This is a genomic window from Pseudomonas sp. JS425, assembly GCF_018223845.1.
In the GTDB taxonomy this organism is placed as follows: Bacteria; Pseudomonadota; Gammaproteobacteria; order Pseudomonadales; family Pseudomonadaceae; genus Aquipseudomonas; species Aquipseudomonas asiatica.
Map to the genome: position 1 here is coordinate 4,891,950 of NZ_CP073661.1, position 115,343 is coordinate 5,007,292.

Consider the following 115,343-nt stretch of genomic DNA (forward strand, 5'->3'; position numbering starts at 1 on the left):
CGGTCATGATGCGCACGCGGTCGCCAACGCGGAAGATCTCGTTCTGCTGCACGGCCTGCACATAGGCACGCATGCTGCCATCGTCCTCACGCACGGTGATTTCGACACCCTGGGTACGGGTCAGGCCCTCTTCGGCGGCGGAACCGGCCAGGCCACCGGCAACGGCACCGATCACGGCGGCGACGATGCTGCCACGGCCACCACCCACGGCGCTCCCGGCCACGCCACCAACGATGGCGCCAGCACCGCCACCGATCGGGGTCTTGGTGCCTTCGATCTTGACCGGACGCAGGGACTCGATAGTGCCCATGCGCACGGTTTGCACGCGGCGGGCCTCATCACGGGAGTAGCTGTCACCGGTCAGGCTCGAGGCACAGCCACCCAGCAACAGCGACATGGTGGTAAAGGTCGCCACCAGCAAAGCGGATTTACGCATGGGTAAGGTCTCCATAAGTCAGGTGCTCATTAGACGCTGCACGTTGACGGCTGTCACGGTACAAACGTAATAAAATTGTTTTCATTCAGCCAAGGGACAGCCTGCACGGCTGTGTCGAGGCCTTTCAAGTGAGACCAAGGATAGCCATGGATTACTTCATCGTCGTGGTCACCACCGTTGCGGGGCTGTATTTCCACTGGTGGCTGTATGTGCGCATGCGCCGCTGGATGGACCGTGACCTGGCGTTGTCGCTGGCAGGGTCGGACCCGGAAAAACGCGCGTATATGCTGCAAAGGCTGGAGCAGGCGCGGGTGGAGAAGGTGGGGCGCAAGCAGTTGGCGGGGTGGTTGGAGCGGGAAGCTGCGGGGTATCCTGGGTAGCCTGATGGAGTGCCGGGGCTGCTGCGCAGCCCCCGGAATCTCAGGGCGCCAACCGCTCCCGCAGCCATTGCCCATCTACCAGCCGGTAGTTCAGTCGGTCATGCAGGCGGCTGGCCCGCCCCTGCCAGAACTCGATGCGTTCAGGCAGCAAACGATACCCACCCCAATGTTCCGGGCAATGCGGCTGGGTGTCGGAAAAGCGCGCCTCGGTGGCCTTGACCAGCCCCTCCAGCTCCTCACGACCGGCAATCACCTGGCTCTGTGGCGAAGCCCAAGCCCCCAGGCGGCTACCCAGCGGGCGCACCTGGTAGTAGGCGTCAGACTCCTCGGGGGTGACCTTTTCCACCCGCCCTTCGATGCGCACCTGGCGCTCCAGCGCTGGCCAGAAGAAGGTCATGGCGGCGAAAGGGTTGACCAGCAGTTGCTGGCCCTTGGCACTATCGTAGTTGGTGAAGAAAGTGAAGCCACGCTCATCGAGCCCCTTCAGCAACAAGATACGGCAGTGCGGGCGGCCTTCACCGTCGACAGTGGCCAAGGTCATGGCGTTGGCTTCCACCGGCACCTGCTCGGTTTTCACCGCTTCGGCGAACCACTGGTGGAACAGGGCGAACGGCTCTCCCGGGGCCTGGGATTCGGCCAGGCCATCACGGGTGTAGTCGCGGCGCATATCGGCCAGGGATTGGGTCATTGCTGCGTTCCTTGACGATCAGTTGGTCTTCGCAGGGCTGTTGGCAGCTACTTTCTTTTCAGTGGTAGCTTTCTTGGCAACCGGCTTGGCCGGCGCAGCTTTTTTCTTGGCCGTGGTCTTGGCTGGCGCCTTGGCCTTGGCTTTGGTCACAGGCTTCTTCGCCGCAGCCTTGGTGGCCGGCTTGCTGTCGGCAGGCTTGGCAGCAGGCGCCTTGACGTCCTGCACCGCCACCATCGGGGCGCGGGCCGGGGCGGCTTGCTGGTACTTGGCCAGCAGGGCGACCATGGTGTTCTGCGGGGTCAGCAGCATTTCCACACGGCGGTTCAGGGCACGGCCCTCGGCGCTGTCGTTGGCGGCGCGCGGCATTTCCGAGCCCATGCCCTTGAGGTTCAGGCGATCACGCTGCAGGCCGCTGAGGCGGAAGATGGCCGACACCGAAGCGGCGCGCTCCAGGCTGAGCTTCTGGTTGGCGGCAGCGACACCGCTACTGTCGGCATGGCCGAGTACCAGCACGGCGGTCTTGGCATCGCCTTCGACAGTCTTGGCCACACGGGTGATAGGGCCCAGGGTCATCGGCAGCAGCATGTTCGGGCGATCGGGGTTGTACGAACTGTCCACCGGGATGGTTACGGCCAGCACGTTGTCACGACGCTCCAGCTCCAGCTTGCTGCCCTTGATCGCCTCACGCAGCTTTGGCTCGTACTCGTCCAGCCAGGCCTGGGTGGCCTTCTGGTCGACCTTCGGCACCACCGGCCCCTTGGCCTGCTTCTCTTCACCGCCGAACGGCCACCACCAACGGCTGGCGTTGTCGGACTTGGCGTCGGCCTTGGCCACATTTTCCGTGACGGCTTGCTTCACTTCCTGCTCGGCAACCTTGTCCGAACCGAAGGGCCACCAGCTCGAGGCGCTGTCCTTCGAGACGTCCTGGGGGTGACTGGCGCAGCCGGTAACGGCGGTCAGGCACAGGGCGAGTGCTAAGGTTTTGTGTGAAGACATCAGCGATACACCATGAAATAGAAAGAAATTTTGCTTACGCCCTTCAGGCGTTGGCATTGAGGATAGTCAAAGGGCTGGGGCAATACCCGCATTACCCGATCAAAGGCAACTGGCAAGGACGCGTACCAGTTTCTGGGCTCGCGGGTCCATGAGCACATAAGGGCCAAGGGTATTGACCACGAAACCGAAGGCCACATCGTGTTCCGGGTCAGCGAAACCAACCGAGCCGCCGGCGCCTGGGTGGCCGAAGGCGCGGGCCCCGAGGCCGAACGTGGCATTGGCCACGTCTGGCTGGTCGAGCATGCAGCCCAGGCCAAAACGGGTCTGGGTGAGCAGAGTACGATCCTGGCCGAGGCTGTGCTCACGGGTGAGTTCGTCGAGCAGCTCTGATTCGAGCAGGCTACCGTCCAGCAGCCCGGCATAGAAGCCCGCCAGGCTGCGCGCATTGCCATGGCCGTTGGCGGCTGGCTGCTGCATGCGCCGCCACTCCGGCTTGTTGGTACTGGTCAGGATCGCCGGCGGGTTGGTGAAGGCGCGGGTCGACAGGGCCTCGGGCTCGCGCATGGTCACCTGCAGCAGGCGCTGAGCTGCAGCGTCGCCGGCGTTGCCCTTGCCACGGGCGATATGCGCTACGCGATGAAACTCATCGTCCGCCAGGCCGATATGAAAATCCAGCCCCAACGGCCGAGCGGTACGGGCCACGATCGAGTCGCCGGGGCCACGGCCGTCGGCACGGCGGATTAGCTCGCCGATCAGCCAGCCGTAGGTAATGGCGGCATAGCCATGCTCGGTGCCGGGTGTCCACCAGGGCGTTTCGGCAGCCAGCGCATCGACCATGGCCTGCCAGTCATACAGTGCCTCGGCCGGCAGCAGCTCACGGATGGCCGGCAAGCCGGCGCGGTGGCTGAGCAGCTGGCGCAGGGTGATCGCCTGTTTGCCTGCCTGGGCGAACTCGGGCCAGTAGTTGGCCACAGGCGCATCAAGGGCCAGCTTGCCCTCGCCGACCAGTTGCAGGGCGGTGACAGCGGTGAAGGTCTTGGTGCAGGAGAACAGGTTGGCAATGGTATCGCTGTGCCAGGCCTGCTGGCCGTCCTTGTCGGCACTGCCGGCCCACAGGTCGACCACGGTTTCGCCACCAACCTGGATGCACAGCGCCGCGCCACGCTCCTGGGGATCTTCGAACAGCGCGGCAAAGGCTTCGCGCACTGCTTCGAACTTCAGCTCATAGTGACCCTGAATCTGCACCCGCTGTTCTCCGTACGACCAATTCCGAAAATGGTGTGCATTGTTTCAGTAGTTTGGCGTTTTGCAAACTGGCTTGGGCTGGGTGGTCACTGTGGGAGCGGCCTTGTGTCGCGATGGGCTGCGCAGCAGCCCCGGCAATTTATGCAGCGCCGCTGAATTCAGGGGACTGCTTCGCAGTCCTTTCGCGACGCAAGGCCGCTCCCACAAAAAGACCGCGTCGTCCTGGGCTAGGGCGCCGGTTTTTCCAGTTGGACGCGCAGCTGGCTCATTGCCTGCAAGTTGCTCTTACGCACGGCATCGACAAACCCCGGGTAGGGCATATCGGTGATCGCCACCAACCCAAGGTGCCCGTTCTCGCCATCGAGCAGGCGGCCGCTGGCCGGCTGGTCGAGGTACTGGAACCAGTGCGCGCCAACGATCATCGGCTGCGCCAGGGCCGCCTTGAGGAAATTGGCATAGGCCGGGCCGCGGTCTTCTTCGCGCGCCACTTCCACCGGCCCCGGCCAGAATGGCCCGCGATCGCGCGAGCCGAACTGGAACTCGGACACCAGCACCGGCTTGTCCAGCTCGGCCAGACGGGCGAAGTCGTAGCCGTCCTGCGGCTTCAGGGTATAGAAGTTGAAGCTGAGCACATCGCAGAACTCGGCGCAGGCCTTGACCGCCTCTGGCGTGCTGACGGCATAGCGGCCACCCAGCAGCAGGTGATTGGGCGCATGCCATTTCAGCGAGTCGGCAATGGTCTTGAAGTAGGTTTCGGCAAACACTTGCTGGAAATACTGGTAGTCACGCTCGATTTCCGGGTGCTCCGGGTCGGGCAAAGGCGCCTCGAAGCCCGGATCTTCCATCAGTTCCCAGGCAGTCAGCTCGATGCCCCAAGCCTTGGACAGCCCTTCCTGGTTGCGGTACTTGTCGCGCAATTGCTTGAGGAAGGCACGCTTGGCCGGCACATCGGTAGTCAGGCGCAAGGTGCCGTAGGCCAGGCCATAACGCGCCTTGGGGTCGCTACCGGGTGCCGCCCAGGCCAGTTCGTTGTCGGCGAAATAGCCAATCAGCCAAGGGTCGTCACGGTGATCGCGGGCGGCAATGGCCACGGCACGCTCGGTGGCCATGGCAAAACGCGGGTCGAACGGGTCGGGCATCCTGCCCCACCAGTCCATGCCGGTACTGATGCTGGCGTAATCACCCACGATCGACAATGGCAAGGTGTACGGCATGCGTCTGGCCTGGCCGAGGGCCGGCTCGCTCCAGTTGCCAAGCGTATTGAAACCCCAGGCCTGCAGGCGGTCGAGCGCATGCGCCTGCCAGCGGGCGGTATCCAGCGCCAATGGTGGGCAGCTTGCCGGCTGCCCCTCTACCGCGGGCGGGCAGGGTTTGCCATAGGTCCGCTGCAGGTTGGCGGCATAGAAATCGAACCAGCGCCCCTGTTTGAAGTTGCGCCCTTGCGACGAGGGGTTGCCATCGTCGTTGTTGCCATCACCATAGAATGCGGCCAGTGCATCCTCCTCACCCGGCAACCCCTTGAACATCCCCTCACGCCCGGCGACGTAGGTACGCCCGCCATCCGCGGCGACGGCATTCACCCCCAGGGAATAGAACGGATGCCCCTCGGGCGTTACCAGGTACCAGCGGCCGTCACGCTTTTCGGTGCGGAAGAAGCCTTTGGCCTCGAACGCCGGCCCGGCCAGCAGGCCGCCGTACGCGTCCAGCTGCTGCTTGCCACGCTCTGCCAGCCAGCCTTTGAGCTGTTGCTGCTCGCGTACATCGGCCGCCTTGAGCTGCTCGTCATTGGTAACCTTTTCTGGCCAATGGCCGCGGGTGGACTGGCCATAGGCATCGATCAGCTCCTGGTAGGCCGCCTTGTATGCCTGGTCGTCATCCTGGATGCCCACCCGCTCGATCAGCAGGTTCTGCGCCACCTTGGGGTTGGGGATACTCAGGCTGACCGACGTCACCTGCTTGAGGTCGACCGCACCGGCGCTGCTGGTCAGCAGCAGGCGCTGGCCGCCATGGTTCCAGGGCATGGGCGGGCCGGCGCGCATGCCTTGGCTCAACGGCGAACTGGCCGTCAGCGGTACCATCACGGTTTGTGCAGGACCGGCCGGAAGGTCGATGCGGCTGGTCAACGTGCGCCCATCACTGCCCTGCACCACCACGTCCACGGTCAGCGCCCAATCCATCGCGCTTTGCAGGCGCAAGGTCAGGAACTGACCGCCGGACCAGTCCCACACACCGCTTTGCGGACTCAGGCGCAGGGTCGGCCGCAGGGCCGGGTTGAACACCACGCGCCGCAACACTTCTCCTTCGGCCGTCTGCTCCGCGTTGTACTGCGGCATGCCGGCATCCTCGGTCGCCACATTGACCACCGAGGCCGGGCGCACGAAGCTGAAAAGCGTCTGCTGCCCAGCCAGCAACGGCGAGCTGAACAACAGGGCAAAAACGGCGGGCAGGGTACGGCGGACCATAAGGCTGGGGCTCTCCTTCAGGGCCCTCATGGCCCACGACTGAGTAATGGACAACGCGCCGGAGCAAGTGTGCTCCGGCGGTCAGGAAATCTCCCGCCGGAACGGCGGCAGCGCATTGAGAATAGCCTTGCCGTAGCGCTGGGTGACCAGGCGCCGGTCAAGCAAGGTGATAACACCGCGGTCCTGTTCGGTTCGCAGCAGGCGGCCGCAGGCCTGGATCAGCCGCAGCGAGGCATCGGGCACGGCAATTTCCATGAACGGGTTGCCGCCGCGAGCTTCGATCCACTCGGCCAACGCCGCTTCGACCGGGTCATCAGGCACGGCAAAGGGAATCTTGGCGATCACCACGTGCTCGCAGTAGGCACCCGGCAGGTCGACACCCTCGGCAAAGCTGGCCAGGCCGAACAACACGCTGTGCTGGCCGTCGTCGACCCGTGCCTTGTGCTTGTTCAGGGTTTCCTGCTTGGACAGGTTGCCTTGGATCAGCACTAGCTTGCGCCAGTCACGGTCCAGGCCATCGAACACGTCCTGCATCTGCTTGCGCGAGGAGAACAGCACCAGCGCGCCACGGGCATCTTCGACGATGTTCGGCAGTTCGCGGATGATCGCTGCGGTATGCGCCGCCGCATCGCGCGGGTCGGCCTTTAGGTCGGGGACCCGCAGCAGGCCGGCATCGCCATGCACGAACGGGCTGGGCACCACGCAAGTGACCGCGTCACGGGGCAACCCCGAGCGCATGCGGAAGCGGTCGAACTTGCCCAGCGCAGTCAGCGTCGCCGAGGTCACCAGTGCGCCATGTGCCACGCTCCACAGGCTGCGGCGAAGCATTTCGGCGGCCAGGATGGGGCTGGCATTGACTTCGATGTCGAACAGCGCACCGCTCTCGGCCAGGGTCAGCCAACGGGCCATGGGTGGGCTGTCTTCCGGATCTTCGGCGGTAAAGGCCGTCCACAGTTCCCAGTTGCCCTGGGCACGGGTGACCAGGCTACCGAACAGCGGATACCACTCCTCGGCCTGGTGGCTGGCGATGCCGATGTTGACCTCACCGTCCATGCCTTCCTTGAGCAGGTCGGCCAAGCGGGTGAACAGGTCGTTGAGGCGGGCAAAGCCTTTTTTCAGCTCGATGCCCACTTCGCGAATCTGCTCCGGCACCACGCCGCCTTCGAAGCGGTAGCGCGGGCGCTCACGGCCTTCGTTGTCCTCGCTGGGACGGAAGTCGGCAACCTGCTCGCACAGGGTGAACATGAACTGCTGCTGGGTGCGCACTTCCCGCGCAAGCTCCGGCACCTGCTCGATGTACTTGCCCAGGTCACCGGGCAGCGGGTGCTGGGCCAGCAGCTTGGTCAGGTTCTTGGCGGTCTGCTCCAGCCAGTCGGCAGTGGAGCGCAGGCGCGAATAGTGGGCGAAATGGCCGATGGCCTTGTCCGGCAGGTGGTGGCCTTCGTCGAACACGTACATGGTGTCGCGCGGGTCGGGCAATACCGCGCCGCCGCCCAGGGCCAGGTCGGCCAGCACCATATCGTGGTTGGTGACGATCACGTCGACCTTGCCCATGCCTTCGCGGGCCTTGTAGAACACGCACTGCTGGAAGTTCGGGCAATGACGGCCGGTACACTGGCTGTGGTCGGTGGTCAGGCGCGCCCAGTCCTGGTCTTCCAAGGCTTCGGGCCAGCTGTCGCGGTCACCGTCCCAGCGGTTGCCGGCAAGCTTCTCGATCATGCTGTTGAACAGCTTCTGGCTGCGCTCGTCGACTTCGATGTGGAAGCCTTCTTCCTCGAACAGCTGGGCGGTGGCCGACTGGGCGTGGCCCTCCTGCAGCAGGATGTCGAGCTTGGACAGGCACAGGTAGCGGCCACGGCCCTTGGCCAGGGCGAAGCTGAAGTTCAGCCCGCTGCTGCGCATCAGGTCGGGCAGGTCCTTGAAGACGATCTGCTCCTGCAGCGCCACGGTGGCGGTGGCGATCACCAAACGCTTGCCGGCGGCCTTGGCGGCCGGAATGGCAGCCAGGCTGTAGGCCACCGTCTTGCCGGTACCGGTGCCCGCCTCCACTGCCACCACGGCAGGCTCGCCGGCACGGCGGCCTTCTTCGTCGCAGGCGATGTCGCCGAGCACCTTGGCCACTTCGGCGATCATCAGGCGCTGGCCATAGCGCGGCTTGAGGCTCTTGGCTTCGAGAAAACGCGTATAGGCGCCCTGGATGGTGGCTTTGAGTTCGTTGCTGATCATGGTCTGCAGGCGCCCGGAGGGCTGGATATATTTTCAGTGTTTCGCATGGGGCGGCTATCATACCCCGCTATTGCCCTTTATGCCGCATGGAGATCCGGATGCTTGCCTTTGCCCTGCCCTACACACTGCATGTCCTGGCCGCCCTGGTGTGGGTCGGCGGCATGTTCTTCGCCTGGCTGGTGCTGCGCCCGGCAACGGTTGCAGCCCTTGAAGGGCCTGCCCGGCTGCGCTTGTGGGTGGAAGTTTTCCGACGCTTCTTCGGTTGGGTCTGGCTGGCCGTGGCGATTTTGGCGATAAGTGGTATCGGCATGTTGCACATGCGCTTCAGCGGCTTCGAGACTGCACCGAAATATGTGCAGGTGATGATCGGTGGGGGCATCGCCATGTTTGCCCTGTTCATGCGCATCCAGGCGCTGCTGCTGCCGGAGTTGAGGGCGGCAGTGCAGGCCGAGGACTGGCCGGCAGGTGCGGCAGTGCTGGGACGGATTCGGCGGATGGTGGGGATCAACCTGCTGCTCGGTCTGGCGGTGGTAGCCGTGGCCAGTTCGCGGTTGATGCTCTGATATTGCCTGCACCGGCCCTATCGCCGGCAAGCCAGCTCCCAAAGGTACTGCACATGGCTTGCAGCCGATGCGGTCGCAGTGGGAGTTGGCTTGCCGGCGATAGGGCCAGTACAGGTTTTCACAAGCGCTGCAGAATCAGCTCACCTGCAGCGCCGGCCAACCCAGGTTGGCCCGGCTGCCCCGGCCGGCCGTTGGCGCCGGCGTCTGTGCGGTACACCAGGCAACCCTTGCTAGCCCCGCCCTTGCCGGCCTTGCCAGCAGCCCCGGCCTTGCCCGGTGCGCCGCCGTCCAGGCGCACCACGATACGTTCCTGCGGGAAGCCCTGCGGCACGCTCAGGCGGATGCGCCCACCCGGCGCGCCATCGTGCCCGTTGCCGCCGTCATCGCCGTTGGCACCGCGGCTGGCCTGGCCCCAGGTGCAGCCACCGGCCTGACCGTTGGCGCCATCCAGCCCCACGTACCCCGGCGCACCGGCACCGCCACGGGCATCGATGGCCAGGCGCTCGGCATCCACTTCAGCCAGTTTCAGGTCCAGGCTGCGGCCTGACCGGGCTCCCCGCTGGTAAGTACCCGCCGCTCCCGGCGCACTGAATTCGCTACCCTCACCCAGCCGCGCACTGCGCGCCTCGATCAGCAACGGGCTATCGGAAGGTGCAATGGCGATACGCGCATCGCGCCCCAGCTCCAGCTGGTCAACCTTCAATTCCGCGAGCGTGGCAGGCAGCAGCAGGGTTGCGGCATCGGCGACACGCAACTGTGCCAGGTGCACGCTGGCAGACTTGTCGGGCAGGCGCAGCATGGAATTGGCAGCGACCTCCAGGCTTTCGGCCTGGGCCAGGGGAGCGGCCAACATGGCCAATAACATCAGATTACGCATTTCGCGGCGCCTCCTGCACACGGGGGATGGACATGACATGGAAGATACCCGTCAACAGGATCTGCAAACGATCGAACCAGCGGTGGCTGCGGCCGCGCAAGCTGCCATTGAAGAACAGCACTTCAAGCAGGTGCAGGCCCAGCAAGGTGATGCCGGCGGCGTTGATCAGCAGGTTGAAGGGCAAGGGTTGTGGCATGAACTGATTGAACAGCACCACCCCCCAGAAAGCGACAGTCAGGACCTTGCCCAAGCCCAGGATGAACTTCATATCCCGCCCCCATGGATTGTTGTTATGTCGAGACGGCCCGTTCGAGCGGGCCGTGCGACCAACATTAACTGCAATGCCCGGACAGGCGCCAGCACCACTCAGTTGAGGTGCAGTTCCACCCGTCGGTTGCGGGCACGGCCCTCCTCGCTTTCGTTGTCGGTGAGCGGCTCACTCTCGCCGCGCCCCTGGCTGGTGACCTTGCCCGCCTCCAGCCCCTGGCCGATCAGGTAAACGGCCACGCTGCTGGCGCGGCGTTCGGAAAGTGCCTGGTTGTAGCTGTCGGAGCCGACGTTATCGGTATGCCCGATCACGCTTACCTTGGCCACCGTCGGTGAATCGAGTTTTGCCACCAGGCCTTGCAGGCGCTGCTGGGCCGCAGGGGTCAGCTCGGCGGAATCGAAGGCGAACATCACCGCGCCGTTGTCATCCAGGATGATCACCTCCGGCGAGGGTTCAGGTTCAGTGGCAGGCGGCGATGCGGGGTACACCTTCAACGGGCAACCCATGTGGTCGACCGCAGTGTTGGCGGGGGTATCGGGGCAACGATCGCGGCGGTCGAAAATGCCGTCGCCATCTTCGTCGCCATCCTGGGCGTAACAGATCAGGCCCCCGGCGATGGCGCCAAGGGCACCGCCGCCAGCCGCCCAACTCGAACTTTCGATGGCGCCCAGGCCACCACCGACCAGGCCGCCGAGCAGGCTGCAGATGGGCCAGGTCCTCTGGTTGAGCGGCGCGCTGCCATCGCTGTGGGTGGCGCAGCCCGCTAGCAGGCTGGCAGCCACCAACAACGGCAGCGCCGCCTTCGACGTCACACTCATGCTGAATGCTCCTGTGTCATTGGCCACGGGCGGCTCACCGCCGTGAAGACGCGCCCGTGCCACTGCTCAAGGCACGGGCGCACGCCGGTCTACCGCTGGATCTTGATCTCGGTACGGCGGTTCATGGCACGCCCCTCGGCCGTGGCGTTGTCTGCCACCGGCTGGGTTTCACCAGCACCGACCACCGACACGAAGCTGCTGCGCGGCACACCGCTCTCGACCAGGTAATCTGTCACCGAGTGGGCACGGCGCTCGGACAGTTTCTGGTTGTAGCTGTCGGAGCCGACGCTGTCGGTATGGCCGCTGACGCTCAGGCGGGCGGACGGCGCCTCCTGTTTCAGGCGCGTGGCGATGGTGTTGAGGCGCTCCTTGTCGCTGGCGGTCAGGCGCGCAGAGTCGAACTCGAAGTGCACATCGCGGATGACGATGACTTCTTCCTTCTGCACCACCACTTCCTCGACCACCGCGGCCGGCTCCGGCGGGCAGCCGTTGGCATCGACCTGCACACCGCGCGGGGTGCCTGGGCACTTGTCACGGCTGTCCGGCACGCCGTCGCCATCCTCGTCGCCATCGCCATGGGCCCAGCAATAGCCCGCCGCCAGGCCACCGCCCAGCAACGCGCCCCAACCAGCCCAGCTGGAGCTCTCGATGGCGCCCAGGGCAGCGCCGCTTACACCCCCGACGGCGGCACATTTCGGCCAGTCGGTCTTTTGCAAACCTGCACAACCAGTCAACACACTGGTGAGCAGAACCAGGGGTATCGCTGTGCGTACTATGCTCATTTCATTGCTTCTCCTAGGGGGAATCGGCATAAGGCCGATTTCAGGGAGTAAAGACCGAGCATCTGATCCCTGCCACCAATAAGCCACGACACAGTCACATGCCTCTTTGCCCGCACGCTGCGGCCCGCTAGTCTTGGACGACTTCAACGAGGATTGGCAATGACCGACGGTTTTTCCCAGCGCACCCCGCAGCAGGCCCTGGCGGCCCTGCTCGAGCGCTTCACCCCGCAACGCCTGCTGCTGGTGGGCACGCGCTTTCCGGCGCTGGACGCCTTCGCCCAGGCGCACCCACAGGTAACCATCGCCACGGCCGCCCCAGGCCCGCTGCCAGCAGAACTGGCAGCCCAGCGCTTTGACCTGGCGGTACTGGTGGACTGCCTGGAGCACCTGCCCAAACGCACCGGCCTGGAATTGCTCGGTGGCATTCGCACCTCAATGCCAGCCGGGTCGCGGTGCTGGCCGACCTGGTCGCCTGTGGCTGGCAAGACACCGATTTCTTTGCCCTTGCCCTGTCGGCCAGCGAGAAATTCCGCCGTGACCAGCAGGTATTGAGCCTGTTCACCTATGATTTACATGACTACAAGCAGGTACCGGACTGGCTGAATGCCAAGTTCTGGGCCAACCCTGAAAACTTCGGCAAGTACTGGTGGTGATGATGAGTGTCTCGGTCTGCCCTTGTGGCAGTGGCAACCTGCTCGACGCCTGCTGCGGGCATTACCACGCCGGCACCCCGGCGCCCGATGCCCAGGCGCTGATGCGCTCACGCTACAGTGCCTACGTGCTGGGCCTGGTCGACTACCTGGTGGCCACCACCCTGCCGGCCCAGCAAGCCGGCCTGGACCGTGCCGCCATGGCCGCCTGGAGCGCCCAGAGCACCTGGCTGGGCCTGGAGGTGGAAAGCGCAGAGGTGCTGGGCGGCCAGCCGGAGCACGGTTTTGTCACCTTCACTGCACGCTGGCACGACCAGGAGGGTGACCATCAGCACCGCGAGCGCTCGGCATTCGTCCAGCACGCCGGGCGCTGGTACTTCATCGACCCCACGGTCGGGCTCAAGGCCGGGCGCAACGACCCCTGCCCCTGCGCCAGCGGCCAGAAGTTCAAGAAATGCTGCGCCAGTTACGTGGGTAGCTGACCATGATCGCCCGCACCCGCCCGCTGCTGCTCGCCACCCTGATGGCATGGCTCGCACTGCTGGCGGGCTGCGCCAGCTGGGGCGGTGACGACTGGCGCGAACCCGAGGTACACCTGGTCGAGGTGGAGACGGTCAAGGCCAGGTTGCTGGAGCAGGAGTTCGTGCTGCATCTGCGAATCGACAACCCCAATGACAGCCGCCTGTTCATCCGCAACCTGTCGTATGCCATACGCCTCAACGACCTGTTGCTGGTGCAGGATGAAACCAGCGTGTGGCGCAGTGTCGGCGGGCATGCCCGGCGTACTTTCAAGATCACCGCACGGACCAACCTGTGGCAGCACCTGAAACCGCTGGCCAAGCTGCTGAAAAGCGAACAACCACTGCATTACAGCCTGCAGGGCGAGCTGGCGACCGGGTTGCTCATCCATCGGGACCTGCACTTGTCGCGCAGTGGTGAGATAATCCCCGGCGATTACAAACCGGAGTGACCCTGCAATGTCCCAGCAACCCCACGTTCATGGCCCTGACTGCAACCACGATCATGATCACCACCACGATCATGGCCATGTACACGGCCCGCACTGCAACCACGGCCACCAGGAGCCGGTACGCAACGCCCTGAAGGACGTTGGCCGTAACGACCCATGCCCGTGCGGCAGCCAGAAGAAGTTCAAGAAGTGCCACGGCGCCTGACCTGAACAGCACTCGCGCGTCCCTGCTGCGGGCCGCGCGGAGGGTAGCCGGGGTCTAACTGGCCCTGGCAGGCCCTGAAACCTTGCGCTGCAGCAACCCTGCGGTGGCCATGAGCAGCACGATGCACAGGGCCATGCAAATGGCATTGGTGCCATCCCAGCCGACCGTACCCAGCAACAGCGATGGGCTGAATGCACCAACGGTCGCGAACACCGCAATGGCCAGATCGTTCTTCCCTTGCATCTGCATCGCTGCCGGGCTGTTTTGCAGCGTCTGCGCCAACAGCGCCCCACCGCCCACGTAAGTCAGGTTCCAACCCAGGCCCAAGGCTATCAGTGACAAGGTCATCATCGCGTAGCTGTGCGACCACATGTTCATGGCCGTGCAACCGATCAGCAGGCCCAGGCCGAGACAGATGGTGGCCCTGATGCCGAGCTTGTGGATGATGGCGCCGGTGAAGAACGACGGCGCAAACATGGCAATCACATGCCATTGAATCGCCAGGCGAACGTCGGAAAAGTCCTCATGCATGTGTTTCATGTGCATGGACGCCTGGATCATCAGCAAATTCATGATCCCGTAACCCAGCGCGGCCACGGCCATGGCCACGGCAACCACCGGGCTCAGCGGCTCGGCGGTCGTGCCAGCCGGTTTCGCTGCACGGTCGTTACTGGCGGTGCCGGTATCGCCGGGCAGGCAGGCCGCTGTGAGCAACGACATCACCGCCAGGCCGACAAAAGCGGCGTAGCACAGCGAAAACAGCGGATACCCACCAACGTCCCTCAGCCACTCGGTGAGCGCCGGCCCGCCCACGGCAGCGATCACCCCACCGGCCACCACCAGGGAAAGCGCCTTGGGCTTCAGGTTCTGGGCCAGATTGTCGGTGGCCGCGAAGCGATTGAAGTTGGCAAACGCAATGTAGATGCCCAATGCCGAATGGCTGATCACCAGCGTCGGGAAGTGCTGGTACTGCACCGCCAGGTAACCACTGATGCCAGACACCGCCAAAGGGACCGAGCCCAGCATGAAGGCGCGCTTGCGGCCAATGCGGCTCATCAGCCTGGAGACCGGATAGGTAGCCAGCATCAGGCAGAGGAACTGGAACCCATAGGGCACAGTGGACCATGTGGCGGCAGGCGCCAGCGCCGCCCCGACAATGGCCGCCATGGTCACGGACATGACCGCAGTCGTCAGGTTGATCGATTGCGCGGTGAAATACAGGTACGTGCGCCGTGGAAGGGGGCTCGACATGGCGTGTACTCACGGTTGGTGGACGGGTGGAATTCGGCATTGGAAAGATGCCGACAGGTGCATGGTGGCACCTGCCGCGCCCTGAAGCTCGAACAGTCGACGCGCTTTCCGGTTAACTGTTAGGCTGTTTTTTCTAACAGCTGCTGGACCCGCCATGCGCCCGCACAGCCTTGATGACCAGTTGAAACAGCGCCTCGAAGCCGGCGAATGGCTGCCTGGCCAGCGCATGCCGTCCATCCGCAAGCTGACGGCGGCGGTTGGCTGCAGCTACCACGATGTCGTCTCCAGCTATGCCCGATTGGTAAGCGAAGGTGTGTTGACCGCCATTCCTGGCCGCGGCTACTTCGTCGCCAGCCACACACGGCAAACCGGCACAGTGGATACGCCCGCAGGCATGGCCGACGACCCGCTGTTCAAGTTGCTGCAGGGGGGCCAGCACTACACCAAACTGGGCAGCGGCTGGCTGCCACCCGCCTGGCGAGACACCGAGCTGCTGGCCAGGGCAATTCGGCGTACGGCACGCCTGGAGCAGAGTTCGCTGGCAGAATATGGCGACATCCAGGGCTACCTGCCCATGCGCAAGCAGTTGTGCGTGCACCTGAAACGCCTGACCCGTGTCGATGCCCGGCCAACTCAGTTGCTGACTACGCTGGGCGCCACACAAGCGCTGGACCTGGTGGCGCGGTTGTTGATCAAGCCAGGCGATCACGTGTTCGTCGACGAGCCCGGCAATGGCAACCTGATCAAACTGATCCAGTTGGCCGGCGGCCATGTGGTCGGGGTGCACCGAACCCAGGACGGACCGAGCGTGGAAGACATGAAGGAGCACCTGGCCAGGCACAAGGTCAAGGCATTCTTCTGCAACAGCACCTTCCACAACCCGACCGGCGGCAACATCAGCCCGCACAATGCCTTCAGCGTCCTGCGCCTGGCGGTGGAACACGACTTCTTCGTGGTCGAGGACGATGTCTACGGCGACTTCAGCCCGGGTGTGCGCCAGACCTTTGCCGAACTGGACGACCTTGAGCGGGTCATCTACATCGGCAGCTTCTCGAAATGCCTGTCCGCCTCATTGCGCGTAGGCTACATCGCCTGCTCGGCAGAGCTGATGGAGCCGCTGACACGCCTGAAGCTGCTGACCTGCGTGGCGGTACCGGCGTTTTGCGAGCGCTTCGTCAACACCATTTTGTCCGATGGCACCTATGCCCGGCACATGCAAGACCTGCAGCAGCGCCTGATCCGGCAGCAGGCGCAGACCCAGCAGTTGTTGCGGACGCGTGGCTGGCAATTCGACATAACGCCCCAAGGTGGCATGTTCCTGTGGGTCTACCACCCCGAACTGGCCGACCTGAAGCCCTTCATGCGTCGCCTGGAACAGCACAAGGTGCTATTGATGCCAGGCTCTGCCTTCGCCGTCAGCCGTGACTATCAACGCCTTGCTCGCATCAATTGCACGCACTTTTCCGACGCCGTGGCCGAACATTTCAAGGTTTGAGTCGGCACTGGCAAATAAAGCGCCCAGGGACCTTGCACGGCGCCTGCGCGCTCACTACCTTAGCGCCTTTCGAAACCCGCCACGCCTTGCAGGAGCCCTTGTCATGGCCGCCCCCGCCTTTCCTCCATTCCGCCCGCGGTTCGCAACCGCTGCCACGCTGCTCGGCATGCTCGTGCTGGCCGGCTGCCAGACGGGCGGCTACCAGGACAGCGTGCCGCCGACCAGCGGTGTGCAGCCACTCAAGGGCCTGGCGCAGAACGTCTCGGTACGGCGCAACGCAATGGGCGCACCACTGATCGAAAGCAGCAGCTTCCATGACGCCCTGTTCAGCCTGGGCTATGTGCATGCCGGCGACCGCATCGAGCAGATGGTCGCCATGCGCCTGCTGGCCCAGGGCCGCCTGGCAGAACTGGCCGGCAGCGACGCGCTGGACATCGACCGTTTGATGCGCGCGGCCAACCTCAAGCAGAGCGCCGCCCAGCAGTACGCCGACGCCTCGCCACGGCTCAAGCGCTTCTTCGAAGTGTATGCACGCGGGGTCAACGCCTACCTGTTCCGCTACCGCGACAAGCTGCCCGCCGGCCTGGCCAGCAGTGGCTACCGCCCCGAATACTGGAAGCCAGAAGACTCGGCACTGATCTTCAGCCTGTATGCCTTCAGCCAGTCAGTGAACCTGCAGGAAGAACTGAGCGCCCTGACCCTGGCGCAGAAAGCCGGCAGCGACAAGCTGGCCTGGCTGCTACCCGGTGCCCCGGACGAGCCGTTGGCCGAAGCCGAAGTGGACAAGCTCAAGGGCCTGAACCTGGCCAGCCAGTTGCCGGGGCTGCCGGCCCTGGCAGCTGCCAGCCAGAAGCTGGCCGACCTTGACCTACTGGGCAGCCCGGGCTCGGCCAACCTGGCCCTGGCGCCGCAGCGCAGCCGCAGCGGCAAGAGCCTGCTGGCCTGCGACAGCCGAGCTGCCTGGGCCCTGAGCCCGGTGCAGATCCACACCGGCAAGTACCAGGTCGCCGGCCTGTCGTTGCCCGGCCTGCCGATCGTGCTGGCCGGCTACAACGGCAAGCTGGCCTGGAGCAGCAGCGCGGTCATGGCCGACAACCAGGACCTGTACCTGGAGCAACTGCGCCACCAGGGCAGCCAGCTGAGCTACCTGGCCGACGGCAAATGGCTGCCGGCCCGCGCCCGTAGCGAAACCTTCTTCGTCCGCGGCCAGCGCCCGCTGCGCGAGGTGTTGTACGACACCCGCCACGGCACCCTGCTGGCCCAGCCAGGCAATGCCAGCCTGGGCCTGGCGCTGAACCTGCCACAGTTCAAGGGCGACCGCAGCCTGGATGCGCTGTTCGACCTGACCCGTGCCAAGAGCGTGGAGCGTGCCTTCGACAGCACCCGTGAAGTGACCGCCGCCGCCCTCAACTTCGTCTTCGCCGAACCCGAGCACATCGGCTGGCAAGTCAGTGGCCGCTACCCCAACCGCCGCGAAGGCCAGGGCCTGCTGCCCTCGCCGGGCTGGGACGGGCGCTACGACTGGGACGGCTATGCCGACCCGATGCTGCACCCTTACGATCAGGACCCGCCCGCCGGCTGGATCGGCCACGCCAACCAGCGCAGCCTGCCGCGTGGCTATGGCATGCAGCTGTCCAGCACCTGGTACTACCCCGAGCGCGCCGAGCGCCTGGCACAGCTGGCCGGCAATGGCCGCCACGACAGCCGCAGCCTGATGGCCCTGCAGAACGACCAGACCACCCTGCTGGCCGACAAGCTCAAGCAGATGTTCGACGCCCCGGGCATGGCCCAGCCGCTCAAGCAGGCGATCGACGCCCTGCCCGCCGCACAGCGCGACAATGCCCGCGACGCGCTGGCCCGGCTCAAGGCCTTCGATGGCCGCCTGAGCCCGGTGTCGGCCGATGCCGCACTGTACGAACTGTTCCTCCAGGAAGTGGCCCGGCAAACCTTCCTCGACGACCTGGGCCCGGAATCCGGCCCGGCCTGGCAGGCTTTCGTCAGCAATGCGCGGTTGTCGTTCTCGGCGCAGGCTGACCACCTGCTGGGCCGCGACGACAGCCCGTTCTGGGATGACCGCAGCACCCCGCAGAAAGAAGACAAGCCGGCCATTCTCGCCCGCAGCCTGGCGGGCGCGGTGGATGCCGGCATCGCGCAACTGGGCGCCGACCGCCGCGCCTGGCAGTGGGGCAAGCTGCACCAGTACCGCTGGCCTGCACCGGCCTACCATGGCCTGGGCGATGCCCTCGGTCGCCCGCCGCTGGCTGCCGGTGGCGACTTCACTACCCTGGCCCTGACGCCATATGCCTGGGGCAGCGAATTCGACACCCGCCTGCCGGCCTCGGCACGGATGATCGTCGACTTCGGCCAGGCCGAGCCGTTGCAGGTGCTGACCAGCAGCGGGCAGTCCGGCAACCCGGCCAGCACGCATTACAGCGATGGGCTGGATGCCTGGTTCCAAGGGCGCTTCATGAGCCTGCCACTGCAGCAGCAGAACTTCGGGCGAGCTTATGGCAACCAGCGTTTGACGTTGGTGCCTGGGAAATAAACAATGGCGCCTTTGTTGGGGCCACTTTGAGCCCCAACCATCTCCAGTCGAACTTCCCGCATCTACCATGGTTCCTAACTGGTAACTCCAAGCCAGCGCCCATGCCATGGACCTCGTCATCGCCCGCCCCGAAGGCCTGTACTGTCCGCCCGGTGATTTCTACATCGACCCCTGGCGACCAGTGGAGCGTGCCGTCATCACCCACGGCCACGGCGACCATGCCCGCGTCGGCAACCGCCATTACCTCACCGCCGCCCCAGGCGCCGGCATCCTGCGCAGCCGCCTGGGCCAGGACATCGACCTGCAAACCCTGCCGTACGGCGAACGCCTGCTGCACCATGGCGTAACCCTGAGCCTGCACCCAGCCGGGCATGTACTGGGCTCGGCGCAAGTGCGCCTGGAGTACCAGGGCGAGGTCTGGGTCGCCTCCGGCGACTACAAAGTGGAGCCCGACGGCACCTGCACGCCGTTCGAACCGGTGCGCTGCCACACGTTCATCACCGAATCGACCTTCGGCCTGCCCATCTACCGTTGGCCCAGCCAGGGCGAGATCTTCACCGGCATCAATACCTGGTGGCGCGCCAATTGCGAACAGGGCAAAGCCAGCGTGCTGTTCTGCTATGCCTTCGGCAAGGCCCAGCGAATCCTCCATGGGCTGGACGCCAACATTGGCCCAGTCCTCGTGCATGGCGCTGTCGAACCGCTCAACCGGGTTTACCGGGACGCTGGCGTCTACCTTCCGCAAACGCGCTATGTCGGCGATATCCCTCGCAACGACCCGCTGCTGCGCCAGGCACTGGTCCTGGCACCGCCTTCGGCGGGTGGCAGCAGCTGGATGCGCCGTTTCGGCGACTACAGCGATGCCTTTGCCAGTGGCTGGATGCTGTTGCGCGGCACCCGCCGCCGGCGCGGGGTAGACCGAGGCTTCGTGCTCTCGGACCATGCCGATTGGCCGGGGTTGCTCTGGGCCATCGGCCAGACTGGCGCAGAACGCGTGATGGTCACCCATGGCTCGGTCAATGTGCTGGTGCGCTACCTCATCGAACAGGGCCTCGATGCCCGCGCCTTCGTGACCGAGTACGGCGAGGAAGATGACGTGGTAGCCGCGGAGCCAGACGCATGAAAGCATTCGCCGAGCTGTACCTGAGGCTGGATGCGACTACCTCCAGCACTGCAAAGCTCACGGCGCTACGCGAATATTTCAGCACCGCCCCGGCTGGGGATGCCGCCTGGGCGGTGTACTTCCTGGCAGGTGGCCGCCCTCGCCAACTGGTGCCTACACGCGTGCTGCGGGAGCTGGCCGGCAGGTTGGCGGGGCTGCCTGACTGGCTTTTCGAGGAGTGCTACCAGGCCGTTGGCGACCTGGCCGAAACCATTTCCCTGCTGGTTCCGGAAAGCCACCACCCCGGCGGCGACGGCCTCGCCCGCTGGGTCGAAGCCCATCTGCTGCCATTGCGCGGCCTGCCAGTCGAGGAGATCCAGCAACGCCTGCCGCCTCTTTGGGCCCAGCTGGACCGCCCCAGCCTGATGCTTTGCCTGAAACTCATCACTGGCAGCTTTCGCGTGGGCGTATCGAAGCTGTTGGTCACTCGCGCCCTCGCGCAACTGGCCGGGCTGGATGCCAAACGCGTGGCCCAGCGCCTGGTTGGCTACACCGACATCAGCCACCGCCCGACGGCAGCCAGCTATCAACGGCTGATAGCCCCGGAATCAGACGATGAACATAGCTTGCGTGGCGGCCAGCCCTACCCGTTTTTCCTGGCCCACCCCCTGCAGGTATCAACCGAACAGCTAGATACACTGCTCGGGCCGCCGAGCGAATGGCAAATCGAGTGGAAATGGGACGGCATTCGTGCCCAGGTGGTCAAGCGCGAAGGCCAGCTGTGGGTCTGGTCGCGCGGTGAGGAACTGGTCACCGAACGCTTCCCCGAATTGCACAGCCTGGCGCAGACGCTACCCGACGGTGTCGTGCTCGATGGCGAGATCCTGGTTTGGAAACCTGGTGGCTCAGCGGCTGAGCTGGCTGTGCAGCCATTTGCCCTGTTGCAGCAGCGCCTGGGACGCAAGACCTTGGGCAAGAAGCTGCTGAGCAACGCACCGGTCGTGCTGCAGGCCTACGACCTTCTGGAATGGCAAGGCGAGGACTGGCGCAGCCGGCCGCAGCATGCACGCCGCCAGCAGCTGGAGCAGGTACTTGAGCAGCACCCATTGGCCCCGGTATTGCTCTCGCCTCTGCTCGAAGGCCAGGACTGGACCGACCTTGCCCGCCAGCGCGAACAGTCCCGCAGCCTGGGGGTGGAAGGGCTGATGCTGAAACAGCGAGAGGCGTTGTATGGCGTGGGGCGCACCAAGGACATGGGCACCTGGTGGAAGTGGAAGATCGACCCGTTCAGCGTCGATGCCGTGCTGATCTATGCTCAGCGCGGCCACGGCCGGCGGGCCAGCTTGTACAGCGACTACACCTTCGCCGTGTGGGACGCGCCAGCCGGTACGCCGGGTCGGGCACTGGTCCCCTTTGCCAAGGCCTATTCAGGGCTCAGTGACGAAGAAATGCGCAAGGTCGACGCCATCATCCGCAAGACCACCGTTGAAACCTTCGGGCCGGTGCGCAGCGTGACGCCGACGCTGGTGTTCGAGTTGGGCTTCGAGGGCATCGCCCTGTCCAGGAGGCACAAGAGCGGCATCGCCGTGCGCTTTCCGCGGATGCTGCGCTGGCGGCTGGACAAGCCAGTGGAAGAAGCGGATGACCTGGCTACATTGCAGGCGCTGCTGGCCTGAAACAATTTCTGGACCGTGCTGGCTTCTTCGCGGGTAAACCCGCTCCCACAGGTCATGCACAAAAGCTGAGTTTTGTGCGATCCCTGTGGGAGCGGGTTTACCCGCGAAGAAGCCAGCGCGGTGGCCAGGAGGGCACCGATGCAGGCGCAAGGCCAAAAACTGTGCTTCTATCTGTGTGCCGCCCCGTGTCGCAGACCGTTTTCGCCACGCACCCAGGACCACCATGCACCATTCAACTCACGACCTGCTCTCGCCCGTTCCGGGCATCACCCGCCAGTTGCACAGCTTCCACTTCGGACCTCGCGGTGGCGGCAAAGTCTATATCCAGGCCTCGCTGCATGCCGACGAGCTGCCCGGCATGCTGGTGGCCTGGCACCTCAAGCGCCGCCTGGGTGAACTGGAACAGCAAGGCCGCCTGCAGCGCGAGATCATCCTGGTGCCGGTGGCCAACCCGGTCGGCCTGGAACAGGTGCTGCTGGACGCGCCGCTGGGGCGTTTCGAACTGCAAAGCGGCGAGAACTTCAACCGTAACTTCGTCGATCTTTCCGACAGCATCGGCGACCAGATCGAAGAACACCTGACCGAAGACCCGGCACACAACCTCGCGCTGATCCGCGAATACCTGCGGCGGGGGCTGGACGCACACCCGGCGCGCACACCGCTGCAGGCCCAACGCCTGATATTGCAGCGCCTTGCCTGCGATGCCGACATGGTGCTGGACCTGCACTGCGACTTCGAGGCGGTCGAGCACCTGTACACCACGCCAGACGCCTGGCCGCAGATCGAACCTCTGGCCCGCTACCTGGGTGCCCAAGCCAGCCTGCTTGCCACCGACTCTGGCGGGCAGTCGTTCGATGAATGCTTCAGCCTGGTCTGGTGGCAGTTGCAGCAACGCTTCGGCAAACGGTTCCCGATTCCGCTGGGCTGCTGCTCGGTCACCGTCGAGCTGCGCGGCCAGGCCGATGTCAGCCACGACCTGGCCAGCAAGGACTGCCAGGCGATCCTCGACTTCCTTACCCATGCGGGGGTCATCGAAGGCGCAAGCCCGGCCCTGCCCGCCTTGCGCTGCCCGGCCACGCCGCTGGCCGCAGTAGAACCGGTGATAACGCCACTGGGCGGGTTGCTGGTGTACCACGCCCGGCCAGGCCAGCACCTGGAGGCGGGCCAGTTGATCGCTGAAGTCATCGACCCGCTCAGCGACCGGGTGACGGCCATCCGCAACAGCCAGCCCGGCCTGCTGTATGCACGTAACGTACGGCGCATGGCTACCGCAGGCATGGTCATCGCCCACGTCGCAGGCGAGCAGGTGTGCCGCAGCGGCTATCTGCTGGCAAACTGATCCGGTAAAACCATTGCGCCTGGCTGGTTGTCTGTAGAAACACAGCCACCGAAGGACCCTATGCCCCATGCCCGCCGCCACCGACCTCGCCAAGGCCTGGTTCGCCAAGCGTGGCTGGAAGCCTTTCGCTTTCCAGCGCCGTGTCTGGGCCGCCGTGGAACGGGGCGAATCCGGCTTGCTGCATGCCAGTACCGGTGCCGGCAAGACCTACGCGGTATGGCTCGCCGCACTGAGGGCCTTCAAGGCCGAAGCCCAAGGGCGTCATGCTGCACCCTTGCAGGTGGTGTGGGTTACCCCCATGCGAGCCTTGGCCGCCGACACCGCCCGCGCACTGCAAATGCCGCTGGACGACCTGGGCCTGCCCTGGAGCGTGGGCATTCGCAGCGGCGACACCGGCAGTGCCGAACGTGCCCGGCAAGCACGGCGCCTGCCCAGCGTACTGGTCACTACCCCTGAAAGCCTTACGCTGCTGTTGACCCGGGCACAAGCTCGCGAAGACTTCGCCACACTGCGCCTGGTAGTGGTGGACGAATGGCACGAACTACTGGGCAACAAGCGTGGGGTACAACTGCAACTGGCTTTGGCCCGCCTGCGCCACTGGCACCCGAGCCTGCCGACGTGGGGCCTGTCCGCGACCCTCGGCAATCTCCAACATGCGCTGGACGTATTGCTGCCACAAGGCGGCCTGCTGGTACAAGGCCGACAGGACAAGCAGTTGCAGGTCGATACCCTGCTGCCAACGGCCATCGAGCGCTTCCCCTGGGCCGGGCACATGGGTTTGAAGATGCTCGATCAGGTCAACCGGGAGATAGATGCCAGCACTAGTTGCCTTGTCTTCACCAACACTCGGGCGCAGGCCGAACTCTGGTACCAGGCCCTGCTCGAGGTACGCCCCGAGTGGGCCGGGCTGATTGCCTTGCACCATGCCTCACTAGCCCGCGATACCCGTGACTGGGTCGAGCGCAGCCTCAAGCAAGGCAACCTGAAGGCAGTGATCTGCACCTCCAGCCTGGACCTGGGGGTGGACTTCCTGCCCGTGGAGCGAGTACTGCAGATCGGTTCCGCCAAGGGCATTGCCCGCCTCGTGCAACGGGCCGGGCGCTCCGGCCATGCGCCCGGGCGGCGCTCCCGGGTTACTCTGGTGCCCACCCACAGCCTGGAACTGGTGGAAGCAGCCGCCGCCAGGCACGCGCTGGCAGCCGGGCACATCGAAGCCCGGCATTCGCCGCGCTTGTGCATGGACGTGCTGGTGCAACACTTGGTAAGCATGGCTTTGGGCAGCGGCTTTCACCCGCAGCAGTTGCTGGCCGAAGTGCGCAGTACCTGGGCCTTCAGCGAATTGCGTGACAGCCAGTGGCAATGGGCGCTGGACTTCGTCTGCCATGGCGGCAGCTCACTCAGCGCCTACCCAGACTACCAGCGCGTCGAGCGCCAGCCCGACGGCACGTACAAGGTTGCCAGCGAACGTTTGGCACGTCGCCACCGCATGAGTATCGGTACCATCGTCAGCGACGCCAGCCTGCAGCTCAAGTACTGGAGCAAGGGTGGTGGGGGCAAGGCGCTGGGCAGCGTCGAAGAGGCGTTCATTGCCCGTTTGCGCCCTGGCGACACCTTGGTGTTCGCCGGGCGAGTGCTGGAACTGGTGCGCGTGGAAAACATGACGGCCTACGTACGCCGCAGTACCGCGCGCAAGGCAGCGGTTGCACGCTGGAATGGTGGCCGCATGCCGCTCTCCAGCGAACTGGCCGACGCACTGGTCGAGCAGCTCGGCGCAGCATCCCAAGGGCGCTTTCAAAGCCCGGAGATGCGAGCAGTACGCCCCCTGCTGGCCTTGCAGGCGCAATGGTCGGCGCTGCCCACCCCCGAAACGCTGCTGGCAGAAACCTTCAAGTCGCGCCAGGGTTGGCACCTGTTCCTGTATCCGTTCGCCGGGCGCATGGCCAACCTTGGCCTGGCCAACCTGATCGCCTGGCGGGTTAGCCGCGTGCAGCCGCTTTCGGTTTCGATTGCGGTCAATGACTACGGGTTCGAACTGCTCAGCCCGGGCAACGTGGACTGGGCCACACACCTTCCGCAGGCACTTGGTACCGAACACCTGCTGGATGATGTACTGGCCAGCCTCAACGCAGGAGAAATGGCGTTGCGTCGTTTTCGCGAGATCGCACAAATTGCCGGGTTGGTGTTTGGCGGGTATCCGGCGGCGCAGAAAAGCCTCAGGCAGATCCAGGCCTCCAGCGGCTTGTTCTATGAGGTATTTCGCAAGCATGACACCGGCAACCTGCTGCTGGCCCAGGCACGGGACGAGGTGCTGAATGAGGAGCTGGAGATCGAGCGGTTGCACCGGCAATTGCTGAAGATGGGGCAGTTACAGCTGGAACTGCGACCACTCAAGCGGCCCGGACCGTTGGCATTTGCCTTGCTGGTGGAAGGCATGCGCGAAACGTTGAGCACCGAGAGACTGGCGGACCGGATTGCGAGGATGGTCGCGGAGCTGAACAGTGCGGCGGACGCTACGGAATGACCAACCTTCTACCCATCGAACACCATGGCCAAGTGCTCTGGCTGCTTTCGGACAAGGCCATTTACTGGCCAGCCCGTCACGCCCTGCTGGTGGCCGACCTGCACATCGGCAAGGCAGCAAGCTATCGCGCCTTGCACCAACCGGTACCGCGCGGCACTACCGAGGCGACACTCGCCCGCCTGGATGCATTGCTGGCAAGGCATGATTGCGAGCAACTGATCATTCTTGGCGATTTTCTGCATGCGCGCGCAGCGCAGGCGCCGGCAACCTTGGCAACGCTGCAGGCCTGGCGAGAGCGCCACAGAACCCTGAAAATCGTGCTGATCCGCGGCAATCACGATCGAAACGCCGGTGACCCGCCCGCGTCACTCGGTATCGAAGTCGTGAGCGAACCCTGGCTGTTGGGACCCTTTGCGCTACAGCACGAACCCCGCCCCCACCCGACCCAACCGGTGTTGGCAGGGCACGTACACCCGGTATTCGTCCTGCGCGGCAAGGCTCGGCAACGCCTGCGATTGCCCTGCTTCCTGATCGATGGACAGGTCAGCCTGCTGCCGGCGTTCGGTGAGTTTACCGGGGGTTGGGAAATCGCCCCCACGGGCGCCAGCCGGGTGTTCCTGACCGGTGCAGACCGCGTCTGGCCGCTCTAGCCCGGATCACTCAAGCTACAGGTGCCGGTGGAGGCTCGTCCGGCAGGGTCGGCTCGCCCGGCTCCATGGGTGGTGTTTCACCGGGCTCCGGCGGTTGCGGGGTATCCGGGTCAGGCTGGTGGGGCACGCCCCCCGCCTGCATCGGCAGCGGGAGTGCCAGCAGTGACCATGGTAGCAACCCGATGTGGTTGGGCTGCAGGCCTGCCAGCTTGGCACTGATTGCGGGGTGGAGTTTCATTGGCTGCTCCTGGCAAGGCCGCTACGCGTCATGCGTACCGGCGTTATCCAGTTGGAGTGCCAAAGGCGCGGGGAATTCCCCGCGCTTGTCGGCTCAGGTACGCGGCAGGGTGACGCCGCGCTGGCCTTGGTACTTGCCGCCACGGTCCTTGTACGACACTTCGCATTCTTCGTCGGACTGCAGGAACAGCATCTGGGCCACACCTTCGTTGGCGTAGATCTTCGCCGGCAGCGTGGTGGTATTGGAGAACTCCAGTGTCACATGGCCTTCCCACTCGGGCTCGAGCGGGGTGACATTGACGATGATGCCGCAACGGGCGTAGGTGCTCTTGCCCAGGCAGATGGTCAACACATCACGCGGAATGCGGAAATACTCGACGGTACGCGCCAGGGCGAAGGAGTTCGGCGGGATGATGCACACGTCGCTCTTGATGTCGACGAAACTGCCTGCATCGAAGTTCTTCGGGTCGACGGTGGCCGAGTTGATGTTGGTAAACACCTTGAATTCGTCGGCGCAGCGCACGTCGTAGCCGTAGCTGGAGACGCCGAAGGAGATCACCCGGCTGTCCTGTTCGCCGCGCACCTGGCGCTCGACGAACGGTTCGATCATGCCGTGTTCCTGCGCCATGCGGCGAATCCACTTGTCCGATTTGATGCTCATGGCGGGGTGTCCTGAAGAGTTGCGAGGTGAAAATTCGAGACGCGCATCTTACCGGTCCCGGCGCCCAGGTTAAAGTTCCATGCCTCATCCCGCGCCGGGCGGGGGCTTCAGCCGCCGTCGATCCGAATTTGCGTAAAGCGCCTTCTGACCATTGGCAGGTTGCGGAAAGTGGGGTAAGGTGGCGCCACTGTGCTGCACGTGACACCGAGAATCTCTAGTTTGATGCACGATCCTGATCGGCCCATCGCTGAATTTTCTGCTCTCTTTGCGCTCAGTCCCGGCCAGGGTTTTTCCTGACCGTTATCAAATTGTCCAAGGAGACAGAAAAATGTCCAACCGTCAATCCGGTGTTGTTAAGTGGTTCAACGATGAGAAAGGCTACGGCTTCATCACCCCTCAGTCGGGCGACGACCTGTTCGTGCACTTCAAAGCCATCCAAGCTGACGGCTTCAAAACCCTGAAAGAAGGCCAGGCTGTTACTTTCGTCGCTACCCGCGGCCAGAAAGGCATGCAGGCTGAAGAAGTTCAGATCGCCTAAGTCGATCGAAGCTTCCTAGCTTTCAAAAAACCCGCCTTCCGGCGGGTTTTTTTATGCCTGGTCGAAAGACCGAGTCAGCCTCTTCGCGGGTAAACCCGCTCCCACAGGGACAGCGCGGTACTTGAAGTCTGCGCTGTACCTGTGGGAGCGGGTTTACCCGCGAAGCAGGCGACTCGGTCTGCCAGTCAATCTTCGCTGATGGTAATGCTTGGCATCGCCGGCGCAGCAGCTTCCTGCAGCATGATCCGCGCGCCCACCTGGCGGGCCAGCTCCTGATAGACCATCGCAATCTGGCTTTCCGGCTCGGCGATCGCCGTCGGCTTGCCACTATCGGCCTGCTCGCGAATCAGCATCGACAGCGGCAACGACGCCAACAGGTCGACGCCATACTGGCTCGCCAGCTTCTCGCCACCGCCTTCGCCGAACAGGTGCTCGGCATGGCCGCAGTTCGAGCAGATGTGCACGGCCATGTTCTCCACCACGCCCAGCACCGGGATGTTGACCTTGCGGAACATCTCCACGCCCTTCTTGGCATCCAGCAGGGCCAGGTCCTGCGGGGTGGTGACGATCACCGAACCGGCAACCGGTACCTTCTGCGCCAGGGTCAGCTGGATGTCTCCGGTGCCCGGCGGCATGTCGATCACCAGGTAATCCAGGTCGTCCCAGGCAGTCTGGGTCACCAGCTGCAGCAGCGCGCCGGAAACCATAGGGCCACGCCATACCATCGGCGTGTTGTCGTCGGTAAGGAACGCCATGGACATGACTTCCACGCCATGGGCCTTGATCGGCACGAACCACTTCTGCTCGCGAATCTGCGGGCGGGTGCCTTCGGCGATGCCGAACATCACGCCCTGGCTGGGGCCATAGATATCGGCATCGAGAATACCCACCCGCGCGCCCTCGCGAGCCAGCGCCAGGGCCAGGTTGGCCGCGGTGGTCGACTTGCCCACACCGCCCTTGCCCGAGGCCACGGCGATGATGTTCTTGACGTTGGCCATTGCCGGCACCTGAGCCTGGGCCTTGTGCGCAGCCACCACGCAGTCGATCGACACCTGGGCACTGCTGACGCCCTCAAGGTTGCCGATAGCGGTCTGCAGCACCTGGGCCCAGCCGTTCTTGAACAGCCCTGCGGCATAACCCAGTTGCAATTGCACGCTGACCTGGCCGCCCTGGATATCGATTGCGCGCACACAGCCGGCGCTGATCGGGTCCTGGTTCAGGTAGGGGTCGGTGTACTGGCGAAGCACGCCTTCGACGGCGGCACGGGTGACGGCACTCATGGAGACTCCCAATGGCAAACTGAATGTAAAACAGACGCCTATCCTAACCCGTCAATCGTCAGCAGATGCGCATGCGGGGTGAAATATCTTCGCCAGCCCTTTATAGTGGCCGATCAACCTCATTTTTACCCCGTCGCCAGATAAGTAGCCGAGCCACCATGTCCGAGCCACGTCAGATTCTCGTCACCAGCGCCTTGCCCTATGCCAACGGATCGATCCACCTTGGCCATATGCTCGAGTACATTCAGACAGACATGTGGGTCCGCTTCCAGAAGCTGCGCGGCAACCAGTGCATCTACGTTTGCGCCGACGACGCCCACGGTTCGGCCATCATGCTGCGCGCCGAGAAAGAAGGCATCACCCCGGAACAGCTGATCGCCAACGTCCAGGCCGAACACAGCAGCGACTTCGCCGACTTCCTGGTGGACTTCGACAACTTCCACTCCACCCACAGCGAAGAAAACCGCGAGCTGTCGGGCCTGATCTACGCGCGCCTGCGAGACGCCGGGCACATCGCCACCCGTTCGGTAACCCAGTATTTCGACCCGGAAAAGGGCATGTTCCTCGCCGACCGCTTCATCAAGGGCACCTGCCCCAAGTGCGCGGCCGAAGACCAGTACGGCGACAACTGCGAGAAATGCGGCGCCACCTACGCGCCCACCGAGCTGAAGAACCCCAAGTCGGCCATCTCTGGTGCCACCCCGGTATTGCGTGATTCCCAGCACTTCTTCTTCAAGCTGCCGGACTTCCAGGCCATGCTGCAGCAGTGGACCCGTAGCGGCACGCTGCAGGACGCGGTAGCCAACAAGCTGGCCGAATGGCTGGACTCGGGCCTGCAGGAGTGGGACATCTCCCGCGACGCGCCGTACTTCGGCTTCGAGATCCCGGGCGAGCCAGGCAAGTACTTCTACGTGTGGCTGGATGCACCGATCGGCTACATGGCCAGCTTCAAGAACCTTTGTGCACGCCGCCCGGAGCTGGACTTCGACGCGTTCTGGAACGAAGGCTCCAAGGCCGAGCTGTACCACTTCATCGGCAAGGACATCGTCAACTTCCACGCCCTGTTCTGGCCAGCCATGCTCGAAGGCGCGGGCTTCCGCAAGCCGAGCGCGGTCAACGTGCACGGCTACCTGACCGTGAACGGCGCCAAGATGTCCAAGTCGCGCGGTACCTTCATCAAGGCCCGCACCTACCTCGACCACCTGCAGCCGGAATACCTGCGTTACTACTACGCTGCCAAGCTGGGCCGCGGTGTCGATGACCTGGACCTGAACCTGGAAGACTTCGTGCAGAAGGTCAACTCCGACCTGGTCGGCAAGGTGGTCAACATCGCCAGCCGCTGCGCCGGTTTCATCCACAAGGGCAATGAAGGCGTGATGGTAGCTGGCGATGCTGCACCGGAGCTGACCGAAGCCTTCCTGGCGGCCGCCCCGTCGATCGCCGACGCCTATGAAGGCCGCGACTTCGGCCGTGCCATGCGCGAAATCATGGCGCTGGCCGACCGCGCCAACGCCTGGATCGCTGACAAGGCCCCATGGTCGCTGGCCAAACAGGAAGGCAAGCAGGATGAAGTTCAGGCCATCTGCGCCCAAGGCATCAACCTGTTCCGCCAATTGGTGATCTTCCTCAAGCCGGTGCTGCCGGTACTGGCTGCCGACGCCGAGGCCTTCCTCAACGTGGCACCACTGACCTGGAACGACCACCTGTCGCGCCTGGAAAACCACCAATTGAACCCGTTCAAGGCGCTGATGAGCCGCATCGAACCGGCCAAGGTCGAAGCCATGGTCGCCGCCAGCAAGGAAGACCTGCTGGCCGCCGAAGCCAAGGCCCCGGCCGGCAATGGCGAGCTGGCCAAGGACCCACTGTCGGCGGAAATCGAGTTCGACACCTTCGCTGCCGTCGATCTGCGCGTGGCACTGATCGTCAAGGCCGAAGCCGTACCGGGCGCGGACAAGCTGCTGCAACTGACCCTGGACATCGGTGACGAGCGCCGCAACGTGTTTTCCGGCATCAAGTCGGCGTACCCCGACCCGTCCCAGCTGGAAGGCCGGCTGACCATGATGGTGGCCAACCTCAAGCCACGGAAGATGCGCTTTGGGGTGTCCGAAGGGATGGTCATGGCGGCCGGGCCTGGCGGTGAAGAGATCTACCTGCTGAGCCCGGACAGCGGTGCCAAGCCAGGCCAGCGCATCAAGTAACAAAACCTGCTGGACCTTGTGGGAGCGGGCGTGCCCGCGAAACTGACTACGCGGTGCATGGCACCGGCGTTGCCGGTGTTCGCGGGCACGCCCGCTCTCACAATGACTCCGGCACCTCGATGCCAAACCCGGACAATCGCCCCGATTCCCGGCTATCGTCATCTCATGAGCGACTACATCCTGGTACTGATCAGCGCTGCGCTGGTCAATCACCTGTGCCTGCAAAAACAGCCATTCCCAAGGCTGCACCTCCACGTGCACGGCCTCGCCTGCGCACTGTGCATTGCCTTGGGCGTGATCGGCGCACAACTACTGGTGCGCGGGGTGCTTGCCCCACTGCAAGCCCAGGACCTTGCCCTGTTCCTGTTGTTGCCCTGGCTGGCCGTGCTTGCCTGGGGCGTACCATGGCTACTGACAAGATGGCGCCCGAGCTGGCCGGTGACGCAACTGCCCGCGCTGCTGTTGAGCAACGCGGTAGTACTGGGCTTGACCCTGCAACAGGCAAGCGACGAAAGCACATGGCTCGCTACCTTGCTGCAAGGCCTGCTGGCCGGCGGCGGCTTCTGGCTGGCGTTGGTGCTGTTCGCCGACCTGCGCCAGCGCAGCGCTCATGCCGACGTCCCCGGGGCAATGCGCGGCCTGCCCATCGAACTGCTTGGGGCCGGAGTAATGGCCATGGCGTTTTCCGGCTTCAACGGGCTGTTCGCCCAATGACCGCCAAGCCCGACCCGCGGCTACGCACCAGCATGGGCCTGGTGTTGCTGGCCTGCGTACCTGGCCTGCTGGCGCTGTTCTGGCTGCATGGCTGGAGTTTGCTACTGAACCTGTTGCTGTGCGCCAGCACCGCGCTGCTGTGCGAGGCGTTGTTGCTTACCTTGCGAGCACAACCGCTGCGCACGGCGCTGAACGACGGCAGCGCGCTGGTGACCGCCGTGCTGCTGGCCGCCGCCCTGCCCACCTTGGCACCCTGGTGGTTGCCGGTGGTCGCTACCAGCGTTGCCATCGGCATCGGCAAGCAGGCCTTTGGCGGGGTTGGGCGCAACCTGTTCAACCCGGCCATGGTCGGCTACGCCTTCGTGCTGCTGAGCTTCCCGTTGCAGATGAACCATTGGCCGGGGCCGGCACCAGGCCTGCTCGACAGCCTGCAGCTGGTGTTCGCCGGCGGCGAGCAGATCGATGCCTGGGCCAGGCCGACGCTGCTCGACGGCCTTCGCCACAACCACAGCCTGACCATCGATGAACTGTTCGCCGGTCACCCGGGCTTCGGCAGCATCGGTGGGCAGGGCAGCGAATGGGTCAACCTGGCGTTCCTGCTGGGCGGCCTGTTCCTGCTGCAACGCAAGGTTATCAGTTGGCATGCGCCGGCCGGTCTGCTGGCTGGGTTGTTCCTGTTCAGCCTGCTGGGCTGGAATGGCTCGGGCTCGGACTCCAACGGCTCTCCCCTGGTGCACCTGTTCTCCGGCTCGACAATGATGGCGGCGTTCTTCATTGCCACCGAACCGGTGTCCGGGCCCCGGCAGGAGTGGGCGAAGCTGGGTTTCGGCCTGGGGGCGGGCCTGCTGATCTATCTGATCCGCACCTGGGGTAGCTACCCGGACGGTACAGCGTTCGCCGTCCTGCTCATGAACCTCATGGCGCCGAGCCTCGAACGCCTGGCTCTGCAGCGCCAGCAGGTTGCCCGATGAAGCGCCTGGTACGTGATGTGGGTTTGTTGCTCCTGACCGGAGCACTGGCGCTGTCGACCACTTTGGCCTGGCAGCACTGGACCAGCGCAGCCATCGCCGACGCCGAGAAGCAACTGAATAGCCGCCAGCGGCTGGCGGTGTTGCCAGAAGGCAGTTACGACAACCAACCTTTGGACAGCCCGTTGCCTAGGCCCGCCGCACAGCGGCCAAACAGCCGCATCCTGGCAGCTTACCGGGCAACGCTGGCGGGTAAACCGGCCGCCGTCATACTGGTCACAAAGGCCCAGGGCTATGCCGGGCCTATCGTGCTGAGCGTGGCCATCGCAGCGGACGGCCGACTGATCGGCAGCCAGGTGGTCGAGCAACAGGAAAGCCCTGGGCTGGGTGCACGCCTGGGTGATGCGCAGCTGAACTGGCTGGGGCAATTTGCCAATCGTCAGCTGGGCGACCACTGGGCGCTGAAGCGCGACCAGGGCGACTTTGACCAGTTGGCCGGCGCAACCGTGACCTCACGTGCAGTGATCGTCGCGCTACAGGAAGCGCTGAGCTACTTCGATGAGCAGCGCAGGGTATTGCTGGAGGGCGCCACGCATGAATAGGCTCTACCTGCTCGGCGCAAGCCTGGTGCCTCTGCTGGGCGCCACCCGAACACTGAGCGAAGGCGCCACCATAGGCGTGTGCGCAGTGCTGCTGAGCAGCCTTCACCAGCTATTAATGCCCCCCCTGCGCCGACGGTCTGTCACCTGGACCTATGTACTGGCCAGCCTGCTGGTTCTGGCGGCCCTGGCCAGTTGCTTGCAACTGGCACTGCGTGCCTGGCTGCTGCCACTGGCACTCTCCCTCGGCCACTATCCCGCACTGCTGTGCCTGCAATGCCTGGCCATTGACTACCTGCTACCCGATCAAGGGCGCTGGCGCCTGCTCGCCGGCCACCTTTGCGCGCTGCTTGCCACATGCCTGCTGCTTGGTGCCAGCCGCCAATGGCTGGCCGACGGTATCGGCCTGCACCTGGCCAGCCTGGCCCCGGGCGCCTTGCTACTGCTCGGACTGCTGTTGGCCTTGTACAATCGCCTGCGTCCGGGCCCTGCCCAATCACGTCATCAAGGAAAGCTCTGATTTCATGAATGCCGCCAAACGCCTGGAGATCTTTCGCAGGCTGCACGAAGACAACCCCGACCCGAAGACCGAACTGGCGTACACCACCCCGTTCGAGTTGCTGGTCGCCGTGACACTGTCTGCGCAATCCACCGATGTCGGCGTCAACAAGGCCACCGCACGCCTGTTCCCGGTCGCCAACACCCCCGAGGCCATCTATGCGCTGGGCGTCGAAGGCCTGAGTGAGTACATCAAGACCATTGGCTTGTACAATAGCAAGGCGAAGAACGTTATCGAAGCCTGCCGGCTGCTGATCGAACGCCATGACAGCCAGGTCCCGCAGACTCGCGAAGCCCTGGAGGCGCTACCCGGCGTTGGCCGCAAGACCGCCAACGTAGTGCTCAACACAGCGTTCCGCCAGCCGACCATGGCGGTGGATACCCATATCTTCCGGGTCAGCAACCGTACGGGCATTGCGCCAGGCAAGACGGTGCTGGAAGTGGAGAAAAAGCTGATCAAGTTCGTACCAAAGGATTACCTGCTCGACGCCCACCACTGGCTGATCCTGCACGGGCGCTATGTGTGCCAGGCACGCAAGCCACGCTGCGGCAGTTGCCGGATTGAAGACTTGTGCGAGTACAAGCACAAGACCTCCGACGATTGAGTCGATAGCTGGAAACTACCGGCAGCGATTGAAAAAATCTTTTTTACCAGCGTCTGCTTTCTGGTTATAAGGACGGCCAATGGCCCCTTGGCTTGGAGCGACTCATGAGTAGCGATAAAGACGACCTGTCGATCGAAGATGATTTTGTTGCCGCAGATGACGAAGCGGAACCCCAGGTGGAAACCGCAAAGACCAACCTGAGCAAGCGCCGCACCATCGACAATATGCTGGAGGAAAGGCGCCTGCAGAAGCAGTTGGCCGACTTCGACTACGATCTGTAACCCTGGCAAAGCCTCCTGGCTGGAGGCTTTACGGCCTTGGCGTTCAGTTCAACCCTTGCCGCTGCGCCAGCTCGATCAGGTCGACCAGCGAGCGCGCATTGAGCTTGAGCAACAGGCGCGACTTGTAGGTACTGACCGTCTTGTTGCTGAGGAACATGCTGTCGGCAATCTCCTTGTTGGAACGCCCTCGCGCCAGCTGTTGCAACACGGTCATCTCGCGCGCCGAGAGGCGGTTGACCATATCCGTCTCGCTTCCGCCCCTGCCACGTGACACATGCAAGGCCTGGTTGGGGAAGTAGCTGTAGCCCGACAGTACGGCCTTGATGGCGCTCAGCAGCTCGGTGAGTTCCTGCTGCTTGCACACATACCCCGCCGCCCCCGCCTGCATGCAGCGCATCGAGAAGTTGCCGGGGGCCTGCGATGTCAGCACCAGCACCTTGCTGCCCGGGCTGAAAGTTGTCATGCGACCGATCACCTCCAAGCCATCCAGCTTGGGGATACCGATATCGAGCACCACGATATCCGGCAGGTGTTGCCGTGTGAGTTGCAGCGCAGCCACCCCGTTGTCGGTTTCCGCCACGACGTCATACCCATGCCGCTCCATCAGCATGCGTACGGCCAGGCGTATGACCGGATGATCATCCACGATAAGCACTTTATTCATGCGATATCCATTCATTGCTTTTGCTTTGGCCCGCCAAGATAACCTACAGAACGCTTACTGGCGCGGTGATTTACCGGCGAAATATATGAACAGATAGAACCTACAACACTTACAGAAATTTCCTACACTCAACTGATGCACTTGTAACAATCAAATTCCCTGTTACCAAATGAACGGTATCACCGGCTGGTAAAAGTGCACCAGTTGGAAACCGGCCGACACCTCAGGAAATATTCAGCTCAAATGCGCTGAACAAACACCGTCATCAGGATTTCAAGCGATTATTCTCACCCGGGAAACAATCCAGTCTTTAGTTGAGCATCGCCGTAAGGTAAAGATGTGCAAAATCGCTGGAGACGACCCATATGCACCAAGTACAGCCTGTCGCCCCGCTGACGATCATTGCCATCTTCGCAGGGATTATCGAAGCCTCCGCCCTTGCCACATTGCCGTTTCTCAGCGAATCCAGCCAAAAGCTCTATACCTGGTTCCTGGTGGGCTTCCCATTCTTCCTGACGGCACTGTTCTTCCTCACGCTCAACTTCAATTACAAGTCGTTCTACGACCCGTCGCCAAACAGGACGCCAAACGACAACACATCGACACCGAGTGATGTGGCCAAGCATGCAATTCCCGGTAGTACCGGCGAAGCGCTGCAGGGCGAGCCTGTCACGTTCATGTTTTCCGGCCCCGATGCCTATCGCATGATGGAGCAGCAATTGCTGTCCGCCCTCGCCCAACCGCCTCAGCAATCTCGCACCTGGCGCTTTTGCAACCTGGACAGACGCCAGTGCGCGCAACTATCGATCAGCGCGCTTGATGAACAGGTGGCAAACGACGGCCACTGATTCCACAGAAAAAAAACCCCGGCCTGAGCCGGGGTTCTTGCTGCACATGACGGCAATCAGAGCAGCGAGCGGCCCTTGTTGGCAGCAATGCGCATACGCAGGGCGTTGAGCTTGATGAAGCCAGCTGCATCCGCCTGGTTGTAGGCGCCGCCATCTTCCTCGAAGGTAGCGATGTTGGCGTCGAACAGCGAGTCGTCCGACTTGCGGCCGACAACGGTGACGTTGCCCTTGTACAACTTCAGGCGTACCACGCCGTTCACGTTGACCTGCGAAGCGTCGATCATCTGTTGCAGCATCAGACGCTCCGGGCTCCACCAGTAGCCGGTGTAGATCAGGCTGGCGTACTTCGGCATCAGCTCATCCTTCAGGTGAGCGACTTCGCGGTCCAGGGTGATCGACTCGATGGCACGGTGGGCCTTGAGCATGATGGTGCCACCAGGGGTCTCGTAGCAACCGCGCGACTTCATGCCGACGTAACGGTTCTCGACGATATCCAGACGGCCGATGCCATTGGCACCACCGATACGGTTCAGGTCGGCCAGGACGGTGGCCGGAGTCTTCTCGACACCGTCGATGGCAACGATGTCACCGTTGCGGTAGGTCAGCTCGATGTAGGTAGCCTGATCCGGGGCGTTCTCAGGCGAGACACTCCAGCGCCACATGTCTTCTTCGTGCTCGGTCCAGGTATCTTCCAGGACACCGCCTTCGTAGGAGATGTGCAGCAGGTTGGCGTCCATCGAGTACGGCGACTTCTTCTTGCCGTGGCGCTCGATCGGGATGCCGTGCTTCTCGGCGTAGTCCATCAGCTTCTCGCGGGACAGCAGGTCCCACTCACGCCATGGGGCGATTACCTTGACGCCTGGCTTCAGCGCGTAGGCACCCAGTTCGAAACGCACCTGGTCGTTGCCTTTGCCGGTGGCGCCATGGGAAATGGCGTCGGCGCCGGTTTCGTTGGCAATTTCGATCAGGCGCTTGGCGATCAGCGGACGGGCGATGGAAGTACCCAGCAGGTACTCGCCCTCGTAGACGGTGTTGGCGCGGAACATCGGGAACACGAAATCACGCACGAATTCTTCGCGCAGGTCGTCGATGTAGATCTCTTTAACGCCCATTGCCTGGGCCTTGGCACGAGCCGGCTCGACCTCTTCGCCCTGCCCTAGGTCAGCGGTGAAGGTCACCACTTCGCAGTTGTAGGTATCCTGCAGCCACTTGAGAATCACCGAAGTATCAAGGCCGCCGGAATACGCCAGTACGACCTTTTTTACGTCCGCCATGCCATCACTCCACGGGGTTGTACGGAAAGGGATCGATTCTAACGACGTTACGGATAAAATTACAGTGGGGCGACAGCTTCTGACGACAAAGCGACAAGAAGTTTCGGAAGGGCGACTTACCGTCGGAAATTATGAAATGCCGTGTGGGAGCAGCCTTCAGGACTTGGCAGGTGTTGGCTCAGGGGCCTTTTCGACAGGCTTCTCAGCCGGCTTCTCGATGACCGCAACCCGATCCAGTTCGATATTCACCCGACGATTACGCGCCCGGTTGGCAGCATTGGTGTTCTTCGCCAATGGGTAACGCTCGCCATGGAAACGCACGGTAATCTGCTCTTCCGGAACGCCATGGGCCTTGAGGTAGTCGGCTACCGCCAGTGCCCGGCGGCGCGACATGTCGCGATTGGTCAGGCGATTGCCACTGTTGTCGGAGTGGCCGTTGAGCTCTACATGGTTAACGGTCGGGTCAGCCTTGATGTAGTCGAGGATCACATCCAGCCGTGCCTTGGCCGCGCCATCCAGCTCGAAGCCTCCCCCGGGGAAGCCCACCTGGGTCTGACGCACCTGATCGTAATTCATCGGCAGCAGCTTGCCGGCACAGGCCTGATAGTCGTTGTAGGCCTTGGCGAAGCTGACCGGCAGCACACGCACCTCCATCGGCCTGCCCGCCTCGCCGGCATAATTGCGTACCACCGTGCTGCGCCCATCGAGCAGGCCGTTGATCAGGCGACTGGCCTGGCCTTGGGAAGAACTGAACAACACCCCGGTACGGGCCATGCGCACGCTGCCCAGATTGATGTCGCTGCGCCCAGGCTGCCACGGCGCAGCAGCTGCCAGCAATGTGGCCGTGCCCGCCCCCAGTACGTTGCTGTCCGAGCGCAACTGGAACACCGGCTGCTCGCCCGCGCGGCGCACGAACTCGCCACTGCCGAAACCATCGATCGGCTGGATCAGCCGGCATTCGAACTGGTCACCCTCGACCTTCCAGGCAATGTTTTCCATGCGCGTCTGGAAGGTCAGCGCACCGGCCGGCAGGCTGGCGAACAGGGTCAACAGGGCTAGGTAACGCTGGCGCACGGGCGGCTCCACAAATTCAGACGGCTTACCTGCAGGCTATCGGACGCCTGGCGGAAAACTTGATAGCCGTGCTCCACCCAGGGTTTTCCGGTAGCATTGGGGCTTGAGTTCGACCCGCCTGGAATCCCCAATGTCCGATCGCCTGACCCTCCTGCGTCCCGACGACTGGCACATCCATCTGCGCGATGGTGCCGTCCTGCCCCACACCGTTGGCGATGTGGCGCGTACTTTCGCCCGTGCCATCATCATGCCCAACCTGGTTCCGCCGGTACGCAATGCCGTAGAGGCCGGCGCCTACCGTGAGCGCATCCTGGCCGCCCGCCCGGCTGGCAGCAGCTTCGAGCCGCTGATGGTGTTGTACCTCACCGACCGCACCAGCCCCGAGGACATCCGCGCGGCCAAGGCCAGCGGTTTCGTGTATGCCGCCAAGCTGTACCCTGCTGGCGCCACCACCAATTCCGACTCGGGCGTGACCAGCATCGACAACATCTTCCCGGCCATCGAGGCGCTGGCGGAAGTTGGCATGCCGCTACTGGTGCATGGCGAAGTGACCCGTAGCGAGATCGACGTGTTCGACCGCGAGAAGCGCTTCATCGACGAGCATATGCGCCGTGTGGTCGAGCGCTTCCCGACACTGAAGGTGGTGTTCGAGCACATCACCACCAGCGATGCCGCGCAGTTCGTCACCGAGGCCCCGGCCAACGTCGGCGCGACCATCACCGCGCAGCACCTGCTGTACAACCGCAACCACATGCTGGTTGGCGGCATTCGCCCGCACTTCTACTGCCTGCCGATCCTCAAGCGCAACACCCATCAGGTGGCGTTGCTGGATGCGGCCACCAGCGGCAACCCGAAGTTCTTCCTGGGTACCGACTCGGCCCCACACGCCCGACACGCCAAGGAAGCCGCCTGCGGTTGCGCCGGTTGCTACACCGCCTACGCAGCCATCGAGATGTACGCCGAAGCGTTCGAGCAGCGTAACGCGCTGGACAAGCTGGAAGGCTTTGCCAGCCTGCACGGCCCGGCGTTCTACGGCCTGCCGGCAAACACCGACACCATTACCCTGGTCCGCGAAGAATGGACCGCCCCGGATAGCCTGCCGTTTGGCGAGCAGACCGTGGTCCCGCTGCGCGCCGGCGAAAAACTGCGCTGGCGCCTGCTGGAGGAAAACGCGTGAGCGAAGACCTCTACGAAGACGACCTCGACACCCAAGGCAGCAGCGGTTCGCGCCACCCGATGGCCGAGCGTTTCCGCGGCTATCTGCCGGTAGTGGTAGACGTTGAAACCGGCGGCTTCAACAGCGCTACCGATGCCCTGCTGGAAATTGCCGCAGTCACCATCGGCATGGACGAAAAGGGCTTCCTGTTCCCCGAGCACACCTACTTCCACCGCGTGGAGCCATTCGAGGGCGCCAACATCGAGGCGGCCGCGCTGGAATTCACCGGGATCAAGCTGGACCACCCGCTGCGTATGGCAGTCAGCGAAGAAAGTGCGCTGACCGACATATTCCGTGGCGTACGCAAGGCGCTCAAGGCCAATGGTTGCAAGCGGGCGATCCTGGTCGGCCACAACAGCAGCTTTGACCTGGGCTTCCTCAATGCGGCGGTGACGCGCAATGACCTGAAGCGCAACCCGTTCCACCCGTTCTCCAGCTTCGACACCGCTACCCTGGCGGGCCTGGCTTATGGCCAGACCGTACTGGCGCGGGCCTGCCAGAGCGCCGACATCGACTTCGACGGGCGTGAGGCGCACTCGGCGCGCTATGACACCGAGAAGACGGCCGAGCTGTTCTGCGGCATCGTCAACCGCTGGAAAGAGATGGGCGGCTGGCGCGATTTCAACGATTGATCTGCAAAAGCGTTCGCGGGCATGCCCGCTCCCACAGGTACTGCAGTGGCCTCAGCCATTGTGCGACTCATGTGGGAGCGGGCAAGCCTGCGAAGAGGCCGGCACAGGACGGCACAAAAAAACCGGCCACAAGGGCCGGTTTTTTCATGCACGCGGCAATTACAGCTTGCCAGCGTTCTCGCTCAGGTAGGCAGCAACGCCTTCCGGCGAAGCGTTCATGCCTTTGTCGCCTTTTTTCCAGTTGGCAGGGCAGACTTCGCCGTGCTCTTCGTGGAACTGCAGGGCGTCGACCAGGCGCAGCAGCTCGTCCATGTTGCGGCCCAGTGGCAGGTCGTTGACGATCTGCGAACGAACAACACCGTTGGTGTCGATCAGGAAGGCGCCACGGAAGGCTACGCCGCCTTCGGACTCGACGTCGTAGGCTTTGCAGATTTCGTGGGTCATGTCGGCAGCCAGGGTGTACTTGACCTGGCCGATACCGCCGTTGTTGACCGGGGTGTTACGCCAGGCGTTGTGGGTGAAGTGCGAGTCGATCGACACGCCAATCACTTCCACGTTGCGCGCCTGGAAGTCAGGGATGCGGTTGTCCAGGGCGATCAGCTCGGACGGGCAGACGAAGGTGAAGTCCAGCGGGTAGAAGAACACCAGGCCGTACTTGCCCTTGATGGCCGAAGCCAGGTTGAAGCTGTCGACGATCTCGCCGTTGCCCAGCACGGCCGGAACGGTGAAATCGGGGGCTTTCTTACCAACGAGTACGCTCATTGTAATCTCCTGATGAGGGTGAAAAACCGTTTGCCGGGCCAGACGGGCTTGCCCGACATCCAACAAAGGCCGTCCATCATACACGGCTTCTGGTGACAGGCCGACTCCAACGACGAAGCAACCGCCGGTCGCTCAAGCACGGCCCTTTCAGAAACTCCTTTGACAAGCATTCTCATTAACATTGAGCTCCACTCCATCGAGCCCACCAACGATGGTCAGCCTTTATGTATGTGTGTCTTTGTGTCGGCGTTACCGACGGACAGATCCGCGATGCGATCTATGAAGGATGCTGCAGCTACAAGGAAGTGCGAGCCGCCACCAACGTCGCCAGCCAGTGCGGCAAATGTGCCTGCGTGGCCAAGCAGGTGGTCCGCGAGACCCTGACCGAACTCCAGGTCAGCCAGGCAGCCCTGCCCTACCCCGTGGAATTTACCGCAGCCTGAAAACGAAGAATTCGAAGAACCGGACCTTGCGTCCGGTTTTTTTATGCTCGCAATTCAATAAGTTAGCGCTCCAACGCGGTTCACAAACATTCTTATTTCCATTAATTTTCACTTATTATTCAAGAACTTAGGTTTGACACACCTAAGTATCGGGCTCAAACTTCACTGTATTGGCACACTTCTACAGGGCAGGAACCCGACATGAAAGGCGACGTAAGCGTCATCCAGCATCTCAACAAGATCCTCGGAAACGAGCTGGTCGCGATCAACCAGTACTTCCTGCACGCACGCATGTACGAAGATTGGGGCCTGAACAAACTCGGCAAGCACGAGTACAAGGAATCCATCGACGAGATGAAGCACGCTGACAAACTGATCAAGCGTATTCTCTTCCTCGAAGGCATCCCCAACGTCCAGGACCTGGGCAAGCTGCTGATTGGCGAGCACACCAAAGAGATGCTCGAATGCGACCTGAAGATCGAACAGAAAGGCCTGGTCGACCTGAAAGCGGCCATCGCCCATTGCGAAACCGCTGGCGACTTTGGCTCGCGTGACATGCTCGAAGATATCCTCGAGTCCGAGGAAGAACACATCGACTGGCTGGAAACCCAGCTGGGGCTGATCGACAAGATTGGTATCGAGAACTACCTGCAGTCGCAGATGGGCGAAGAATAAATATTCGCTCCATGAAAAAACCCGCGATCAGCGGGTTTTTTCATGCTTGCCGGAAAATCAGGCCTCGGAAGCCTTGGCCTTGGCAGCCGCTTCCTTGATCAGGGTCTGCAGCTCACCCTTCTCGAACATTTCCAGCATGATGTCGCTGCCGCCGACCAGTTCACCGGCTACCCACAGCTGCGGGAAGGTCGGCCAGTTGGCGTATTTTGGCAGGTTCGCACGGATTTCCGGGTTCTGCAGGATGTCGACGTAGGCGAACTTCTCGCCACAACCCATCACGGCCTGCGATGCACGCGCAGAGAAGCCACACTGCGGGGCATTCGGCGAGCCTTTCATGTAAAGCAGAATGGTGTTGTTGGCAATCTGCTCTTTGATCGTTTCGATGATATCCATGTAGCACCTCGGCTGAACTTTCCGACGCGGTCGTCGGCACGGTGACGCATTGTAACGGAAAGCCGAGCAGCATGCTCGGCCTTACCATTCCTTACGCGGCCTCTACCTGCACGGGTACGCCATTGAGGGCGGCGTTGCCGGAAACCTGGTCACGCAGACGCTCATCGGTGAGGTCGTTGGCACTCACCCCAGGTTGCGCCTTGGCGATCTTCATGTGCACGCCTTGACGAGAGTGACCGAAGCCATGGGGCAGGCTGACTACACCAGGCATCATGTCCTCGCAGGCCTGAACCTCGACTTCAAGATCCCCGGTACGCGAGCGGATACGAACTCGCTGGCCGTCCTGCAACTGACGATGCTGCAGGTCCTGCGGATGCATCAACAGCTGATGGCGCGGTTTGCCTTTCACCAGTCGATGAAAGTTGTGCATCCATGAATTGTTGCTGCGAACATGGCGACGGCCGATCAGCAGCAGTTCGCCCGGCGCCGGAGGGGCCTGTTGCGCCAGTCGCCCCAAGTCATCCAGCAGCACCTGGGGCGCCGCTTCAACGGCCTTGCTGGCAGTCGTCAGGCGCGCAGCGAAGTTGGCGCGCAATGGCCCCAGGTCGAGGCCATGCGGGTGCTCGTCCAGCGCTGCCAGCGACAGCTGCCAGGGTGTCGCGTCACCATAACGCCCCTTGCGCAGGGCCAGGTCGATCATCTGCGCCGGTGCCAAGGTCGGCTTCAATTCCAGCTCGGCGCGTTTGGCGAACGCTTGTGCCAGTCCGACAAAAATTTCCCAGTCATGCAATGCCCCTTCGGGCTTGGCCAGGATCGCCCGGTTGAAGCGGGTCACGTTGCGCACGGCCAGCAAGTTGAATGTGCTGTCGTAATGGTCGTTTTCCAGCGCCGAGGTAGAGGGCAGGATCAGGTCGGCATGGCGGGTGGTTTCGTTGATGTACAGGTCAATGCTGAGCATGAACTCCAGCCCGTCCAGCGCCACATCCAGCTGGCGGCCATTGGGCGTTGAGAGCACGGGGTTGCCAGCCACCGTCACCAGCGCACGCACCTGCCCTTCGCCGGGCGTCAGCATTTCCTCGGCCAAGGCCGCCACGGGCAGTTCGCCGCCGTACTCGGGCAAGCCCGACACCCGGCTCTGCCAGGCGTTGAAATGGCCACCCGAGGTGGTCGCCACCAGGTCGACGGCAGGCTCGGTGCACAACGCGCCGCCTTCACGGTCAAGGTTGCCGGTCACCAGGTTGATCAGTTGCACCAGCCAGTGGCAAAGGGTGCCGTAGGCTTGGGTCGAAACCCCCATGCGGCCGTAGCACACCGCCCTGTCGGCCGCGGCAAAGTCCCTTGCCAGCTGGCGAATGTCTGTCGCGGCAATGCCACAGTGCGCGCTCATGGCCTCCGCGCTGAACGGCGCGATCGCTTCGCGCACCTGCTGCAGGCCGACGACCGGCAAGTGTGAGCCGCGCGCCAGGCCTTCAGCGAACAGGGTATTGAGCAAGCCACACAACAAGGCCGCATCCCCTCCAGGGCGAATGAACAGGTGACTGTCGGCCATCGCCGCCGTTTCGCTGCGCCGCGGGTCCACCACCACCAGGCGCCCACCCCGGGCCTGCAGGGCTTTCAGGCGTTTTTCCACGTCCGGCACGGTCATGATGCTGCCGTTGGAGGCCAGCGGGTTGCCGCCGAGGATCAGCATGAAACCGGTCTGGTCGATGTCCGGGATCGGCAGCAGCAGGCCATGGCCGTACATCAGGTGGCTGACCAGGTGCTGCGGCAACTGGTCCACCGAGGTGGCAGAGAAGCGGTTGCGGGTTTTCAGCAGGCCCAGGAAGTAGTTGCTGTGGGTCATCAGGCCGTAGTTGTGCACGCTCGGGTTGCCTTGGTACACCGCCACGGCATTGCGCCCATGGACCTGCTGGATCGCCCACAGCCTGTCGGCGGCCAGGGCAAAGGCCTCGTCCCAGCCGATGGCCTCCCAGTGCTCGCCCACCCGCTTGTGCGGTTGGCGCAGGCGGTCGGGGTCGTTCTGAATGTCCTGCAGGGCCACGGCCTTGGGGCAGACATGGCCGCGGCTGAATGGGTCCTGGGGGTCACCCTTGATCGAACTGATCTGAGCCTGCCCGTCGTCGTCATGGCTGACTTCAATGTTCAGCCCACAGATCGCTTCGCACAGGTGACAGGCACGGTGATGCAGGGTCTTGGTCATGGCCGCCTCTGCCTTGTTGTTGTGGAGGATGTGTAGAGGGTTGTCGAACATCGACTATGCGCCCAGCCCCCGCCACCGGCCAGCGCCCTTCGCGGCGTGAATCCACCGACATCAGGCACACGATTTGCGACAGCCATTTGCCAAATTGCCGGCAAGCCGTGTACAACCCTCTGTAGCAAATAAAAAACAGCACTGCCCGTCGGGAAAAGACACCCTTTGCAACACCCTTTGGTACTGGGCAGCTGTTTCCCCTCTTGGCTTCAGGCGACATTTACTTATAGTATTGCGCCTTTCCCTATTTCGTCCGCCCCCGTGCGGCTTACGCCGCAGGTCACTCCCGTTGTCAAAAAAAACCATACGGTCGACCTGCATACCGTTGCAGATAAGGTAGTCAATCATGAGCGCTAGGCACTTTCTCTCCCTGCTGGACTTCACCACCGACGAATTGCTCGGTGTGATCCGCCGCGGCATCGAGCTGAAGGACCTGCGCAAGCGAGGCGTGCTGTTCGAGCCCCTGAAGAACCGCGTACTGGGCATGATCTTCGAAAAATCCTCGACCCGTACCCGCGTGTCGTTCGAGGCCGGCATGATCCAGCTCGGCGGCCAGGCCATCTTCCTGTCCCCGCGCGATACCCAGCTGGGCCGTGGCGAGCCGATCGGCGATAGCGCCATCGTGCTGTCGAGCATGCTCGACGTGGTGATGATCCGTACCCACGCCCACAGCACCCTGACCGAATTCGCCGCCAACTCGCGTGTGCCGGTGATCAACGCGCTGTCCGACGAGTCCCACCCGTGCCAGCTGCTGGCCGACATGCAGACCTTCCTCGAACATCGCGGCTCGATCCAGGGCAAGACCGTCGCCTGGATCGGCGATGGCTTCAACATGTGCAACTCGTACATCGAGGCAGCCAGGCAGTTCGACTTCCAGCTGCGCATTGCCTGCCCGGAAGGCTACGAGCCGGACCCACGCTTCATGGCCATTGGTGGCGACCACGTGCAGATCGTGCGTGACCCGAAGGAAGCCGTGCGCGGCGCCCATCTGGTAACCACGGATGTCTGGACTTCCATGGGCCAGGAGGAGGAAACTGCACGGCGCCTGGCGCATTTCGCGCCTTACCAGGTCACCCGCGAACTGCTCGACCTGGCGGCACCCGACGCCCTGTTCATGCACTGCCTGCCAGCCCACCGTGGTGAGGAAATCAGCCATGACCTGCTCGACGACCCACGTTCGGTCGCCTGGGACCAGGCTGAAAACCGCCTGCATGCACAGAAGGCCCTTCTCGAATTCCTTGTAGAACCGGCTTACCACCACGCATGAGTCAACCCCTACTGCTCAACCTGCGCAACCTCGCCTGCGGCTATGGCGACCAGCGCATCGTTCAGAACCTCAATCTGCACCTGAACGCAGGCGACATCGGTTGCCTGCTGGGTTCATCCGGTTGCGGCAAGACCACCACCCTGCGCGCCATCGCCGGTTTCGAACCCGTGCACGATGGCGAGATCCAGTTGGCTGGCGAAGTCATTTCCCGGGCCGGTTTCACACTGGCCCCGGAAAAACGCCGCATCGGCATGGTGTTCCAGGATTACGCGCTGTTCCCGCACCTGACCGTGGCGCAGAACGTTGCCTTCGGCATCGCCAAGCACCCCCGCCAGGCCGAGGTCATCGAAGAGATGCTCGAGCTGGTCAAGCTGGGCGGTCTGGGCGGGCGCTACCCGCATGAACTGTCCGGCGGCCAGCAGCAACGGGTCGCCCTGGCCCGTGCACTGGCACCGGAGCCGCAACTGCTGCTGCTCGACGAGCCATTTTCCAACCTCGACGTAGAGCTGCGCCGGCGCCTGAGCCATGAGGTTCGCGACATTCTCAAGAGTCGCGGCACCAGTGCCGTTCTGGTGACCCATGACCAGGAAGAAGCCTTTGCCGTCAGCGACCAGGTTGGCGTGTTCAAGGAAGGCCGCCTGGAGCAGTGGGACACGCCCTACAACCTTTACCACGAGCCGCAGACGCCGTTCGTGGCCAGCTTCATTGGCCAGGGGTATTTCATCCGTGGGCAGATGATCAGCCACGAGGCAGTCAATACCGAACTGGGTGAATTACGCGGCAACCGTGCCTACATCATGGCGCCGGGCAGCTCGGTGGATGTGCTGCTGCGCCCTGACGATATCGTCCACGCACCGGGCAGTGCGCTGCAGGCGAACATCGTCGGCAAGAGCTTCCTTGGGGCATCGACCCTGTACCGCCTGCAATTGCCGACCGGCAGCCAGCTCGAGGCGATCTTCCCTAGCCATGACGACCGTCAGGTCGGTGAGGATGTGGGGATTGCGGTCAAGGCCGATCACCTGGTGCTGTTCCCGGTGCCGGGCAGCGTGGCGGCGCAGTTGCCGCGGCAGGACAACGGCGTTCGCCGGTACAGCTCGGCGACCTGATTCGAAATATTGGGGCCGCTCTGCGGCCCCCAAGATTCTCAGCCTCTACCGATCCCGGCGAACTTGCCCTGGGTGTGCTCAGCCAGCACCACCGCCGCCAACTCCACCTCCAGCCCACGCCGCCCGGCGCTGACATGGATGGTTGCAAAGTTCTGCGCCGAGTCATCGATGAAGGTGCGCAGGCGCTTCTTCTGCCCCAGCGGGCTGATCCCGCCCACCAGGTACCCCGTGGCTCGCTGCGCCGACGCTGGGTCGGCCATCTCGCACTTTTTCACTCCGGCAGCCTGGGCCAGGGCTTTGAGGTCGAGCGTACCCACCACAGGCACCACTGCTACCAGCAACTCACCTTTCTCGCTGCTCGCCAGCAAGGTCTTGAATACCTGCTGCGGGTCGAGACCGAGTTTCTCCGCCGCTTCCAGGCCATATGACGCCGATTTGGGGTCATGTTCGTAACTGTGCACACGATGCTCGGCACGGTGTTTCTTCAACAGGTCTAGGGCGGGGGTCATGCGGGGGCTCCGGTCGGGACAGCTCGGCGGCTACTTTAGGACAATTCCCACACCGCAGCCAGCGCACCGCAATTGCGCGGCTCTAGTACGCGGATCCGCATCTGAAATCAGCATCCAGATCGTGACCGACCGTTCACTTTCGACCTTTGACATCAGCGTTTCTTGTCTATATTTTTTCGTTTCTGAATAAATGGTGCACTTTTAAGGTGCATTTCCAACATCTGCCCGGGTCAACGGGGATAGACTCCGGGCTTTGCTGTCGAGCGCCACGCGCCTCACAACAAAAAAAACGAGGTCATACATGACGACTGCTCTACGCCAACCCACGCTTTCCAGCCAATGCCTGGCCGAGTTCCTGGGCACTGCACTGCTCATCTTTTTCGGTACCGGCTGCGTCGCCGCGCTCAAGGTCGCGGGCGCAAGCTTCGGCCTTTGGGAAATCAGTATCATCTGGGGCGTGGGCGTCAGCATGGCGATCTACCTCACCGCCGGTATTTCCGGCGCGCACCTGAACCCCGCGGCGAGCATCGCCCTCACCCTGTTCGCCGGCTTCGACAAGCGCAAGCTGCCCTTCTACATGCTGGCCCAGGTATGCGGCGCGTTCTGTGGCGCAGCGTTGGTCTACACCCTGTACAGCAACCTGTTCTTCGATTTCGAACAGGCCCACGCCATGTTGCGCGGTAGCGAAGCCAGCCTGGAACTGGCCTCGGTCTTCTCCACCTATCCGCACCCATCGCTGTCCACCGGCCAGGCGTTTCTGGTCGAGGTGATCATCACCGCCATCCTGATGGCCGTGATCATGGCCCTGACCGACGACAACAACGGCCTGCCGCGCGGTGCCATGGCCCCGCTGCTGATCGGCCTGCTGATCGCGGTTATCGGCAGCGCCATGGGCCCGTTGACCGGCTTTGCCATGAACCCGGCCCGCGATTTCGGGCCAAAACTCATGACCTTCCTGGCCGGTTGGGGCGAAATCGCCTTCACTGGCGGTCGGGACATGCCTTATTTCCTGGTTCCGGTGTTCGCACCGATCCTTGGCGCCTGCCTGGGTGCCGCGACCTATCGCGGCCTGATCGCACGCAACCTGCCAATGGCAGCCGCCGTGAACCCTGAGACAAATGACAATCGCCAGGGCGATACTCAAGTCAACTGACGCCGGCATCACGCCCAGCCCTGACCCCCTATTTTCGCAAGGCCTACGACCATGACAGACACCCAGGATAAGAACTACATCATCGCCCTGGACCAGGGCACCACCAGTTCGCGGGCCATTATTTTCGACCGCGACGCCAATGTGGTGGGGACCTCCCAGCGCGAGTTCGCCCAGCACTACCCGCAGGCGGGCTGGGTCGAGCACGACCCGATGGAAATCTTTGCCACGCAGAGCGCGACCATGGTCGAAGCCTTGGCCCAGGCGGGCATCAGCCACGCCCAGGTCGCCGCACTGGGTATCACCAACCAACGTGAAACCACCGTGGTGTGGGACAAGGAAACCGGCCGCCCGGTGTACAACGCCATCGTCTGGCAGTGCCGCCGCAGCACCGAGATCTGCGCCCAGCTCAAGCGCGACGGCCATGAAGACTACATTCGCGAAACCACCGGCCTGGTCACCGACCCATACTTCTCCGGCACCAAGCTGAAGTGGATCCTCGACAATGTCGAGGGTGCCCGCGAACGCGCCGAGCGCGGCGAGCTGCTGTTCGGCACCATCGATACCTGGCTGATCTGGAAGTTCTCCGGCGGCAAGGTGCATGTCACTGATTACACCAACGCCTCGCGCACGCTGATGTTCAACATCCACAGCCTGCAGTGGGACGACAAGCTCCTGGAAATCCTCGGCATCCCACGGCAGATGCTGCCCGAGGTACGCCCTTCCTCCGAGGTCTACGGCCATACCAAGAGCGGTATCGCCATTGCCGGTATCGCCGGTGATCAGCAATCGGCACTGTTCGGCCAGATGTGCGTTGAACCGGGCCAGGCCAAGAACACCTATGGCACCGGCTGCTTCCTGCTGATGAACACCGGTGACCAGGCGGTGAAGTCGTCCCATGGCCTGCTAACCACCATCGCCTGCGGCCCGCGTGGTGAAGTGGCCTATGCGCTGGAGGGCGCAGTGTTCAATGGTGGTTCCACCGTGCAGTGGCTGCGTGACGAACTGAAGATCGTCAACGACGCACTGGATACCGAATACTTCGCCAGCAAGGTCAAGGACAGCAACGGCGTATACCTGGTGCCTGCCTTCACCGGCCTGGGTGCCCCGTACTGGGACCCGTATGCCCGTGGCGCACTGTTCGGCCTGACCCGTGGCGTGAAGGTGGACCACATCATCCGCGCCGCGCTGGAATCGATCGCCTACCAGACCCGCGACGTGCTCGACGCCATGCAGCAGGACTGCGGCCAGCGCCTGTCCGAATTGCGCGTGGACGGCGGTGCGGTGGCCAACAACTTCCTCATGCAGTTCCAGGCCGACATCCTTGGCACCTGCGTGGAGCGGCCGAAGATGCGCGAAACCACCGCGCTGGGGGCGGCCTACCTGGCAGGCCTGGCCTGTGGCTTCTGGAGCGGCCTGGACGAACTGCGCGACAAGGCGATCATCGAGCGCGAGTTCAGCCCGCAGCTGGATGAAACGCAGAAAGAGAAGCTGTATGCCGGCTGGAAGAAGGCAGTCGACCGTACCCGTGACTGGGAAGATCACGAGGCCTGATCCTACCTGACAGGCGCTACACCACGTGTAGGAGCGGCCTTGTGTCGCGAAAGGGCCGCAAAGCGGCCCCAGGATTTTCGTGTCATTGCAAATGTTGCTGGGGCCGCTTCGCGGCCCTTTCGCGACACAAGGCCGCTCCTACAAAAAAGCGCCAGCGCAGGCCACAGAATCGATGCAGGGCATTTGTCCCCGCGGCCGCCCCGATAGTCTACTGGTCGTAGTCCGCGTCCTACGGCATCATTGCAGCATTTGTCCGGCAGCCCCAAAGGACCGCCCATGAATCTGCCCCCTCGCCAACAACAAATCCTCGAACTGGTGCGCGAACGCGGTTACGTCAGTATCGAAGAAATGGCGCAGCTGTTCGTCGTCACACCGCAAACCATCCGCCGTGATATCAACCAGCTGGCCGAGCTCAATCTGCTACGTCGCTACCACGGGGGCGCGGCCTACGACTCGAGCATCGAGAACACCGCCTACGCCATGCGCGCCGATCAGATGCGCGACGAAAAGCAACGCATCGCCGAAGCCGTGGCCCGGCAGATTCCCGACCATGCCTCGCTGTTCATCAACATCGGCACCACCACCGAATCCATCGCCCGGGCGCTGCTCAACCACAACCACCTTAAAGTCATCACCAACAACCTGCACGTGGCCGCGATCCTAGCCGCCAAGGACGATTTCGAAGTGCTGGTGGCAGGTGGTACGGTGCGCCGTGATGGCGGCGTCGTCGGCCAGGCCAGTGTCGACTTCATCAACCAGTTCAAGGTCGACTTCGCCCTGGTGGGCATCAGCGGCATCGACGAAGATGGCAGCCTGCTCGATTTCGATTACCAGGAAGTGCGGGTATCCCAGGCAATCATCGCCAATGCCCGACAAGTGATCCTTGCCGCCGACTCCAGCAAGTTCGGGCGCAACGCCATGGTGCGCATGGGCTCGATCAGCCTGGTCGACTGCCTGGTGACCGACCAGGCGCCAACCGCCGCCCTCACCCAGCTGCTGAACCAGTACAAGATCCGGCTTGAGGTGGTTTGAGGGCTGACAGGCGTATGCCGCAAGGTTTGTCGCGCCTGTGAGATCGAGCGTCGCCCACGCCGCGCTTGATCTCACAGGCGCGATACCTTTCAAACCGATCATCCAAAACTTTCGTAAATGTTCATTTCATTGTCATCTGATCAGTTTTTTCTATAAAGACTGACTGGCGACCAGCTTTCTGTTGCGCTAGTATTTTCGAAAACGAACATAAATGTTCATATTCGATGTAAACAGCACCAGGAGGCCTTGCCCGTGTCCCAGCCCGTTTCGTCCCAGCCCCCAGTCGCCGACTGCTATGACCTCGCCGTAATCGGCGGCGGCATCAATGGCGTGGGCATCGCTGCCGACGCCGCCGGGCGTGGCCTCAAGGTATTCCTCTGCGAAAAGGACGACCTGGCCCAGCACACCTCGTCGGCCAGCAGCAAACTGATCCACGGCGGCCTGCGCTACCTGGAGCACTACGAGTTCCGCCTGGTGCGTGAAGCACTGGCCGAGCGCGAAGTGCTGCTGGCCAAAGCCCCGCACATCGTCAAGCCGATGCGCTTCGTGCTGCCGCACCGCCCGCACTTGCGCCCTGCCTGGATGATTCGCGCCGGCCTGTTCCTCTACGATCACCTGGGCAAGCGCAAGCGCCTGGGTGCTTCGCGCAGCCTGCGCTTCGGCCCGGGATACCCGCTCAAGCCTGCAATCAGCCGTGGTTTCGAATACGCCGACTGCGCGGTGGACGATGCCCGCCTGGTAGTGCTGAATGCGATGGCCGCACGGGAAAAAGGTGCCCATATCCATACCCGCACCCGCTGCCTGCGCGCGGAGCGTGTGGATGGCCTGTGGCAAGTGGAGTTGCAGCACGCTGACGGCCGCCTGCAGACCATTCGCGCCCGTGCCCTGGTCAATGCCGCCGGGCCGTGGGTGGCCAGCTTCATCAAGGACGACCTCAAGCTCGATGCCCCCTACGGCATCCGCCTGATCCAGGGCAGCCACATCATCGTGCCGCGCATGTACGAAGGCGAACATGCCTACATCCTGCAGAACGAGGACCAGCGTATCGTCTTCTGCATCCCGTACCTGGAGCGTTTCACGCTGATCGGCACCACCGATCGCGAATACAGCGGCGACCCAGCCAAAGTCGCGATCACCGAGCAGGAAACCGATTATCTGCTCAAAGTGGTCAACGCCCATTTCAACCATCAGATCAGCCGCAGCGACATCGTGCATACCTATTCCGGCGTGCGACCACTGTGCAACGACGAATCGGACAATCCGTCCGCGGTCACTCGCGACTACACCCTGGCGCTGTCCGCCAGTGAAGGGCAAGCGCCGTTGCTGTCGGTATTCGGTGGCAAGCTGACCACCTACCGCAAACTGGCCGAATCGGCGATGGCCGAGCTCAAGCCGCACTTCCCACAGATGCGCGGCAGCTGGACCGCTGGCGCGCCGCTACCTGGTGGTGAGCAAATGACCACGGTGCAGGCTCTGGTAGATGCGGTGCTGGCGCGCTGTGGCTGGTTGCCGGTCGATATCGCCAGGCGCTGGGTGCTGACCTATGGCAGCCGTGTATGGCAGTTGCTGGAGGGCGTGCAAGGGCCGGAAGACCTGGGCCAGGCGATTGGTGGTGGGTTGTTCGCTCGAGAGGTCGACTACCTCGCCAGCAACGAATGGGCCTGCAGCGCTGAAGACATTCTCTGGCGCCGCACCAAGCTGGGCCTGTTCACCAGCGCGGGCGAACAACAGGTGCTTGCAGACTACCTGCAACGAGAGCAGCAGGCGCGCACCCAGGCAGCGTGACTCCCTGGCCCGCCCACACGCGCCAGGCTGTCAAGCGTGCCATTCGGCGCAGCAGTAACTACCGCCAAACCACATTATCGGCGTGATGCTCTGGGGTCTTTCAAACCCCGGAGAACATCACGTGCCACCCACCGAATACAACCCGTCCTATTCAGTCGACGCCCTGATCGCCCAGCAACTGCCAGACTGGTTGACCGGCGCCGACACAATGCACCTGCAAGCCTACGGCAAGGCCTTGGGTGCACAACAACAGGCAGAGGACAGGCTTCGCCATCTGCTCGAAAGAATCCCTCGCCTCGAAGACTTCGCCCTGCCCCTGCTCGAACGCGCGCTGCGTGAGCAGAGAGTGGGGCATATCGACGCGCGACGGGGTCACGTGGTCGTGAGCGAAGAGTTCCAACTACCTTCGGCCGCAGAGCATTTCTACAAGCCGACCGTAATCCATAGCACCCGACAAACCCTGCTGGCTGCCGCCCTGCATAACTTCGAAGCACACGAAGCTGAACCGTGGCTGTTGCGTAAAGCGCATCTGGAAAACGAGAAAGGCGAAAAGCTGGCCATGACCTTCGAGCAATTCGTTCGCCTGTGCCGCTCGCTGGATCTGGGCGGCAAGTATCAGGTGCTGCTCAAGACAGTGCTCGAACCCAAGGCTGGGCGTGGCCAGCCGGGCGATCAGGCGCGCACGACAATAAGGCACCTGTTTGAAACCGGCGTACGAACGCGCATGCAAGCAGCGGTTTACGAGGCCAGGTTCAAGCGGCAACTGGATGAGCGGGATTTGCTTCGGCTGCGGTCGATGCTGGAACCCCCTGCGCTCGCAACCTATGGCAAAGGCACGCTGACACCTCGCCAACTCTATCTGCTCGGCAAGTGCGTGACGGGGGTCATCACTCTCGAGTGGCGCCCTGCCTTGGCTGCCGACATCGACGAGATCATCGTCTGGATACCCGATGCCCCCGGGCAAAGCCTGTGCTTTTACGACAGTTGGAACGATGTGTACAGCGACCTGGCCACTCGCCTCAAACAGCAACCATTCCGCAGGTTTTTCAAGCGTTTCATCAAGGCGCGGGACACAAGCGCTTTCGACAAGGAACTTGCACAACGGCTGGTAGCGTCGCCTGGAGCAAAGAAACTGCAGCTCGACGAGCGAAACCTGCCAATAGAGGGGGATGTGTTCGCACATGTACGAGCGCTTTTGCTCGGACGAATGTTCGATGATGCAGCCTACCTGGCTGTGCCCACGGACGTCGAAGACCGCCTGAGCAGACATCAGCGCTTGCAGGGCATGCTCAGCGCCGGTTTGGACCTGCTGGGGCTGGCAGCTCTGGTCGTGCCGGTAATGGGAGACCTGCTGCTGGTCGTCAGCGCGGCGCAATTGCTCGATGAAGTCTACGAAGGCTACCAGGACTGGCAGCTAGGTGATCGCCAAGGTGCACTGGACCACTTGTTCAACGTAGCCCAGGGCCTGGCGACCACAGGCCTGACTGCAGGTGCGCTGCATACGCTGGGACGAATACCTTTTGTCGACAGGCTTGCGCCAACGGTGTTGCCCGGCCGCGGCGTAAGGCTGGCCAGAAACCTCCGCTACCTGCCTGCCGAGGAAGATGTCTCGATATTATTGGAAGGCCTGCAAGGGGAGCACTTTGCCGACACTTTATCAGACCATGGCCGGATGCTTCTGCAGGTCACAGGCCTGTCCGTGGACCAGCTGCGCCGACTTTGCCTGGAGAACGCTCCACCACCCGCGCGGCTGCTAGACATCCACGACCGGATCAAGCTGCACCAGCAGGATCCGACCCTGAAAGGGCTGGCCTTCGAGCAGAAACTTCAGGCATGGCAAACACCGCTGTCCATCGACCAGGCCAAGCTGATCGGCGCCTTTCGGGGGCTGTCGCCAAGGGGCGCCCAAGAAGTCATCGACCACTGCAGTAGCGCCCAGATAGAACAGTTGCATGCTTCCGGGCGGATACCACTGAGCATGGCGCAACATGCACGATGGTATGAACATGCCAGCCGTATCGACCGGGCTTGTCTCGGCTTGCGCCTACAGAACCTGACCAACACCGATAGCGAAATACTGGCGCTACGCCTCATCGAGCGGGAAGCCCCGTGGCCAGACTCAGTACGGGTCGAATTACGCCACGGCGGCCTGGAGGGATTACAGATATTCGCCAGCCAGAGCGAGACCGCGCAGAAGGTGCGCACCATTGTCAAAAATGAGCAAGGCTACGCCCTGGCTGGCGAAGAAACCCAGGGCAAGTCCTTGCTGGCAGCGCTCCTGCGGTGCCTGGACGACGAGCAGAAAACCCGGTTGGGGAACCGCAACCTGCAGCTCAGGGAACTGCGCGACAAACTGGCCATGGCAGCCGAACAGGATCGCGACTCCACGGCTGGCCTGCTTGACCTGCCCGGCATCCGCGCAACTGTCAGGCCGCCCCGGCGTTTCGCCGACGGCAGGCTGGCCTATACACTCAGCGGCGGTGGTGAAAGCAGCCAAAGCGCTATTCGCCGAGGGATCCATCAAATATTCCCCACACTCTCCGAACTGCAACTGGACGCTTACCTCGAAGCAGTCCGCCAGCGCGGGGAGAGCTTGTGGGACCATTACCAGACGCTGCAACGCCAGCTTGCCGACCTGCGCGAAACACTTCGGGTCTGGCAGGCCGGTTGGCAATCTCCGATCGACGCCATTCGCAGACGCCGGGTAGCCGATACCCTTCGCCGCAGTTGGCGGCGCAAACTGGTGGACGGCAACGACCAATATGAACTGACCATAGACGGCGAGCACATCGATGCCTTGCCAGACCTGCCGGAGGGTGTGGAATACCGACACGTGCGCCGGCTGACGTTACGCAACATGCGCCTGCAGCAGATCGATGCGCGCTTCCTAAGGCTGTTCCCCAACGTCGTGGACCTGGACCTGAGCGGCAACCGGCTGACATTGGTTCCCGATGGCATCGAGGGCCTCAGCCAGCTACGGCGCTTGAACCTGAGCAACAACCTGATTGCGATGGACGCAGCAGGTAGCAGCCGCCTGGCCCAGTTGCAGCGGCTGGATACCCTGATACTCAATTACAACCCCCTCAACGGCATGCCCGACCTCTCGGCCTTGCCACATGTGCGGGACCTGCGCCTGCGAGCAACGGGCCAGGCGGATATTGGCCTGGTCCACCAGAACGTAGCGCTACGCGCCCATATCGACTTGCGCGACAACAGAATCAGCGAGTTGCAGCGCGAGATGCGCGGCTTGCGCCTGCGCCTGCAAAGGCTGAACCTGCATGACAATCCGTTGAGCGAAGGCAGCATCGAGTATCTGGACGAAGCACAGGGTGCCAGCGAAACAGGCGCCCGAGGCAGCGCGTCGTATGCCCACGAGCCAATAGATGAAGAAACCCGTGCAACCTGGGTAGCGTCCAGAAACGAGCTCCTCCGTGCAGAACGGGAGGCAGCCTGGGACCGCCTGAGCGAAGAGCCGGGCTCTGGAGGCCTGTTCAGATTCCTGGCCGACTTTGCCCAGAGCGAAGACTTCGAGGCCCATCCGCGGCATTATCGACGCCGTCTCTGGCACATCCTCGAAGCCTGCGAAAACAATGAAGCGTTACGCGAGCAGTTGTTTCGCGAGGCCGACGGGCCGCGTACCTGCGAGGACCGCCTGTTGCTGCTGCTCAACCAGATGGAAGTGGGCGTGCTGGCCTTCCAGGGCATCGAAGGGGTGCCAGCGGAAATGAGAGAGAGCCACCTGCTGTATCTGGGCGGCCAGCTGCACCGCCTGGACCTGCTTGACGATATTGCCAACCGGCACATCCAGGCCCTGCGCGAAGCAGGACGCAGAGTAGATGAAATCGAAGTTCGGCTTTTCTATCGCCTGCGGCTGACGGGGCCACTTGACTTGCCAGCACCACCGGATGAGATGCACTTCGCATCATTCGCCCACGTGACAACGCGGGATCTGAACGCAGCAGAAATAGAAGTACTGCAAAGCTACAGCACCTTGTCGATGCTGGACGCGCTTGCAGGCCGCCCTTACTGGCAGAACTACCTGCGAGAAACCTATGCTGACCGTTTCGAGGCGACCGCAAGGCCTTATCACGAGCGAATGGAAGCGCTCGAGGCAAGGGCCGTGGCCGGCCAGGAAGCGGGCTATGAAGACCAGGCCAGGGTTTTGATGCGCGAACTTGCCGCCGAGGAGTCAGTGCTGATACGCACCCTCACTACCGAGGCCTGGGCGCGCTGGAACCAGACGCCGAAAGAGCGGCTCATGCCCCATTGACCAGGCTGGCAGCACTGCGATCAGGCGCTGCATGGCAGCGGTCCTGATCGCTCGTGCATTGCGATCCAGGGCTGGCAAATCCGTTCGGATTTCCGAACGATTAACCGCCACTCATTCGGTATGGCGAATGGAACTTACCATCACACGATGAGTGCGAAAGGTTGATTCCCAATGAATTCGAGGCGTTATGATCAATACCAGAGCTTGGCACGACTCATGCTCTACACTTGGTAGCCGAATGCAATCGTTTATTTCTGTATTCGTTGAACGAAGAGTCCGCCAACGGCTCCATAAAAAAAACAAACACGTCGAGGAAAATTTGATGCGCATCGTTCGTCAATTGCTGGGCGCCGCCATCGCGGCCGCTGTGATCGCTTCGCCGGCCATGGCCGAAGAACTGACCGGCACCCTGAAGAAGATCAAGGATTCGGGCACCATCACCCTGGGCCACCGCGACTCCTCCATCCCGTTTTCCTACCTGGCCGGCAAGCCCGAGCCCGTGGGCTACTCGCATGACATCCAGATGGCTGTCGTCGACGCCCTGAAGAAGCAGCTGGGCACGGACATCAAGGTCCGCTACAACCTCGTCACCTCCCAGACCCGCATCCCGCTGGTGCAGAACGGCACCGTAGACCTCGAGTGCGGCTCCACCACCAACAACGTCGAGCGCCAGCAGCAGGTCGGCTTCTCGGTCGGTATCTTCGAAGTCGGTACCCGCCTGCTGACCAAGGTCAAGGACGGTCAGCCGGCATACAAGGACTTCCCGGACCTGGCCGGCAAGAACGTGGTAACCACCGCAGGTACCACCTCCGAGCGCATCCTCAAGGCGATGAACGCCGACAAGCAGATGAAGATGAACGTGATTTCCGCCAAGGACCACGGTGAAGCCTTCAACATGCTCGAAAGCGGCCGCGCCGTGGCCTTCATGATGGACGACGCCCTGCTCGCCGGCGAAATGGCCAAGGCTCGCAAACCGTCGGACTGGGTCATCACCGGTACCCCGCAGTCCTACGAGATCTACGGCTGCATGGTGCGCAAGGATGACGCGGCCTTCAAGAAAGCGGTCGATGACGCCATCGTCGGCTACTTCAAGTCGGGCGAAGTCAACAAGAGCTACGACAAATGGTTCCAACAGCCAATCCCGCCGAAGGGTCTGAACCTGCAGTTCCCGATGAGCGACGAGCTGAAGAAACTGATCGCCGAGCCAACCGACAAGGCTGCCGACGAGAAAAAGTCCTGACCACCAGCCCATGGCCTGTTGCGCTGCAAAGCGCGAATTAAACCTGCAGGCCACCCGTTAGTGTCTAACCTTTCATCCGAGGGCTTATGCCCTCGGATGTTGGAAGGTGCCCGTGAAACAACCGTCTGAGGGGAAATCCCGATGAATTACAACTGGGACTGGGGCGTGTTCTTCAAGTCCACCGGCGTGGGCAGCGAAACCTATCTGGACTGGTACGTCACCGGCCTGGGCTGGACCATCGCCATCGCCATCTCCGCCTGGGTCATCGCCTTGCTGCTAGGCTCGGTCCTCGGTGTCATGCGCACCGTGCCGAACCGTTTGGTATCGGGTATCGCCACCGCCTATGTGGAGCTGTTCCGCAACGTACCGCTGCTGGTGCAGCTGTTCATCTGGTACTTCCTGGTGCCAGACCTGCTGCCAGAAGGCCTGCAGGAATGGTTCAAGCAGGACCTCAACCCGACCACTTCGGCGCTGATCAGCGTGGTCATCTGCCTGGGCCTGTTCACTGCCGCCCGCGTGTGCGAGCAGGTGCGTACCGGCATCCAGGCGCTGCCCCGCGGCCAGGAAGCCGCCGCCCGCGCCATGGGCTTCAGCCTGTCGCAGATCTACACCAACGTGCTGCTGCCACAAGCCTACCGGATCATCATTCCGCCGCTCACCTCGGAATTCCTGAACGTGTTCAAGAACTCGTCGGTGGCGTCGCTGATCGGCCTGATGGAACTGCTGGCACAAACCAAGCAGACCGCTGAGTTCTCGGCGAACCTGTTCGAGGCCTTCACCTTGGCCACGCTGATCTACTTCACCCTGAACATGGGCCTGATGCTGCTGATGCGCATGGTCGAGAAGAAAGTCTCGGTGCCCGGCCTGATTTCCGTAGGGGGCAAATAAATGGACATGGATTTCAGCGAAATCATCCCGGCCCTGCCTGCCCTTTGGGAAGGCATGGTCATGACCCTGCAGCTGATGATAATGGGCGTGGTTGGCGGCATTGTACTGGGGACCATCCTGGCCCTGATGCGCCTGTCGTCGAGCAAGCTGCTGTCGAACGTGGCCGGCGCCTACGTCAACTACTTCCGCTCGATCCCGCTGCTGCTGGTAATCACCTGGTTCTACCTGGCGGTACCATTCGTGCTGCGCTGGATTACCGGCGAGGACACCCCGGTAGGTGCCTTCACCTCCTGCGTGGTGGCATTCATGATGTTCGAGGCCGCGTACTTCTGCGAAATCGTCCGCGCCGGCGTGCAGTCGATCTCCAAAGGCCAGATGGGCGCCGCCCAGGCCCTGGGCATGACCTACGGCCAGACCATGCGCCTGATCATCTTGCCCCAGGCCTTCCGCAAGATGACGCCGCTGCTTTTGCAGCAGAGCATCATCCTGTTCCAGGACACCTCGCTGGTCTACACCGTGGGCCTGGTGGACTTCCTCAACTCGGCACGCTCCAACGGCGACATCATCGGGCGCTCCCATGAGTTCCTGATTTTCGCCGGTGTCGTGTACTTCCTCATCAGCTTCTCCGCTTCGTGGCTGGTCAAGCGCCTGCAAAAAAGGATCGCCGTATGATTTCCATCAAGAACGTAAACAAGTGGTACGGGGACTTCCAGGTACTGACCGACTGCAGCACCGAGGTCAAGAAGGGTGAAGTGGTGGTGGTCTGCGGCCCGTCGGGCTCGGGCAAGTCCACCCTGATCAAGTGCGTCAACGCCCTGGAGCCGTTCCAGAAAGGTGACATCGTGGTCGACGGCACCTCGATCGCCGACCCCAAGACCAACCTGCCCAAGCTGCGTTCGCGCGTTGGCATGGTGTTCCAGCACTTCGAGCTGTTCCCGCACCTGTCCATCACCGAGAACCTGACCATCGCCCAGCGCAAGGTGCTTGGCCGCAGCGAAGCAGAAGCGACCAAGAAGGGCCTGGCCCTGCTCGACCGCGTCGGCCTCGGTGCCCACGCCAAGAAGCACCCCGGCCAGCTGTCCGGCGGCCAGCAGCAGCGCGTGGCCATCGCCCGCGCCCTGTCGATGGACCCGATCGTCATGCTGTTCGACGAACCGACCTCGGCCCTGGACCCGGAAATGGTCAACGAAGTACTGGACGTGATGGTCGAGCTGGCCCACGAAGGCATGACAATGATGTGCGTGACCCACGAAATGGGCTTTGCCCGCAAGGTGGCCAACCGCGTGATCTTCATGGACAAGGGCAACATCATCGAGGATTGCCAGAAGGAAGACTTCTTCGGCAACCCGAGTGCCCGCCACGAACGTACCCAGCACTTCCTCAGCAAGATCCTGCAACACTGATTTTGCTTCACTGAAGCGGTCGGCGCCGCTGCCCTTCGGGCAGCAGGCGCTGGTCGTGACAAGGCCACTGTGATGAAATGCGATCCTTCGCTTCTTCTCCCTGCCAAGCCTGCCGTGAAATCCCGCCTGCTCCGCCAATTGCTGTTACCGCCACTGATCATCCTGCTGATGGTCGGCCTGGGAATGGCTGGCTACCTGATCAGCGAGAGCAGCGGCATCCGCACCCTCAGCGAAAACGGCGAGCGCCAGCTGGAGCTGCACGCGCGCACGGTCGAGAGCGAAATCAGCAAGTACACCTACCTGCCGAGCCTGCTGGAGCTGGAAGACAGCGTCTCGCATCTGCTCACCGACCCTGACGGCGGCTCGCGGCAGACCGTCAACGAATACCTCGAAGGCCTGAACCGGCGCAGCCGCAGCCGGGCCATCTTCGTCCTCGACACCAACGGCCGTGTCCAGGCTACCAGCAACTGGCGCGATGCCGACTCGTTCCTCGGCGAGGACCTGTCGTTCCGGGCCTATTTCCAGACTGCCGTGCGCGGCGAACCCGGGCGTTTCTACGGTATCGGCAGTACAACCGGCGAGGCCGGCTATTACCTGGCCCACGGCCTGGAGGAGCATGGCAAGATCATTGGCGTGGCGGTGATCAAAGTGCGCCTGGACACCCTCGAGGAGCGCTGGCAGCGTGCCCGCCTGGAGGCGTTCGTCAGCGACGAGAACGGCATCATCATCCTCTCCAGCGACCCTGCCCGGCGCCTGAAGTCGGTACGCCCGCTGACCCCGCAGATCAAGGAGCGCCTGGCTCGCAGCCTGCAGTACTACTGGTGGCCGCTGAACGAACTGCAACCCCTGGCACGGGAGACCCTGGCCGATGGTGTGGAAAAGCTGACCTTCCCGGCCAACAGCGAAACCGCACAGGGCAAGGCCCGCGAAATGGCCTACCTGGCCCAGACCCGGCGCCTGGTCGACACGCCCTGGCATTTCACCCTGCTGACCCCGCTGCAGGACCTGCGCCGCGAATCCATGGTACAGGGCATCCTGGTGGGCGTGGCCTTCGCCTTGTTGGCGATCCTCGGCATCGCCTGGAACGAACGGCGCAAGGTCATCGCCACCCGCCTGGCAGCCCGCGAGGCCCTGCAGGAAGCCAACAGCCAGCTGGAACGACGGATTACCGAACGCACGGCCGACCTGCGTGCCAGCAACGAACGCCTGAAGGGCCAGATTCGCGAGCGCCGGCATGCCGAGCAGACCCTGCGTCACGCCCAGGATGAACTGGTACAGGCTGGCAAGCTGGCCGCCATCGGGCAGATGTCCACCAGCATTGCCCACGAACTGAACCAACCGCTGGCCGCGCTGCGCACGTTGTCCGGCAACACCGTGCGCTTCCTCGAACGGGGGGCGCTGGAAACCGCCAGCACCAACCTGCGTACCATGAACGACCTGATCGACCGCATGGGCCGAATCACCGCCAGCCTGCGCTCGTTCGCCCGACGCAGCGACGACAGCGGCCAGGCTTCGCTGGCCAAGGCAGTGGACGCTACCTTGCAGGTGCTGGCCAACCGCATCAGTGCCTGCCACCTGCAGCTGCACAATCAGTTCGAGGACCAGCAGCTGGCCATCGACCAGACCCGCCTGGAACAGATCCTGGTCAACCTGATCGGCAACGCCCTGGATGCCATGGCCGCCCAGCCGCTGCCGCAACTGTGGCTGGAAGGCGAGCTGCAGGGCGACAAGTACCGTTTGCAGGTGCGCGACAATGGCCACGGCATCGACGCCGAGGCGCGCAAGCACCTGTTCGAACCTTTCTTCACCACCAAGCCGGGCGAACACGGCCTGGGCCTGGGCCTGACCCTGTCGGCGAGCCTTGCCGCCGCCGCCAAGGGCAGCCTCAACGTCGAGCATCCCGCCAGCGGCGGTACGGCCTTCGTCCTGGCCCTGCCCCTGGTCTCACCCCCTAGCGAATCGGCAGAGCACCCATGAACCAAGCGCCTCTTACCGTCCTGATCGTCGAAGACGACCCGCATGTGCTGCTCGGCTGCCAACAGGCGCTGGCCCTGGAAGACATCGCCTGTGAAGGTGTGGGCAGCGCCGAGCAGGCGCTGGAGCGCATCGGCGACGACTTCGCCGGCATCGTCGTCAGCGATATACGCCTGCCGGGCATCGATGGCCTGGAGCTGCTCAACCGCCTCAAGGCCCGCGACCGCAGCCTGCCGGTGGTACTGATCACCGGCCACGGCGATATCGACATGGCGGTGGGCGCCATGCGCAATGGCGCCTACGACTTCATGGAAAAACCCTTCTCCCCGGAGCGCCTGGTCGACGTGGTGCGCCGCGCCCTCGAACAGCGCGGGCTGTCGCGCGAAGTGGTGGCCCTGCGCCGCCAGTTGGCGGAGCAAAGCAGCCTGGAGGGGCGCATCATTGGCCGTTCGCCGGCCATGGAGCACCTGCGCGAGCTCATCGCCAACGTCGCCGATACCTCGGCCAACGTGCTGATCGAAGGCGAAACCGGTACCGGCAAGGAACTGGTCGCCCGCTGCCTGCACGACTTCAGCCGTCGTCAGGGCCAGCCGTTCGTGGCACTGAACTGTGGCGGCCTGCCGGAAAACCTGTTCGAAAGCGAGATTTTCGGCCACGAGGCCAACGCCTTCACCGGTGCCGGCAAACGCCGCATCGGCAAGATCGAACATGCCAATGGCGGCACGCTGTTCCTCGACGAAGTGGAGAGCATGCCGATCAACCTGCAGATCAAGCTGTTGCGTGTGCTGCAGGAGCGCACCCTGGAGCGGCTGGGCTCGAACCAGAGCATTCCGGTGGACTGCCGGGTGATCGCCGCCACCAAGTCTGACCTGGATGCCATGGGCCAGAGTGGCCAGTTCCGCAGCGACCTGTATTACCGGCTGAACGTGGTGACACTGGAGCTGCCGCCGCTACGCGAGCGCCGCGAAGATATCCTGCAGCTGTTCGAACACTTCCTGCAGCAGTCGGCCCTGCGCTTCGACCGTGAAACACCTGCGCTGGACAGCCAGACCTTGTCGCGCCTGATGGCCCACGACTGGCCGGGCAACGTGCGTGAACTGCGCAACGTCGCCGAACGCTATGCCCTCGGCCTGCCTGCGTTCAAGAAAGGCCCCAGCGGTGGTGCCAGCCAAGGCTTGGGCTTTGCCGAGGCGGTGGAAGCGTTCGAGCGCAACCTGCTCAGCGATGCCCTGCAACGTACTGGTGGCAACCTGAGCCAGGCCAGCCAGGAGCTGGGCATGGCCAAGACCACGCTGTTCGACAAAGTGAAGAAATACGGCCTCGGCTGACCTCAACCCAACCTGGAAAGACAACGTGGACCTGGTATTCAAAGCTGCCCTGGGTGCTGGTGTGGTGGTGCTGCTGGCGGTGCTTTCGAAGACACGCAATTACTACATCGCCGGGCTGGTGCCGCTGTTCCCCACCTTCGCCCTGATTGCCCACTACATTGTCGGCAAGGGGCGCAGCATTGCCGACCTGAAGACCACCATCCTGTTCGGCATGTGGTCGATCATTCCGTACTTCGTGTACCTGGCGACCTTGTATGTACTGGTCGACCGCATGCGCCTGGAGGCATCGCTGGCGTTGGCCACGGTGGCCTGGCTGATGGCGGCGACCGTGCTGGTGACCTTGTGGGTGCGGATGCACTAGCCTGAAGGCGCACGCAACCCTGTGGGAGCGGCCTTGCGTCGCGAAAGGGCCGCAAAGCGGCCCCGGCATTTTTGTAGGGGGGCTTGAATCCTGGGGCCGCTACGCGCCCCTTTCGCGACGCAAGGCCGCTCCCACAATGGACCGCGCCAGACCTCGATTCACAGCCCTGCGATATGCGTGACATCCTGCCGATGTGCCTGCAGGTAGGGCAACACCGCCCCCAGCAACGGCGCCTTGAACGGCTCCTGGAAGCGGTGCGCCAACCCCGGTATCAAGCGCAGCTGGCTGCCCTGGATATGCGCCGCCAGGTGCACGCCATGCATCACCGGCAGCAACGGGTCGGCCGTGCCATGCACTACCAGGGTCGGCACCCGCAACTGGTTAAGCAACTCGACCCTGCTCGGCTCGGCCAGTATCGCCATGATCTGGCGCTTGGCCCCTTCAGGGTTGAACGCCCGGTCGTAGGCCACGGCCGCTTGCTGCAGCAAGGCCGCACGGTCGTCACGCACCTCGGGGCTACCCAGCGCCGCCAGCAGATCAGCCTGCTGCTCGATGGCCACTTCGCGGTTCGGCGCGCTGCGCCGGGCCAGCAACTGCACCAGCGCCGGATCCGGCGCCGGCAACCCCGCCGCCCCTGAACTGGACATGACCAGCGTCAGGCTGCGCACGCGCTCGGGCGCCATGGCAGCCAGGTGCTGGGCAATCATGCCGCCCATGCTCACCCCCAGCACATGAAACTGGCGCACGCCCAACGCATCCATCAAGCGCAGGCCATCGTCCGCCATGTCGGTCAGCGTATAGGGCGCAGCCACCGACAGGCCCAGCTTGTAGCGCAGCAGTTCGACCGTCAGGTTGGCCGTCGGTGGCAACTGGTTCCAGCGTGACAGGCCGACATCGCGGTTGTCATAGCGGATCACCCGAAAGCCCTGGCGGCACAACGCTTCGACCACGTCGTCCGGCCAGTGGATCAGCTGCCCGCCAAGGCCCATCACCAGCAGCAAAGCCGGGTCGCGTGGCGCACCGACGCTCTGGTAGACAAGGCTGACCGCGCCCAGCTCGGCCCGCTGCACCGGCACGTGGGCGTCACAACGCTGTTCAGCGAAACTTGCAGGTACGCCGAATACAAAGAAAAGAAAAAGCCAAAAAGCCCGCATGAAAGAAACACCAGAATGCAGATCCCCAGTAGAGCGCGAGTCTGATGAATTCTGTTCGGGCGCGCTGCCACAGTTCAGTGACAGTTTGATGACTCCCGCCAGGCGGTGCGGCGGCACGCCCAGTCGACAGGCGCGGCAACATGAGGGAAACTCAACTCATTCCCTGTTTCCTCAAGTTCATACACCGGAGTCAGCTGTGCTGGAGATCCGTCACCTGAAAACCCTTCATGCCCTGCGCGAGGCCGACAGCCTGGTGGAGGCCGCCGAGCGCCTGCACCTGACCCAGTCGGCGCTGTCGCACCAGTTCAAGGAGCTGGAAGAGCGCCTGGGCCTGCCGCTGTTCGTGCGCAAGACCAAGCCGATCCGCTTCACCAGCGCCGGGTTGCGCCTGCTGCAACTGGCCGATGCCACCCTGCCGCTGCTGCGCGGCGCCGAACGTGACATCGCGCGCCTGGCCGGCGGCACCGCCGGGCGACTGCACATGGCCATCGAATGCCACAGCTGCTTCCAGTGGCTGATGCCGACCATCGACCAGTTCCGTGACGCCTGGCCGGAGGTGGAGCTGGACCTGGCCTCCGGCTTTGCCTTCGCCCCACTGCCGGCCCTGGCCCGCGGCGACCTCGACCTGGTGGTGACCTCCGACCCGCTGGACCTGGCGGGCATCACCTACGTGCCGCTGTTCACCTACGAGGCGATGCTGGCGGTGGCCAACCAGCATCCGTTGGCCAGCAAGCCCTACATCGTGCCGCAGGACCTGCTTGACCAGACCCTGATCACCTACCCGGTGGAGCGCGACCGCCTGGACATCTTCACCCGCTTCCTGGAGCCGGCCGACATCGAGCCCGCTGCCGTGCGCACATCGGAGCTGACGGTGATGATGATGCAACTTGTGGCCAGCGGCCGTGGCGTGTGCGGCATGCCGCACTGGGCGCTGCACGAGTACAGCTCGCGCGGATATGTGAAGGGCAAGCGCCTGGGTGAAAAAGGCCTGTTCGCCACGCTTTATGCCGCCGTGCGCACCGACATGCTCGATGCGCCATACATGCGCGACTTCTTGCTCACGGCCAAGGACACCTCGTTCGCCACCCTCGATGGCGTCAGCGCGGTGCGCTGACGGCCTGGCGGTATAGCGGCAGGATCAGGTCGCGGGTCAGGGGTGCCAGCTGCATGGCGGGTACCTGGTCTGCGGCCAGCCACACCACCTCCTCGATCTCCGCGGCCGGCAGCACGGCTGCGGCGCTGTCGACACGGAACAGTTCGGCCTGTACCTCGAAGCCCGGCTCGTTGGCGGCCGGGGCGCTGAACTGGCCCAGGTGCACGGCCTGGGCCGGGTCAATGTGCAGGCCCAGTTCCTCATGCAGCTCTCGCACCAGCGCCTGCACGGGTGTTTCGCCAGCATCGATCTTGCCGCCGGGCTGCATGAAAGCCTGGGTGCCGCGTTTGCGTACCAGCAGGGTTCGGCCTTGGGGATCGATCAGCAGGGCCGCGGCGATGCGGATGGTGTTGGGCATGGGGGGCTCACCTGAAACAATGGCCGGGGAGGATCCCATGGGGTTCCTGGCCTGACAAGGCCAGTGTTTCCTGTGCCGGCCTCTTCGCGGGTAAACCCGCTCCCACAGGTGCACCACAAGGTCAGAGAGCGGCGCAGTACCTGTGGGAGCGGGTTTACCCGCGAAGGTCATAGCCGATCCGGCAGACGAACGGCCCCTTGCCAACCCGCCCTACACCCTCCATAACCAACACATGAACCTGCCCGCCAAACACCACCCGGTGCTCGAGCTGTTCCACCCCGCCGTGCGCACCTGGTTCCGTCGCCACTTCGCCACGGTGACCGATGCCCAGGCCCAGGCCTGGCCGTTGACCCATGCGGGCAAGTCGATGCTGCTAGCCGCACCGACCGGCTCGGGCAAGACCCTCAGTGCGTTCCTGGCCGTGCTCGACGAACTGTTCCGCCAAGGCCTGGAGCACCAAGGCGAGCTACCAGCGCAAACCCAGGTGGTCTACGTTTCGCCACTCAAGGCGCTGTCCAACGATATCCGCCTGAACCTGCAAGCCCCGCTCGAAGGCATCAGCCAGGCCATCGCGGACCAGGGCCTGAACGCCCCGCGCATCACCACGGCCGTGCGCAGCGGCGACACCCCGCAGAAGGAGCGTGCCGCCATGCGCAAGCTGGCGCCGCACATCCTGGTGACCACCCCCGAATCGCTCTACGTGCTGATGGGCTCGGCTTCTGGCCGTAAAGGCCTGGCCAGCGTGCACACCGTGATCATCGACGAAATCCATGCCCTGGCCGGCAACAAGCGCGGCGCCCACCTGGCACTGACCCTGGAGCGCCTGCAGGCCCTGTGCAACCGGCCGTTGCGGCGCATCGGCCTGTCGGCCACGCAACGCCCGGTAGAGCGGGTGGCGCAATTTCTGGTCGGCAACAGCCGCCCCTGCGCAATCGTCGATGTCGGCCACGCTCGGCAGCGCGACCTGGCCATCGAGGTGCCGCCAGTGCCGCTGGGTGCAGTGATGGCCACCGATGTCTGGGGCCTGGTCTATGACCGCCTGGCCACCCTGGCGCGCGAACACCGCACCACCCTGGTGTTCGTCAACACCCGACGGCTGGCCGAACGCATCACCCGCCACCTCAGCGACCGCCTGGGCAAGGAGGCGGTTGCCGCGCACCACGGCAGCCTGGCCAAGGAACTACGCCTGGATGCCGAACAACGCCTTAAGAATGGCCAGTTGCAGGTGCTGGTGGCCACCGCATCGCTGGAGCTGGGCATCGATATCGGCGACATCGATCTGGTCTGCCAGATCGCTTCACCAGGTTCGATAGCGGCCTTTCTGCAGCGGGTCGGCCGCGCCGGCCACCAGGTCGATGGCGTGCCCAAGGGCCGCTTGTTCCCGACCTCGCGTGATGACCTGATCGAATGCGTGGCCCTGCTCGACTGCATACGCCGGGGCGAGCTGGACGAGCTGCACATTCCCCGGGCGCCGCTGGACGTGCTGGCCCAGCAGATCGTCGCCGAAGCCAGCAACCAGCCCTGGCACGAACAAGCCCTGTTCGACTGCCTGCGCCAGGCCACGCCCTATGCCGAACTCGACCAGCAACATTACCAGGCCCTGCTGCGCATGCTCGCCGAGGGCTATAACGGCCGCCAGGGCGTGCGCAGTGCCTACCTGCACCGCGATGCGGTGAGCGGCACCCTGCGTGGCCGCCGCGGCAGCCAGCTGACCGCCCTGACCAGCGGCGGCACCATCCCCGACAACGCCGACTACGCCGTGCTGCTCGAACCGCAGGCGCTGAACATCGGCAGCGTCAACGAAGACTTTGCGGTGGAAAGCATCGCCGGCGATATCTTCCAGCTGGGCAATGCTTCCTATCGCATCCTGCGCGTCGAACCGGGCCGGGTGCGGGTGGAGGATGCCCATGGCCTGCCACCGACCATTCCATTCTGGCTGGGCGAGGCGCCGGGGCGCAGCGATGAGCTGTCTGCCGCGGTGGCCCGGCTGCAGGCACAGATCGACCAACAGCTGGCTGACAACAACCAAGCCGAGGTGCTGGCATGGTTGCAGGCCACCTTCGAACTGGGCGAAGCCGCCGCTGGCCAGTTGCTCGACTACCTGGCCCGCACCCGCGAAGTGCTTGGTGCCCTGCCCTCGCAGGACACGCTGGTGATGGAGCGCTTCTTCGATGAGTCCGGCGGTACCCAGTTGATCATCCATTCGCCCTACGGCAGCCGCATCAACCGCGCCTGGGGCCTGGCCCTGCGCAAGCGCTTCTGCCGCACCTTCAACTTCGAGTTGCAGGCGGCGGCCAGCGAGGACGCCATCGTGCTGTCGCTGTCCTCCAGCCACAGCTTCGAACTGGACGACGTGTGGCGTTACCTGAATAGCCGCAACGCCGAGTCGATCCTTGTCCAGGCACTGCTCGATGCGCCGCTGTTCGGCGTGCGCTGGCGCTGGAACGCCAGCGTGACCATGGCCTTGCCGCGCTTTGTCGGCGGTCGCAAGGTGGCGCCACAGATCCAGCGGATGAAGAGTGAAGACCTGATTGCTGCCGTGTTCCCCGACCAGATCGCCTGCCTGGAGAACATCGTCGGCGAGCGGCAGATTCCCGATCATCCGCTGGTCGAGCAAACCCTCGACGACTGCCTGCACGAGGCGATGGACAGCGAAGGCTGGCTAGCACTTTTGCGGCGCATGGAAAGCGGCACGGTACGCCTGCTGTGCCGCGATCTACCCGCCCCTTCGCCGTTGGCGGCGGCCATCCTCAATGCTCGGCCATATGCCTTCCTGGATGACGCGCCACTGGAAGAGCGTCGCACGCAGGCAGTGCTCAACCGGCGCTGGAACGAGGTGCAGAACGGCGACGACCTGGGCGCGCTGGACGCCGATGCGATTGCCGCCGTGACGGCCGAGGCCTGGCCGCAGCCGGGCAACGCCGACGAAATGCATGAAGCGTTGATGGGCCTGGGTGCCATCAGCCAGGACGAAGTGCAGGGCAATGCCGGTTGGGAACTGCTGCTCAGACAATTGGCCAAGGCCGGCCGGGCCTTGCGCCTGGTGGATGAAAAACTGTGGCTGGCACGCGAGCGGTTGAGTCTGCTGCAGGTGCTGTATCCCGGCTCCCGGCTGGAACCTGCGTTGCAGGTACTGCCAGGCTTCGATCAGGCCATCGAGCCGGACATTGCGCTGGTCGAACTGTTGCGAGCCCGCCTGAGCGGCCATGGCCCGCTGACCCGCGCGCAGATTGCGGCAGCACTTGGCAAACCGCTGCCGGCCATCGAACAGGCCCTGACCTGCCTGGAGGCCGAAGGCTATGTGCTGCGTGGGCATTTCAGCCCCGGCGCAAGCGAACTGCAATGGTGCGAACGCCATCTGCTTGCGCGCATCCACCGCTACACGGTCAAACGCCTGCGCCGGGAGATCGAGCCGGTCAGCCTGCAGGACTTCATGCGCTTTCTGTTCGACTGGCAGCACCTGGCTGACGACACGCGCCTGCGCGGCCCGCAAGCCGTGGCCGAGGTACTAGGCCAGTTACAAGGATTCCCGAGTGCCGCCGGAGCATGGGAGGCCGAACTGCTGCCAGCACGTATCAAGGACTACAGCCCGAACTGGCTCGACGATGCCTGCCGTAGCGGGCAGTTCGCCTGGAGCCGGCTGGCGGCGACCGTGTCGAGCAACACCTTGTCGAGCACACCGCTGGTGCTGCTGCCGCGCGAGCATCTTGGGTTGTGGCGCAGCCTTGCCCCCGTACCCGCCCTGGATAGCCTCGGCGCACGAGCGCAACGCGTCCACGAGGTGCTGAACGCGCATGGCGCGCTGTTCTTCGACGAGCTGGCACACGACGCCCACCTACTACCCAGCGAACTGGAGACGGCCTTGCAAGAGCTGGTAGGCGCAGGCCTGGTGGGGGCCGACAGCTTCACCGGCCTGCGCAGCCTGATCACCCCGGCGGCGAAACGCACATCGCGCAACAGCCGACGCGGCCATCCGCCGCTGTCCAGCAGCATGTCCCATGCCGGGCGCTGGGCCTTGCTGCGCAGGGGCACTGTAGACGACAGCCAGCGCCTGGAGCACATCGCCCGGGCCCTGCTTCGGCGCTATGGCGTGGTGTGCTGGCGCCTGCTGGAGCGCGAAAGCGATGTGCTGCCGCCCTGGCGCGAACTGCTGCGCTGCTATCACCGGCTGGAAGCGCGTGGCGAGATTCGTGGCGGGCGCTTCATTTCCGGGCTGGCCGGCGAACAGTTCGCCTTGCCGGAGGCGGTGGGGCTGCTGCGGCAGGTGCGGCGGCGTGAATTGGACGGGGCATTGGTGGTGGTGAGTGCCAGTGACCCACTGAACCTGGTCGGGTCGTTGCTGCCGGGGGCGAAAGTGCCGGCGGTGAGCGGCAACCGCCTGTTGTACCGCGACGGGGTGCCGGTGGCGGTGCGGGTGGCCGGGCACTATTCATATCTGGTTGAAGCGCCGGCACAAGAGCAGGAAAGCTGGCGGCAGAAGCTGCTGCGCGACACCATCTGAATGCTTTTTTGCTGTACTGGCTCTATCGCCGGCAAGCCAGCTCCCACCTAAACCGCATCGCCCTTGAGCGATGCGCTATCCCTGTGGGAGCCGGCTTGCCGGCGATAGGGCCAGTACAGCCAACACAAGGTTTGGCGAGAATGATTTTCGCTACCCCGATTTTAATTTGCACAGCCGAGCAACTTGGCTATGGTCGGGGTTTGCCCCAGGCCCTGAGCCTGACCGCGCCATCGCAAGGACCCTGTATGAGCCTGTCACTTCTCAGTCGCTATGCCTTCTTCGCCGCCTGTGTGCTGTTCACCCTGGCAAGCCTTCCGTTCACCCACCACGAATGGTTGTGGCCGTTCACCCTGAGCACCGGAATCCTCAGCCTCATCGGTCTGTTCGACCTGTTGCAGCAACGCCACGCAGTACGCCGCAACTACCCGATCCTGGGCAACATCCGCTATCTGGTCGAGGCCATTCGCCCGGAAATTCGCCAGTACCTGCTGGAGGCGGACAGCGACGCCCTGCCGTTCTCCCGCGCCCAGCGCTCGCTGGTTTACGCAAGGGCGAAGAACGAAGCCTCGGACAAACCCTTCGGCACCCTGATCGACGTGTACGAGTCCGGCTTCGAATTCATCGGCCACTCCATGCGCCCGGCGCCATTGGCCGACCCGGCAAGCTTCCGGGTCATCGTCGGCGGGCCGCAATGCAGCCAGCCATACTCAGCGTCGATCTTCAACATATCGGCGATGAGCTTTGGCTCGCTCAGCGCCAACGCCATCCGCGCCCTCAACCAGGGCGCCAAGCTGGGCAACTTCCACCATGACACCGGCGAAGGCAGCATCAGCCCCTATCACCGCGAGCATGGCGGCGACCTGGTCTGGGAACTGGGCAGCGGCTACTTCGGGTGCCGCACGCCAGACGGGCGCTTCGACCCCGAACGCTTTGCCGCCCAGGCACGCAGCCCGCAGGTGCGGATGATCGAAATCAAGATGAGCCAAGGCGCCAAGCCCGGCCATGGCGGCATCCTGCCCAAGCACAAGGTGACCCGGGAAATCGCCGAAACCCGTGGTGTGCTGATGGGCGAAGACTGCATATCGCCGTCGCGCCACAGTGCCTTCTCCACCCCAATCGAGATGATGCAGTTCATTGCCCAGCTGCGTGAGCTGTCTGGCGGCAAACCGGTAGGTTTCAAGTTCTGCCTGGGCCACCCGTGGGAGTTCATGGGCATAGCCAAGGCCATGCTGGAAACCGGCATCCTGCCCGACTTCATCGTCGTCGACGGCAAGGAAGGCGGCACCGGCGCGGCGCCGGTGGAGTTCACCGACCACATTGGCGTACCGCTGCGCGAAGGGTTGCTGTTCGTGCACAACACCCTGGTTGGCCTGAACCTGCGCGACAAGATCAAGCTGGGCGCCAGCGGCAAGATCGTCAGCGCGTTCGACATTGCCAGCGTGCTGGCCATTGGCGCTGATTGGGCCAACTCGGCGCGCGGCTTCATGTTCGCCATCGGCTGCATTCAGTCGCAGAGCTGCCACACCAACAAGTGCCCGACCGGTGTGGCCACGCAAGACCCTCTGCGCCAGCGTGCGCTGGTGGTGCCGGACAAAGCCCAGCGGGTGTTGAACTTCCACCACAATACCTTGCGTGCCCTGGCCGAAATGCTTGCGGCAGCGGGCCTGGAGCACCCGGCGCAGCTGGAAGCCAAGCACCTGGTACGACGCATCTCGGCCACCGAGATCAAACTGTTCTCGCAGATGCATGTGTTCTTGAAGCCGGGTGAACTGCTGACTGGCGAGGTGAACGGGCAGTTCTATTCGCGCATGTGGCAATTGGCGCGGGCGGACAGCTTCGAACCGAACAGTGAAGTGGCGGCCTGATTGAACCTGGGGCTGCTACGCAGCCCATCGCGACACAAGGCCGCTCCCACAGGAGTACGCGATCTCTTGTGGGAGCGGCCTTGTGTCGCGAAAGGGCCGCAAGGCGGCCCCAGCCATTTCAGATCAGGAAGCAGTACTGGCCACGCCCTGCGCATCTTTCGGCGCCAGGCGGAATGCGTAGTACAGCACCGTCAGCAGCACCAGGAACGCCGGGCCGATGTACAGCGCCACGCGGGTATCCTCGAAGTACGCCATCAGGCCGACCACCAGCACCAGGAAGGCCAGCGCCAGATACGAGCTCAACGGCCACAGCCACATGCGGTATTTCAGCGCCTTGCGTTCAGTGGAGCTCAGGCCGGCGCGGAACTTCAGTTGCGCCAGCAGGATCATCACCCAGGTCCAGATCGCGCCGAAGGTGGCGATCGAAGTCACCCAGACGAAGACCTTCTCCGGCACCAGGTAGTTGGCCAGCACGCCCAGCAGCAGCGCACCGATCGATAGCAGCAGCGCGTTGCGCGGCACGCCGTTCTTCGACGTACGGGCGAAGGCCGCCGGGGCCTGGCCGTTCTGCGCCAGGCTGTAGAGCATGCGCCCGGTGCTGAAGATGCCGCCGTTGCACGACGACAGCGCTGCAGTGATGACCACGAAGTTGATGATGCCGGCGGCGGTCTTGATGCCCAGGCGCTCGAAGGTCATGACGAACGGGCTGCCCTGGCTGCCGATTTCGCTCCAAGGGTAGATCGACAGGATCACGAACAGCGCACCGACATAGAACAGCAGAATGCGCCAGAACACCGAGCCGATGGCCTGCGGGATGGTCTTTTGCGGGTTGCGTGCTTCACCGGCGGTCAGGCCGATCATTTCCACGCCCAGGTAGGCGAACATGACCATTTGCAGCGACATCAGCACGCCGGTCACGCCATTGGGCATGAAGCCGCCGTTGCTCCAAAGGTTGGAAATACCCACTGCCACGCCGTCATTGCCGAAGCCAAAGGCAATGATGCCGATGCCGCCAAGGACCATGGCGATGATGGTGACGATCTTGATCAGGGCGAACCAGAACTCGAATTCACCAAAGGCCTTGACGGCCACCAGGTTGACCGCCCCCATGCTGCCCAGCGCCGCCAGGGCCCAGATCCAGCGTGGTACGTCGGGGAACCAGATGCCCATGTAGATGGCCACCGCGGTGATTTCGGCAACGCAGGTCACCAGCCACAGGAACCAGTAGTTCCAGCCGGTAAGGAAGCCCGCCAGCGGGCCTAGATAGTCCTGGGCATAACGGCTGAACGAGCCGGCGACAGGGTTGTGCACGGCCATTTCGCCAAGGGCGCGCATGATCACCAGGATGGCCAGGCCGCCGATGATATAGGACAACATGATGGCGGGGCCGGCCATTTCGATGGCCTTGGCCGAACCGAGGAAAAGACCGACACCGATACAGGCGCCCAGCGCCATCAGGCGGATGTGCCGTTCGCCCAGTTCACGCTTGAGCGGGCCGCCTTCAGCGGCCTGGCCGTGGGCAGAGTGGTTGCCGACTGGCATAGCAATACAACCTCATTTTGTTATTGGATTTGACCTTCGTGCAGCACCAGCCAGGCCGATAGGCGTGGCATTGGCTTGCCGAACTGGCCTTGTGGGCCGGCCCGAGTGCCGGAATAGAGCGCCCGGCGAGGCGAAGGGGGCGAGCAGTATAGGAAGACCCTTGCAGGTTTTTTCGCTGTATAAACAGGAATATTCAGCTAGATCTCTGGGGCCGCTTCGCACCCCATTCGCAGCACAAGGCTGCTCCTACAATGGATACGCATTCCCCTGTAGGAGCAGCCTTGTGCTGCGAATGGGGCGCGAAGCGGCCCAAAATCGCCCGGCCACCATAGCAACATCGCCGTATGAAGAAACCCACACCAAAGCCGCATAGCCCTACGCCACCCTTCTCCGTCTCTTACAAATTTTTCACCTGACCCGCTCAACGTCTAAGCTTCAGACAAGCAAGACGAAAATACCTGGCCGGATAGAAGACTATGGGCGCACTGTGGCAATCGGAACCAAGCAGAACGGAAGCACCCGAGATACCTCCGGCCGAGACGCCACAACCAAAGTCCCCCCGTCAGCGTCGGCTATGGTGGCGGCTGATCATCCTCATCCTGCTGGTGGCGCTGGTTGCCATCGGCTTCGCTGCATATGACGAATTCCGCACGTCCAACCTGCAGTCGCGGGAATTCAGCAAGCTGGCCAGCACCCTCACCTATTCGCTGCAACCAGGCCCCAGCGATGCCATCGTCTACCCCGGCGAAGGGCCGTTCGACAAACGCCTGGGCTACAGTGCCCTGGGCGAATTCCTGCCACGGCTACTCAAGCGCGACTACCTGATCAGCGAGCAGGTGAAGTTCTCGCCGGCGCTGATGAACTACGTCGATCATGGGCTGTTCGCCCCCTATATCGAGAAAATCCAGGCTGGCCTGTCGATCACCGACTGCCGCGGCGACATGCTGTACCAGTACAACTACCCGCAACACCTGTACCCGGACTTTGCGGCGATCCCGCCGGTGATCGTCAACAGCCTGCTGTTCATCGAGAACCGCGACCTGCTCGACACCAAGGACCCGCGCAACAACCCGGCCGTGGACTGGCCGCGCTTCGCCAAGGCCGCCTACAGCCAAGTGGCCAAGTACCTGGCCCTGCCCGGCCAGTCCGCTGGCGGTAGCACCCTGGCCACGCAGCTTGAAAAGTACCGCCATTCACCGGACGGCCTGACCGTTTCCGGCGCCGAGAAGATCCGCCAGATGATTTCCGCCAGCGTGCGTGCCTATCAGGGCGGCCCTGATACAACCGAGGCGCGCCAGCGCATCGTGCGGGACTACCTCAACAGCGTGCCTCTGTCGGCAGTACCTGGGCATGGCGAAGTGCATGGCATGGCCGAAGGCCTGCGGGTGTGGTACGGCGCCGATTTCGACCAGGTCAACCAGGCCCTGAGTTCCACCGCCAGCGACCCTGAGAGCATGGCCGCACGCGGCCTGGCCCTGCGCCAGGTGCTGTCGCTGATGATTGCCCAGCGCCGGCCATCGCACTACCTGTCCAAGGGGCGGCTCGAACTGGCCGAACTGACCGACGCGCACATCCGCGTGCTGGCCGCCAACAAGGTCATCGAGCAGCCACTGGCCGACGCTGCACTGGCCAGCAAGGCGGTATACCGCGACTGGGTGGCGCAACCGACCATCGTGCCGATCGTCACCAACAAGGGCATCAGCCTGGCACGCAACCGCCTGGCAGCCATGCTCAACCGCCCGCTGTACGATCTCGACCGGCTGGATCTGTCGGCCACCAGCACCCTGCAGTCCGACCTGCAACTGCAGGTCAGCCAGTACCTGAAAAACCTTGCCGATCCTGAATTCGCGGCGCAGATCGGCTTGATCGGCGAACGCCTGCTCACCGCCAAGACCACCGATCAGGTGAGCTACAGCTTCACCTTGTTCGAGCGCACCGCCGACGGCTCGCGGGTGCGGGTGCAGACCGACAGCACCGACCAGCCATTCGATATCAACGAAGGCAGCAAGCTGGAGCTGGGTTCAACCGCCAAGTTGCGGGTGCTCACCACCTACCTGGAGATCATCGCCGAACTGCACGACAAATACGCCGGCAAGCCAGCCGCCGAGTTGAAGAAAGTCGAAGTCGCCGAGCTAGACCGCATCAGCCAGTGGTCGCTGGAATGGCTGGCGCAGAACAGCAAGAACCAGAGCCTGGACGCCATGCTCGATGCCGCGCTGGAACGCAAGTATTCGGCCAACACCGGCGAAGCCTTCTTCACCGGCGGCGGCATGCATGTGTTCAACAACTTCCGCAAGGAAGACAACAGCCGCAACCCAACCCTCAAGGATGCATTGCGCGAATCGATCAACCTGCCGTTCATCCGCCTGATGCGCGACCTGGTGCGCTACGTGACCTACCAGCAGCCGTACAACCGCGTGCCGCTGCTCAAGGACGACTCCGACCCGCGCCGCCAGGAATACCTGGCCCGTTTCGCCGACAAAGAAGGCACCAACTACCTGATGCGCTTCTGGAAGAAATACCAGCGCAAGACCTCGCAGCAGCGCCTGGACACCTTCCTCGACAGCATGCGCGTGACCCCGCAACGGTTGGCGGCCGTGCACCGCTACCTGTTCCCCGAGGCTGGCCAGGAAACCTTCAACGCCTTCGTCCGCGCCCACCTCAAGGGTGACAAGATCGTCCTGGGCAAACTGACCGATGGCCGCCTGTCGGAGATGTACGACGCCTATGGCCCGGGCAAGTACGACCTGCCCGACCAGGGCTATATCGCCAAGGTCCACCCGCTGGACTTGTGGCTGTTGGGTTACCTGCTGAAGAACCCGGGTTCGACCTTGACCGAAATGGTCAATGCCAGCCGCTTCGAGCGCCAGGAGGTATATGGTTGGCTGTTCAAGAGCCGCCATCAGGGCGCCCGTGACAGCCGCATTCGCACCATGGTCGAGATCGAAGCGTTCCTCGACATTCACCAGCGCTGGAAGCGCGTGGGCTATCCATTCGACCACCTGGTACCCTCGCTGGCCACCGCCATCGGCAGCTCGGGCGATCGCCCCGCCGCCCTCTCCGAACTGGTCGGCATCATCCAGAACGACGGTGTGCGCCTGCCGACCTTGCGGATCGACACCCTGCACTTCGCTGCCAACACGCCTTACGAGACCAAGCTGGTCACCGACCCGGACCGGGGTGTGCGGATTCTGCCGGTCGAAGTGGCGCGCGCCCTCAAAGGCGCCATGTCGCAGGTGGTGGATGCGGGCACCGCGCGGCGTATTTCCGGCAGTTTCAAGCTGCAGGACGGCACGCCATTGGTGATGGGCGGCAAGACCGGTACCGGTGACAACCGCATCGAAAGCTTTGGTGCTGGCGGCCGACTGATCGGCTCGCGCTCGCTGAACCGTACCGCTACCTTCGTGTTCTTCCTGGGCGACAACCATTTCGGCACCTTGACCGCATTCGTGCCGGGGCGCTCGGCAGAGGCCTTCAAGTTCACCTCGGCGCTGCCGGTGCAGGTGCTCAAGGGCATGGCTCCGATTCTCATGCCTTACCTGCAACCGGGCAATCCGAACGAGTGCAAGCCGCCGCAGGTTGCCGTGCATACAGCCACACCGCAAGGGGACACATCGAACGAATAGATGATAATCATCTGCAATTGAGGGCTTGTCTTTAGATATATCTTGAGTAATATCTTACGATATATCGCAAACGACGGAGCCCTGCCCCCATGCGCGAACATACCCCCCATGACCCCTTCGAGCGGCGCCCAGGTCGTGGCGAACGCGGCCCGCGCGTCTTCGCTCCCGGCGACCTCAAGCTGCTGATGCTGGCCCTGCTCGCCGAGCAGCCAGGCCACGGCTACGACCTGATCCGCCAGATCGAAAACCTGTTCGACGGTAGCTACAGCCCAAGCCCCGGGGTGATCTACCCCACCCTCAACTTCCTCGAGGAGGCCGAACTGATCAGCGGCCAGGTGCAGGGCAGCAAACGCCTCTATGCCATCACCGAAGCCGGCCGCACCGCCCTGGCCGAACAGGCCGTCGCGCTGGACGGCGTGCGCATGCGCATCGAAGTCAGCAAGCGCGCCCTGCGCGGCCACGACCGCCCACCAGAGATTCATGAAGCGGTCGGCAACCTGCGCCACGCACTGCACATGCACAGTGGCCGCTGGGCTCCGGAAGAAATCGAGCGGGTCCGCGACCTGCTCAACCACACCGCCAAGGCCATCGCCTCCGGGCCGGCCGAACCTGTCCCGGAGACACCCCATGAGTGACACCATTCACCGCGTCAACCACGAAATCCGCCAACGCCGCCTGCAGGTGCTGCGGGTCACCGAACTGACCCCGCGCATGCGCCGCATCACTCTCGGGGGTGCCGAGCTGCAAGGTTTCACCAGCGTGGGCAGCGACGACCATATCAAGCTGCTGTTCGCCGAAACGCCGGAGCAAAAGCAAGCCATCGAGGCTCGCAACCTGGGCCGAGAAGGTGGCGCACGGCCTACCATGCGCGAATACACGCCACGGCGCATCGACCTGGTGGCCAATGAACTGGACATCGACTTCGTGCTGCACGGCGATGGCCCTGCATCCACCTGGGCCGCCCAGGCCGCACCCGGGCAAACCCTGAACATTGCCGGGCCGCGGGCTTCGATGGTGGTGCCGGACATCTTCGACAGCTACCTGCTGATCGGTGACGAAACTGCCATCCCGGCCATTGGCCGCCGCCTGGAGGAGTTGCCTGCGGGCCGTCAGGTGCTGGCGGTTATCCAGATCGAAGACGAGCAGGAACGCCAGCCACTGCCGAGCAAGGCACAGGTTGAGGTGATCTGGGTACGTCGCCAACAGGAGGACTTGCTGGCACTAGTGAAGAACCTGACCTTGCCGCAGGGCCGGTTGTACGGCTGGGTGGCACTGGAAAAAGCCCTGAGCCGGCAGGCCAAGGCACTGTTGCTGGAGAAAGGCTTGCCTGAGGATGCGCTCAAAGCTGTGGCCTACTGGCGTGCCGACGGGACTGCGGACGACGAATGATTGTTTATTGCCTGCATGGGCCCTATCGCCGGCAAGCCGGCGATAGGGCCAGTGCAGGTCAAGCCAATCTGTGCAGCCCCCGCCACCGATCCAGCCCCAGCAACACCAGCCCAATACCCCAGAACCCCGCCAACACCCCCACGGCATTGAGCACTACCTGCCCATACCCCAGACTCGCCACGTCGATGAACGGGTAGGCATACACGCCAATCTCGCTCCCACGCCAAAGCGCGTAGGCAAAATACGTCGCCGGGTAAACCGCCCAGACCAGCAGATGCCATAGCCGCAACCTGCCCTTGGGCACCTCGCACCACCAGTACAAGGCATATAGCACGGGCATCACATCGTGCAGCAACTCGTCCGCCAGCCATTGCCAGCCCTGCGGTTGCCACAAGTGACGCAAAAGCACGCTGTAGGCCAATGCCACCAGCACGATGCTGGCAGCCACTGCGGAACTCACCGAAGGCGACAGGAAAAAGCGTTTGGCACGGCCTTCCCGGCCAAACGCCGCATAACTGAGCACCGTTGCCACCAAGGTGTTGGTCAACACGGTGAAATACCCGAACACATTGATCAGGCCACCCACCAGGCTGGCCTGCTCCTGCCAGCGCGCCAGCAGCACCAGATACACCTGCACGGTCAGGCCGAACCAGCCCAGCACGGCCATGCCGGTCAGCCAGGGGCGACTCGGCATGTCAGGCCTGACGCTGCAGCTTCACGTACAGCTGCTCGACCTTTTCCCGTGCCCACGGCGTCTTGCGCAGGAAGGTCAGGCTCGACTTGATGGTCGGGTTGCTTTTGAAGCAGCGCACATCGATGCGCTCGGCCAGGCCCTGCCATTGGTAGTGCGCCACCAGCTCGGTGAGGATCTGTTCGAGGGTCTTGCCGTGCAGCGCGTTGTGTTGGGCCGTGCTCATGCCAGTGCTCCGTAGGAAAGATGCGCACCTTACACGAGTGTAGTGGTGGGTGGGATCAGGTGAGTCAACAGAAAAACCGCTGGCCAGGCGCAAAACCTCTGTGCTGAAATAGAGATGTTATATTGTAACAATAAAAAAGCATCTGCCAAGGAACGCCCCATCCCCATGCTGTACACACCGCTTCGCCTCTCTCCCCTCGCCGTCGCGCTCTGGCTTGCCGCACCACCCAGCCAAGCGGTGGAGCTCGAACCCCAGGTCATCACCGCCAACCCTTTGGGTAACAGCCAGCTGGCCGCCCCCAGCACCGTGCTCGAAGGCGACAACCTGCTGCAACAGCAGCACGGCAGCCTCGGTGAAACCCTGAACAAGCAGCCCGGAGTCGCCTCCACCTGGTTCGGCCCTGGCGCCAGTCGCCCGGTAATTCGTGGCCTGGATGGCGACCGCATTCGCATCCTGCGCAATGGCGTCGGCGCCCTCGACGCTTCATCACTGTCCTACGACCACGCCGTGCCGCTGGACCCGGTGACCGTCGACCGTGTCGAGATCGTCCGTGGCCCAGCCGCCCTGCTCTACGGCGGCAACGCCATCGGCGGCGTGGTCAATACCTTCGACAACCGCATCCCGGATGCCCCCATCGAGGGCATCCACGGTGCCGGTGAACTGCGCTACGGCGGCGCCGATACCACCCGCAGCAGCGCTGGCAAGCTGGAAGCCGGCAACGGTGCCTTCGCCCTGCACCTGGATGCCAACAGCCGCCAGTTCAACGACCTGCGCATCCCCGGTTACGCGCGCAGTTCCAAGGTGCGCGATGCCGACGAACCCGGCAGCAAGCACCGCCTGGAAAACAGCGATGGCCGCCAGGACGGTGGCGCCCTGGGTGGCGCCTACCATTGGGACCACGGTTACGCCGGCCTGTCGTACAGCCGCTACGAAAGTAACTATGGCTCGGTGGCCGAGCCAGGTGTGCGCCTGGACATGAAGCAGGACCATTACGCCTTCGCCTCCGAGCTGCGCGATCTGGACGGCCCGCTCACTTCGATCAAGGTCGATGCCGGCTACACCGACTACGAGCATCGTGAAGTCGAAGAAGGCGAGGTCCACACCACCTTCAGGAACAAGGGCTATGAAGCACGTATCGAAGCTCGCCACCAACCGCTCGGGCCGGTAGAAGGCGTGATCGGTGCCCAGGTCAGCCGCAACGAATTCTCCGCGTTGGGCGAGGAAGCCTTCGTCCCGCACACCGACACCGACAGCCTGGCGCTGTTCATGCTGGAGCAGTGGCAAGCCACCGAGCGCCTCAACCTGAGCCTGGGTGCACGCATGGAGCACACCCGGGTCGATCCGGATGCCAAAGGCAACGAGAACTTCGCCGACGCCGACAGCGCCAGCAGTTTCAACGCCTTCAGTCTGTCTTCCGGGGCGGTGTACCAGCTCGACCCGGTCTGGTCGCTGGCCGCCAACCTCGGCTACACCGAGCGCGCCCCGACCTTCTACGAGCTGTATGCCAATGGTGCCCACGTGGCCACCGGAGCCTTTGAAGTCGGCGATGCCAGCCTGAACAAGGAAAAAGCCGTTTCCGCCGACCTGGCCCTGCGTTTCGACAACGGCACCCACAAGGGCAGTGTCGGGGTGTTCTACAGCCACTTCCGCAACTACATCGGCCTGATCAGCACCGGCAACAACCGCGAGGGGCATGACCACGATTATGATGAGGATGACCACGACCATGATCACGATCATGACCACGGCGGTTTCCCGGAGTACCAGTATCAGGGCGTGCGGGCGCGATTCTATGGCATCGAGGCCCAGGATCGCTGGCAGCTGGCCGAGAACCGTTACGGCAGCTTCGCGTTGGAAGTGTCTGGTGACTACACCCGGGCCAAGAACCTGGACAGTGGCGAGCCGCTGCCCCGCATCGCCCCGCTGCGCCTGAACAGCGGCCTGGTCTGGGAGCTGGACCGCTGGCAGGCGCGGGTCGACGTGCAACACGCTGCGTCTCAGCATCGCAAACCGGCCAACGAAACCAGCACTGATGGCTATACCACGCTAGGGGCCAGCGTTGGTTACCGCTTCGAAGTTGGCCAGAGCCAGTGGATGGCGTTTGTGCGCGGCGAAAACCTGACGGACCAGACCGTGCGCTATGCCAGTTCGATCCTGCGCGACATCGCCCCGGCGCCGGGGCGTAGTGTGGAAGTGGGTCTGCGTACCACCTTCTGATTGCAAATCAGTATCTGTGGGAGCGGGCATGCCCGCGAAGAAACCGACGCGGTGGATGACCGGCTCCGCCGGTGTTCGCGGGCGCGCCCGCTCCCACAAAGAGCTCGCAAGCTCTGGACTGTTGCCATATCAGCAACAATTCACTGCGACAATTTGTCTTTTTTTCTTACAACTTCCCCTATATCCTCCCCGCCGCAAGCTGAATCGCTTCATCGAAACCATCTTGTCGCCATATTCATTGAGGGGCCCGCCCTTCGATGCGCCTGCCGTTTATTCAATAATCAAAAGATAGCGCTATCTCATGCTCCAACTGCCCAAAACCTGTTACATCGGCCTTGCCCTCAGCGCCCTGGCGGCTCCCAGCAGCGCCAGCGAGATGTTCGCCAGCGATTCGCCATGGATGCTCGGCGACTGGGGTGGCACCCGCAGCGAACTGCTGGAAAAAGGCTACGACTTCACCCTCGGCTACACCGGCGAGATGGGCAGCAACCTGCACGGTGGCTACGATCACGACCGCACCGCGCGCTACAGCGACCAGTTCACCTTCGGCAGCCACCTGGACCTGGAGAAGATCCTCGGCTGGAACGACACCGAATTCCAGCTGACCATTACCGAGCGACACGGCGACAACATCAGCAACGACCGTATCAACGACCCGCGTGTCGGCGGCTTCACCTCGGCCCAGGAGGTCTGGGGCCGTGGCGAAACCTGGCGGCTGACGCAGATGTGGATCAAGCAGAAGTACTTCGATGGCGCACTGGATGTGAAATTCGGCCGTTTCGGCGAAGGCGAAGACTTCAACAGCTTCCCCTGCGACTTCCAGAACCTGGCCTTCTGCGGCTCGCAGGTAGGCAACTGGGTAGGTGGCATCTGGTACAACTGGCCGGTCAGCCAGTGGGCCCTGCGCGTCCGCTACAACCTCAGCGATGCGCTCTACGCCCAGGTCGGCGTGTACGAGCAGAACCCCTCCAACCTGGAGTCGGGCAACGGCTTCAAGCTCAGCGGCAGCGGCACCCAAGGCGCGGTAATGCCGATCGAACTGGTATGGAGCCCACAGGTCAATGGCCTGAAAGGGGAATATCGCGCCGGCTACTACTACAGTAATGCCAAGGCACAGGATGTTCTCAAGGACAGCAATGGCCAGCCGGCAGCCCTCAGCGGCGCCGCCTACCGCAGCAGTTCGAGCAAGCACGGCTTGTGGCTCGGCGCCCAGCAGCAGGTGACTTCGCTGGCGTCCGACCAGTCGCGTGGCCTGAGCCTGTTCGCCAACGCCACGGTGCACGACAAGAAGACCAATGCCATCGACAACTATGTTCAGGCAGGACTGGTATACAAAGGGCCATTCGACGCCCGCGCCAAGGACGACATCGGTTTCGCCCTCGCCCGCGTGCACGTCAACCCTGCCTATCGCAAGAACGCGCGTCTGGTCAACCAGGCCGCCGGCATCGACGACTATGACAACCCCGGTTTCCTGCCGGTACAGGACACTGAGTACAGCGCCGAGCTGTATTACGGCATCCACTTGGCCGACTGGCTCACGGTACGCCCCAACCTGCAGTACATCCGCCACCCGGGCGGGGTGTCGCAAGTCGATGGCGCCCTGATCGGCGGCCTGAAGATCCAGAGCAGTTTCTAACCCCTTTCTTGACCTGACGGAGAACCTACGATGAGCACTGAAGGTGCCAACAATGGAAGCCGCTGGCTACCGCGCCTGATCGGCGCGCTGCTGTTGCTGATGGGCCTGGCCCTGCTGGCTGGCGGCATCAAGCTGAGCCAGCTGGGCGGATCGCTTTACTACCTGATCGCCGGAATCGGCTTTGCCCTGTCGGGTATCCTGCTGCTGGCCCAACGCCGCATCGCCCTGGGGCTGTACGGCCTGGTACTGCTGGGCAGCACCGCATGGGCCCTGTTCGAAGTGGGCCTGGACTGGTGGCAACTGGTGCCACGCCTGGCCATCTGGTTTGCCATCGGCGTGGTCCTGCTGCTGCCTTGGGCGCGTCGTCCGCTGGTCGGCCCGGCCAGCAAGGCCAACACTGCGCTGCTCGGCGTTGCAGTGGTAGCATCTGGCGCTTGTGCCCTGGGCAGCCAGTTCACCCACCCCGGTGAAGTGTTTGGCGAACTGGGCCGCGACAGCAGCGAAATGGCCAGCGCCGCCCCGGCCATGCCCGACGGTGAATGGCAGGCCTACGGCCGCACCGAGCACGGCGACCGCTATTCGCCACTGCGCCAGATCACCCCGCAGAACGCTTACCGCCTGGAAGAGGCCTGGCGCATCCGCACCGGTGACCTGCCGACCGAAAACGACCCTGTGGAGCTGACCAACCAGAACACCCCACTGAAGGTCAACGGCATGCTCTATGCCTGCACCGCGCATAGCCGCTTGCTGGCCCTGGACCCGGACACCGGCGCGGAAATCTGGCGCTTTGATCCACAGGTCAAGAGCCCCGTCGGCACCTTCAAAGGCTTTGCCCACATGACCTGCCGTGGCGTTTCGTACTATGACGAAAACCGTTACGTCAGCCGCGACGGCAGCCCGGCACCGAAAATTACCGACGCCGGCCAAGCCGTGGCCCAGGCCTGCCCTCGCCGCCTCTACCTGCCGACTGCGGACGCCCGCCTGATCGCCATCAATGCCGACAACGGCAAGGTCTGCGAAGGCTTCGCCAACCAGGGCGTGATCGACCTCACCACCAGCATCGGCCCGTTCACCGCTGGCGGCTACTACTCCACCTCGCCTGCCGCGATCACCCGCGATCTGGTAATCATCGGTGGCCATGTCACTGACAACGAGTCGACCAACGAGCCATCCGGCGTGATCCGCGCCTACGATGTACACGATGGTCACCTGGTGTGGAACTGGGACAGCAACAACCCGGACGACACCCAGCCACTGGCCCCCGGCAAGATGTACAGCCGCAACTCGGCCAACATGTGGTCGATCGCCAGCGTCGACGAAGACCTCGGCATGATCTACCTGCCACTGGGCAACCAGACCCCGGACCAGTGGGGCGCCGACCGCACCCCGGGCGCCGAGAAGTACAGCGCCGGCGTGGTCGCACTCGACCTGGCCACCGGCAAGGCTCGCTGGAACTATCAGTTCACCCACCACGACCTGTGGGACATGGACGTCGGCAGCCAGCCGACCCTGGTCCACCTGAAGACCGACGATGGCGTGAAGCCGGCAATCATCGTGCCGACCAAGCAAGGCAGCCTGTACGTGCTCGACCGTCGCGACGGTACGCCGATCGTGCCGATCCGCGAGATCCCCACCCCTCAAGGTGCGGTGAAGGGCGACCACACCTCGCCGACCCAGGCCCGCTCCGACCTCAACCTGCTCGGCCCTGAGCTGACCGAACAGGCCATGTGGGGCGCCACGCCGTTCGACCAGATGCTGTGCCGCATCCAGTTCCGCGAACTGCGTTACGAAGGCCAATACACTCCACCGTCCGAGCAAGGCTCGCTGGTCTACCCGGGCAACGTCGGTGTGTTCAACTGGGGGAGCGTGTCGGTCGACCCGGTGCGCCAACTGCTGTTCACCTCGCCCAACTACATGGCCTTCGTGTCGAAGATGATCCCGCGTGAGCAGGTGGCCGAGGGCAGCAAGCGCGAAAGCGAGACCAGCGGCGTGCAGCCGAACACCGGCGCACCGTACGCAGTGACCATGCACCCGTTCATGTCGCCCCTGGGCGTACCGTGCCAGGCCCCGGCCTGGGGCTATGTCGCCGCCATCGACCTGTTCACCAACAAGGTAGTGTGGAAGCACAAGAACGGCACCACCCGCGACAGCACCCCGGTGCCGATCGGCCTGCCGGTTGGCGTGCCGAGCATGGGCGGTTCGATCGTCACCGCTGGTGGCGTCGGCTTCCTCAGCGGTACCCTGGACCAGTACCTGCGCGCCTATGACGTGAACAACGGCAAGGAACTGTGGAAAGCCCGCCTGCCCGCGGGTGGCCAGGCCACGCCGATGACCTACACCGGCAAGGATGGCAAGCAGTACGTGCTGGTGACTGCCGGCGGGCATGGCTCGCTGGGCACCAGGATGGGCGACTACATCATCGCTTACAAACTGGCTGAGTAATCCAGAGATGCGGCAGTGAACCTGCTGCCGCATTCGCGGGTAAACCCGCTCCCACAGGTACGGCGCTGCCCCCAAGTTCGGCGCCGTACCTGTGGGAGCGGGTTTACCCGCGAAGAGGCCGGTACAGGCATCACTCCTCTCTGCACCCTTCAACTACCATTGAAACCCATCCCCCCGCGCCCCATCTAAGCACCATAGTCATTCACGCAGGTGCCCCATGAGCGACCAGCAGGATTTCCCGGAACATCCCGACGAACACAGCGAAGTCGAACACACCACACCCCAGGCCGAAACCGGCCACGCCCTCGCCCTGCCCGGCCAGCAGCTGCCGGACAAGGTCTACGTGATCCCGATCCACAACCGTCCGTTCTTCCCGGCCCAGGTGCTGCCGGTCATCGTCAATGAAGACCCTTGGGCAGAAACCCTGGACTTGGTAGCCAAGTCGCCGGACCACAGCCTGGCCCTGTTCTTCATGGATACCCCGCCAGAAGACCACCGCCACTTCGATACCTCGGCGCTGCCGCAGTACGGCACGCTGGTAAAGGTGCACCACGCCAGCCGCGAAAACGGCAAGCTGCAGTTCGTCGCCCAGGGCCTGACCCGGGTGCGCATCCGTACCTGGCTCAAGCACCACCGCCCGCCGTACCTTGTAGAGGTCGAATACCCGCGCCAGCCCGCCGAGCCGACCGACGAGGTCAAGGCCTATGGCATGGCGCTGATCAACGCGATCAAGGAACTGCTGCCACTCAACCCGCTGTACAGCGAAGAGCTGAAAAACTACCTCAACCGCTTCAGCCCCAACGACCCCTCGCCGCTCACCGACTTCGCCGCCGCCCTCACCTCGGCCACCGGCAACCAGTTGCAGGAAGTGCTCGACTGCGTCCCCATGCTCAAGCGCATGGAAAAGGTCCTGCCGATGCTGCGCAAGGAAGTCGAGGTCGCGCGCCTGCAGAACGAGATCTCGGCCGAAGTCAACCGGCAGATCGGCGAGCACCAGCGCGAGTTCTTCCTCAAGGAACAGCTCAAGGTCATACAGCAGGAGCTGGGCCTGACCAAGGACGACCGCAGCGCCGACCTGGAGCAGTTCGAGCAGCGCCTCGAGGGCAAGACCCTGCCGGACCAGGCGCGCAAGCGCATCGACGAAGAGATGGGCAAGCTGGCCATCCTCGAAACCGGCTCGCCCGAATACGCCGTCACCCGCAACTACCTGGACTGGGCAACCGCCCTGCCCTGGGGTGTGTACGGCAAGGACAAGCTCGACCTCAACCACGCGCGCAAGGTCCTCGACCAGCACCACGCCGGCCTCGATGACATCAAGGAGCGCATTCTCGAGTTCCTTGCCGTGGGCGCCTGGAAAGGCGAGATCAGCGGCTCGATCGTGCTGCTGGTGGGCCCGCCCGGGGTAGGCAAGACCAGCATCGGCAAATCCATCGCCGAATCGCTCGGCCGGCCGTTCTACCGCTTCAGTGTCGGCGGCATGCGTGACGAGGCCGAGATCAAGGGCCATCGCCGCACCTACATCGGCGCCCAGCCCGGCAAGCTGGTGCAGGCCCTGAAGGACGTCGAAGTGATGAACCCGGTGATCATGCTCGACGAGATCGACAAGATGGGCCAGAGCTATCAGGGCGACCCGGCTTCAGCGCTGCTGGAAACCCTGGACCCGGAGCAGAACGTCGACTTCCTCGACCACTACCTCGACCTGCGCCTGGACCTGTCCAAGGTGCTGTTCGTGTGCACCGCCAACACCCTGGACTCGATCCCCGGGCCGTTGCTCGACCGCATGGAAGTGATCCGCCTGTCCGGCTATATCACCGAAGAGAAACTGGCCATCGCCAAGCGCCACCTGTGGCCAAAACAGCTGGAAAAGGCTGGCGTGGCCAAGACCAGCCTCGGCATCAGCGACAGCGCCCTGCGCGCGGTGATCGAAGGCTATGCCCGCGAAGCCGGGGTACGCCAATTGGAGAAACAACTGGGCAAGCTGGTGCGCAAGGCAGTGGTCAAGTTGCTGGACAACCCCGAAGCCAAGCTGAAGATCGGCACCAAGGACCTGGAAACTGCGCTCGGCATGCCCGTGTTCCGCAGCGAGCAGGTGCTGGCCGGCAAAGGTGTGATCACCGGCCTGGCCTGGACCAGCATGGGCGGCGCCACGCTGCCGATCGAAGCCACCCGCATCCACAGCCTCAACCGCGGCTTCAAGCTGACCGGCAAGCTGGGTGAGGTGATGAAAGAGTCGGCCGAAATCGCCTATAGCTACGTCAGCTCCAACCTCAAGCAGTTTGGTGGTGACCCTGGTTTCTTCAACGAAGCGTTCATTCACCTGCACGTGCCCGAAGGCGCCACGCCCAAGGACGGCCCGAGTGCCGGTATCACCATGGCCAGCGCCCTGCTATCGCTGGCCCGTGACCAGGCGCCGAAAAAAGGGGTGGCCATGACTGGCGAGCTGACCCTGACCGGGCAGGTCCTGCCGATTGGCGGTGTGCGCGAGAAGGTGATTGCAGCACGGCGGCAGAAGATCTTCGAGCTGATCTTGCCGGAGCCTAACCGTGGGGACTATGAGGAACTGCCGGACTACCTGCGCGAAGGCCTGACCGTGCATTTCGCCAAGCGCTTCGCCGATGTAGCCAAAGTGCTGTTCTAGCCAGCACTGGCCTCTTCGCGGGTAAACCCGCTCCCACAGGGATAGCGTAGGGCTTGAGCCCAGTGAGATCACTGTGGGAGCGGGTTTACCCGCGAAAGGGCCGGCACAGGCAACACAAATCTCCTCGATCATCGGTTATCCTCAGGCCATCGCCAGCCTCCGGAGCCAACATGACCGCCCCTCGTCTGCTCGTTCCCCTGAGCTTCGCCCTGATTTCCGCCTGCGCTCAACAGCCTACGCAACCCGTCGAACTGGACGCAGAAAGCGAATGCCCGACACGCCTGCAGGTTGGCCAGGTGCTGACACTGACCCTGCCCAGCAACCCATCCACCGGCTACCGCTGGCGCGTCGAAAACCCCGCCGCCAATGTACTGCGCAGCCTTGGCCCGGAGGTGTACAGCGCTCCCGAGGAGGAAGACCTGGTCGGCAATGCCGGTGTCTCCACCTGGCGCTACCAGGCCAGTGGTACCGGCGATGGCCAGTTGGTGCTTGTGTACCAGCAGCCGTGGGCCGCAGATATTGCGCCCGTACAAACCTTCGACTGCAAGATCATCGTCCGCTAAAGGCCGCAGCTCCGTCCCGGGCAACCTGAACGGCCACTTGTTAGGGGCAGAGGCCCCTCGGCGCCCCGCCCCTGAAGCGCTGCCATGGCAAGAATCGCGGCCTTTGGCTAAAATGCGCCTCCGTTTCACCCTGTATCGAGCCCTCCCGTGAGCAAACAACCCGACCGCCTTTTCGCCCAGCCCCTGGAGCAAGTGCCCGACTTCGTCTTCAACGAGGATGTGGTGCGCGTGTTCCCGGACATGATCAAGCGCTCGGTGCCAGGCTACCCGACCATCGTCGAGAACCTCGGCGTGCTGGCCGCGCGCTTCGCCCAGCCGCACACCGCGTTGTACGACCTCGGTGCCTCGTTGGGTGCCGTTACCCAGTCGCTGCGCCGCCATGTGCGCAGTGATGGCTGCCGGGTGATTGCCGTGGACAACTCCGCGGCGATGGTCGAGCGTTGCCGCCAGTACCTCACTGCCCAGGACTCGATGTTCCAGGAACTGCTGCCAGTGCAGGTGCTGGAAGCCGACATCCTGGCCCTGCCATTCGAGCCCGCCTCGGTGGTGGCGATGAACTTCACCCTGCAATTCGTCGCCCCCGACCAGCGTCTGGAACTGCTTGGCCGCATCCGCCAGGCGCTTTTGCCCGGTGGTGCGCTGATCCTCTCGGAAAAACTGCGCTTCGCCGATGCGGAACAGCAGGACCTGCTCAATGAACTGCACCTGGACTTCAAACGTGCCAATGGCTACAGCGAACTGGAAATTGCCCAGAAGCGCAGCGCCATCGAGAACGTGATGAAACCCGACACCCTCGAAGCCCACCAGGCACGCCTGCGTGCAGCCGGTTTCTCGAAGGTGGTGCCCTGGTTCCAATGCCTTAACTTCGCCTCGTTGATTGCCCTGCCATGATCGATCTGTCCCCCCTCGTCCGTCGCCTGGCGGGCACGCCCCTGGCTTCCTGGTCGCAAGGCCTGCAAGCGCAACTGGAAGCCAAGCTGGAGAAGGGTCACGGTGACCTCGACCGCTGGCGCGGTGCGCTGGAGGCCCTGCCCGCCCTACAGCCGAGCGAAGTCGACCTGGTCAACGGGCTGCGCCTGGACTGCGATTGCGACGACGCGACCCGCGCGCAGATGCATCAGGCACTGATGGGCCTGTCGCCTTGGCGCAAAGGCCCCTTCGACCTGTTCGGCGTGCATGTGGACACTGAATGGCGTTCGGACTGGAAATGGTCGCGGGTTGGACCGCACCTGGACCTCAAGGGCAAGCGCGTGCTCGACGTGGGCTGCGGCAACGGCTACTACCAGTGGCGCATGCTCGGTGCCGGTGCCGACATGGTGATTGGCGTCGATCCCAACTGGCTGTTCTTCTGCCAGTTCCAGGCCGTCCAGCAATACCTGCCAGAGCTGCCCGCCTGGCACCTGCCGTTCGCCCTGGAAGACCTGCCGGCCAACCTTGAAGGTTTCGACACGGTATTTTCCATGGGGGTGTTCTATCACCGTCGCTCGCCCATCGAGCACCTGCTGGCGCTGAAGGACTGCCTGGTAAAAGGCGGGGAACTGGTGCTGGAAACCCTGGTGATCGAGGGTGACGAAAACCAGGTACTGGTACCTGAGGACCGCTATGCACAGATGCGCAACGTCTGGTACCTGCCGTCGGTACCGGCCTTGGAGCGCTGGTTGCGCCGCGCCGGTTTCAGCGATGTGCGATGCGTCGACGTGAGCGTGACCAGCGTCGAGGAACAGCGCAGCACCGAGTGGATGCGCTACCAGTCGTTGGGCGATTTCCTTGACCCGAACGACCACAGCAAGACCATCGAAGGCCTGCCGGCTCCACGCCGCGCCACCCTGCTGGCACGCAAATGAAAAAGGCGCCCGGTTGGGCGCCTGAATATACCTGCGCCGAGGAGCTGTCGCGGCGCAGGTGGTGTTACCTCAATCCTTGGCCAACTCGCGGGCCTTCTCCTGTGCCTTGCGCTCACGCTCTGCGACGGCCTGTTGCTTGTCGTCGTACAGGCGCTGCTGGTCTTCGCGGAACGCTTGCCAGAATTGTTTCGAACGTTCCGCACCGCCCTCGGCGTGAACACTGGCGCTGCCCAGGGCAAGGGTGGCCAACAGCAGGAATTTGGTCAGGTTCATCGTGGTTGCCTCGTGATAACCGATCAGACAGGGCCATCCTAGCGAGGGCCAGCTAACGGCAAGGTGAGGCGGGGATTACAGTCTTGCAATGTGGCCCTGTGTTGTCTGTGCTGGCCCCTTCGCGGGTAAACCCGCTCCCACAGGAACTGCAGGGATTTCAGCGTCTGTGAAAATCCTGTGGGAGCGGGTTTACCCGCGAAAGGGCCACAACAGACAGCCAGATAACAGCAGGATTACAAATCCGTTATCTGCGCCGCGCGCCTTTTCGCATGCCGTACCATCCTGCGCCTTGACCCTGATGCCACTACAGGGTCGAGAATCGCCCCCTTTCATCACACCGAGCCCATCCATGCGTCTACTGATCATCGAGGACGAACTGCGCACCGCCGACTACCTGCAGCAGGGCCTGCGCGAGAACGGCTACGTGGTCGACTGCGCCCACACCGGCACCGATGGCCTGCACCTGGCCCGCCAGCAGCCCTACGACCTGGTCATCCTCGACGTCAACCTGCCCGAGCTCGATGGCTGGACCGTGCTGCAGCGGCTGCGCGCCGAATCGGCCACGCGCATCATGATGCTGACCGCCCATGGCCGCCTGGCCGACCGGGTCAAGGGCCTGGACCTGGGTGCCGACGATTACCTGCTCAAGCCCTTCGAGTTTCCGGAACTGCTCGCCCGTATCCGCAGCCTGCTGCGCCGCAACGACCAGCAACTGCAGCCCAGCACCCTGCGCGTTGCAGATCTGGAGCTGGACCCCGGCCGCCACCGTGCCTACCGCGCCGGGCAGCGTATCGACCTGACCGCCAAGGAATTCGCCCTGCTGCACCTGCTGATGCGTCAGACCGGCGAGGTGCTGTCGCGCACCCAGATCATCTCGCTGGTGTGGGACATGAATTTCGACTGCGACACCAATGTGGTCGAGGTTTCGATCCGGCGCCTGCGGGCCAAGATCGACGACCCGTTCGACAACAAGCTGATCCATACCCTGCGTGGCGTCGGCTACGTGCTCGAGGCACGCTTTTGAAAAACGCCAGCCTGTCACTGCGACTGGGCCTGAGCGTGACGCTGATGGGCGCCGCACTGGTACTGCTGCTGGCCTGCCTGGCCGTGTTCGCCCTCGATCACGAACTGGACAGCCGCGCACGCAAGGACCTGGCGCGCAAGATGCTGCAGGTCGAGCACAACCTGCGCGTCGACCTGCGTAGCGAAGACCTGGGCAGCCGCGCCCATCCCTTGCTCGACCTGGTGATGGGGCATGACAACCTCAGCCTCAGCGTGCTGGCCCTCGAAGGCCGCCATCCGCACCTGCTCAGTCTGGGGCCAGCGCTGGAATCACAGGTAGGCGATCTGCGCACCGATGCCCGTCTGGCCTTTCATGCGTGGCGCGACAGCAATGGCAACCAGATACTCACCGTGACCCAGCTGATGCGCCTGCGCGACGACACCCCGGTCAAGGTGATGATGTCGCTCAACCGCGCCGACGACAACGCCCTGCTGCAGGCCTACCTGCACTCCACCTTGCTCGCGCTGCCGTTGCTGCTGTTGCTGATCGGGGCCGGTGCCTGGTGGCTGATGCAGCGCGGCCTGAGGCCACTGCGGCACTTCCGGCGCATCGCCGGGCGGGTGTCGGCCCAGGACCTGCAACATCGCCTTCCCGCTACCGGCCTGCCGCTGGAACTGGCAGAGCTGGCCAGCAGCATCAACGTGATGCTCGACCGCCTCGATCAGGGCGTCAGCCAGCTGTCGCAGTTTTCCGATGATCTGGCCCATGAACTGCGCACACCATTGAGCAACCTGATGGGCAAGGCGCAAGTGACGCTGGCCCGCGAACGGGACAACGCGAATTACCGCGAAGTGCTGGAAGACAGCATCGAAGAACTGACTCGGCTCAACCGCATCATCAATGACATGCTGTTTCTCGCCCAGGTCAGCCAACCCCAGGCCCAGGTCGCGCTCAAGCCCATGGCATTGGCCGACGAGACGGCGCGGGTTGTCGAGCTGTTTGCGTTCAGTGCCGAGCTGAAAGGGGTTGAGTTGCGTGTGCAAGGCTGGGGGACGGCGCAGGGTGATCGGCTGATGTTTCAGCGGGCACTGTCGAACCTGTTGAGCAATGCCATTCGGCACTGCCCGGATGGCAAGCCTGTGGAACTACGTATCGAGCGCGTGGGCAGCGAAGTTCGGCTTTCGGTGGAAAACCAGGGGCCTGGTATTGCTGAAGAACACCAGTCGCGCTTGTTCGAGCGATTTTACCGGGTGGGCTCGGGGCGCTCGCGGCTGGAGGGAGGGACCGGGTTGGGGCTGGCGATCGTGAAATCGATCATGCAGTTGCATGGCGGGCGGGTCGAGGTCAGCAGCAGGCCCTTGGGGCCTACCCGGTTTACCCTTGTGTTTCCTGCCGAGTAATACATCGCTTGTGCCGGCCTCTTCGCGGGTAAACCCGCTCCCACAGAAATTGCACAAGCCTCAAGGCCTGTGGGGTACCTGTGGGAGATTCTATGGTTTTCAGCAAGCCAGTTTCGCGCCTTTAGTGACGTATTCGTCCTGATTTTTCATCAGGGCGAATGCCACCCGCGCGAGCTTTCTTGCCAGGATTACCAAAGCTTGGGTTGTTGCTTTACCACTGCTCCGATGCTGTTCGTAAAGCCCTTTCCAGGCTGCCGATCTGCTGGCCGCCATCGCAGCGTTGTGCAATAAGCGACGAATTTCTGAACAACCTCGCTTGGTGAGGCGACGTCGCCCATTCTTCTGCCCGGAATCACTGACTCGTAAATCCATTCCTAGGAATGCAATGTACGAGTCACTGCTTTTGAACTCGCCCCTTGTAAAAGCCATCACCAATGCTGCGGCGGTGAGAAAACCAATGCCCTCTACTGCCTGGCAGCGAGCGACTTGTTCCTGTAGCCCAGCGTCTCGCAGTACTTCTTTAATCTTCTTTTGAATCAACTGATCCAGCCGATCTATCGACTTCACAAAAGTTTCGAAGGCGGCTTTCAAAAGGCTTTCGTTAGCCCAGCTCTGAGTCATTGCAGTACGAGCAGTCACCAAGGCGGCTCTGCGTCGCAAGAGGCTCTGAAGCTTGCCGTAGACAGCGGGAGGCGGGCTCCAAGGGCGAAGGTCCTCGCCTTCATTTTTTAAAAAACGGGACAACAACCGAGCATCGGAGGGGGCGGTTTTAACCCGTCCCCCAACACTTTTCCGGTAGTTGCTCAATTGAAAACCATCGATGACATAGACCTCGAAGCCTAGGCTGTGGGCCAATTCAACCAGGTCCAAGTGGTAGACATTGGTCGCCTCAACAGCGATAGCGGTGTTGAGGGTTTGTTGCTTGAGCCACCTTCTGATCTCGAGTTTGGAGTTTTTCAGCCTGATGATCTCGTCGCGATCATCGTGGTGGATAACCAGCTCAGCCTTCGCGACATCCGCACCCACGATCAACTTACCTACCTGCATTGCCATGGGCGGCTCCTCACGTTATGGTTTTTCGGCTTGAAGGGGTTTCACCAAGAGGCGCTGGCTTGCTTCTATCGTCGCTTGCAAACGATGCATTCTTTATCGGCGCTTTGGTGGAAGGGGTGGGGCGATGTCTCCCACGGTCTGTACTGCTGTGAACAGTCAGAATCGGGCATTTAGTCCCACCACCCCTTCAAGTCTAACCATACAAGCGGGTTTACCCGCGAATAGGCCGGTACAGGCGACCAACGATTAGCGCGAAGCCGCCACGATCAGCGCCTTCATCTCGGCCACAGCGGCCTTGAAGCCAACGAACAGCGCATGCGCCACCAGCGCATGACCGATGTTCAGCTCATTGATGCCCTTGATCGCCGCCACCGCCTCCACGTTGTGGTAGTGCAGCCCGTGGCCAGCATTGACGATCAACCCCTGCCCCACGCCAAACGCCACGCCATCGACGATACGCTTGAGTTCCTCGGCCACTTCGGTCGGGGTTTCGGCATCGGCGTAACGCCCGGTGTGCAGTTCGATGGCAGGCGCACCAACGCGACGCGACGCCTCGATCTGCCGCTCGTCGGCATCGATGAACAGCGACACTTCGGCACCGGTACGCGACAGCCGCTCAACCGCAGCCTTGATTCGTGCCTCCTGGCCCGCCACGTCAAGGCCGCCTTCGGTGGTCAGTTCCTGACGGGTTTCGGGTACCAGGCAAATGTGCGCCGGGCGGATCTTCTCGGCAAAGACCATCATCTCTTCGGTGACGCCCATCTCGAAGTTCATGCGCGTCTGCAGCACGTCCTTCAGCAGCACCACATCACGCTCCTGGATGTGCCGGCGGTCTTCACGCAGATGCACGGTGATGCCATCGGCGCCCGCTTCCTCGGCATCCAGGGCAGCCTTGACCGGATCGGGGTAACGCGTGCCCCGGGCCTGGCGCAGGGTCGCCACGTGGTCGATGTTTACGCCGAGAAGCATGCGGTTGCTGTGAGTCACGAAAGGCTCTCCTGAAGATTGAGCCCCACAGCATACGTCGTGATCAGCGCTTGCGAAACAGTTCGCGGCTGACCAGTGGTTTTGCCCCCAGGTGAACCGCCAGTGCCTGGCGCATCAGGCGCTTGGCGGCGAGCAAGGCACCTGGGGCATCCCAGTCGGCTTCGGCCAGGGCCAGCAGTTCGGTGCCGCGGAACAGCCCGGGTTGCACCAGCTCGACCCGCTCCAGGCCGGCATCCACACGCAAGCGGTACAGGCCTTCACCCGCGATCGGCTGGTCATTGACGTCGTGGTGCAACGAAAACGCATAACCGAGTTCGTCCAGCAGCCGCCATTCAAAGGAGCGCAGCAGCGGCTCCAGCGGGCGACCGGCGGCCAAGGCCTGCAAGGTCAGGGTGTAGTGCTCGAACAGCGCCGGGAAAGGCGCTTCGGCGGGCAGCAGGCGCATGAGCAGTTCGTTGAGGTACAACCCGCTGAACAGGGCATCGCCATGCAGCCAGGCGGCGATGCCAGCGCTGTCCATGCGCCCGACATTCTTCAGCTCGCCACGCCCGCGCAGCTCCAGTTCCAGCGGCACGAACGGCCGCACCAGGCTGCCACCCTTGCCACGCGCACGGCGCAGCACGGCACGCATGCGGCCCTGCGGGGTGAAGAAGTCCACCAGCGCGCTGGTTTCCTTGTAGGCACGGCTGTGCAGCACGTAGGCTGGCTGGCCGACAGGTTGTTCCATAAACGTTCTCTAAATGCCCCAGACAACTGTGGGAGCGGGTTTACCCGCGAATGCGATGGTGAACCCACTGACGCATTCGCGGGTAAACCCGCTCCCACAGAGTAACCTGAGCCGTCAGGCGAATTTACAGGTCGCCGTAGCCCAGCGAGCGCAGGGCGCGCTCGTCATCGGACCAGCCGCCTTTCACCTTGACCCACAGGTTGAGCATGACCTTGGAGTCGAACAGCACCTCCATGTCCTTGCGCGCCTCGGAGCCGATGCGCTTGATGCGCTCGCCCTTGTCGCCAATGATGATCTTCTTCTGGCCATCGCGCTCGACCAGGATCAGCGCGTGGATGTGCAGCACGTGGCCCTGCTGCTTGAATTCTTCAATTTCCACGGTGATCTGGTACGGCAATTCCGCACCCAGCTGGCGCATGATCTTTTCGCGCACCAGTTCGGCGGCCAGGAAGCGGCTGCTGCGGTCGGTGATCTGATCTTCGGGGAAGAAGTGTTCGTTCTCGGGCAGGTGCTTGGCGATCTGTGCTTCCAGCGCCTGCAGGTTGTGCCCCTGCTGCGCGGAGATAGGCATCACTTCGGCGTTCGGCAACTGCTCCTGGAGCCATTGCAGGTGCGGGATCAGTTCGGCCTTCTCTTCCATGCGGTCGGTCTTGTTGACCGCGATGATCAGTGGGCCCGTCACGTACTGCACGCGCTCCAGCACCAGTTGGTCCTCGTCGGTCCATTTGGTGCGGTCGACCACGAAGATCACCACGTCGACGTCCTTCAGGGCCGCCGAGGCATTGCGGTTCATGTAGCGGTTCAAGGCCTTGTCATTGGCCTTGTGCATACCGGGGGTATCGACGTAGATCGCCTGCACGTCACCCTCGGTCTTGATGCCGAGCATGTTGTGGCGGGTGGTCTGCGGCTTGCGCGAGGTGATCGCCAGCTTCTGGCCGAGGATGTGGTTGAGCAGGGTCGACTTGCCCACGTTCGGGCGGCCGACAATGGCCACATAGCCGCAGCGGGTCGGGTTGCTATCAGTCATTGCCATTCTCCACGCCCAGGGCGATCAGTGCAGACGCGGCGGCGACTTGCTCGGCGATACGCCGGCTAACGCCCTGGCCACGGCTCTTGTTGTTCAGCAGCACCACTTCGCATTCGACGAAGAAGGTCCGGCAATGCGGTTCGCCCTGGATATCCACCACTTCGTAACGCGGCAGCTCACAGCTGCGCGACTGCAGGAACTCCTGCAGGCGGGTTTTCGGGTCCTTGTTGGTATCGACCAGGGTCAGGCCTTCGAATTCATCGGCCAGCCAGGCCAGCACGCGCTCCCGGGCCGTTTCCATGTCGGCGTCCAGGTAGATGGCGCCAATCAGCGCCTCCAGGGCGTCGGCCAGGATCGACTCGCGGCGGAAACCACCGCTCTTGAGCTCACCCGAGCCCAGGCGCAGGTGATCGCCCAGGTCGAAACCACGGGCCAGGCGGGCCAGGGTCTCACCCTTGACCAGGCGCGCGCGCAGGCGCGACAGCTGGCCTTCGCGGGCCTGCGGGAAGCGCTCGAACAGCGCTTCGCCGGCGATGAAGTTGAGAATGGCGTCACCGAGAAACTCCAGGCGCTCATTGTTGCGCCCGGCGTAGCTGCGATGGGTCAGTGCCAGGAGCATCTGGTCCTGGTTCTTGAAGGTATAACCGAGCTTTCGCTCCAGACGGGCAAGGGGAGCACTCATGCAGCCACCCGTTCGTTGTTCAACGCGTTGTTCAAATCAACATCCTGAAAGACTGTTTGGCTGTGGCCCGCCGCGATGTGCGACGAATCTCCCGATCCCTGAGAACACAGCCTATGTCAGAAATGCATTCGGCGCTGCCTGCAGGCCAGCGCCGATGGGTATCAATGGATCAGACCGACCCGCGACAGGTTGGGCAGGTGGCTGAGCTTGGGCTCTGGCCAGCTCATCCACACCGCGAAGGCCTTGCCGACGATGTTCCGGTCGGGAACCATGCCGTGCAGTTCCTTCGGGATGTTCGGGTCATCCCAGTAACGGCTGTCGTTGGAGTTGTCGCGGTTGTCGCCCATCATGAAGTAATGGCCTGCCGGCACGGTCCATTGCTGGTCCGGCGGCATGCGATAACGGCTCATTTCCTTGCGAATCAGGTGTTCGGCCTCGCCGAGCTTTTCCTTGTACAGCTCGGCGCTGCCCAAAGTGCCCGGCTCGGTGCCCACCAGTTGTTCGGCAATCGGCTGGCCGTTGACGAACAACCGCTTGTCGCTGGTGTAGCGCACCTGGTCGCCCGGCAGGCCGACCACACGCTTGATGTAGTTGACGTTCGGGTCGCTAGGGTAGCGGAACACCATCACATCACCGCGTTGCGGGTCACCCACCTCGATGACCTTCTTGTCGATCACCGGCAGGCGAATGCCGTACGAGAACTTGTTCACCAGGATGAAGTCGCCCACTTCCAGGGTCGGTTTCATCGACCCCGAAGGGATCTGGAACGGCTCGACCAGGAACGAACGCAGCACCAGCACGATGAACAGCACCGGGAAGAACGACTTGCCGTACTCGACCAGCAACGGCTCCTTGCCCAGGCGCTCGACCACCGCCATCTCGGGCTGGCTGACGCTGCCCTGGTAGTTGGCGATTGCCGCACGCCGGCGCGGGGCCAGGAACAGCAGGTCGATCAAGCCCAGCAGGCCGCAGACGAAGACGGCGATGACTAGCAACAGCGGGAAATTTAGCGACATAGGACCTAGCTATCCAACCTGAGCACGGCGAGGAAGGCTTCCTGTGGAATTTCCACGTTACCCACCTGTTTCATGCGTTTCTTACCGGCCTTCTGCTTCTCCAGCAGCTTCTTCTTACGGCTGACGTCGCCACCGTAGCACTTGGCCAGTACGTTCTTTCTGAGCGCCTTGACGGTTGTCCGCGCAATGATCTGGCCGCCGATAGCTGCCTGGATCGCCACGTCGAACATCTGCCGAGGGATCAGTTCCTTCATCTTTTCGGTCAACGCACGGCCCTTGTAGGCCGCGTTGTCGCGGTGCACGATCAATGCCAAGGCATCGACCTTGTCGCCGTTGATCAGTACGTCCAGCTTGACCAGATTGGCCGACTGGTAGCGATCGAAATGATAGTCCAGCGAAGCATAGCCGCGGCTGGTGGACTTGAGGCGGTCGAAGAAGTCCAACACCACTTCGTTCATCGGCAGGTCGTAGCGCACCTGCACCTGGCTACCGAGGAACTGCATGTCGCGCTGCACGCCACGCTTCTCGATGCACAGGGTGATGACGTTACCCAGGTGCTCCTGCGGCACCAGGATGGTGGCGGTGACGATCGGCTCGCGGAAATCGGCGACCGCCGAGACGTCCGGCAGCTTCGACGGGTTGTCGACGGTGATGGTCTCGCCGGTTTTCAGTTCCAGCTCATAGATCACGCTTGGCGCGGTGGTGATCAGGTCCAGGTCGTATTCGCGCTCCAGGCGCTCCTGGATGATCTCCATGTGCAGCATGCCGAGGAAGCCGCAACGGAAGCCGAAGCCCAGGGCGTCGGAGCTTTCCGGCATGTATTGCAGCGACGAGTCGTTCAGCGTCAGCTTCTGCAGCGCATCGCGGAAATCCTCGAAGTCGTCGGAGCTGACCGGGAACAGGCCGGCGTAGACCTGCGGCTGAATCTTCTTGAAGCCTGGCAGCACTTCGACCTCAGGGGTCGCGGACAGGGTCAGGGTGTCACCGACCGGGGCACCGTGGATGTCCTTGATGCTGGCGATGATGAAGCCCACTTCGCCGGCCTTCAGGTCAGCGGTCTGGGTGTGCTTCGGGGTAAACACGCCCACGCTGTCGACCAGGTGCACCTTGCCGGTGGACTTGACCAGGATCTTGTCGCCTTTCTTGACGCGACCGTGTCGCACGCGCACCAGCGAGACCACGCCCAGGTAGTTGTCGAACCAGGAGTCGATGATCAGCGCCTGCAGCGGCGCCTCGATATCGCCTTCCGGCGCGGGAATGGTCTGCACCAGGCGCTCGAGCACTTCGTCCACGCCCATGCCGCTCTTGGCACTGCAGGCCACGGCGTCGGTGGCGTCGATGCCGATGATCTTCTCGATCTCGTCCTTGACGCGATCCGGATCGGCCTGGGGCAGGTCCATCTTGTTCAGTACCGGCATGACCTCAAGGCCCTGCTCGATGGCGGTATAGCAGTTGGCCACGGACTGGGCCTCGACGCCCTGGCCGGCATCCACCACCAGCAGTGCGCCCTCACAGGCCGCCAGCGAACGCGAGACTTCGTAGGTGAAGTCGACGTGGCCAGGAGTATCGATGAAGTTCAGCTGGTAGACCTTGCCGTCCTGCGCCTTGTAGTTGAGCGTGACGCTGTGGGCCTTGATGGTGATACCGCGCTCACGCTCCAGGTCCATGGAATCGAGCACCTGGGCTTCCATCTCGCGTGCCGACAGGCCACCGCACATCTGGATGAAACGGTCGGCCAGCGTCGACTTGCCATGGTCGATGTGGGCGATGATGGAGAAATTGCGGATATGACTCAAATCACTCACGGGTCAACACTCGAAAAGGCTGCGAGCCGGACGCCCGCCGAAAAATAGCCGGGAATTGTACCTTAAGCCGCAGCAGGCTGCCACGCCATCCAGCCGTTGGTGAACATGGTTGCCTGACAGAGGTGCTACCTGACATTTCTGCCAGTACTCACCGCATCGGGAGTCGACCATCCTTGCCAATCTCTCGAACAAGGTGACCAGCATGCCCGAACAACACATGACACCGGGGGATTACGACCCTGCATTTGGAATGAATGGCAGGGCCGAGCTCCCTTCGTTCCATGGCGCTTCAATAGGCCGAAACCTGACTGGCATGGCGCTACAAGGGAGCAGCCTGCTTGTCAGCGCGCTTGCCTTTGACTCCTCCGGGGGGCGTCATTTTGCCCTGACCCGCTTTACCGCAAACGGTTCAGTTGACAACGACTTTGCACAGGGCGGCGTGATCGTTGGCCGTTACGTGATCGACGAGCATGCATCGACTGAAGCGCTAACGGTACTGGCTGACCAACGCTTCACAGTGCTGGGATGGAGTGCCCCTACCTCGAATCTGCTGGCAAAGCCCAGGCTCACCTGTTACGACCGCGATGGCCGAGGAGGTGAACACCAGCTCCTGAGCGTGCCGCCGGATATGGGCATGGTGATTGGTAGCGGTCGCCTTACAAGCGATGGGCCATACCTCATGGTTTCCCTGAACCTCCAAAAGGCTCAAGGCGCGCGTGCCACGATGGCCAGGGTGTACCTGCGGGAACACTCCGGCCAGCCAGCAGCAGGGCTTCAGGAATTCATCGATATTCTACCGGACGCAGGCCAAATTGCTGTCGCCGGAATCGTTCAGTTGCCTGACGGGTTCGTGGTCAGCGGAACCCGCTCGCAGCAGGGGCAGCCCGCAGAAAGCTTTCTCGCTCGCTACCGCCACGACGGCGAGCTGGATTCAGCCTTCGGTGAAGGCGGCACAGTGTATTTCCGGGCTGAGGGTTTCGCTACCGAACTCAACGCGCTGCTAGCCAGGCCGGAAGGACAGCTGCTGGTCGCCGGTAAAGCGACAAACGGAGACAATTCATCACAAGCACTGCTCTGGCAGTTCGATGCCAGTGGCGCGAAGGACCCGACATTTAACGACGGTGCACCGATCCTGGACGACTCAGGCTTTACAGATTGGCGTGCAGTGGCCATCGATGGGCAACATCGGCTGTTTGCGTTCGGCCTGGGCAGGAGCCTGGAAAACCGTCGCTATCTTGCGGATGGCTCCATTGATACATCCTTCCGACCGATCAATGATCTTGTCGGCATTCCCGATGCCATGACTTGCCTGGACAACGGGCAGCGCACTGTGATCGGTTTCAACTCAACCGCAGTTGCTGGATACCTCGGCACGTTGATGTCCATTTTCAACTGAGCCCCCTGAATGACAAAGCCCGGCGCTCACGCACCGGGCCTGTCAAGCCGGACAATGCCTGCGAAGGCAACTACACCTTATTCAGCCAGCTTGAAGGTAATGAAGCTGGCACGGCCCTGACGCAGCACACGCATCGACACCGAACGGTTCTTCGGCAGTTCCTTGGCGATTTCGGTGAATTCCTTGGCCGAACCGATAGCCTGGTTGTTCAGGTGGCTGATCACGTCACCTGGACGCAGGCCGATCATCGCGGCCGGGCCATCCTGGACTTCCTTGATGAGCACGCCACCCTTGAGCTCCAGGGCTTTCTTCTGCTCGGCGGTCAGGTCGGCAACCGAGACGCCCAGGCGGTTGCTGCTACGCTCGGCGCTGCCTTCGGCGCCGGTACCGATGTCAGCGTCTTCGTCGGGCAGTGCGCCAACGCTGATGTCGAGGTTCTGGCGCTTGCCATTGCGGATGATCTCCAGTTTGGCCTTTTCGCCATCCTTGAGGCTGCCGACCAGATGCGGCAGGTCGGCCGACATGATGATCGGCTGGCCGTTCATGCTCAGGATCACGTCACCCACCTGCAGGCCGCCCTTGGCTGCAGGGCCGTTTTCCAGCACCTGGGCCACCAGGGCACCGGCCGGCTTGTCCAGGCCGAACGACTCAGCCAGGTCCTTGTTGACCTCCTGGATCACCACGCCCAGCCAGCCGCGGCTGACCTTGCCGTCTTTCTTCAGCTGATTGGAGACATCGATCGCCACATCGATCGGGATGGCGAACGAAAGGCCCATGAAACCACCGGAGCGGGTGAATATCTGCGAGTTGATACCCACTACTTCGCCATTCATGTTGAACAGCGGGCCGCCGGAGTTGCCGGGGTTGATGGCCACGTCCGTCTGGATGAACGGTACGTAGGTGTCATTGGGCAGGGTACGGCCCTTGGCACTGACGATACCTTTGGTCACCGAATGGTCAAAGCCGAACGGCGAACCGATGGCCAGCACCCACTCGCCCACCTTGAGCTTCTCGGAATCACCCAGCTTGACGGTCGGCAGGTTCTTGCCCTCGACCTTGAGCAGGGCCACGTCGGTGCGCGGGTCGGTGCCGACCAGTTTGGCCTGCAGCTCGCTGCGGTCCGACAGGCGGACGATGATCTCGTCGGCATCGGCTACCACGTGGTTGTTGGTCAGTACGTAACCATCACTGGAAATGATGAAGCCCGAACCCAGCGACTGGGCCTCGCGCTGGCGGTCGCCACGCGGTGAGCGCGGTTGCTGCGGCATGTTGCGCTCGAAGAACTCGCGGAACATCGGCGGCAGGCCTTCCAGGTCGGGCATCTGCCCGGCGGCCATGCGGCGGTCCGGCAGTTTCTGCTTGGTACTGATGTTGACCACGGCTGGCGAGGCCTGCTCGACCAGGGTCGTGAAGTCCGGCAGGGCTTCCTCGGCCTGGGCGCTGAGCACCTGGCCGAGCATCAGCACGGCGGCGAACATCGATAGGTAGGATTTCAAGCGTGGTATTGACATACGGCTCCCGTCACAACGAGCGGTAGTTTAGAAAGGCCCCTGCACAAAACAGGAAAGGCCAGGCTCCTAGAAGCCTGACCTATAGAAAATTTGCCGATGGATTGCAAATGACAATGCTTTAATTTCATTTCAGCGGCATGTCCGCACGCCTTGGCATGGCCTGCACGCCATGCCCGCAAATGCACGCCATCACTGGCGCGCCTGGTCATCCTGGGGGCGCATCGACAGCGCCACACGCTCTGCGGTACCCAGCGGAATCTCGCCGACCACAGTGACCATGACCTTGCCTTTGGGCGTGTTCAGCCGACGCGAGACCGCCGAGGTCGGGCCAAGCTGGGTGCGCATGTCGGTCCCGCCCTCATCCTTTACCGGCTCGAGGAACACCGAGAAGCGCGCCAGGCCATCGTCATACATCAGGCTGCTGACCGTGCTGTCATTCTTGGGGTCGCGGCGTACCGAGCTGTTGACCAGCTCGAAGCCGGGCGGCAGCCAGTCCGAACGCCAGCCGGCGACCGTGTCGTTGGCGGCAGCAGCCACATGCTGCACCGGCTTGCATGCAGCACTGGCGCGCAGGTCATCATCGCTGGGTGCGTCAGTATCGAGACGGGTCATCTGGAAGCGCTCCAGCAACTGCCCTTTGTCGTTGATCATCAACGAGCGCAGCGGCAGGCCAGTAGTGCGGTCCAGGTGCAATTCGAAGGCATAGCGGTGCTGGTCGCGCGGGGTGAGCGTCACGATCACGGCATCGCGCCCGGCGACCCGTGACTTGCCCGCCACGCTCAAGTCATACCAGCCCATCAGTTTCAGCGGATCAAGTACACGCTGCGTAGTGTTCGGGGGCGTCGTCACTCCACTGACCAAGGCCCCGCTGACGCACTCCACCTTGCCATCCACGCGCACGATCTCCTGAGCGGCACCATCGAGCTGCAACAGCCGCTCGCTGACCTTGCCGTCGTCGACCCTGTGCCAGATCTCGTGGGAAGAGAAACTGCCGTTCCGTTCGTAGACAAAAGAGCCTTGGTAGCTCTGCTTTTGCTCGGCCTGTGCCAGCTTGCTCAGCCACTCGCTCGCCTCGGGCGAAGAATTGGCCGCCAATGCTGGCACCGTCACGCAGCTGCCAATCAGCAGCGACAGGAGAGGTAGCGCGCGCATGATCCTCCTTACTTAACGGTTTTCCAGGCTGGCGGCGCGGGCATACGGCAATGCGGTTTCAGTGCCCTTGAGCGCAGATTCCTGGGCATGCTGGCGCAGGTAGCCTGGCAGACGCTGGTCCCAGCCGGCCTGGTTCTGCAGCACGCCGTTGGCCATCGGCCCGGTCGGTTGCTCACTGCTCTCACTATAGCCTGCCAAAACGGCAGGGCCTTGTGCTTGTGGCACACTCAGGCCTTGCTGGGCAGGTTGCTGGGCAGCAAGCTCGGCGCCAGTGATCTCGTCCTGGTTGTACATGCGCACACCGGCCAGCACGGCTACGGTGACCGAGGCAGCTACCGCCAGGCGGCCAATGCTGCGCCATGGCCCTTTCTTGGCCTTGGCCGGCACGGCTTCGTCAGCCAGCGCTGCAGACACCGCCGAGGCGATATCCAGGTTAGGCAGCAGCAGCTCCTTGTGCATGGCTGCGCGGGCAACCTGGTAACGCGACCAGGTGGCACGGGTTTCAGCATCGTCTACGGCGTTCAACACACGACGCAGTTCAAGCTCGTCCGCTTCGTTATCCATCACCGCGGACAGCGATTCCTGCAAAGCTTCACGACTCATGGCGGTTCCTCTCTTGGCTGTCGCCGCTGTCTCAGGTTTCCTGCAGCAAAGGTTGCAGGGCTTTGTCTATTGCCTCCCGAGCGCGGAAGATTCGAGAGCGCACGGTACCCACCGGACATTGCATGACACTGGCAATGTCTTCGTAACTCAGCCCGTCGAACTCGCGCAGGGTCAGCGCCGTGCGCAGGTCTTCAGGCAGTTGCTGGATGGTGCGATGGACAGTGCCTTCGATTTCATCCCGCAACAACGAGCGCTCTGGGGACTCGAGATCCTTGAGACCATGATCGCCGTCGTAAAACTCCGCATCCTCGGAGCTCACATCACTGTCTGGCGGCCGTCTTCCACGGGACACCAGGTAGTTCTTCGCCGTGTTGATGGCGATGCGGTACAGCCACGTATAGAACGCACTGTCTCCGCGGAAGTTGCCAAGCGCACGGTAGGCCTTGATGAAGGCTTCCTGTGCTACATCCTGGGCCTCGTGGGTGTCGTGAACGAACCGCACGATCAACCCGAGAATCTTGTGCTGATACTTCAGCACCAACAGATCGAACGCTCGCCTGTCACCACGCTGAACGCGCTCGACAAGCTGCTGATCCTCTTCCTGGGTTAGCATGAACACTCCTCAGTGAACTCGAAGGAGCGTTGCATCAGCCATCGTTCAGGCTTGCAACCATAGACTCGGGCTTTGCGCAAAAGTTCTCCCCTCCAAGCAAGTTTCCTGCAGCCCTTGGTCGGCTTGCACGAAAGACGCGGCACGGTCACGGCCGGCTACGTCGATAATCAGGTTTCGAGTACGCAGGGACAGCCCGGACAGGCCTGCCGCCCTGCGTCGCCGCGGCAAGTTGTGGCGCGTGGGCAGCCTTCATAGGATTTCCGGCCATGTCGGAAAGTTCCCACAAAGGTTGTCGCGACCAGGCAAGTGGCATGGAAATTGGCCACCCGGGGCTGCTATAAAGGCAACCCGGCCAGCTTTTACGATAGTTTCACAATGCCATCGGCGCGTGACTATTGTGCCGCGCCCCTTCCAAAGAATACTAGTGTCCCGACATGAGCCAACAATTCCAACATGATGTCCTGGTGATCGGCAGCGGTGCCGCCGGTCTCAGCCTGGCACTGAACCTCCCCAGCCACCTTCGAGTCGCCGTACTCAGCAAGGGCGACCTGGCCAACGGCTCGACCTTCTGGGCCCAAGGCGGTGTCGCGGCGGTGCTGGACAATACCGATACCGTGCAGTCGCATGTCGAGGACACCCTCAATGCCGGCGGCGGCCTTTGCCATGAAGACGCCGTGCGCTTTACCGTCGAGCACAGCCGCGAGGCTATCGAGTGGCTGATCGAGCAAGGCGTGCCCTTTACCCGCGACGAGCACTACAGCGTCGACGACGGCGGCTTCGAGTTCCACCTGACCCGCGAAGGCGGGCATAGCCACCGGCGCATCATCCACGCCGCCGACGCCACCGGCGCAGCCATCTTCACCACGCTGCTGGAGCAGGCCCGCAAACGCCCGAATATCCAGTTGCTGGAGCAGCGCGTGGCGGTCGACCTGATCACCGAACGCCGCCTCGGCCTGCCCGGCGAGCGCTGCCTGGGTGCCTACGTGCTCGACCGCAACACCGGCGAGGTGGACACCTTCGGTGCGCGCTTCACCGTGCTGGCCACTGGCGGTGCGGCCAAGGTGTACCTGTATACCAGCAATCCCGACGGTGCCTGCGGCGACGGCATCGCCATGGCTTGGCGGGCTGGCTGCCGGGTGGCGAATCTGGAGTTCAACCAGTTTCACCCGACTTGCCTGTACCACCCACAGGCCAAGAGTTTCCTGATCACCGAAGCCCTGCGTGGCGAAGGTGCCCTGCTGCGCCTGCCCAATGGCGAACGCTTCATGCCACGCTTCGACCCGCGCGAAGAACTGGCGCCGCGCGACATCGTGGCCCGCGCCATCGACCACGAGATGAAGCGCCTGGGCGTGGACTGCGTATACCTGGATATCACCCACAAGCCGGTCGACTTCATCAAGAGCCACTTTCCCACCGTGTACGAGCGCTGCCTGGCCTTCGGCATCGACATCACCCGTCAGCCGATCCCGGTGGTGCCAGCGGCGCACTACACCTGCGGAGGGGTGATGGTCGACGACCGCGGCCACACCGACGTGCCGGGCCTGTATGCCATTGGCGAAACCAGCTTCACCGGCCTGCACGGCGCCAACCGCATGGCTAGCAACTCGCTGCTGGAATGTTTCGTCTATGGCCGTGCCGCCGCCGCCGACATCCAGGCGCACCTGGATGAGGTGACCATGCCCAAGGCCCTGCCCGGCTGGGACGCCAGCCAGGTCACCGACTCGGACGAGGACGTGATCATTGCGCACAACTGGGACGAACTGCGGCGCTTCATGTGGGACTACGTCGGCATCGTGCGAACCAGCAAGCGCCTTCAGCGAGCGCAGCACCGCATTCGCCTGCTGCTGGACGAAATCGACGAGTTCTACAGCAACTACAAAGTCAGCCGCGACCTGATCGAATTGCGCAACCTGGCGCAGGTGGCCGAGTTGATGATCCTGTCGGCCATGCAGCGCAAGGAAAGCCGCGGACTGCATTACACCCTGGATTACCCGGGGATGCTGGACGAGGCCAAGGACACCATTCTCAGCCCGATCTGAAATCGGCGTCGCGGCCTTCGCGGGCCCGCCCGCTCCCACAGGATTCCCACTGCCTTGCAGCCTTGCGCAGTACCTGTGGGAGCGGGCCAGCCCGCGAAGAAGTCAATTCGGTAGGGCTTTATGCCCGGCCCACCCCTGCCCACCTGCGCCGGCTGAATTTCAACCGCACCCGCAAGCGCCTGTGCTCATCAGCCCCCAGCGCATCCCGTGGCACGCATTGGCTCTCCCCCAACCAGCGCCCCGCCCGCACAAAGCGCAACACCACCAGCGCCGGCAACGCCACGCTGTCCCGGCACAAGCGCACCGGCTGCCAGCCACGGGCACGGCTGAACACCTGCCAGCCGCGCACATCACGGCGCAGGCCGACAACGGCATGCTCATGCGTCAGCAGAATACGTCGGGGAATGGCCCAGCCAGCGTGGGCAATACAGGCGGCGACAACTGCAAGGGCCGACCACCCGGGCAGCGGGCTCGCCCATACGGCGAACCACGCCAGTACCTGGCAACCCAGGTAGGCCGCCAGCAGCAGGCGCGAGCCTTGCCAGCGGCACTCGAAGCACTCACTTGGGCTGGACACGGTCCAGGATGATGCGGACCATGCGCTGCAGCTCCGGGTCTTCGGACTCGGTGCGCTCCATGAACCAGCCGAACATGTCCTGATCCTCGCAGCTCAACAGACGCACGTAGAGTTCGCGGTCGGTTTCGTTGAGCGTGGGGTAGACTTCCTGGGTGAAAGGCACCAGCAGTACGTCCAGTTCCAGCATGCCGCGGCGGCTGTGCCAGAAAAGCCGGTTGAGTTCAGTTTGTTCGACCATGGGGCCCTCCTCGAATGGCCCGCCAGTATACAGCCAGGCGAGCGAAGCGACACCGGGCGTTGGTCTAGTCAACTACCTATTTTGTTACCGGCGTTCTATGATGGCCGCCAGTCTTTAGCCACCGCGATGACCCATGGCCGATTCCGCTTTCTTCTGCCCCCTGTCCCACGAGGGCATCCTCGCCGTCCGCGGCTCCGATGCAGGCAAGTTCCTGCAAGGCCAGCTGACCTGCAACATCAACTACCTCAGCCCGGAACACGCCAGCCTCGGCGCCCGCTGCATGGTCAAGGGGCGCATGCAGTCGAGTTTCCGCATCCTGCCCGAAGGCAACGGCTACCTGCTGGCCATGGCCAGCGAGCTGCTCGACGCCCAGCTGGCCGACCTCAAGAAGTACGCCGTGTTCTCCAAGGCCACGCTGACCGATGAAAGCGCTGCCTGGGCACGCTTCGGCCTGCAAGGCGGCGATGCGGCGCTGCAGGCCCTGGGGCTCGATGTGCCTGCGGCAGCCGGTAGCACCGTGCGCCACGACGGGTTGATCGCCATCGCCGTGTCCGCCGACCGCGTTGAACTGTGGGTACCGGCAGACAACGCCGACCGCGTTCGCCAGGCGCTGGCCACCGCGCTGCCCGAAGGCAGCCTGGATAACTGGCTGCTGGGGCAGATTCGCGCCGGTATCGGCCAGGTCATGGGGCCGACCCGCGAGCTGTTCATCCCGCAGATGATCAACCTGCAGGCCGTCGACGGCGTCAGCTTCAAGAAAGGCTGCTACACCGGTCAGGAAATCGTTGCCCGCATGCAGTACCTGGGCAAGCTCAAGCGCCGCCAGTACCGCCTGGCACTGGACCAGCAGGCCATTCCGGCCCCGGGCGTCGAGATCTTCTCGCCCACCCATGGTTCGTCGGTCGGTGAAGTGGTCATTGCTGCCAGCAACGGCACAGGCTGCGAACTGCTCGCGGTGCTCAGCGCCGAAGCGGTGGAAGACGACAACCTGCACCTGGGCAGCCTCGAAGGCCCACGCCTGCAGGTGTTGACCCTGCCCTACGAACTGGACCGCGACCGGGAAATCCAGCGCTGACCAGCCTGCCCCGCCTACATGGCGGGGCCGCACCACCACTGCGGTAGACACGCCCATGAACAAGCTGGCCGAGATGGTTCAAGCACAGTTGCTCGATGCCATCGAAAAGGATGACCTGGTCCTGCCGACCCTGCCCGAGGTTGCCTTGAGCATCCGCGAGGCGGCGGAAGACAGCGAGATCAGCGTAGCGGCCCTGAGCAAGGTGATCGGTCGCGATGCGGCCCTTTCAGCGCGCCTGATCAAAGTCGTCAACAGCCCACTGCTGCGCGCGGCGGTCGAGGTCACCGACCTGCACACCGCCATCACGCGGCTGGGCATCAACTACAGCTGCAACCTGGCCATTGGCCTGGTGATCGAGCAGATTTTCCACGCACGGGCGCCGGCTGTGGAGCAGAAGTTACGCGATATCTGGGCCAACAGCCTGGATGTGGCGGGCATCAGCTACGAAATCTGCCGGCGCTTTACACAACTCAAACCCGACCAGGCCACCCTCGGCGGGCTGGTCAACCAGATTGGCGCGCTGCCGGTACTGATCTACGCCGAAGAGCACAACGAACTGCTGTCGGACCCAGTGTGCCTGCATTATGTGATCGAGCAGATCCAGCCAGTGCTGGGCGACAAGATCCTCAAGGCCTGGGAGTTTCCGGAGCAACTGGTCAACCTGCCGAGCCAGGTGCAGGACCTGGACCGGCAGACCGACAACATCGACTACATCGACATCGTGCAGATCGCCCGCTGCATCAGCCAGCGAGGCCGCCACCGACCGCTGGCGGCACTGCCGGCATACCGCCATCTGGGCCTGCCGTACGGCACCGAGCTTGAAGTGGGTGAACTGATCGAGGCGCGGAGCATGTTGCGCTGACCGACAGCGCCCTCTTCGCGGGTAAACCCGCTCCTACAGGGACCGCGCCGCTGCTGAAGGCTGCGCTGTACCTGTAGGAGCGGGTTCACCCGCGAAAGGGCCGGTACAGGCAACACATCAATCCGCGATAAAACTCACCCGCACCCGCAACCCGCCCTTCGCACCGTCATGCAGGCTCACCTGTGCCAGGTGCGCCCGGCAGATCTCGCCGACAATCGCCAATCCAAGCCCACTGCCCTGCGCACTGCGCCGGTAGAAGCGCTCGAATACCCGCTCACGCTCGGCCTCGGGAATCCCCGGTCCGTCATCCTCCACCTCCAGTACCGCCGGCGCCAGCACTCGCAAGATCACGTTGCCGCCAGCCGGCGTATGCGCCAAGGCATTGTCCACCAGGTTGCTCAACAGCTCGTTGAGCAGCGTCGGCTCCCCCTTCAGCCACACCGGCGCCTCGGCCTCCAGGGCCAGCGCCACCCCGCGTTTGTGCGCCAGCGGTGCCATGGCCATGCCCAGCTCACGAGCCAACTGACTCAGGTCCAGGCGCTGCGCGCCGCCTTCTGCAATCGCCCGCGCACCGTTCTCGACCCGCGCCAGCGACAGCAGCTGGTTGGCCAGATGGGTCAGCCGGTCGGTGCCCTGGGCCGCGGACTCCAGTGTCTGCCGCCACTCCTGCGGCTCGGTCGAACGCAGGCCCAGCTCGACCCGCGCCTTCAGCGCGGCCAGCGGCGTGCGCAACTCGTGGGCAGCGTCCGCGATGAACTGCGCCTGGCGCTCGAACTGGCCGCGCAAACGCTCAGTGAAATGGTTCAAAGCCCGCACCAGCGGGCCCAGCTCCCGCTGCACCTGCACCACCGGCAAGGCCCGCAGGTCGTCCGGCTGGCGCTCTTCCACCGCCGTGCGCAGGCGCTCCAGCGGCCGCAACGCGGCACTCACGGCAAACCACACCATCACCAGCGCGCCCAGCGCCAGCATCCCCAGGCGCAGCAGGGTATCGGCCATCAGGCCACGGGCCATGCGCACCCGCGCTTCCTCGGTCTCGGCCACACGGATTTCCGCCATGCCGTTCATGTTCGGCTCGCTCACCGGCTTCAGCAGGCTGACCACGCGCACGTCCTGGCCCAGGTAGGTGGCATTGTAGAACCGCGCCAGCGCCGGATAGTCGTCGGTACGCGGCGTGCCCGGCGGCGGCGCTGGCAGGTTCTCGTAGCCGGAAATCAGCCGCTGCTGGATGTCCAGCACCTGGTAGTAGATGCGCCCGGCACTGTCGTAGGCGAAGGTGTCCAGGGCCACGTAGGGCACATCCGCGCTCAGCGAACCGTCACGCTGGGACAGGCCTGCGGCAATCGTCCTTGCCGAGGCCAGCAGGGTCCGGTCGTAGGCAGTATCGGCGGCCTCGCGGCCGTTCCAGTAGGCGCTCAGGCCGCTGGCCAGCATCAGCACCACCAGCAGTAAGGCCAGGTTGCCGAGCAAGCGCCCACGCAGGCTGCCGTTGTCACGCATCGCGGTGCTCGAGCAGGTAGCCCAGGCCACGGAAGGTGACAATCGCCACCGGGTGGCCGTCGAGCTTCTTGCGCAGGCGGTGGATGTAGATTTCGATGGCATCGGGGCTGGCTTCTTCGTCCAGGCCGAACACCTGGGCGGCCAGTTGCTCCTTGCTCATCACCCGGCCCGGGCGGGCGATCAGCGCTTCCAGTACGCTTTGTTCGCGAGAAGTCAGTGTCAGGTTGTCGCCACCCAAGGTGAAGCGCCGGGTATCCAGGTCGTATACCAACGGCCCGCAGCGTTGCTGGCGCTCGCCACCGAGCACGCTGCGCCGTAACAGGGCCTTGACCCGTGCTTCCAGCTCGGTCAGCTCGAACGGCTTGGCCAGGTAGTCGTCAGCGCCCAGGTTCAGCCCATGAACCCGGTCCTTGACGTCGCTGCGCGCGGTCAGCATCAGCACCGGCAGGGTCTTGCCACGGCCGCGCAGGCGCGCCAGCACCTCGAAGCCATCCATGCGCGGCAAGCCGACATCCAGCACGGCCACGGCGTACTCCTCGCTGGCCAGGGCCAGGTCGGCGGCCACGCCGTCATGCAACACATCCACGGTCAGGCCATGGCTTTTCAAGGCCTGGGCCACGCTTTCAGCCAGTTGCAGGTGGTCTTCGACCAGCAGCACACGCATCGGATTCTCCCTGCTCGGGTGGGACGGTGGCGCGGAGTGTACCGCTGTCGGCAGGCCTGTGAAGCCCTGTCGACAAACCTTTCACGCTGAAAGGTTAGCGAAAGGTTGGTTACCTAGCATCGCACCACGGTCGCCCTACGCGCCGAAAAAAAGCACCAGCAAGGTGCAACGAATAAGAACAATAAACGGAGCCATCAGTGATGCTGTCATCGCAGCCGCAGGCGTTCGCGCCTACCCGTTCCTTTGCCGCACGCCCCTCCGCCATCGTCAGCGCCCTTGCGCTTGCCGGTGTCGCGCCGATGAGTCAGGCCGCCTTCTTCGAAGACAGCACGGCCACCTTCGAAACCCGCAACATGTACTTCAACCGCGATTTCCGCGACGGCACCAGTGCGCAGCAATCCAAGCGCGACGAGTG

101 protein-coding genes and 1 pseudogene (2 of these 102 cut by a window edge) are annotated in these 115,343 nt (G+C 63.2%); 60 read left to right on the plus strand and 42 right to left on the minus strand.

What is annotated here, in order from left to right:
- A protein-coding gene (locus KDB76_RS22580; RefSeq protein ID WP_013973925.1) for a glycine zipper 2TM domain-containing protein crosses the window boundary here: on the minus strand, positions 1–436 show its 5' portion. 29 nt of this gene lie to the left of the window's left edge; only the first 436 of its 465 coding nucleotides appear in the window; the start codon lies at positions 434–436; its stop codon lies beyond the left edge, outside the window.
- A 146-nt stretch (positions 437–582) separates the two neighbouring features.
- Here KDB76_RS22580 and KDB76_RS22585 point away from each other — a divergent pair, with 146 nt between their 5' ends.
- Positions 583–816 carry a hypothetical protein gene (locus KDB76_RS22585; RefSeq protein ID WP_013973926.1) on the plus strand — a complete coding sequence of 78 codons (234 nt, stop codon included), beginning with the start codon at positions 583–585 and terminating at the stop codon, positions 814–816.
- Positions 817–856: 40 nt separating this feature from the next.
- On the opposite strand, the gene pdxH is transcribed toward KDB76_RS22585, so the two are convergent.
- From pdxH to dinG, 5 genes are all read right to left on the minus strand, one after another.
- Positions 857–1,504, minus strand: coding sequence for a pyridoxamine 5'-phosphate oxidase (gene pdxH, locus KDB76_RS22590; protein WP_013973927.1), 648 nt, complete (start codon positions 1,502–1,504; stop codon positions 857–859).
- An 18-nt stretch (positions 1,505–1,522) separates the two neighbouring features.
- On the minus strand, positions 1,523–2,500 hold the full coding sequence (locus KDB76_RS22595; protein ID WP_024087645.1) for an OmpA family protein: 978 nt from the start codon (positions 2,498–2,500) through the stop codon (positions 1,523–1,525).
- A gap of 99 nt (positions 2,501–2,599) precedes the next feature.
- A complete protein-coding gene (locus KDB76_RS22600; RefSeq protein ID WP_023660953.1) occupies positions 2,600–3,745 on the minus strand; it encodes an EstA family serine hydrolase in 1,146 nt (381 codons plus the stop codon).
- A 227-nt stretch (positions 3,746–3,972) separates the two neighbouring features.
- Positions 3,973–6,207 carry a beta-galactosidase gene (locus KDB76_RS22605; RefSeq protein WP_013973930.1) on the minus strand — a complete coding sequence of 745 codons (2,235 nt, stop codon included), beginning with the start codon at positions 6,205–6,207 and terminating at the stop codon, positions 3,973–3,975.
- An 81-nt stretch (positions 6,208–6,288) separates the two neighbouring features.
- Positions 6,289–8,433 carry an ATP-dependent DNA helicase DinG gene (gene dinG / locus KDB76_RS22610; RefSeq protein WP_013973931.1) on the minus strand — a complete coding sequence of 715 codons (2,145 nt, stop codon included), beginning with the start codon at positions 8,431–8,433 and terminating at the stop codon, positions 6,289–6,291.
- 98 nt (positions 8,434–8,531) lie between these two features.
- Here dinG and KDB76_RS22615 point away from each other — a divergent pair, with 98 nt between their 5' ends.
- Positions 8,532–8,996: a CopD family protein gene (locus tag KDB76_RS22615; RefSeq protein ID WP_003258897.1), complete on the plus strand. Its 465-nt coding sequence runs from the start codon at positions 8,532–8,534 to the stop codon at positions 8,994–8,996.
- 118 nt (positions 8,997–9,114) lie between these two features.
- On the opposite strand, the gene KDB76_RS22620 is transcribed toward KDB76_RS22615, so the two are convergent.
- The 4 genes from KDB76_RS22620 to KDB76_RS22635 form a co-directional block, all read right to left on the minus strand.
- Positions 9,115–9,873 carry a hypothetical protein gene (locus tag KDB76_RS22620; protein ID WP_024087646.1) on the minus strand — a complete coding sequence of 253 codons (759 nt, stop codon included), beginning with the start codon at positions 9,871–9,873 and terminating at the stop codon, positions 9,115–9,117.
- On the minus strand, positions 9,866–10,141 hold the full coding sequence (locus tag KDB76_RS22625; protein WP_013973933.1) for a DUF1145 domain-containing protein: 276 nt from the start codon (positions 10,139–10,141) through the stop codon (positions 9,866–9,868). Before KDB76_RS22625 ends, KDB76_RS22620 begins: the two co-directional genes overlap by 8 nt.
- Positions 10,142–10,239: 98 nt before the next feature.
- Positions 10,240–10,959: an OmpA family protein gene (locus KDB76_RS22630; protein WP_024087647.1), complete on the minus strand. Its 720-nt coding sequence runs from the start codon at positions 10,957–10,959 to the stop codon at positions 10,240–10,242.
- An 89-nt stretch (positions 10,960–11,048) separates the two neighbouring features.
- On the minus strand, positions 11,049–11,741 hold the full coding sequence (locus tag KDB76_RS22635; RefSeq protein ID WP_003258902.1) for an OmpA family protein: 693 nt from the start codon (positions 11,739–11,741) through the stop codon (positions 11,049–11,051).
- A gap of 159 nt (positions 11,742–11,900) precedes the next feature.
- On the opposite strand from KDB76_RS22635, the pseudogene KDB76_RS22640 reads away from it, so the two are divergent.
- From KDB76_RS22640 to KDB76_RS22655, 4 genes and pseudogenes are all read left to right on the plus strand, one after another.
- Positions 11,901–12,394: pseudogene (locus tag KDB76_RS22640) on the plus strand (DUF6231 family protein).
- 2 nt (positions 12,395–12,396) lie between these two features.
- Positions 12,397–12,873: a YchJ family protein gene (locus tag KDB76_RS22645; RefSeq protein WP_015271542.1), complete on the plus strand. Its 477-nt coding sequence runs from the start codon at positions 12,397–12,399 to the stop codon at positions 12,871–12,873.
- A gap of 2 nt (positions 12,874–12,875) precedes the next feature.
- Entirely contained in the window at positions 12,876–13,361 is a 486-nt protein-coding gene (locus tag KDB76_RS22650) for an LEA type 2 family protein (RefSeq protein ID WP_015271543.1), read from the plus strand.
- 7 nt (positions 13,362–13,368) lie between these two features.
- The gene (locus KDB76_RS22655) at positions 13,369–13,566 is read left to right on the plus strand and encodes an SEC-C metal-binding domain-containing protein (RefSeq protein ID WP_003258907.1); all 198 of its coding nucleotides are present in this window, start codon (positions 13,369–13,371) and stop codon (positions 13,564–13,566) included.
- Positions 13,567–13,620: 54 nt separating this feature from the next.
- Here KDB76_RS22655 and KDB76_RS22660 read toward each other — a convergent pair whose 3' ends face one another.
- The gene (locus tag KDB76_RS22660; RefSeq protein WP_024087656.1) at positions 13,621–14,817 is read right to left on the minus strand and encodes an MFS transporter; all 1,197 of its coding nucleotides are present in this window, start codon (positions 14,815–14,817) and stop codon (positions 13,621–13,623) included.
- A 154-nt stretch (positions 14,818–14,971) separates the two neighbouring features.
- Between KDB76_RS22660 and KDB76_RS22665 the strand changes: the two genes are divergently transcribed.
- From KDB76_RS22665 to pdeM, 7 genes are all read left to right on the plus strand, one after another.
- On the plus strand, positions 14,972–16,312 hold the full coding sequence (locus tag KDB76_RS22665) for a PLP-dependent aminotransferase family protein (protein WP_024087657.1): 1,341 nt from the start codon (positions 14,972–14,974) through the stop codon (positions 16,310–16,312).
- Positions 16,313–16,415: 103 nt separating this feature from the next.
- Complete coding sequence (locus tag KDB76_RS22670; protein ID WP_038410110.1) at positions 16,416–18,857, plus strand: penicillin acylase family protein; 2,442 nt, start codon at positions 16,416–16,418, stop codon at positions 18,855–18,857.
- Positions 18,858–18,963: 106 nt separating this feature from the next.
- Positions 18,964–19,980 carry a ligase-associated DNA damage response exonuclease gene (locus KDB76_RS22675; RefSeq protein ID WP_023660940.1) on the plus strand — a complete coding sequence of 339 codons (1,017 nt, stop codon included), beginning with the start codon at positions 18,964–18,966 and terminating at the stop codon, positions 19,978–19,980.
- Entirely contained in the window at positions 19,977–21,635 is a 1,659-nt protein-coding gene (locus tag KDB76_RS22680; protein ID WP_024087659.1) for an ATP-dependent DNA ligase, read from the plus strand. Before KDB76_RS22675 ends, KDB76_RS22680 begins: the two co-directional genes overlap by 4 nt.
- A 223-nt stretch (positions 21,636–21,858) precedes the next feature.
- Entirely contained in the window at positions 21,859–22,974 is a 1,116-nt protein-coding gene (locus KDB76_RS22685; protein WP_013973944.1) for a succinylglutamate desuccinylase/aspartoacylase family protein, read from the plus strand.
- Between the two features lie 67 nt (positions 22,975–23,041).
- The gene (locus KDB76_RS22690; RefSeq protein WP_024087660.1) at positions 23,042–25,495 is read left to right on the plus strand and encodes a ligase-associated DNA damage response DEXH box helicase; all 2,454 of its coding nucleotides are present in this window, start codon (positions 23,042–23,044) and stop codon (positions 25,493–25,495) included.
- On the plus strand, positions 25,492–26,145 hold the full coding sequence (gene pdeM, locus KDB76_RS22695; RefSeq protein ID WP_024087661.1) for a ligase-associated DNA damage response endonuclease PdeM: 654 nt from the start codon (positions 25,492–25,494) through the stop codon (positions 26,143–26,145). Before KDB76_RS22690 ends, pdeM begins: the two co-directional genes overlap by 4 nt.
- A 10-nt stretch (positions 26,146–26,155) precedes the next feature.
- Here the strand turns inward: pdeM and KDB76_RS22700 are convergent, their stop codons facing one another.
- Complete coding sequence (locus tag KDB76_RS22700) at positions 26,156–26,383, minus strand: hypothetical protein (RefSeq protein ID WP_024087662.1); 228 nt, start codon at positions 26,381–26,383, stop codon at positions 26,156–26,158.
- 93 nt (positions 26,384–26,476) lie between these two features.
- Positions 26,477–27,043 carry a dCTP deaminase gene (gene dcd, locus KDB76_RS22705; protein ID WP_003258001.1) on the minus strand — a complete coding sequence of 189 codons (567 nt, stop codon included), beginning with the start codon at positions 27,041–27,043 and terminating at the stop codon, positions 26,477–26,479.
- 328 nt (positions 27,044–27,371) lie between these two features.
- On the opposite strand from dcd, the gene KDB76_RS22710 reads away from it, so the two are divergent.
- Entirely contained in the window at positions 27,372–27,581 is a 210-nt protein-coding gene (locus tag KDB76_RS22710) for a cold-shock protein (RefSeq protein ID WP_003254922.1), read from the plus strand.
- A gap of 185 nt (positions 27,582–27,766) precedes the next feature.
- On the opposite strand, the gene apbC is transcribed toward KDB76_RS22710, so the two are convergent.
- Positions 27,767–28,861: an iron-sulfur cluster carrier protein ApbC gene (apbC, locus tag KDB76_RS22715; RefSeq protein WP_024087663.1), complete on the minus strand. Its 1,095-nt coding sequence runs from the start codon at positions 28,859–28,861 to the stop codon at positions 27,767–27,769.
- A gap of 158 nt (positions 28,862–29,019) precedes the next feature.
- Here apbC and metG point away from each other — a divergent pair, with 158 nt between their 5' ends.
- From metG to KDB76_RS22750, 7 genes are all read left to right on the plus strand, one after another.
- Positions 29,020–31,059: a methionine--tRNA ligase gene (gene metG / locus KDB76_RS22720; protein WP_015271555.1), complete on the plus strand. Its 2,040-nt coding sequence runs from the start codon at positions 29,020–29,022 to the stop codon at positions 31,057–31,059.
- Between the two features lie 165 nt (positions 31,060–31,224).
- Positions 31,225–31,773 carry an Rnf-Nqr domain containing protein gene (locus KDB76_RS22725; protein ID WP_023660941.1) on the plus strand — a complete coding sequence of 183 codons (549 nt, stop codon included), beginning with the start codon at positions 31,225–31,227 and terminating at the stop codon, positions 31,771–31,773.
- Positions 31,770–32,744, plus strand: coding sequence for an RnfABCDGE type electron transport complex subunit D (locus KDB76_RS22730; protein ID WP_024087664.1), 975 nt, complete (start codon positions 31,770–31,772; stop codon positions 32,742–32,744). The genes KDB76_RS22725 and KDB76_RS22730 overlap by 4 nt, the downstream gene beginning before the upstream one ends.
- Positions 32,741–33,343 carry an RnfABCDGE type electron transport complex subunit G gene (locus KDB76_RS22735; protein WP_013973951.1) on the plus strand — a complete coding sequence of 201 codons (603 nt, stop codon included), beginning with the start codon at positions 32,741–32,743 and terminating at the stop codon, positions 33,341–33,343. The genes KDB76_RS22730 and KDB76_RS22735 overlap by 4 nt, the downstream gene beginning before the upstream one ends.
- On the plus strand, positions 33,336–33,860 hold the full coding sequence (locus KDB76_RS22740; RefSeq protein WP_013973952.1) for an NADH:quinone oxidoreductase: 525 nt from the start codon (positions 33,336–33,338) through the stop codon (positions 33,858–33,860). The genes KDB76_RS22735 and KDB76_RS22740 overlap by 8 nt, the downstream gene beginning before the upstream one ends.
- 4 nt (positions 33,861–33,864) lie before the next feature.
- Positions 33,865–34,503, plus strand: a complete 639-nt coding sequence (gene nth / locus KDB76_RS22745; RefSeq protein ID WP_013973953.1) for an endonuclease III — start codon at positions 33,865–33,867, stop codon at positions 34,501–34,503.
- Between the two features lie 104 nt (positions 34,504–34,607).
- Entirely contained in the window at positions 34,608–34,784 is a 177-nt protein-coding gene (locus KDB76_RS22750; protein ID WP_003258006.1) for a hypothetical protein, read from the plus strand.
- 43 nt (positions 34,785–34,827) lie between these two features.
- On the opposite strand, the gene KDB76_RS22755 is transcribed toward KDB76_RS22750, so the two are convergent.
- On the minus strand, positions 34,828–35,448 hold the full coding sequence (locus tag KDB76_RS22755) for a response regulator transcription factor (protein ID WP_023660944.1): 621 nt from the start codon (positions 35,446–35,448) through the stop codon (positions 34,828–34,830).
- A 365-nt stretch (positions 35,449–35,813) separates the two neighbouring features.
- Here KDB76_RS22755 and KDB76_RS22760 point away from each other — a divergent pair, with 365 nt between their 5' ends.
- Positions 35,814–36,296, plus strand: coding sequence for a hypothetical protein (locus KDB76_RS22760; protein WP_013973955.1), 483 nt, complete (start codon positions 35,814–35,816; stop codon positions 36,294–36,296).
- 56 nt (positions 36,297–36,352) lie between these two features.
- On the opposite strand, the gene KDB76_RS22765 is transcribed toward KDB76_RS22760, so the two are convergent.
- Together KDB76_RS22765 and KDB76_RS22770 are read right to left on the minus strand one after the other, a co-directional pair.
- Entirely contained in the window at positions 36,353–37,570 is a 1,218-nt protein-coding gene (locus KDB76_RS22765; protein WP_013973956.1) for an argininosuccinate synthase, read from the minus strand.
- A gap of 156 nt (positions 37,571–37,726) precedes the next feature.
- Positions 37,727–38,644 (minus strand): OmpA family protein, encoded by a 918-nt coding sequence (locus KDB76_RS22770; protein WP_024087665.1) that lies wholly within the window; start codon positions 38,642–38,644, stop codon positions 37,727–37,729.
- A 130-nt stretch (positions 38,645–38,774) separates the two neighbouring features.
- Between KDB76_RS22770 and pyrC the strand changes: the two genes are divergently transcribed.
- Positions 38,775–39,821, plus strand: a complete 1,047-nt coding sequence (gene pyrC, locus KDB76_RS22775; protein WP_013973958.1) for a dihydroorotase — start codon at positions 38,775–38,777, stop codon at positions 39,819–39,821.
- Positions 39,818–40,492: a ribonuclease T gene (rnt, locus tag KDB76_RS22780; RefSeq protein ID WP_003258010.1), complete on the plus strand. Its 675-nt coding sequence runs from the start codon at positions 39,818–39,820 to the stop codon at positions 40,490–40,492. The genes pyrC and rnt overlap by 4 nt, the downstream gene beginning before the upstream one ends.
- Before the next feature lie 159 nt (positions 40,493–40,651).
- Here rnt and KDB76_RS22785 read toward each other — a convergent pair whose 3' ends face one another.
- Positions 40,652–41,254, minus strand: coding sequence for a peroxiredoxin (locus tag KDB76_RS22785; protein ID WP_003254945.1), 603 nt, complete (start codon positions 41,252–41,254; stop codon positions 40,652–40,654).
- 224 nt (positions 41,255–41,478) lie between these two features.
- Between KDB76_RS22785 and KDB76_RS22790 the strand changes: the two genes are divergently transcribed.
- Both KDB76_RS22790 and bfr read left to right on the plus strand, forming a co-directional pair.
- Positions 41,479–41,697: a bacterioferritin-associated ferredoxin gene (locus tag KDB76_RS22790; RefSeq protein ID WP_003254947.1), complete on the plus strand. Its 219-nt coding sequence runs from the start codon at positions 41,479–41,481 to the stop codon at positions 41,695–41,697.
- Between the two features lie 201 nt (positions 41,698–41,898).
- Positions 41,899–42,372, plus strand: coding sequence for a bacterioferritin (bfr, locus tag KDB76_RS22795; protein ID WP_003258014.1), 474 nt, complete (start codon positions 41,899–41,901; stop codon positions 42,370–42,372).
- A gap of 57 nt (positions 42,373–42,429) precedes the next feature.
- On the opposite strand, the gene grxD is transcribed toward bfr, so the two are convergent.
- Positions 42,430–42,765 (minus strand): Grx4 family monothiol glutaredoxin, encoded by a 336-nt coding sequence (gene grxD / locus KDB76_RS22800; RefSeq protein WP_003254949.1) that lies wholly within the window; start codon positions 42,763–42,765, stop codon positions 42,430–42,432.
- Between the two features lie 91 nt (positions 42,766–42,856).
- Entirely contained in the window at positions 42,857–44,965 is a 2,109-nt protein-coding gene (locus KDB76_RS22805; protein WP_038410486.1) for a molybdopterin oxidoreductase family protein, read from the minus strand.
- A 397-nt stretch (positions 44,966–45,362) separates the two neighbouring features.
- On the opposite strand from KDB76_RS22805, the gene argF reads away from it, so the two are divergent.
- Both argF and KDB76_RS22815 read left to right on the plus strand, forming a co-directional pair.
- On the plus strand, positions 45,363–46,283 hold the full coding sequence (argF, locus tag KDB76_RS22810; RefSeq protein ID WP_013973960.1) for an ornithine carbamoyltransferase: 921 nt from the start codon (positions 45,363–45,365) through the stop codon (positions 46,281–46,283).
- Complete coding sequence (locus tag KDB76_RS22815; RefSeq protein ID WP_013973961.1) at positions 46,280–47,389, plus strand: ABC transporter ATP-binding protein; 1,110 nt, start codon at positions 46,280–46,282, stop codon at positions 47,387–47,389. Before argF ends, KDB76_RS22815 begins: the two co-directional genes overlap by 4 nt.
- A gap of 38 nt (positions 47,390–47,427) precedes the next feature.
- Here the strand turns inward: KDB76_RS22815 and ybaK are convergent, their stop codons facing one another.
- Positions 47,428–47,898, minus strand: coding sequence for a Cys-tRNA(Pro) deacylase (ybaK, locus tag KDB76_RS22820; protein WP_013973962.1), 471 nt, complete (start codon positions 47,896–47,898; stop codon positions 47,428–47,430).
- Positions 47,899–48,199: 301 nt separating this feature from the next.
- Here ybaK and KDB76_RS22825 point away from each other — a divergent pair, with 301 nt between their 5' ends.
- The 12 genes from KDB76_RS22825 (at position 48,200) to KDB76_RS22880 (ending at position 64,883) form a co-directional block, all read left to right on the plus strand.
- On the plus strand, positions 48,200–49,051 hold the full coding sequence (locus KDB76_RS22825) for an MIP/aquaporin family protein (protein WP_013973963.1): 852 nt from the start codon (positions 48,200–48,202) through the stop codon (positions 49,049–49,051).
- A gap of 51 nt (positions 49,052–49,102) precedes the next feature.
- On the plus strand, positions 49,103–50,602 hold the full coding sequence (glpK, locus tag KDB76_RS22830) for a glycerol kinase GlpK (RefSeq protein WP_015271569.1): 1,500 nt from the start codon (positions 49,103–49,105) through the stop codon (positions 50,600–50,602).
- A gap of 276 nt (positions 50,603–50,878) precedes the next feature.
- Positions 50,879–51,634, plus strand: a complete 756-nt coding sequence (glpR, locus tag KDB76_RS22835) for a DNA-binding transcriptional repressor GlpR (RefSeq protein WP_013973965.1) — start codon at positions 50,879–50,881, stop codon at positions 51,632–51,634.
- 252 nt (positions 51,635–51,886) lie between these two features.
- Entirely contained in the window at positions 51,887–53,419 is a 1,533-nt protein-coding gene (gene glpD / locus KDB76_RS22840) for a glycerol-3-phosphate dehydrogenase (protein WP_024087667.1), read from the plus strand.
- A gap of 121 nt (positions 53,420–53,540) precedes the next feature.
- The gene (locus tag KDB76_RS22845) at positions 53,541–57,689 is read left to right on the plus strand and encodes an NEL-type E3 ubiquitin ligase domain-containing protein (protein ID WP_038410111.1); all 4,149 of its coding nucleotides are present in this window, start codon (positions 53,541–53,543) and stop codon (positions 57,687–57,689) included.
- 322 nt (positions 57,690–58,011) lie between these two features.
- On the plus strand, positions 58,012–58,929 hold the full coding sequence (locus KDB76_RS22850; protein ID WP_013973968.1) for a glutamate/aspartate ABC transporter substrate-binding protein: 918 nt from the start codon (positions 58,012–58,014) through the stop codon (positions 58,927–58,929).
- A 141-nt stretch (positions 58,930–59,070) separates the two neighbouring features.
- Positions 59,071–59,817: an amino acid ABC transporter permease gene (locus KDB76_RS22855; protein ID WP_015271574.1), complete on the plus strand. Its 747-nt coding sequence runs from the start codon at positions 59,071–59,073 to the stop codon at positions 59,815–59,817.
- Complete coding sequence (locus KDB76_RS22860; protein WP_013973970.1) at positions 59,818–60,489, plus strand: ABC transporter permease subunit; 672 nt, start codon at positions 59,818–59,820, stop codon at positions 60,487–60,489. It begins immediately after the preceding gene.
- Entirely contained in the window at positions 60,486–61,220 is a 735-nt protein-coding gene (locus KDB76_RS22865; RefSeq protein ID WP_003258023.1) for an amino acid ABC transporter ATP-binding protein, read from the plus strand. The genes KDB76_RS22860 and KDB76_RS22865 overlap by 4 nt, the downstream gene beginning before the upstream one ends.
- Positions 61,221–61,292: 72 nt before the next feature.
- On the plus strand, positions 61,293–63,197 hold the full coding sequence (locus KDB76_RS22870; RefSeq protein WP_015271576.1) for an ATP-binding protein: 1,905 nt from the start codon (positions 61,293–61,295) through the stop codon (positions 63,195–63,197).
- Positions 63,198–63,244: 47 nt separating this feature from the next.
- Positions 63,245–64,522: a sigma-54 dependent transcriptional regulator gene (locus KDB76_RS22875; RefSeq protein ID WP_230491511.1), complete on the plus strand. Its 1,278-nt coding sequence runs from the start codon at positions 63,245–63,247 to the stop codon at positions 64,520–64,522.
- Positions 64,523–64,547: 25 nt separating this feature from the next.
- Complete coding sequence (locus tag KDB76_RS22880; protein WP_013973973.1) at positions 64,548–64,883, plus strand: GlpM family protein; 336 nt, start codon at positions 64,548–64,550, stop codon at positions 64,881–64,883.
- Positions 64,884–65,041: 158 nt separating this feature from the next.
- On the opposite strand, the gene KDB76_RS22885 is transcribed toward KDB76_RS22880, so the two are convergent.
- Positions 65,042–66,037: an alpha/beta hydrolase gene (locus KDB76_RS22885; protein WP_024087669.1), complete on the minus strand. Its 996-nt coding sequence runs from the start codon at positions 66,035–66,037 to the stop codon at positions 65,042–65,044.
- Between the two features lie 196 nt (positions 66,038–66,233).
- On the opposite strand from KDB76_RS22885, the gene metR reads away from it, so the two are divergent.
- Positions 66,234–67,151 (plus strand): transcriptional regulator MetR, encoded by a 918-nt coding sequence (gene metR, locus KDB76_RS22890; protein WP_003258025.1) that lies wholly within the window; start codon positions 66,234–66,236, stop codon positions 67,149–67,151.
- On the opposite strand, the gene KDB76_RS22895 is transcribed toward metR, so the two are convergent.
- On the minus strand, positions 67,135–67,548 hold the full coding sequence (locus KDB76_RS22895; RefSeq protein WP_013973975.1) for an NUDIX domain-containing protein: 414 nt from the start codon (positions 67,546–67,548) through the stop codon (positions 67,135–67,137). The genes metR and KDB76_RS22895 overlap by 17 nt on opposite strands.
- A gap of 232 nt (positions 67,549–67,780) precedes the next feature.
- Here KDB76_RS22895 and KDB76_RS22900 point away from each other — a divergent pair, with 232 nt between their 5' ends.
- Together KDB76_RS22900 and KDB76_RS22905 are read left to right on the plus strand one after the other, a co-directional pair.
- Positions 67,781–72,049: a DEAD/DEAH box helicase gene (locus tag KDB76_RS22900; protein ID WP_024087670.1), complete on the plus strand. Its 4,269-nt coding sequence runs from the start codon at positions 67,781–67,783 to the stop codon at positions 72,047–72,049.
- Positions 72,050–72,294: 245 nt separating this feature from the next.
- Positions 72,295–73,914, plus strand: coding sequence for an FMN-binding glutamate synthase family protein (locus KDB76_RS22905; protein WP_015271581.1), 1,620 nt, complete (start codon positions 72,295–72,297; stop codon positions 73,912–73,914).
- Positions 73,915–74,037: 123 nt separating this feature from the next.
- Here KDB76_RS22905 and KDB76_RS22910 read toward each other — a convergent pair whose 3' ends face one another.
- Positions 74,038–75,456, minus strand: a complete 1,419-nt coding sequence (locus KDB76_RS22910) for an amino acid permease (RefSeq protein WP_013973978.1) — start codon at positions 75,454–75,456, stop codon at positions 74,038–74,040.
- 476 nt (positions 75,457–75,932) lie between these two features.
- Between KDB76_RS22910 and KDB76_RS22915 the strand changes: the two genes are divergently transcribed.
- From KDB76_RS22915 to KDB76_RS22925, 3 genes are all read left to right on the plus strand, one after another.
- Positions 75,933–79,082 (plus strand): transglycosylase domain-containing protein, encoded by a 3,150-nt coding sequence (locus KDB76_RS22915; RefSeq protein ID WP_024087671.1) that lies wholly within the window; start codon positions 75,933–75,935, stop codon positions 79,080–79,082.
- Positions 79,083–79,171: 89 nt separating this feature from the next.
- Positions 79,172–79,717: a PadR family transcriptional regulator gene (locus tag KDB76_RS22920; RefSeq protein ID WP_013973980.1), complete on the plus strand. Its 546-nt coding sequence runs from the start codon at positions 79,172–79,174 to the stop codon at positions 79,715–79,717.
- Positions 79,710–80,471 (plus strand): siderophore-interacting protein, encoded by a 762-nt coding sequence (locus KDB76_RS22925; protein ID WP_013973981.1) that lies wholly within the window; start codon positions 79,710–79,712, stop codon positions 80,469–80,471. Before KDB76_RS22920 ends, KDB76_RS22925 begins: the two co-directional genes overlap by 8 nt.
- A 58-nt stretch (positions 80,472–80,529) precedes the next feature.
- Here KDB76_RS22925 and KDB76_RS22930 read toward each other — a convergent pair whose 3' ends face one another.
- On the minus strand, positions 80,530–81,165 hold the full coding sequence (locus KDB76_RS22930) for a Pr6Pr family membrane protein (RefSeq protein ID WP_013973982.1): 636 nt from the start codon (positions 81,163–81,165) through the stop codon (positions 80,530–80,532).
- A 1-nt stretch (position 81,166) separates the two neighbouring features.
- Positions 81,167–81,388 (minus strand): VF530 family protein, encoded by a 222-nt coding sequence (locus KDB76_RS22935; RefSeq protein WP_003252112.1) that lies wholly within the window; start codon positions 81,386–81,388, stop codon positions 81,167–81,169.
- 165 nt (positions 81,389–81,553) lie between these two features.
- On the opposite strand from KDB76_RS22935, the gene KDB76_RS22940 reads away from it, so the two are divergent.
- The 7 genes from KDB76_RS22940 (at position 81,554) to cmoB (ending at position 92,728) form a co-directional block, all read left to right on the plus strand.
- Entirely contained in the window at positions 81,554–83,605 is a 2,052-nt protein-coding gene (locus KDB76_RS22940; RefSeq protein WP_024087673.1) for a TonB-dependent receptor, read from the plus strand.
- 301 nt (positions 83,606–83,906) lie between these two features.
- Positions 83,907–85,241 carry a carbohydrate porin gene (locus KDB76_RS22945; RefSeq protein WP_013973984.1) on the plus strand — a complete coding sequence of 445 codons (1,335 nt, stop codon included), beginning with the start codon at positions 83,907–83,909 and terminating at the stop codon, positions 85,239–85,241.
- A gap of 30 nt (positions 85,242–85,271) precedes the next feature.
- Positions 85,272–87,683 carry a glucose/quinate/shikimate family membrane-bound PQQ-dependent dehydrogenase gene (locus KDB76_RS22950; protein ID WP_038410112.1) on the plus strand — a complete coding sequence of 804 codons (2,412 nt, stop codon included), beginning with the start codon at positions 85,272–85,274 and terminating at the stop codon, positions 87,681–87,683.
- 217 nt (positions 87,684–87,900) lie between these two features.
- A complete protein-coding gene (gene lon, locus KDB76_RS22955; protein ID WP_013973986.1) occupies positions 87,901–90,321 on the plus strand; it encodes an endopeptidase La in 2,421 nt (806 codons plus the stop codon).
- A 170-nt stretch (positions 90,322–90,491) separates the two neighbouring features.
- On the plus strand, positions 90,492–90,884 hold the full coding sequence (locus KDB76_RS22960) for a protease inhibitor I42 family protein (protein ID WP_013973987.1): 393 nt from the start codon (positions 90,492–90,494) through the stop codon (positions 90,882–90,884).
- A gap of 147 nt (positions 90,885–91,031) precedes the next feature.
- Positions 91,032–91,775 carry a carboxy-S-adenosyl-L-methionine synthase CmoA gene (cmoA, locus tag KDB76_RS22965; protein WP_013973988.1) on the plus strand — a complete coding sequence of 248 codons (744 nt, stop codon included), beginning with the start codon at positions 91,032–91,034 and terminating at the stop codon, positions 91,773–91,775.
- A complete protein-coding gene (gene cmoB, locus KDB76_RS22970; protein WP_013973989.1) occupies positions 91,772–92,728 on the plus strand; it encodes a tRNA 5-methoxyuridine(34)/uridine 5-oxyacetic acid(34) synthase CmoB in 957 nt (318 codons plus the stop codon). The genes cmoA and cmoB overlap by 4 nt, the downstream gene beginning before the upstream one ends.
- A gap of 69 nt (positions 92,729–92,797) precedes the next feature.
- Here the strand turns inward: cmoB and KDB76_RS22975 are convergent, their stop codons facing one another.
- Positions 92,798–93,001 carry a hypothetical protein gene (locus KDB76_RS22975; RefSeq protein ID WP_013973990.1) on the minus strand — a complete coding sequence of 68 codons (204 nt, stop codon included), beginning with the start codon at positions 92,999–93,001 and terminating at the stop codon, positions 92,798–92,800.
- Between the two features lie 349 nt (positions 93,002–93,350).
- On the opposite strand from KDB76_RS22975, the gene KDB76_RS22980 reads away from it, so the two are divergent.
- Positions 93,351–94,025 (plus strand): heavy metal response regulator transcription factor, encoded by a 675-nt coding sequence (locus KDB76_RS22980; protein WP_003258489.1) that lies wholly within the window; start codon positions 93,351–93,353, stop codon positions 94,023–94,025.
- Positions 94,022–95,404, plus strand: a complete 1,383-nt coding sequence (locus KDB76_RS22985; protein ID WP_024087674.1) for a heavy metal sensor histidine kinase — start codon at positions 94,022–94,024, stop codon at positions 95,402–95,404. Before KDB76_RS22980 ends, KDB76_RS22985 begins: the two co-directional genes overlap by 4 nt.
- Positions 95,405–95,503: 99 nt before the next feature.
- Here KDB76_RS22985 and KDB76_RS22990 read toward each other — a convergent pair whose 3' ends face one another.
- The 7 genes from KDB76_RS22990 to lepA form a co-directional block, all read right to left on the minus strand.
- Positions 95,504–96,457, minus strand: a complete 954-nt coding sequence (locus tag KDB76_RS22990; protein WP_212632196.1) for an IS110 family transposase — start codon at positions 96,455–96,457, stop codon at positions 95,504–95,506.
- Positions 96,458–96,703: 246 nt separating this feature from the next.
- Positions 96,704–97,444 carry a pyridoxine 5'-phosphate synthase gene (gene pdxJ, locus KDB76_RS22995; RefSeq protein ID WP_024087675.1) on the minus strand — a complete coding sequence of 247 codons (741 nt, stop codon included), beginning with the start codon at positions 97,442–97,444 and terminating at the stop codon, positions 96,704–96,706.
- Between the two features lie 43 nt (positions 97,445–97,487).
- Positions 97,488–98,171, minus strand: a complete 684-nt coding sequence (gene recO, locus KDB76_RS23000) for a DNA repair protein RecO (protein WP_013973993.1) — start codon at positions 98,169–98,171, stop codon at positions 97,488–97,490.
- 124 nt (positions 98,172–98,295) lie between these two features.
- A complete protein-coding gene (gene era, locus KDB76_RS23005) occupies positions 98,296–99,198 on the minus strand; it encodes a GTPase Era (protein WP_015271595.1) in 903 nt (300 codons plus the stop codon).
- On the minus strand, positions 99,191–99,880 hold the full coding sequence (gene rnc, locus KDB76_RS23010; RefSeq protein WP_024087676.1) for a ribonuclease III: 690 nt from the start codon (positions 99,878–99,880) through the stop codon (positions 99,191–99,193). Before rnc ends, era begins: the two co-directional genes overlap by 8 nt.
- Before the next feature lie 161 nt (positions 99,881–100,041).
- Positions 100,042–100,896 carry a signal peptidase I gene (lepB, locus tag KDB76_RS23015; protein WP_003258486.1) on the minus strand — a complete coding sequence of 285 codons (855 nt, stop codon included), beginning with the start codon at positions 100,894–100,896 and terminating at the stop codon, positions 100,042–100,044.
- A gap of 5 nt (positions 100,897–100,901) precedes the next feature.
- Positions 100,902–102,701 (minus strand): translation elongation factor 4, encoded by a 1,800-nt coding sequence (lepA, locus tag KDB76_RS23020; RefSeq protein WP_013973995.1) that lies wholly within the window; start codon positions 102,699–102,701, stop codon positions 100,902–100,904.
- Between the two features lie 202 nt (positions 102,702–102,903).
- Here lepA and KDB76_RS23025 point away from each other — a divergent pair, with 202 nt between their 5' ends.
- Positions 102,904–104,097, plus strand: coding sequence for a hypothetical protein (locus KDB76_RS23025; RefSeq protein ID WP_144084447.1), 1,194 nt, complete (start codon positions 102,904–102,906; stop codon positions 104,095–104,097).
- A 77-nt stretch (positions 104,098–104,174) separates the two neighbouring features.
- Here KDB76_RS23025 and KDB76_RS23030 read toward each other — a convergent pair whose 3' ends face one another.
- The 4 genes from KDB76_RS23030 to rpoE all read right to left on the minus strand — a co-directional run bounded on the left by KDB76_RS23030 (position 104,175) and on the right by rpoE (position 107,976).
- Positions 104,175–105,608 carry a DegQ family serine endoprotease gene (locus KDB76_RS23030; RefSeq protein ID WP_024087677.1) on the minus strand — a complete coding sequence of 478 codons (1,434 nt, stop codon included), beginning with the start codon at positions 105,606–105,608 and terminating at the stop codon, positions 104,175–104,177.
- Between the two features lie 189 nt (positions 105,609–105,797).
- The gene (locus tag KDB76_RS23035) at positions 105,798–106,760 is read right to left on the minus strand and encodes a MucB/RseB C-terminal domain-containing protein (protein ID WP_038410113.1); all 963 of its coding nucleotides are present in this window, start codon (positions 106,758–106,760) and stop codon (positions 105,798–105,800) included.
- A gap of 12 nt (positions 106,761–106,772) precedes the next feature.
- Complete coding sequence (locus tag KDB76_RS23040; RefSeq protein WP_013973999.1) at positions 106,773–107,363, minus strand: RseA family anti-sigma factor; 591 nt, start codon at positions 107,361–107,363, stop codon at positions 106,773–106,775.
- A gap of 31 nt (positions 107,364–107,394) precedes the next feature.
- Positions 107,395–107,976 carry an RNA polymerase sigma factor RpoE gene (rpoE, locus tag KDB76_RS23045; RefSeq protein WP_003252049.1) on the minus strand — a complete coding sequence of 194 codons (582 nt, stop codon included), beginning with the start codon at positions 107,974–107,976 and terminating at the stop codon, positions 107,395–107,397.
- A 434-nt stretch (positions 107,977–108,410) separates the two neighbouring features.
- On the opposite strand from rpoE, the gene nadB reads away from it, so the two are divergent.
- On the plus strand, positions 108,411–110,015 hold the full coding sequence (nadB, locus tag KDB76_RS23050; RefSeq protein WP_013974000.1) for an L-aspartate oxidase: 1,605 nt from the start codon (positions 108,411–108,413) through the stop codon (positions 110,013–110,015).
- A 118-nt stretch (positions 110,016–110,133) separates the two neighbouring features.
- Here the strand turns inward: nadB and KDB76_RS23055 are convergent, their stop codons facing one another.
- Positions 110,134–110,592, minus strand: a complete 459-nt coding sequence (locus KDB76_RS23055; protein WP_024087679.1) for a protein YgfX — start codon at positions 110,590–110,592, stop codon at positions 110,134–110,136.
- Positions 110,576–110,830, minus strand: a complete 255-nt coding sequence (locus KDB76_RS23060) for a succinate dehydrogenase assembly factor 2 (RefSeq protein ID WP_003252043.1) — start codon at positions 110,828–110,830, stop codon at positions 110,576–110,578. Before KDB76_RS23060 ends, KDB76_RS23055 begins: the two co-directional genes overlap by 17 nt.
- A gap of 133 nt (positions 110,831–110,963) precedes the next feature.
- Between KDB76_RS23060 and KDB76_RS23065 the strand changes: the two genes are divergently transcribed.
- Positions 110,964–111,905 carry a folate-binding protein YgfZ gene (locus KDB76_RS23065; RefSeq protein ID WP_024087680.1) on the plus strand — a complete coding sequence of 314 codons (942 nt, stop codon included), beginning with the start codon at positions 110,964–110,966 and terminating at the stop codon, positions 111,903–111,905.
- A 55-nt stretch (positions 111,906–111,960) separates the two neighbouring features.
- Positions 111,961–112,767 (plus strand): HDOD domain-containing protein, encoded by an 807-nt coding sequence (locus tag KDB76_RS23070; protein ID WP_013974003.1) that lies wholly within the window; start codon positions 111,961–111,963, stop codon positions 112,765–112,767.
- Positions 112,768–112,884: 117 nt separating this feature from the next.
- On the opposite strand, the gene KDB76_RS23075 is transcribed toward KDB76_RS23070, so the two are convergent.
- Positions 112,885–114,264, minus strand: a complete 1,380-nt coding sequence (locus KDB76_RS23075; protein WP_013974004.1) for a sensor histidine kinase — start codon at positions 114,262–114,264, stop codon at positions 112,885–112,887.
- Positions 114,257–114,928 (minus strand): response regulator, encoded by a 672-nt coding sequence (locus tag KDB76_RS23080; protein WP_013974005.1) that lies wholly within the window; start codon positions 114,926–114,928, stop codon positions 114,257–114,259. Before KDB76_RS23080 ends, KDB76_RS23075 begins: the two co-directional genes overlap by 8 nt.
- 200 nt (positions 114,929–115,128) lie before the next feature.
- Between KDB76_RS23080 and KDB76_RS23085 the strand changes: the two genes are divergently transcribed.
- A protein-coding gene (locus tag KDB76_RS23085; RefSeq protein WP_013974006.1) for an OprD family porin crosses the window boundary here: on the plus strand, positions 115,129–115,343 show its 5' portion. Its footprint extends 1,075 nt past the window's final position; only the first 215 of its 1,290 coding nucleotides appear in the window; it begins with the start codon at positions 115,129–115,131; its stop codon lies beyond the right edge, outside the window.

What these genes read in the sequence shown, in the direction of transcription:
- KDB76_RS22585 (WP_013973926.1), top strand. Translation starts at nt 583, where the DNA reads ATGGATTACTTCATCGTCGTGGTCACCACCGTTGCGGGGCTGTATTTC.
- pdxH (WP_013973927.1), bottom strand. Translation starts at nt 1,504, where the DNA reads ATGACCCAATCCCTGGCCGATATGCGCCGCGACTACACCCGTGATGGC.
- KDB76_RS22595 (WP_024087645.1), bottom strand. Translation starts at nt 2,500, where the DNA reads ATGTCTTCACACAAAACCTTAGCACTCGCCCTGTGCCTGACCGCCGTT.
- KDB76_RS22605 (WP_013973930.1), bottom strand. Translation starts at nt 6,207, where the DNA reads ATGGTCCGCCGTACCCTGCCCGCCGTTTTTGCCCTGTTGTTCAGCTCG.
- dinG (WP_013973931.1), bottom strand. Translation starts at nt 8,433, where the DNA reads ATGATCAGCAACGAACTCAAAGCCACCATCCAGGGCGCCTATACGCGT.
- KDB76_RS22615 (WP_003258897.1), top strand. Translation starts at nt 8,532, where the DNA reads ATGCTTGCCTTTGCCCTGCCCTACACACTGCATGTCCTGGCCGCCCTG.
- KDB76_RS22620 (WP_024087646.1), bottom strand. Translation starts at nt 9,873, where the DNA reads ATGCGTAATCTGATGTTATTGGCCATGTTGGCCGCTCCCCTGGCCCAG.
- KDB76_RS22625 (WP_013973933.1), bottom strand. Translation starts at nt 10,141, where the DNA reads ATGAAGTTCATCCTGGGCTTGGGCAAGGTCCTGACTGTCGCTTTCTGG.
- KDB76_RS22630 (WP_024087647.1), bottom strand. Translation starts at nt 10,959, where the DNA reads ATGAGTGTGACGTCGAAGGCGGCGCTGCCGTTGTTGGTGGCTGCCAGC.
- KDB76_RS22635 (WP_003258902.1), bottom strand. Translation starts at nt 11,741, where the DNA reads ATGAGCATAGTACGCACAGCGATACCCCTGGTTCTGCTCACCAGTGTG.
- KDB76_RS22645 (WP_015271542.1), top strand. Translation starts at nt 12,397, where the DNA reads ATGAGTGTCTCGGTCTGCCCTTGTGGCAGTGGCAACCTGCTCGACGCC.
- KDB76_RS22650 (WP_015271543.1), top strand. Translation starts at nt 12,876, where the DNA reads ATGATCGCCCGCACCCGCCCGCTGCTGCTCGCCACCCTGATGGCATGG.
- KDB76_RS22655 (WP_003258907.1), top strand. Translation starts at nt 13,369, where the DNA reads ATGTCCCAGCAACCCCACGTTCATGGCCCTGACTGCAACCACGATCAT.
- KDB76_RS22660 (WP_024087656.1), bottom strand. Translation starts at nt 14,817, where the DNA reads ATGTCGAGCCCCCTTCCACGGCGCACGTACCTGTATTTCACCGCGCAA.
- KDB76_RS22665 (WP_024087657.1), top strand. Translation starts at nt 14,972, where the DNA reads ATGCGCCCGCACAGCCTTGATGACCAGTTGAAACAGCGCCTCGAAGCC.
- KDB76_RS22670 (WP_038410110.1), top strand. Translation starts at nt 16,416, where the DNA reads ATGGCCGCCCCCGCCTTTCCTCCATTCCGCCCGCGGTTCGCAACCGCT.
- KDB76_RS22675 (WP_023660940.1), top strand. Translation starts at nt 18,964, where the DNA reads ATGGACCTCGTCATCGCCCGCCCCGAAGGCCTGTACTGTCCGCCCGGT.
- KDB76_RS22680 (WP_024087659.1), top strand. Translation starts at nt 19,977, where the DNA reads ATGAAAGCATTCGCCGAGCTGTACCTGAGGCTGGATGCGACTACCTCC.
- KDB76_RS22685 (WP_013973944.1), top strand. Translation starts at nt 21,859, where the DNA reads ATGCACCATTCAACTCACGACCTGCTCTCGCCCGTTCCGGGCATCACC.
- KDB76_RS22690 (WP_024087660.1), top strand. Translation starts at nt 23,042, where the DNA reads ATGCCCGCCGCCACCGACCTCGCCAAGGCCTGGTTCGCCAAGCGTGGC.
- pdeM (WP_024087661.1), top strand. Translation starts at nt 25,492, where the DNA reads ATGACCAACCTTCTACCCATCGAACACCATGGCCAAGTGCTCTGGCTG.
- KDB76_RS22700 (WP_024087662.1), bottom strand. Translation starts at nt 26,383, where the DNA reads ATGAAACTCCACCCCGCAATCAGTGCCAAGCTGGCAGGCCTGCAGCCC.
- dcd (WP_003258001.1), bottom strand. Translation starts at nt 27,043, where the DNA reads ATGAGCATCAAATCGGACAAGTGGATTCGCCGCATGGCGCAGGAACAC.
- KDB76_RS22710 (WP_003254922.1), top strand. Translation starts at nt 27,372, where the DNA reads ATGTCCAACCGTCAATCCGGTGTTGTTAAGTGGTTCAACGATGAGAAA.
- apbC (WP_024087663.1), bottom strand. Translation starts at nt 28,861, where the DNA reads ATGAGTGCCGTCACCCGTGCCGCCGTCGAAGGCGTGCTTCGCCAGTAC.
- metG (WP_015271555.1), top strand. Translation starts at nt 29,020, where the DNA reads ATGTCCGAGCCACGTCAGATTCTCGTCACCAGCGCCTTGCCCTATGCC.
- KDB76_RS22725 (WP_023660941.1), top strand. Translation starts at nt 31,225, where the DNA reads ATGAGCGACTACATCCTGGTACTGATCAGCGCTGCGCTGGTCAATCAC.
- KDB76_RS22730 (WP_024087664.1), top strand. Translation starts at nt 31,770, where the DNA reads ATGACCGCCAAGCCCGACCCGCGGCTACGCACCAGCATGGGCCTGGTG.
- KDB76_RS22735 (WP_013973951.1), top strand. Translation starts at nt 32,741, where the DNA reads ATGAAGCGCCTGGTACGTGATGTGGGTTTGTTGCTCCTGACCGGAGCA.
- KDB76_RS22740 (WP_013973952.1), top strand. Translation starts at nt 33,336, where the DNA reads ATGAATAGGCTCTACCTGCTCGGCGCAAGCCTGGTGCCTCTGCTGGGC.
- nth (WP_013973953.1), top strand. Translation starts at nt 33,865, where the DNA reads ATGAATGCCGCCAAACGCCTGGAGATCTTTCGCAGGCTGCACGAAGAC.
- KDB76_RS22750 (WP_003258006.1), top strand. Translation starts at nt 34,608, where the DNA reads ATGAGTAGCGATAAAGACGACCTGTCGATCGAAGATGATTTTGTTGCC.
- KDB76_RS22755 (WP_023660944.1), bottom strand. Translation starts at nt 35,448, where the DNA reads ATGAATAAAGTGCTTATCGTGGATGATCATCCGGTCATACGCCTGGCC.
- KDB76_RS22760 (WP_013973955.1), top strand. Translation starts at nt 35,814, where the DNA reads ATGCACCAAGTACAGCCTGTCGCCCCGCTGACGATCATTGCCATCTTC.
- KDB76_RS22765 (WP_013973956.1), bottom strand. Translation starts at nt 37,570, where the DNA reads ATGGCGGACGTAAAAAAGGTCGTACTGGCGTATTCCGGCGGCCTTGAT.
- pyrC (WP_013973958.1), top strand. Translation starts at nt 38,775, where the DNA reads ATGTCCGATCGCCTGACCCTCCTGCGTCCCGACGACTGGCACATCCAT.
- KDB76_RS22785 (WP_003254945.1), bottom strand. Translation starts at nt 41,254, where the DNA reads ATGAGCGTACTCGTTGGTAAGAAAGCCCCCGATTTCACCGTTCCGGCC.
- KDB76_RS22790 (WP_003254947.1), top strand. Translation starts at nt 41,479, where the DNA reads ATGTATGTGTGTCTTTGTGTCGGCGTTACCGACGGACAGATCCGCGAT.
- bfr (WP_003258014.1), top strand. Translation starts at nt 41,899, where the DNA reads ATGAAAGGCGACGTAAGCGTCATCCAGCATCTCAACAAGATCCTCGGA.
- grxD (WP_003254949.1), bottom strand. Translation starts at nt 42,765, where the DNA reads ATGGATATCATCGAAACGATCAAAGAGCAGATTGCCAACAACACCATT.
- KDB76_RS22805 (WP_038410486.1), bottom strand. Translation starts at nt 44,965, where the DNA reads ATGACCAAGACCCTGCATCACCGTGCCTGTCACCTGTGCGAAGCGATC.
- argF (WP_013973960.1), top strand. Translation starts at nt 45,363, where the DNA reads ATGAGCGCTAGGCACTTTCTCTCCCTGCTGGACTTCACCACCGACGAA.
- KDB76_RS22815 (WP_013973961.1), top strand. Translation starts at nt 46,280, where the DNA reads ATGAGTCAACCCCTACTGCTCAACCTGCGCAACCTCGCCTGCGGCTAT.
- ybaK (WP_013973962.1), bottom strand. Translation starts at nt 47,898, where the DNA reads ATGACCCCCGCCCTAGACCTGTTGAAGAAACACCGTGCCGAGCATCGT.
- KDB76_RS22825 (WP_013973963.1), top strand. Translation starts at nt 48,200, where the DNA reads ATGACGACTGCTCTACGCCAACCCACGCTTTCCAGCCAATGCCTGGCC.
- glpK (WP_015271569.1), top strand. Translation starts at nt 49,103, where the DNA reads ATGACAGACACCCAGGATAAGAACTACATCATCGCCCTGGACCAGGGC.
- glpR (WP_013973965.1), top strand. Translation starts at nt 50,879, where the DNA reads ATGAATCTGCCCCCTCGCCAACAACAAATCCTCGAACTGGTGCGCGAA.
- KDB76_RS22850 (WP_013973968.1), top strand. Translation starts at nt 58,012, where the DNA reads ATGCGCATCGTTCGTCAATTGCTGGGCGCCGCCATCGCGGCCGCTGTG.
- KDB76_RS22855 (WP_015271574.1), top strand. Translation starts at nt 59,071, where the DNA reads ATGAATTACAACTGGGACTGGGGCGTGTTCTTCAAGTCCACCGGCGTG.
- KDB76_RS22860 (WP_013973970.1), top strand. Translation starts at nt 59,818, where the DNA reads ATGGACATGGATTTCAGCGAAATCATCCCGGCCCTGCCTGCCCTTTGG.
- KDB76_RS22865 (WP_003258023.1), top strand. Translation starts at nt 60,486, where the DNA reads ATGATTTCCATCAAGAACGTAAACAAGTGGTACGGGGACTTCCAGGTA.
- KDB76_RS22870 (WP_015271576.1), top strand. Translation starts at nt 61,293, where the DNA reads ATGAAATGCGATCCTTCGCTTCTTCTCCCTGCCAAGCCTGCCGTGAAA.
- KDB76_RS22885 (WP_024087669.1), bottom strand. Translation starts at nt 66,037, where the DNA reads ATGCGGGCTTTTTGGCTTTTTCTTTTCTTTGTATTCGGCGTACCTGCA.
- KDB76_RS22895 (WP_013973975.1), bottom strand. Translation starts at nt 67,548, where the DNA reads ATGCCCAACACCATCCGCATCGCCGCGGCCCTGCTGATCGATCCCCAA.
- KDB76_RS22900 (WP_024087670.1), top strand. Translation starts at nt 67,781, where the DNA reads ATGAACCTGCCCGCCAAACACCACCCGGTGCTCGAGCTGTTCCACCCC.
- KDB76_RS22905 (WP_015271581.1), top strand. Translation starts at nt 72,295, where the DNA reads ATGAGCCTGTCACTTCTCAGTCGCTATGCCTTCTTCGCCGCCTGTGTG.
- KDB76_RS22910 (WP_013973978.1), bottom strand. Translation starts at nt 75,456, where the DNA reads ATGCCAGTCGGCAACCACTCTGCCCACGGCCAGGCCGCTGAAGGCGGC.
- KDB76_RS22915 (WP_024087671.1), top strand. Translation starts at nt 75,933, where the DNA reads ATGGGCGCACTGTGGCAATCGGAACCAAGCAGAACGGAAGCACCCGAG.
- KDB76_RS22920 (WP_013973980.1), top strand. Translation starts at nt 79,172, where the DNA reads ATGCGCGAACATACCCCCCATGACCCCTTCGAGCGGCGCCCAGGTCGT.
- KDB76_RS22925 (WP_013973981.1), top strand. Translation starts at nt 79,710, where the DNA reads ATGAGTGACACCATTCACCGCGTCAACCACGAAATCCGCCAACGCCGC.
- KDB76_RS22930 (WP_013973982.1), bottom strand. Translation starts at nt 81,165, where the DNA reads ATGCCGAGTCGCCCCTGGCTGACCGGCATGGCCGTGCTGGGCTGGTTC.
- KDB76_RS22935 (WP_003252112.1), bottom strand. Translation starts at nt 81,388, where the DNA reads ATGAGCACGGCCCAACACAACGCGCTGCACGGCAAGACCCTCGAACAG.
- KDB76_RS22940 (WP_024087673.1), top strand. Translation starts at nt 81,554, where the DNA reads ATGCTGTACACACCGCTTCGCCTCTCTCCCCTCGCCGTCGCGCTCTGG.
- KDB76_RS22945 (WP_013973984.1), top strand. Translation starts at nt 83,907, where the DNA reads ATGCTCCAACTGCCCAAAACCTGTTACATCGGCCTTGCCCTCAGCGCC.
- KDB76_RS22950 (WP_038410112.1), top strand. Translation starts at nt 85,272, where the DNA reads ATGAGCACTGAAGGTGCCAACAATGGAAGCCGCTGGCTACCGCGCCTG.
- lon (WP_013973986.1), top strand. Translation starts at nt 87,901, where the DNA reads ATGAGCGACCAGCAGGATTTCCCGGAACATCCCGACGAACACAGCGAA.
- KDB76_RS22960 (WP_013973987.1), top strand. Translation starts at nt 90,492, where the DNA reads ATGACCGCCCCTCGTCTGCTCGTTCCCCTGAGCTTCGCCCTGATTTCC.
- cmoB (WP_013973989.1), top strand. Translation starts at nt 91,772, where the DNA reads ATGATCGATCTGTCCCCCCTCGTCCGTCGCCTGGCGGGCACGCCCCTG.
- KDB76_RS22975 (WP_013973990.1), bottom strand. Translation starts at nt 93,001, where the DNA reads ATGAACCTGACCAAATTCCTGCTGTTGGCCACCCTTGCCCTGGGCAGC.
- KDB76_RS22980 (WP_003258489.1), top strand. Translation starts at nt 93,351, where the DNA reads ATGCGTCTACTGATCATCGAGGACGAACTGCGCACCGCCGACTACCTG.
- KDB76_RS22990 (WP_212632196.1), bottom strand. Translation starts at nt 96,457, where the DNA reads ATGGCAATGCAGGTAGGTAAGTTGATCGTGGGTGCGGATGTCGCGAAG.
- recO (WP_013973993.1), bottom strand. Translation starts at nt 98,171, where the DNA reads ATGGAACAACCTGTCGGCCAGCCAGCCTACGTGCTGCACAGCCGTGCC.
- era (WP_015271595.1), bottom strand. Translation starts at nt 99,198, where the DNA reads ATGACTGATAGCAACCCGACCCGCTGCGGCTATGTGGCCATTGTCGGC.
- rnc (WP_024087676.1), bottom strand. Translation starts at nt 99,880, where the DNA reads ATGAGTGCTCCCCTTGCCCGTCTGGAGCGAAAGCTCGGTTATACCTTC.
- lepB (WP_003258486.1), bottom strand. Translation starts at nt 100,896, where the DNA reads ATGTCGCTAAATTTCCCGCTGTTGCTAGTCATCGCCGTCTTCGTCTGC.
- KDB76_RS23025 (WP_144084447.1), top strand. Translation starts at nt 102,904, where the DNA reads ATGCCCGAACAACACATGACACCGGGGGATTACGACCCTGCATTTGGA.
- KDB76_RS23030 (WP_024087677.1), bottom strand. Translation starts at nt 105,608, where the DNA reads ATGTCAATACCACGCTTGAAATCCTACCTATCGATGTTCGCCGCCGTG.
- KDB76_RS23035 (WP_038410113.1), bottom strand. Translation starts at nt 106,760, where the DNA reads ATGCGCGCGCTACCTCTCCTGTCGCTGCTGATTGGCAGCTGCGTGACG.
- KDB76_RS23040 (WP_013973999.1), bottom strand. Translation starts at nt 107,363, where the DNA reads ATGAGTCGTGAAGCTTTGCAGGAATCGCTGTCCGCGGTGATGGATAAC.
- rpoE (WP_003252049.1), bottom strand. Translation starts at nt 107,976, where the DNA reads ATGCTAACCCAGGAAGAGGATCAGCAGCTTGTCGAGCGCGTTCAGCGT.
- nadB (WP_013974000.1), top strand. Translation starts at nt 108,411, where the DNA reads ATGAGCCAACAATTCCAACATGATGTCCTGGTGATCGGCAGCGGTGCC.
- KDB76_RS23060 (WP_003252043.1), bottom strand. Translation starts at nt 110,830, where the DNA reads ATGGTCGAACAAACTGAACTCAACCGGCTTTTCTGGCACAGCCGCCGC.
- KDB76_RS23065 (WP_024087680.1), top strand. Translation starts at nt 110,964, where the DNA reads ATGGCCGATTCCGCTTTCTTCTGCCCCCTGTCCCACGAGGGCATCCTC.
- KDB76_RS23070 (WP_013974003.1), top strand. Translation starts at nt 111,961, where the DNA reads ATGAACAAGCTGGCCGAGATGGTTCAAGCACAGTTGCTCGATGCCATC.
- KDB76_RS23075 (WP_013974004.1), bottom strand. Translation starts at nt 114,264, where the DNA reads ATGCGTGACAACGGCAGCCTGCGTGGGCGCTTGCTCGGCAACCTGGCC.
- KDB76_RS23080 (WP_013974005.1), bottom strand. Translation starts at nt 114,928, where the DNA reads ATGCGTGTGCTGCTGGTCGAAGACCACCTGCAACTGGCTGAAAGCGTG.